The following is a 115,343-nucleotide window of genomic DNA, read 5'->3' as shown; positions in this document are numbered from 1 at the left end:
CATTGCCTATTTCTCCGCGGAATTCGGCATCCATGAAAGCCTGCCGATGTATTCGGGCGGCCTCGGCATCCTGGCCGGTGACCACCTGAAGTCGGCCAGCGAGCTGGGCCTGCCCCTCTTCGGCGTGGGCCTGTTTTACCGTCTTGGCTACTTTCACCAGTACCTGAATCTTGACGGGTGGCAGCAGGAGAGCTTTCCCGAGGTTGACTTCTACAACATGCCGGCGCGGCTGGTAATGGACGACGGCGGGAAACCGCTAATGATCTCGGTCGACCTGCAGGGCCGCGCCGTGTTCGCCCAGATCTGGGCCGTGACCGTTGGAAAGATAATGATCTATCTCCTGGACACCAATATCGACTGGAATGAAATTGAGGACCGCTCCATCACCGACGAGCTGTATGGCGGCGACAACGAGAAGAGGATCAAGCAGGAGATCCTCCTCGGCATAGGCGGCGTGCGCGCCCTCAAGGCAATGAAGAAGCGCGTTACCGTGTATCACATGAACGAAGGGCACGCGGCCTTTCTTGCGCTGGAGCGGATCAGGGCGGCCATGGAGGAGGACCGCCTCTCCTATAACGAGGCCCATGAGTTCGTGACGGCAAGCAACGTGTTCACGACCCATACGCCGGTCCCGGCCGGCAACGACCGGTTCCCGCCCGAGATGATAGAGGCGTATTTCGAGGATTTCTACAAATCGATGGGGCTCTCGCGTGAACAGTTTCTCGCCCTGGGCCGCGAGGTGCCGGAGGACAAGAAAGAGTCATTCTGTATGACCGTGCTGGCCCTGAAGACGGCATCGGGATGCAACGGCGTGTCCAGGCTTCATGGAAAGGTCTCCCGGAACATGTGGAAACGGATATGGCCGTCCCTGCCGGTGCACGAGGTTCCCATCGATCATATCACAAACGGCGTGCAGACACTTTCATGGACGTCCGATGAAATGATGCGGCTCCTGAACAGGTACCTGGGACCCCGGTGGATCGATAACCCCGCGGACAACACCATCTGGCAGAACGTCGATCACATTCCGGATTCGGAGCTCTGGCGCTGCAGGGAGAGGCTCCGCGAGCGCCTCGTCTCCTTCGCGCGGCGGAAGCTTCGCGACCAGCTCCTGGCCAGGGGGGTATCGCCGAAGGAGGCTGACATCGCCAACTCGGTCCTTGATCCGGACACCCTGACCATAGGGTTCGCCCGGCGGTTCGCCACATACAAGCGGGGCACCCTGATACTCAGGAGCATTGAAAAGCTGTCGCAGCTCCTCCATGACCGGGAGCGTCCGATGCAGATCATATTCGCCGGCAAGGCCCATCCCCGCGACCACATGGGCAAGGAGCTCATCAAGCAGATCATCCATTACTGCAGCGATGAGCGGTTCAGGCGGAAAATGGTGTTCATCGAGGATTACGACATGAATATCGCCAGGTACCTGGTGCAGGGGGTGGACGTGTGGCTCAATACCCCGATCAGGCCCAAGGAGGCGTCCGGAACCAGCGGCATGAAGGTCGTCCCAAACGGCGGCATAAATATCAGTGTTCTTGACGGATGGTGGGACGAGGCCTACAACACCTCCAACGGATGGGCCATCGGCAACGGCGAGGAATATGACGACCTTTCCTACCAGGACGATGTCGAAAGCCTGTTCCTGTACAATATCATCGACAAGGAAGTGAAGCCGGCCTTTTACAACCGGGGCCTTGACGGGCTCCCGCGAGAATGGGTCGTGCGCATGAAGGAATCGATGAAAAGCAATACCGCAATCTTCAATACAAACCGCATGGTGAAGGATTACACTGAAAAATTCTACAAAACGGCACACCAGCATTTTGTCAATTTCCATGGCGATAGCTATAAGCTTGCGCGCGAGTTTTCCTCGTGGAAGGCCGACATTATGAAGAAGTGGGACGCGGTCAGCGTTGCCCATGTTGATATTTCCGACGAAAAGGAGATCAAGGTGAACACGCAGATAACGGTGCGCGCCGAGATTAAGCTGGGTGACATCAAGCCGGAACACGTGACGGTGGAGTTGTATTTCGGCGCCCTTGACAGGAATGGCGAGATCGTTGAAGGTGTAGCGCTTCCCATGAGGGAAAACGGCAGGACGGAAAAGGGGTCATGCGTTTTCCAGGGACAGATGCTCTGCCTTCAGTCCGGCCAATTCGGCTTCACCGTGCGGGTGATGCCCCATCACCCTGAAAGCGCGAGGAAATTCTATCCTGAATTGAAGGTCACCTGGGCCTGATCGCGCAAAACATTATGCGAAAAAAATACCCCGCCCCGATGTATCGGGACGGGGTATTTTATATCGTTCCGGCTCGGTTCAGTTCAGATTCTTTACTTCGCTCTGGAGTCGTTCGAAAAAGGCTACCATGAATTGATGACGTTCTTCAGCCATTCGTTTACCCTCGGCCGTAAGCATACGCTCATGGATGAACCTGAGCTTCACCATGTATTCGCGAAAGGCGGTGTCCTCCTTGCCGTAGGCCTCGGTGAGATTAATGTCGATATCGGGGTTATGGAGCCGCGCCCCCACTTCGCCCGAAAAGAGAAAGGCCCGGCCGATGCCTACAGCGCCGATAGAATCGAGCTTGTCGGCGTCATAGAGTATTTTGGCCTCGATGCTGGAGGGGACATGGTCATTGCGGTAGCGATGGCACAGGATGCACTGTCGGATGAGATCGGCCCGGGCCGGATCAAGGCCGAGGGAAAGAAGAAATTCGTGGGCCATCCTGCTGCCATGCTCGGCGTGGCAGCTCTTTCCCGTGCTGTCCACCTCGTCCAGGCGCGCTATATCGTGGAGGATCGCGGCGGTCTTCACAATGAAGATGTCGGCGGCTTGCTCCGCTGCCGCAATCTTTTCAGCCAGGCGAACCACGCGCTCCACGTGGTCCCAGCCGTGGCTGGAGTGGAGTCGGCTCATCCGTTTCTGCGCGTATGCGGTGGCGGCTTCGATTATTTGCAGTTCCTGTTGGTTCATTGGCTATATTTGACCGATAGTTATCGGTAAACACGTGTACAGGGATTGGTTGACGGTCAATACAGGTGCCAGAGCAGCTGAATTTGAACAGATAGACCGATAGTTATCGGTCAATACCGGATACTTCATGACGAAGATCCGATAGTTATCGGTCCTAATCAATCTTGAGAATCGTCATGAAGGCCTCCTGGGGCACTTCAACCGATCCAATCTGCTTCATCCTCTTTTTGCCTTCTTTCTGCTTTTCAAGGAGCTTCCGTTTCCGGGTGATGTCCCCGCCATAGCATTTGGCTGTGACGTCCTTCCGCACGGCGGAGATGTTCTCCCGCGCGATGATGGAGGATCCGATGGCCGCCTGGAGCGGTATCTTGAACTGCTGCCGGGGAATGATGTCCTTCAGCTTGGTGATGATGTCCTTGCCGCGGATACGGGCCTTGACCTCGTGCACGATGAAGGAGAGGGCGTCCACCGGCTCGGCGTTGACCAGGATGTCGACCTTTACCATGTTCGATTCACGGAAATCCTTCAGCTCGTAATCGAAGGAAGCGTAGCCGCGGGATATGGATTTGAGCTTGTCGTAAAAATTGAAGACTATTTCCGACAGGGGCAAGTCGTAGTGGAGCTGGACCCGCTGCTTGTCGATGTACTGCATGTCCTTGTGGATGCCGCGGCAATCGGTAACCAGGGCCATGATGTTGCCGATGTAATCGGTCGGCGTGATGATGGTGGCGTTCACGAAGGGCTCCTCGATGCGTTCGATGAGCGACGGGTCCGGCATCTTGACCGGGTTATCGATGGTCAGCTGGTCGCCGCTGGCCATGTATATCTTGTACTCGACGCTCGGCGCGGTCGTGACCAGGGCCAGGTCGAATTCGCGTTCAAGTCGCTCCTGCACGATCTCCATGTGAAGCAGGCCCAGGTAGCCGCAGCGGAACCCGAAGCCCAGGGCGTAGGAGTTGTCCGGCTCGAATATCAGGGAAGCGTCATTGAGGCGCAGCTTGTACAGGGCGTCTTTCAGGTTCTCGTAATCGTCGCTGTACATCGGGTAAAGGCCGGAGAAGACCATCGGCTTGGCGTCCCGGAAACCCTTGAGCGGCGCCGCAGCCGGCCTGTCGGACCGGGTCACGGTGTCTCCGATTTTCGTGTCGATGACTGATTTGATGCCGGCTACGATGTATCCGACGTCACCCGGTTCGAGACTTTCCCTCTTCTCGAGGGTGAGCCGGAAAATCCCCACTTCGGTTACCTCGTATTTTTTACCCGTTGAAAAGAACATGATCGGATCGCCGCGGCGGACCGTTCCGTCGATGATGCGGACCTTCATGATGGCGCCCTGGTAGTTGTCGAAGAACGAATCGAAGATCAGGGCGCGCAGGGGAGCGTCTGGATCTCCCTTGGGCGGCGGGATGAACTCCACGATCTTTTCAAGGAGATCGTCTATGCCGGTGCCGTCCTTGGCCGAAACGGGCACCGCCGTTTCGGCGTCAAGGCCAAGGCTCTTTTCAATGCTCTCCTTGGTGCGGGAGATATCGGCGCTGGGCATGTCGATCTTGTTTATGACCGGCAGTATCTCGAGATCATTGTCGAGAGCGAGATAAAGATTCGCTATGGTCTGCGCTTCGACTCCCTGGGAGGCGTCCACGACAAGGAGCACGCCGTCGCAGGCGGCCAGGGCCCGCGACACTTCGTAGGTGAAATCCACGTGGCCCGGGGTGTCGATGAGATTGAAGATGTAGCTCTTTCCATCGCGGGCCGTGTAGTTCAGGGTGATGGCATTCGACTTGATAGTGATGCCGCGCTCCCGCTCCAGGTCCATGGTGTCGAGGATCTGGTCGCGATGGTTACGCGGATCGATGAGCCGGCACTTCTCGATGATGCGGTCGGCCAGCGTCGATTTGCCGTGGTCTATGTGGGCGATTATGGAAAAGTTTCTGATCTGGTTTAAGTCCATGGGTCGTTTGGTCGCATTAATGTTTATGTGCAGATAGTTTTAGATGTTCATTATTGGCAAGTATTTTTTTTAGGATTGTGTGTATGTCAAGCAAAATCAAATTGTATCAGGCCTCAGAAAAAAGCCTCCAGGCCTGCGGAACTCGGACATAGGTTTGGAAGACTCAGACAGTCCTCGGCCTTTCGGCTCTTTTTTCTGAGGCCTGATGGTACCGAAGTTGTAGTTAACCTTTAATGCAGAAATCGTGTCCAGTATATTCAACAGGGGTTAAGGGGCGAAGCCCCTTAAAAAAGCCCCGCAGGGATATCATTAATGCATTATCTGGAACAGTATGATGCCGGCGGCGACCGACGCGTTGAGGGAGGATATGCGTCCGGCCAGGGGGATGCGGACGATGTAGTCGCATTTTTCCTCGGTGAGGCGGCGCATGCCGGAGTCCTCGCTGCCGATTATCACCACAGCGGGCCGGACCGTGCCGAGCTCCGTCAGGTCGCGGTTTCCCGCGTCTGCCGTGCCGATAATCCAGAATCCGTGACTCTTGGCTTCTTCGAGAAAGGAGGCGACATTGCTGATCTGTACTATCTCGATATGCGCCGTGGCTCCGGCTGAAGACTTGACGACCGCGGGCGTGATCCCGGAGGAGTGCGACTTCGGCATGATGATGCCATCGCAGCCAAGAGCCTCGGCCGTGCGGATGATCGAGCCGGTATTGTGAGGATCGGTGATCTGGTCGAGGAGCACCAGGACCCCTTTCTTAACGGCCGTACGGGTAAAAAGGCCGTCAATGCCCGCCCTGTCAGCTTCAGCCACCGGGGTCGGAAGCTTGAGGGCCACGCCCTGGTGGCGGGACGAAGGCCCCAGGCTCCCGAAAAAATCCTTTTCCATCCTGCTGACCCTTATTTTTCTCGCCTGGGCGGTCGCCACGATCTCGTCTATGATCTTGCCGTGGGCTGTTTGGGCCACGTAGAGCTCGGCGCGGGTCTCCGGGCCCATGGCGCGGAGATATTCAAGGACGGGATTTCGGCCGAAAATCAGCCCTTTATCTTCCACCGTGTGCCTTCCTTGGTGTCTTCGAGGACGATCCCCTTGTCGGTGAGGATGGCGCGGATCTCGTCGGCGCGCTTGAAGTTCTTGTCCTTTTTGGCCTGGATGCGCTCGGTTATCATCGATTCGATCCATGGTTCGTTGATGTCAGCCTGGGCCTGGCCGCTGAAAAAGATGACGCCCAGGACTGAGTCGATTCTTTTCAGCGTTTCCATGATGATATCGACATCGGCTTTCGTAAGGCGCTCATCGTTGATCATGGTATTGACGGAGTGAATGAATTCGAAGAAAATTCCGAGGCCGCGGGAAATGTTCAGGTCGTCGTCCATGGCCTCGGTGAATTTCGCGATCATCCCACCGGCGAGTTTTTCCGTATCGGGATTTTTCTCTCCCTCCCCGCGTATGTCCTTCAGGCGGACGACCATGTTGTCGATCCGCTCCAGGGCCTGGTCCGCCTGGCCGATCCCCTCGATGGTAAAGTTGAACTGCTTGCGGTAATGGGCCGACACCAGGAGATAGCGGATCGACCGCGGAGAATAGCCCTTTCCCAAAAGGTCCCGCAGGGTGAAGTAGTTCCCCAGCGATTTCGACATCTTGGTGCCGTTCACGAGGAGGTGCTCCGCGTGGATCCAGTGCCGCACGAACTTCTCGTCGTAGGCGGCCTCGCTCTGGGCGATCTCGTTTTCATGGTGCGGGAACACGAGGTCGACGCCGCCGGTGTGGATATCTATGGTGGAGCCGAATATCTTCCGAATCATGGCCGAGCATTCGATGTGCCAGCCGGGCCGGCCCTTGCCGAAGGGCGTTTCCCAGGAAATCTCATTTTCCTTCGGGGCCTTCCAGAGGGCGAAGTCGCGCACATCGTCCTTGGTGTATTCGTCCGTATCGTAGCGGAGGCCCGTCCGTATCTCGCGGGTGTCGAGGCGGGAGAGCCTCCCGTACTTATGGAACTTCGCGATGCTGAAATAGAGGGAGCCGTCCTTTTCGTACACGAATCCCTTTTTCCTGAGGTTCTCGATGATGTCGATCATGGCATCGATCGATTCGGTGGCCCTCGGCATGTGCTCCACCGGTTCGATGTTGAGCGACTTAAGGTCCTCCAGGAATATGGCGGTGTAGCGGCCAGTATATTCCGCAAGGGTGATCCCCTCGCTGTTCGCCCCGGCGATGATCTTGTCTTCGACGTCGGTTATGTTCATGGCGTGGTTTATCCGGAAGCCGCTGAATTTCAGGTACCGCCGCAGCAGGTCGTTGAAGATGAAGGTGCGGAAGTTCCCGATGTGCGAATAGCTGTACACCGTGGGTCCGCAGGAGTATATGGTTATCGGGGGATAGTCGCCGATGTTTTCCTTCCGGATGCCGCCGGGAATCACTTCGTCGACGGTGCCGGTGAGGGTATTGTGGATTGAAAGGGCCATGCCAGGTTCCTCGGATAATAATGACCGGTGTCACGTAGAGGGTGCGAAATAGCGGCGCCGCCCTGAAAATACATGTTCCGTTACTGGTATGTCGTCATTTGCCGTCGGGTGTTGTCAAACATTTTTTGGAGACCCGGGGGAGGGGCGGCCCGCGGCTATTTCAGCTTTTTGATGTTTGCGTCCAGCGGAAGCTCCGTCTCTTCGACTTCCTCGAATTCAAGCTCGCGCTCGGTCTTTTCGGTTATGGTGGCGCTCATGGTCTGCATGAGCATCTCAGGGGACAGTTTCAATTTCTTGAGGTCCTCCTCATTGGCCGACAGGTGGGCGAGGAGGAGGTGAAGCTTCTTGATATAATCGATAAGCTCTTTGAGCTTTTTATTTTTGCGGTCGATTTTGGCCCGGGCGTCGGTGATGACTTTTTTCAGCAGCTCTCCCTGCTGGTGGAGCTTCTTCTGCAGCTGGATGGCGGTTTCGTAGTATTCCTTGTTGACCTTCTGGAAATCGATACGGGCAAGGATGATTTCGTCGGACTCGCTGCTTTTCTCGATCGATTCGAGGATATCGTTCAGCTCCTTTATGGAGAAGAGGTCCTCGGTGGATGTCTGGACCCACTTCTTGCCGTCCGCATCGGTGAATTCGGTGATATCCGGCAAAACGCTTTTTTTCGAGGATTTTTTCATAATAATGATGTCCCGGTTCTCTCTACCTCATACTATCGGCATTATCGAAGGCATTTATTACTGGTAATATCAGCCGCTTTGGATTAAAAATCCCTTCCGGTAATATTATTGACATTATAGAAGATTCATCAACCATTGAAACATAGCTTTTTTATATGACTTTTCATGGGGGTATGGCCCCTGTCCGGTCAATTAAAAAATGAAAAAATTATTTTTAGTGGAAAAGCAAATATCGCTACTATGAAAATATCACCCCCGGTTATCAAGGCTCTCTCCGAATGGGGAGCGGTAAAAGAACATGAACAGTTAAAACACTATACCACGTACAGGACCGGGGGACCGGCGGATCTCCTGGTGCTGCCGCGCGATATCGAGGCGGTGTCGCACATCATCGGTATGGTCCGGGATGAAAAGCTCCCCCTTACCGTGATCGGCGGAGGCTCCAATCTCCTTGTCGGCGACCGCGGCATCGAGGGGATCGTGCTGCGTCTGTGCGAGGATGATTCCCGCCGCGCCGCTATGTCCGTTCTCGGTGACGGAACCATCTATACGGACGCCGCGGCCTCAAAGGAGCGCTTCATCGATTTCGCCGTTGATTCGGGATTTTCCGGCATTGAATTCATGGCGGGCATCCCCGGCTGCATCGGCGGCGGCATCATCATGAATGCGGGCACCTTCATGGGCAACTTCGCCGATGTCGTGAAGGATGTCGATGTCGTCGATGGAAAGGGCAACAGGCGCGTCATCGCCATTGACAGGTCGATGGCCGCATACCGGCACATGAATATCGGCGAAGACGTCTACGTCACCGGCGCACGCTTCCGGCTTCCCGCCGCTGAAGACAGGGCCGCCGTGCGGAAGAAGGTCGATGATATCCTGGCGGACCGGAAGATGAAACACCCGCTGGATTATCCTTCCGCCGGCTCCGTGTTCAAGAACCCGAAAGGCCATTCATCCTGGAAGCTGATCAATGACGCCGGCCTGAAGGGAAAATCGGTCGGCGGGGCCTGTGTCTCCGATCTGCACACGAACTTCATCATAAACAAGAATAACGCGACGTCCCTGGACATACGCGACCTCATTAACCTTGTCCGGGAGACCGTCTATGATAAGTTCCGGATCGATCTCGAGCCGGAAGTCAAAATGATCGGTATGTTTTAATATACATGATCGATACCAGAAAAAAGCTTTCCGAAACCATATTCTGCGCCCTTGATCTTGAAACGACGGGGACCAACGCGGCCCTCCACATGATCGTCGAGGTCGGTATCATACGCTTCACCGCCGATAGTATAATCGAATCTTTCCAGACCCTGGTGAATCCCGGGGTGAATATACCCGATGATGTGACGGCCATTCACGGCATCACAAATGACATGGTGCGTGACGCTCCGCCCATCTATGAGATCCTCGGTGATATTACGCGCGTTACTGGAGATGCAGTGCTCGTGATTCACAATCCCGGCTTTGATCTTTCCTTCCTTGGCTGGGCCTTTCTCAAGGGGGGGCTGCCCGCGCCGGAGATGAATGCGGTCGATACGGTGCGCCTGGCGCGGCGCGCGTGGCCTGGCCTTGCCAATTACAGGCTTGAGACCATCTGCGGCCACCTGCGGCTGAATATCACTCCGCACCGCGCCATCCCCGACGCAACCGCCTGCATGGAGGTATTCAGGAATATCGTCAGGAAGGAGGACCCTTCCGGTCTGTGGACGATCAATGACCTGGTCAGATATCATGGGAGGCTCATCCGCTTCATCAAGGTGAAAGGAAAGAGGATAACCGGGAAGGGGAGGAGCTTGATGGGCCTGAAGCTGGGAGAGAAGGCAGATATCACCTACACGGATCATTCAGGAACCGTTACCAGCCGAACCATCCTGCCCATGGAATTCATCACCGCCGGCGGCGATGCCTATGTGCTGGCCCATTGCTACATGAGGAACGACAAGCGGTTTTTCAGGATGGACAGGATAAGTGGCATCCGCTGACGGGACCAGCCGGCTTCCGCGAGGATATGCGGATGCGCCGTCCCTTACCATTTGTTATAGACATTGAAGTATAAAAAGCCCTGGTTGCTTCCCGTCGATATCAGGTAGTCCCAGCCGTACTGAAGATAAAGCTCGAAGTGATCCAGTATCAGAAGCCGCACCGTGGGACCGCCGACGAAACCGAACTAGGGCCCCTTGAGATCCCTCCCGGACCCCTCGAAAAACGTCATATCAAAAAATACGCCGACATAGAAGAAATCCTGGTATATCGATAAGCGGTATTCATTGGATTGGGAGAGCGCGTTTTTCGAGAAATAGGCCATCCTCTGGAGTCCCATGAAACTGATGTTGCTTACCGAGGCCTCCTTGTAAAACGGCGTATCGCCATAGGCGAATTGATATACTATCCCACCTGAATAAATGCTGTGATTCTTGAACTCGTGATCGAAGTTGCCGATGAGCCGAATGGTGTGAAAGTTTTTTCTCAGGATATAAAAGTCATAGGCCAGGGCTATCTCCTTTTTAAGCCTGTTCTTTCTCAGTTCGTATATCCTGGTCCCTTTTTTGCTGAAATCGTAGATCATTCCGGCCTCGACATAGGCGTACGTATCAATATGATTGTTCACCTTGCGGTGAAACTCGGCAAGGTCCGTGGCGATCTTGATCTTCTGCAGGGTGTTATCGCCGAATACAAGCTGGAACGGGTCGTACTGGTATATCAGGTACTTGTTGAACTTGCTCTGAAAAATAAAGGCGGCCTCGACGCCCATGCCTATATACATGTTGAATTTTGTCAGGACCGTTATGCCCGGCGCGAACATGGCGTTGAGCAGCAGGAAGCTGTATTGCCAGAGGCCCAGGTCCGGACGGGCGGCCTTGCTCTGGTACATGTCAAACCTCAGGAGGGGCGTGAAAAAATCCTTGAATGTGGGGGTGAAAAAATAATTCAGGTTGAGATGGGCGTATGTTTCCCGGGGCGGCCGGGTGAACTTGCGGTCAAGGCCGTACATGAAGCCGGCCGATGTTTCGCCCATGAAAAAATCTCCGGGGGCAAACAGTCCCAGGTGATAGTATTTCAGGTATGGGATGAAGCCCTTGTAATAATTGATCCTCAGGCCGTAATCGAATTTATTCAGGGTTATTTTCTTCTTTTTTTTATCGGGGGCCTTTTTCTTCTCCTCGGCCGGGCTTGTTGAATCGCTTTTCTTGTCCCTCCCCAGGGAGCGCTCGTCGACTTCAGGGAGATTGGCCCTGTTGAAAATAATGATCAGGTCATAGCGGGGGCCGAACCTGTCGAAAAAAGCGAGCCTCATTTTCCTCATTATCTCCAGGTTCAGGACCCGGTCGATTTGAAGCAGCGACGAGTCGTAATCTCTCACCGGTTTCAGCTGCCAGGTTATATATTTCCAGCGCTTTCCTTTTTTCAGCTTCGCGATGTTCTCTTCGACGGCACGGTAGTTGAAGACCTTGTTCCTGAGCTTGAATACGAGCTTGAGGTAGAGGGTGGTGAAATCGTCCATGCTGAGAAAAATGATCTTGCCGAGGGCGCCCTCGTCGACATAGATTTTCAAGACAGATTCGGAATCTTCGATGACATAGACCTTGACCAGGGTATAGCCCCTGGAGCTGTAGAATGATATGACGGCGTTGATGACGTCTTTTCCGGACATCGTTCCCTGTTCAAAGCGTTCCAGGTCGAGGTGGGAGAAAAGCTTCTCCTCGGAATATACCTTGAGCCCGGAAATTTCAAGGGTGCGCTGTTTCGAGAATGTAGCGTTGGGAATACAAAGAATGATAAAGACTGTTATGACGGCACGTAGTGGCATTTAGCAGAAGTTGTTCTTCAACGTCTCCATCAATTTAAGTATGTTGTTGTCCTTAATCGAATAGAACATGAAATTGGCTTCTTTTCTACGGTCGATGATGTTCGCCTTCCTGAGCACGGTCAGGTGCTGGGATATATTAGAGATGGTGGATCCAAATTGCTGCTCGATTTCACCGACGTTTTTTTCTCCTTCCATCAGGAAGCACAGTATTTTCATCCTGATCGGATGGGCGATTGATTTCAGTAATTCGGTAACAAGGTCAACTTGTTGTTCGTTAAATTTCATAGGTTTGCCTGTCAGCAGAATTTTAGTATTTTACTATACTCTCATGTACCTGCTGATTGTCAATTTGTTTTTTATGGGACAATGCATAAATGGGGCGCCGGGCTTCTATAATGAAGCCGGGCGGGTTTAGCGGGTCGTTTTTTACGCTGTTTTTTTATTGATAACAGTCACAATTTCCGGAGAGAAATAATTGATTATATTGAGCATTATCAGTATTTTCTCCAGGGTCAAAGAAAGGACCATCACCAGTTTCCCTTCGCTTCTGCCAATGTTTTGCTTTGCGTGCAGCAAGAAACCGATGAATGAGGAGTGAATATTTATGGTTTTACTTAAATCAAAAGTCACTGTTTCTCCCGGATTGATATATCTCAATTGCTCAACATAGGAAGAAACCTGTTCAATGCTGATGTTTTTTGGGAAAATCCATGTTTTCTTATCTTCCATGATATACTCTCCATCCGTGTTTAATGGAATATTATCTCCATGTAGATAATTTCGACATAATTTCAAAATCCCATGAGCAAAAATGATTAGTAATAAAGATAAATATTAAGTATATTTGTTACAAAATAAGGGTTTGAAATATGACAAAAATATATTAATGTTCATGATTTAACGGTAATGAATGGTATGGTTTTATTCAAAATATGGATATTCTTTGATCTGATGTTTTTATAAAACTGGATGTAATGTTATTAAAATGCTTGAAAAAAGGTTATTCGCAATGAGAGTGGTATCGTTTTCTCTCCTTGCGCTTGTAGCGGATATAATCGTAACGTATATTTGCAATGTATAGTTTTCTAAAAAAGAAAGATACCCAGGGGCAGATGATCAAGCCTGATATGAGCCAGTTGAAGAAGCTCTTTATCATGCCGGATTCCCCTGATAAGTTCCTTGAGTTCGGTACCGAGCTTCTCGACCTGATCCATCATTTTTTCAAGGAAAGAGGGGGTATCCACAGCGAAATACCCCTGCAAGAACTGGAAAAATTGTTTTCCAACGTGAACATACCAAAACGTCCCCAGCTTCTTAAAGATGTCCTCCTCGAGATCAAAAATAAAATCATAGCCCACTCGGTGAAAGTTGGAAATCCCTATTATATCGGCCACATGACCAGCGCGATCCCTTATTTCATGATCCTCATCGAAATGATAATCGCCGCTCTCAACCAGAACCAGGTGAAGATTGAAACGGCCAAGGCTTCATCTTTCGTCGAGAAGGAACTCATCGGATGGATGCATCGGCTGGTTTACAACAAGAGCGCCGGCTTTTACAAGTCTCATATCCAGAACTGGGATGTGGCCCTGGGAAACGTCACCACTGACGGTACAATGGCAAACCTGACGGCTCTTCTTGTTGCCAGGAACAAGGCCTTCCGTCCGGACGGTGATTTCCCGGGAATCCGGGTGGCGGGCCTCCATGAGGCTTTTCTGCATTACGGGTACCGTAGGGCGGTGATCCTTGTTTCAAAGCGCGGCCATTATTCGATAGACAAGGTGGCCCGCATCATCGGCATCGGCAACGACAATGTCATCAAGATCCCGGTGAATTCAAAGAACAAGATAGATATCATCGAGCTGGGCAGGATCTGCAACCAAATACGCGAGCACAACGAAAAGGGCCAGGATCGCATCAAGATAATGGCCATTGTCGGAATTGCCGGCACCACTGAAACCGGGAACATTGACAACCTCCAGGCTATCAGGACGATCGCCGACGAATGCGGCGCTCACTTCCATGTCGATGCCGCCTGGGGCGGATCTGTGCTGATTATTGACCAGCTCAGGTATTTTTTCAACGGCATACAGGATGCCGACTCCGTCACGGTCGATGCCCACAAGCTGCTTTATTCGCCGGCATCCATGGGCATGGCCTTATTTAAGAACGAGACCGATCTCAACCACCTGAAGCATTTTTCAAATTATATTATCCGCCAGGATTCGGTCGACCTTGGAAGGTTTACCGTGGAAGGGTCCAGGCCCTTTGCCGCCCTGAAGCCCTGGGCCACGTTCAAGATCCTGGGCACCGACGGGTTCAGGCTTTTGTTCGAGCATGCCTTTGAGCTGACTTCGGTTTTGAGGGGCCTGGTGGAGATGCATTGCAATTTCGAGCCGATGAACCAACCGGAGCTGTTCATATTCAACTACCGGTTTGTTCCCAAAGAGGTCCAGAAAAAGATAGAAAAGCTTATGCTGAATATAAGCGGCGTCAGGTCTGGCCAGCCGCACCACCAGATACAGAATACATGGCTCCGCCGCCTCCACAACATAAACAGCCTCCTCAATGAGCTCAATATCGAGCTCCACAAGGAGCTGCGGGAAGATGACAATACCTTTGTATCAAGGACCATGTTCGATTCCCCCAATTATTTCTACCAGGACATCGTCGTGCTCAGGGCCATCACCATCAACCCACTTACCACGCCGGAGATACTGAAGGAGATCATCGAGCTCCAGAATACCCTGGGTAAAAAAATCTATAAAGCGCAGTTCGAAAGCCGCCTTGAAAAAATTTAGCATCGCATTGATACTGGCCCTGTCATCCATTGCGTCCCTGCCCGATTCCGCAATCCTGGCCGAGGACAGGCTGTCATGTATCTATTCCGTTGAGGACGGAAAAATTATCCTGTATTCAGGGGAATCGGCAAAAGCGGTTCCCGTCACCGGCGTTATTTCCCTGCATTATCATGGGGATGATGGGATTTATTATGTGGCTATAAAGCCTGATTCCGGCGCCGGTGAACCTTATATCGGCTGTCTGGATGTACGTTCCGGCACCGTAAGCTATGAAAAAAAGCTGCCTTTTGAGAATGATAAATTCGCGGTGGGTAAGCTCATGGTTTCCGGAGGGATTGCCTATATCCTTGCCGAGCCCCGGTCTTCATCCGGGGCTGGCCGGGTACTGAACAGGTTTAACCTGAATTCAATGGAATTATCCCAGCTGCCTGATGTCCTGGATTACCATGTCGATAAGCAGGATCTGATACTGCTGGTAAAAAGAGGGGCCGGCCTGTCATTGACCCATAATGGTATTGTTGTTCCGATATCTCTGGCGGGCCAGGATCTTCTCAGGATCGAGGAAGTGGTGAATGGCAGAATGGTTTTCATCTCCAATGGCGAAGAAACGGAAATTATTGATATGATTTCCGGAAGGGCGCTGTACCTGTATTCTAATAAAAGAGAGCTTCTGATGCCTGCGGAATATAACCTGGTGGTGGATGTTAAGGATATTCAGGGGGCAGAGCAAGATGATCGCGAAATGGTGTTTTATAAGGCTTTTATTGATGGCACTGAATCAGGGAGAACGGATTCAGGCCCAGCCGGTTTATCAAGGGAATTCCACGTAAAGGTTGAAGAGAACAAATATCATTTTTTAAAGCTGGAACGATGGACGCTCAATGCGGTAAAGGGAAGATATGAAAGGGAGAATAATATCCGTCAGCCTAAAAAAGAACAGATTTACATGCCAATGAACAGAATTGTTAAGATAAGTATTATATTTGATGGGAAGAATTATCATTACGAAATTTCACCAGTATATAAATGAATTATTAAATATAAAAATATTAATATATAATAAATTAATTATTTATTGCTCTGACCCCCTCCATAATTTTTGCACCAAATTTTTTTATTAAATTTATTTATCAGCCTCTTGACGTTTTATTAAATCTTTTGTATTTTATTGTTAGCACTCAATGATATTGAGTGCTAACAATAATCAAGTAAAGGAGGTGCGCCATGCAATTTGGAATTAAGAAAAGAGATAATTCCTATGGCTCTGAGATCGATGCATTTAGAAGAAGCATCTCGAATTTATTTGATGACTTCTTCTCAATCAAGCCGGCAAGCATGTTCGAAACTGATTGGATGCCTTCAATCGATGTTCATGAGGACCCGAAGGGGATCTATGTCAAGGCGGAGATACCTGGCATGGATGAAAAGAATATAGATGTGAACATCGAAAACAGCTACCTGACCATCAAGGGAGAGAAGACAGAAGAAAGACGGGAAGGTGATGACAAGAATTCACTGATTACAGAGAGAAGGTTTGGCTCCTTCCAGAGGACAATAAGGCTGCCGGAGGGGATTAAAGCCGAAAAAGTCAAGGCTGAGTTTAAAAATGGAGTATTGAGCATCGATATTCCCAAAGATAAAGTAGAAGAGCCAAAGAAAATTAAAATCAATGTCAAGTAAGGAGGCATGCTATGTACACCTATGATATTTTTGATGACATCTTCAATCTGAAAGACACGGTAAATTCATATTTCAATGATTATACCGGAAGGTGGAAAAGCCGTGAATTTCCAAACATGGAAATCTATGAAGGAAAAGACGAGCTTGAAGTGAGGGCCCTGGTTCCGGGGGTAAAAGCCGATAATCTGAATATCAACCTGGTTGATAACAATCTGGTTATCGAAGGTGAAAAGAAGAACGATTACGCTGACAATCCCTATATCCGCAGGGAGCGGCAGTTTGGCGCCTTTAAAAAGTCAGTCAAACTTCCGTACAGGGTTGATCCCGGTACCATCAGCGCGGAATTGACCAATGGTATTCTCCATGTCAAGCTCCATAAGAGCGAAGATGCCAAGCCGAAGAAAATTGAGATCAAATAGGAGGTGCAGCCATGATGAAGGAAATCACCAAAAATGACAATAATACCAGGGAAGAACGGGTTCTGGTTCCCCTTTCCGACATTTACGAAACGGCGGATCAGTACACCCTGAAGCTTGAAATGCCCGGTGTAACCAGGGAAAAGCTGGAGATAACCATGGAGAATGATGAACTCGAGATCAGGGGATCGGTTGCACCGTATAAGCCGGAGAACAAGGAGCTGATGTATTCTGAGTTCTCACAGTATGATTACTTCAGGAGATTCACCGTTGGCAATGATATCGACAGGGATAAGGTTTCCGCTGTATTTGAAGACGGGGTGCTGACGCTGGTCCTTCAGAAACATGAATCAGTAAAACCGCGTAAGATAGCCATCAATGTGCATTAAGCGGTGATGCTTAAACAAGGAATGATGATTAAAAAGGCGGGCTGTGTCTCGCCTTTCTTGTTTATCATGCTTCTAGATCGAGGTTTTCCCCGACACCGGCTTCAACATTGGCGACAACTTCGGCCTTCATCATTTTCTCATCCACGCCAAGCTTGGCGGCAGTGATCATCTTTAACAGGTCATTGCCTTTCTGGATTGTCTCGATAATTATCTGGTTTTCATTGGTGTTAACGTTCATATAATCCTCTTTAACATGCGTTGTTCATTATTGATAGATTAATCCACTTCAATTATCGACATCGACGGGAAAAAATTCATATATTTTTATCAATTTTGTGATTTTTTATAACTGGCACTGTAGCTCTGGCACCGGGTTTATATTAGCTGATAGTTATCGGTGGTCGGAGTAAACTATGATACTCCGGGTGAGTGTAAAACTCTAAAAATGGGTTTTTCATCATATTGCCGTTGAAAAAAATATTTATTAATATAAATTTGCCCGTAGAGGACAGTTTTATTTTTGTGTTTTCTCCGTATTCATAGCTATACTAATAGTGGATTTTTGAATATGAGCAGGCGTCAGAGTTAAGATATGGTCTAATGAGGGAAAAGTACCATGTGCGGCCGTTTTGCCCAGATTGAACCGATAAGTAATATCATTAAAATATTTTTCATTGATGAAGTTATCACGGATATCACTCCTCGCTACAATATCGCCCCGGGGAGCAGTATATTATCGGTTATCATGAATAATGGGCGGCGCCTTCTGGTGGATTATCAGTGGGGACTTGTTCCACACTGGGCCAAGGATCCTTCCATAGGGAATAATCTCATCAATGCCCGCGGTGAAACGGTACATCAGAAGCCCAGCTTCAGGAATGCCTTTAAACAGAGGCGGTGCCTTATCCCGGCCAGCGGTTTTTATGAATGGAAAAAAGAAGGGAAGGTCAAGAGCCCCTATTTTGTGAAGCTTAAGACCGGCGATTTGTTCACCTTTGCGGGGCTCCATGAAACATGGAAATCCTCATCAGGTGAGGAACTTCGCACCTGCACTATCATCACCACGGCGGCCAACTCCGTCATGGCGCCGATCCATGACAGAATGCCGGTGATCATCCCCGGCGAGTGTCATGAGCGCTGGCTTGATCCGGCTGCCCTGCCGGAGGACCTCCTTGCCCTGGTGGCTCCGTACAGGTCCGATGAAATGGAGGCATATCCGGTATCGCCCATGGTCAACTCGCCGAGAAATGAGTCGCCTGACTGTGTCACGCCCCTGTGATTGTTTCTATTTTTTATCCCGCTCTGTAATATACATATCGATTACGGCCTTCATTACTTCTGTATTGTTGGCATCGGTCACGCTGACGGTCACCGGAACAGACCCCTTTCCTTTTATGTCATCACCCGGTATCGAGCAGGTCCCTTTCAGGTTGCTTTTTGCAATTTTGATATACTTGACATCCATACCACGGGGAATCCACCGCAGGTGGGCGGGCAGGGAAACATCAATGGCCGTGCCGCCGGCAAGCTCGCAGAGATTGCACATGGCGATGGCATGGACGCTGTTGAGATGATTCCGAATGGCCCTCCGGTTTTTCATATTGATCTCACAATATCCCGGTTTCAGTTCGACAAAGCGGGGCTTGATGGTTTTAAAGTAGGGAGCCATCTGGCATACTACTTTTGAAAAAAGATAGTTGCCCAGAGGCAGCCCGTGCAATTTGTTGTACGCTGATAAAACTTTGCTCATAGGACCTCCCGTATCTCCGTAGTTATTTAAATTTAACAAAGAAACTATTTAACATTCTTTTATATACTTCCACCTCTTCTTCGCTGAATCCTTCTTTGAGCATTGAGTTGATTTTGCGGACTATCTCTTTTGATTTGTCAGCTTCGGAAATCCCCTTTTCCGTAATGGAGACCATATATTTTCTTCTATCTTCGGGGTCCTGTGTCCGTGTTATCAATCCGTTGCGCTCAAGGGTATCCACGTGGCGCGTCACGGCCGCGTTATCGATCGATACGATTTCGCTCAATATGTTCATCGAAAGACCGTTCTTCAGCTTAAGGGCAAAAAGTATCCCCATTTGTGCTGGAGTAAATTCAACGCCGCCATTGGTGAATTCTCTCCTAACATAATTTTTCATGGTATGCTGGGCTTTTGACATGAGGAAAAGAAGTCTGTCATCCATCTCAATATCCTATTTTATTTGATAAGTCAAATATTGACTAGTCAAATAAAATTGCAAGCTTTTTCTGGAAACAGTAATGATAAAAATAAAATACTAAACAAATGTTGACATATTATGGGCGGCTTCCTATATTGTTTCTGGAAGATGGGAGTTGCTCTGACCCCACGCTATCAAAAAAGGAGGGATGTATGCGCGAAATAACCGTGGATAAGGATCTCATAGCCCTGTGCGGTCTCTATTGCGCTGCCTGTTCACGGTACCTGGGGGAGAAATGTCCCGGATGCCGGGAGAATAAAAAGGCAGGCTGGTGCGGGGTGCGGACCTGTTGCTTGGAGCGGGGCTACAAATCCTGCGCAGATTGTGATGAGTTTCAGGATGTACGTGAGTGTGGCAGGTTCAATAATTTCATGGCGCGGATATTCGGATTTGTGTTCCGCTCTGACCGGGCCGCCTGCATTGCATTGATCAGGGAAAAAGGCTACGAGGCCTTTGCCCGTGAAATGGCCACCCGCCGTATCCAGACCATCCGGCGGTAACGGAGGCGTCCATGGAGGCCCTTAAAGAGATCCGGCTGGCCTGGGACGGCTCTATCGAATCCATCCGGCGTGCCGGGGGATGCGTCCCGGCCCGGTTTCCCCTGTTCGTTGCCAGGATCCCGGCAGGTTTTCCTTCCCCGGCAGATGACTACGTGGACAAGGGACTGGACCTGAATGAGTTCCTGGTACGGCATCCGGCCGCCACCTTTTTCGTGCGCGTTTCCGGCGATTCCATGACCGGTGCGGGGATCAATTCAGGCGATGTCCTGGTGGTGGACCGGGCTGAATCGGTCCGGGACCGGAATATCGTCATCGCGGCGCTGAACGGCGAACTGACGGTGAAACGGTTCGTCCGCGAGGACGGCCGCGTCTGGCTTCTTTCGGAGAATCAGAATTATCCATCCCTGGAGGTGACGGGCGAGATGGATTTCGAGGTATGGGGCGTCGTCGTGCATGTGATACGCAGCTTCCGATGACATGGGCTGGCCCAAAGCCTGTGCCGGTTGGAAAATTTTTCATTATAATGATCTCCGTTCGTATATCTTTTTATGATATCCGGTAAAGGGCGGGGGGTTATACATGGAAACTACACTCAATATTCATTCTGACATTCTGGAAAAAATCAACTGGGCCGCGCGGTCGCGCCGCATTTCACGCTCCGCCATGATCGTGGTGCTTATCAAAAGAATTATGGATGATGCTTCCAATTCGGTGCGGTTCGGCAGGATGGTCCGTTACCAGGAGAGGAGCAGTCCCGCTGCGTGGCGCACCGTTCACGTGCAACTGCGAATGGATGATTATGAGTATTTGCTGGATCTCAGGAGGCTTCTGAAGATGTCGGTTTCATTAATCCTCGCATATGCGGTAAGAAAATATTTGAAGGAGATAATGGAAAATAAAGATACCGATAACTATCAGTACAAAGATTACGTCCTCATCAAAGAAATACTCAATGACGCAGTATGCTGGAAATTAATATGGGGCTATCCCTACAACATCGGCAAACTCCTCCCCCGAAACGCCATCAGCAATAGGCGGAACCCATGAAGGACCTCTGCTGTCTGGTCGATTGCAACAACTTCTATGTTTCCTGCGAGCGCGTCTTCAGGCCCGGCCTCTGGAAGAGGCCCGTGGTGGTGCTTTCCAACAATGACGGCAACGTGGTCGCCCTGTCCAACGAGGTGAAGGAAATGGGCCTCCCTTTCGGCGCCCCCTTCTTCAAGGTGAGGGATCTGATCAGGGGAGGCCGGGTGGCCGTCTTTTCCTCGAACTATACGCTTTACGGCGACATGTCGCGGCGGGTCATGGAGTGCCTGGCGCGGTTTTCCCCTGATATGGAAGTCTATTCTATCGACGAGGCTTTTCTGTCCGTGCCTGGCGCGGGCGGCGATCCCGTGGAATACGGGAGGATGATGCGGGACACCGTGAAGCAGTGGACCGGAATTCCGGTAAGCATCGGCATTGCCCCCACGAAGACATTGGCGAAGCTCGCCAGCAGGATAGGCAAGAGGGACCCGGGCTGTCGGGGCGTCTGCGCCCTCATCGACCACGCGCGTCGTGACGCGGTGCTGGAGGCCACGGACGTGGGGGATGTATGGGGCGTGGGACACCAGTACCGCCAGCTCCTCTATCGCAACGGTATCCGCACCGCCCGCCAGCTTCGCGACGCGCCGGACAAATGGGTCCGCCGGAACATGACCGTCGTGGGCCTCCGCACCGCCTGGGAGCTGCGGGGCGTGCCCTGCATCCCCTTCGAAGAGCTCCCCGCTCCGAAGAAAGGGATCGTGAGCTCCCGTTCCTTCGGCAGGCCGGTGGAGTCCCTTGAGGAGCTCCGGGAGGCCGTTGCCGCCTACGTGAGCCGCGCCGCGGAAAAGCTCCGGGCCCAGAGGAGCGTCGCCGGTTCGGTGACGGTGTTTCTCTCCACCAACAGGTTCAAGGAGAACGATCCCCAGTATTCCAGCGGCATCTCCTGCCGGCTGCCGGTGCCGTCATCGTACACGCCGCGCCTGATCCAGGTGGCGGGACGCCTCCTGGAGGGGATATACCGGCGGGGGTATCGGTACAAGAAGGCGGGGGTCATGCTCTACGAGATCATGCAGGAGGGTGACGCACAGCTGGACCTGTTCAGCCGTTTCCACGACACGGACCGCACGAGAAGCCTCATGGGCGTTGTGGACGGCATCAACCGGGCCATGGGCCGCCACACCCTCCGTTTCGCGGCTGAGGGGATCATCAAGCCGTGGCAGATGCGGCGGGAGTTCCTGTCGCCGCGCTACACCACCCACTGGGACGAGCTACCGGTGGTGCGAGCGTAGGGGCGAGGCGATCACGCACGCACAATGTCGCGATAGCGCTGTTTCGTTGCCGGGTCCGCCAGTACCGGATCTAGTTCGACCAGGTGTCGCATGATGAATTGCCGGTTCTTGATCTCCGGATGGGGGATGGTGAGTTCTGCGGTTTTTAAAATGATATCGTCGTAGAGAAGAATGTCCAGATCGATCGTGCGGGGGCCCTTGGGGATCGTCTTCTGACGGCCCATTTCCAGCTCAATCGTTCCGGTTGTTTTCAAAAGTTCATGGGGAGTAAGGTCTGTTTCTACAACAATGATCATGTTAAGGAATAGAGGCTGGTCCAGGTAATCGACGGGCTCCGTTTGGAGGATAGAGCTCTGTTTCAGGAGTTTCATGGATGGACGTGAGACAAGGGCGTTGATTGCGTCTTTCAGGTTTTTTTCACGGTCGCCCAGGTTTGAGCCGAGGCCGATGTAGACGATCGCCATTTACAGCTTTTCCCTGTAATCCTCGCCGCTGATTTCCAGGATGCGGCACATCTCCTTAATGCGGGAGAGGATCCTCCCCTGGGACAGGTCCTTGAGGGCCTTGTGCGGATTGGTGTTTGACGTGAAGATGGTAAACTTTTCAGCCTCATACCTGGCGTCCACCAGGTCGTAGAGGGTCTCCTGCTTCCATTCAGTGTCTTTCTGGATACCGAAATCGTCGATCACCAGGATGTCCACGTCGGCAAGCTCCTTCTCGATCCTGCCCGATTCCCCGTACGTTTCCGATCCCTCGTGGAACGATTCCTGGAGGGTCTTGAAGAAGTTTCGGGATATGCTGATGAACCTTCCCTCCACTGCGTGGCGGATGATGATCTCGGTGAGGATGATCGAAGCCAGCATGGTCTTGCCGGTGCCGGCATTGCCCCACAGGTACAGGCCCTTATGCACGTTGGGGAACTGTCTTACGATGTCATAGGCGGCGTTTTTCGCCTCATCGGCCTGCTTGTTGACGGATTTGAAATGGTTGAGCTGTTTCCATTGATACTTCTTGTTAATACCCGAGCGGTTGTAAATCATGTTGATTTTCATGATTTTCATCCTGGTTTCACGGCAGAAACATTCCTCGATCTTCCCGTTGTTGAAGATATAGTAGGGGTCCTCCCCCAGGCACCGGCATTTTTTTATAACGCATTTGGGGCAGGGGACAAGGGCGTTTTCTCCGAGCGACTCAAAATGAGGATTGTGGATTATGCCCGTTTTATCGCAAAAATCGCAGTACTGTGAGGCTGATATGGTCTTGGTCTCGGTCTTCATGATGATAAGCTTGAAAATGTACGTTTTATCAGGGATTCCATTATGTCAACAATAATTATGCGACATATACCGGCCGATTTACGGCAAAGGAGGCATTTATTATTGAAAAAAGAATGAATTTTCCATATTATATAGCCGATAGTGTAGTGTGGTATTGCACCGGGCGATTCAGCGTGCATTCACGGTCTGATTTATCTTGCTGTAAGGGGTTAATATATGAAACCAGGAAATATGTCAAAGATTATTATTGCTGTACTGATAGGGGCCCTTGTATTCACCGTGGGGTTATCGTCCCGGATATCCGCTCAGCAGGCGGATGAAAAGAAAAAAGAAGAGAAAAAGGATTCATCCGCCCTCAATGAGTTCAGCGAAGTGGAAGTGACCGGGTGGAGGATCAGGGACTTTAAACCTTACATCAAGGCGATCCAGGAGCTTGAAAAGCTGAACAAGGAATATTCCGACAATCTTTTAAAGCTTGCAATCGACGAGTACTCGACGGGGCTCGATATTCTCGAAGACATGGAAAACGAGGTGATAAAAATCCGGACCACCAATAAGGAGAAGAAGAATCTCAATGAGCGGTGGTACTGGCAGGAGATCGACAGGAAGAACGCCGAGCAGCGCCTCATCTGGTCAAAGAAGACGGAGGCCAAGATGAAATCCGTTACGTATCTGACCAAGGCCATCAATTATCTCGACCAGGTGCAGCACCAGGAAATCAGGCAGGAGCCGCGGTTCCTCAATTTCCAGACCAGGTTGTTTCAGGTATATGTCTCAACACAGTATGACCTTCAGAATTTTCTTCCCTGCATAGCCCTTTTGGAGCGCTATATAACGTTGTCCGACAAGAACGCAAAGGACATATGGGCGTACAAGTACATGTCCAGCTGCTACGGATACATGGAGAAGGTCCTCCAGAAATACAGGCATGCCTCCGAGGATGAGATCAATACATACAAGAGCAAGAAGAACAGGAGCATGTTACAGGCAGTCGAGCTTAAATACGGCATTGAATCCCCCCACTACAAGCATATGCAGGAGCTTGTTGAACAGGACGAAAAGAAAAGCGAGCGAATTAACGATTATAAGTAATAAGCAGCGTTTGTCAGAGAAAAACCCGGCCGGCAGCCGGGTTTTTTATTTTCCCTCATTTTTTGTTGTTCAGCTTCTTCATCGCCTTTTTAAACTCCCCGTCCATGATCCAGTGTGCGAGGTTCGGGAAATGACGGGCGATCGACCAGAGCAGCCTGGATTGTCCCGGGTGGATGTAAAATTGGTTCTTCATTATTCCCCGCATGAGCTTTTGCGCCACCTGCGTGGCGGTGAGAAGACCGCCCGTTTCCGACATGATCATCACTTCCGCCGGCTTGAACTTGTTCTCGTTTTCGAATCCCGGCGTGTCGGTATCGGGTGGATACAGGATGGAGAACCGTATGCCACGGTGCGATAGCTCGCTGCGCAGGGATTCGGTGAGGCCGCAGATGGCGAATTTTGACGGCGAATAGGTTGCGTATCCGATCATGCCGAGGTATCCGAGGAGCGATGAACAGGTGACAATATAACCGGACCCTCTTTTCATAAAGTGAGGAAGGACGATAAGGATCGGAACGAGCTGGCCGTAGTAATTGGTTTCCATGTTCCCTTTAAAGTCTTCCAATGTGTAGTCCTGGACGTAACCGGGCTGCGCGTATCCCACGAAATTCATGAGGTAATCGGGAATGCCGTTTTTTTTGATGTATCCCTCGATGAGGGGCTTGAGCTTTTTCATGTCAGTGGTGTCGCAGGCGATCGTTGCGACCGTTTGGGTATCACTTGCGCGGGCTTTGCTTATTTCGTCAGCGGCGCTTTGCAGATCTTTTTTGTTCCGCGCGACAATGCATACGCTCCCGCCGCCGGAAACGAATTCCATGGCAGCCGCTTTCCCGATTCCCTTGGAGCCGCCGGTGATAATTGCCGTTTTGCCTGAAAAAAATCTTTTTGCATCAGCCATGTTGTCAATCTCCATGATTCATAAGGGCCTTCTTGCTCGGAGATTAGAGATGCTACGGCGTCTCTGTGCATGTCAATGAATATTCAATTTCTTTGTTAAGACTTGAAAAATCCATACAAGTGAAAGGGTAAAGGGGCAAATTGAATAAAAAGCCCTCTGGGGATGTTTGGTTGCATATATGATACGGAGTGTGGATTTATTTGGTCCTGATCATCGGAAATTAATCAAAAATATATTTAATGCCATTAAATCATGCATAATTTGCTGAAAAACGAGGTAAATAAAAAATTAATTTGGCACGTATCTTGCTTATTATTATATTCAATGCTTTAAGAATGATTTTTTTTGAAACGTGGTGGATAGTATCTTTCTTAAAAAACAAAAAGAAAATATGAACAATAACAAGAGTATTACCAAAACATATATCATGAAAAAATTTTATCACTACATTATTTAGATAAAAATTTCACAAGTGCCGTTCCAGCGGCAGCGCCACGTAACAATAATACTAATGATCGGGCTTATTAATGGCCTTTGTATAGGTCAGGCTGAAGATTTATGCGGTAAATAAAAAAATACTATTAAGGATATAAAAATGAACGCAATAGCGGGAGCAGCAAAAATCGCACACTTGAAAAACGATTCCACGTATTCACTGAAATATCAGACCCTTGTTGAGGCCCTTGAGAGGAGGGCGGGATTGAATCCTGAATTCCTCATCTTCATGGATTTGAAGAACAAGGAGACCAGGGTCTCAGCTTCGGAGGTCCTTGAAAAAGCGGGATCCGTCGCGCAGTATCTCATGGCCAGGGGGCTTAAGCAGAACGACAAAGTCGTCATCATGCTTCCCACGGGCCGCAATTTCGCCTACGTGTATTTCGGCATTATCATAGCCGGCGGCGTGCCGGTTCCGGTCAGCCAGCCGGCGGGCACCAGCAATATCGGCAAGTATCTCGACAACCTGACCCATATCATCCACGACTGCGAGGCGCGGTACTTCATCACCTATGACAAGATCAAGCTCATAGCCGGCAGTCTCATGAACATATCGAACCTGGTGAACGGGTTTCTCTTCGATGATGAGATTTTCGCCAACCCGGTCTCGAAGGAAGAGTACAAAAAATTCCCCGTTGTGAAACCGAACGACCTGGCCCTGATCCAGTATACATCGGGGACGACGGGAAAGCCCAAGGGGGTGATGCTGTCCCACCGGAACCTGCTCCATAACATCCACGGCATCGGCGTGGCCAGCGCCATGACCGACAACGACGTGGGCATCAGCTGGCTCCCCATGTACCATGACATGGGTCTCATCGGGGGCTTTTTATCGACCATGTACTGGAACATTCCCCTGGTGCTGATGGCGCCCGAAGCCTTCATCTTCAGGCCCATATGGTGGCTTGAGAATATCTCGAAGTATCGCGTCACCATGGGCGTGGCGCCCAATTTCGGATACCACTACTGCGTAACGCGAATAGAAGACAAGGACGTGCATAAGCTGGATCTCGGTTCGTGGCGCCTTGCCCTGAACGGCGCCGAGCCGGTGGACCGGGTCACCCTGAACAAGTTCCTGGAAAAATTCAAGCCCTGCGGCCTCCGGGAGGATATCTTTCTACCAGTGTATGGCATGGCGGAAGACAGCCTCGCGGCGACCTTTCCGTCTCTGGACAGAACCACCGTGGCGCGCCGCTTCATGAGAAGCAAGCTCGAGGAGGATGACCGCGCCGTTGATTCCAACAGCCAGAATTCCCAGGAGTATATCGACCTGGTGTCGGTCGGGTATCCCCTGGTGGGGCAGGAGATCAGGATCGTCGACGACCATGGCAAGATTCTGCACGAGCGCGAGGTGGGTGAGATCTGCGTGAAAAGCCCCAGCCTCATGAGCGGCTTTTACAAGAATCCGAAGGCCACGAAGGAGGCCGTCAGGGACGGATGGCTTCATTCCGGCGATATGGGATTTGTCCTCGACGGCATGCTCTTCATATCGGGCCGCAAAAAGGAAATGATCATCAAGCGCGGCAAGAATATCTATCCCTACGATATCGAGAGGATTGCCTCCACGGTCAAGGGGATTCGCAAGGGATGCTGCGCCGCCTTTGATGTCCATAACGAGGAGCAGGGCACCGAGGACCTGGTGCTGGTGTGCGAAACCACGGTAAAGGATAAAAAAGAGCTGGAGCGGCTCAGGCAGGAAGTTCATAGCGAGATCCTCGCCAAGCTGGGCATCGCGCCGGACGACATCAGGCTGGTTCCCAGGGAGAGCATCCCGAAGACCACCAGCGGCAAGACGCAGCGCTTTCTGTGCAAGAAGATATACCTGGAAGGAGAGCTGATCCCGAATAAAAGCAAGAATCTCCTGGTCCTGGCGAAGACCTTCCTGATGAGCCACTTCCACCTGTTCAGGCGGCGCCTCACGCAATAGGGTCATCGGCCTCGCGATGTAAAATAGTCATTGAAAATATTGCGACATATATCACACTGTGCCGTCGTGCATGGAGCCGTGGCGGGAGTGCGCGCGTATTTTCCTCATAATAAAGGAGAAAGGAATGGGAACGATTTCAGCCGAACAGATCCGGAAGGATTTTCTTGCAATTATCGCCAAGCTGTCGGGAAAGAAGCCCGACGAGATCAAGGACGGCGACCGCTTCAGGGAGGACCTGGGGTTCGACAGCCTGAAAAGCATGGAGGCCATTTCGAGGATCACGGAGATGTATGATTTCGATCCGGACCTGGACGAGGTAATGGAGCTCCAGACAGTCCTTGAAGTAATAAAATATCTCGAGAACAAGCTGGTTTAATAATTTATTTGAATGAGGATCAATCGATGAGTCAGTTAGTCAGTGATGCCATGAAGCAGCAGGCGGCGCTCCTGTCGATGCTGCGCAAGGAGAACATATACACCTACAGCCTCGAGGTGACATCGGCCTGCGCCAACCGCATCACGGTAAGCGGCAAGGAGCGGATCAACTTCATCTCCAACAACTACCTCGGGTTTTCCACGCATCCCGAGGTGCTGAAGGCGGTCATCAGGGCCGCGGAAAAGTACGGCCTCGGCATCGGCGGGTCTCCCCTGGCCTGCGGTACCACGGATATCCATTACCGGCTCCAGGAGAAGGTCGCGCGGCTCTACGAGCGTGAAGCCTGCGTGCTCCTGCCCAGCGGGTACCAGGCGCTGCTGGCGTCCATTCAGGCCACCATCGGCAAGGGAGACGTTGCCCTCCTGGACAGCCTGGTGCACCGGAGCATCGTCGACGGGGTGACGCTCTCCGGGAGCGATAAGCGGATGTGGCTCCACAACGACACGGAAGACCTTGCCTCGCTGCTTGAGCGTGTCAAAACCAAGTACCAGCGAATGCTCATCATCGTCGATTCGGTCTACAGCATGGACGGCGACTGGGCCGACCTGAAGGAGCTGGAGCGCCTGAAAAACGAGCACGGCGCGCTTCTTCTCATCGACGAGGCCCACAGCCTCGGGGTGCTGGGGAAGAGGGGCTACGGTCTCCCGGACCAGTTCGGCCTGCCCCAGGCGCCGGACGTGATCGCCGGGACCTTCTCCAAGTTCGCCGGCGCGGTAGGCGGCTTTGTCGCGGGACCGTCCGATTTCATTGATCACCTGCGCCATAATTCCTCGGCGTACATATTCTCCGCCTCCCTGCCGCCGATGACCGCGGCGGGGGTATACCGGGCCTTTGAGCTCCTGGATGAAGAGCCCCAGTGGCGCCAGCGCCTGTGTGACAATATCTCGTACTTTCTCAAGGGGCTGAAAGATCTCGGCTTCGACACCGGTCCCTCCCGGACGGCGGTGGTGCCGCTCCTCATCCGCAACGTGGAAAAGACCATGACCTTCAACAAGATGATCTTCGACGAGGGCGTGTACGCTTCGCCCATTGTGCACCCGGCGGTGCCGCCTGCTGAATCGCGCATACGCCTCGGCGTTATGGCCACTCATACCAGGGAGGACCTTGACCGGAGCTTCGAGGTATTCAAGAAGGTTGGGAAGAAGCTGGGGATTATTTAAATGAGCAATATCCAGGTTGTGCCTATCGAAAATAACAAGGCCTACATTAAAAATTTCGTCACCTGCGCCTGGAATTTTTACCGTGGCAATCCATACTGGGTGCCGCCCCTCATCGGGGAGCAGGTGAAGTTCATTCAAGCAGGCTCATACCATGAGGTCGGCGAGATTCAGCCGTTCCTGGCGTACCGCGATGGTGCGATTGTAGGCCGCGTCATTGCCCATATTGATCATCGCCATAACGAGTATTTTAAGGAGAAGCGGGGATGCATCGGCTTCTTTGAGTCGATCAACGATACCGGCGTTTCGCGGGGCCTTTTCGAAGCAGCCGGGATGTGGCTCAAAGAGAAAGGGATGACGGACATGCAGGGCCCTTACAACTTCACGCTCTATGACGCGCCGGGTATCTTGATGGACGATTATGAAAATATCCCGCCGGTGGAGCTGGCCTACAATCCTCCCTATTACCCTGACCTTTTTATGGATTACGGGTTCGAGAAAAAGGTCGACTGGTACGCCTACAGGCAGACCGTCGAAGAGCGGTTCCCGAAGCTCTTTTACAAGATGTGGGAGAAGGTGAAACGCGACAACGCGGAGGGAAAGGACGGCCTGGTCATACGGGATGTCAATCTGAAGAGGTTCGACGAGGAGAAGATGAAGATCCTCACCGTGTTCAACGAGGCCTGGAGCGAGAACTGGGGCCATTATCCCCTCACGGAGAAGCAGTGGGACAAGTTCGCCCAGGAGCTGAAGACGATCGTGAAGCAGGAGCTTGTCCTCATGGCGGAGTACCACGGCGAGATTGCCGGCTTCATCCTGTCGATACCGGACGCCAATCCCGCCCTGCAGAAGGCCAATGGAAGGCTCTTCCCCTTCGGGCTTATAAAGATCCTCCTCGCCATGAAGAAGATATACAGGCTGAAAACGATCGTCATGGGCGTGCGGCCGAAGTTCCGCATGAGAGGCCTCGATGCCTATTTCTACGTGGAGACCTTCGAGCGGGCGAAAAAGATGGGATACACCATGGCCGACATGTCCCTCATAGTGGAAAACAACCACGCCATGCGCAACGCCCTGGACCACATGGGCGCGAGGATTTACAAGACCTACCGGTTTTATAATAAGAAGATATGATCCGCTCTCACGGTAACCCGGGGTTTAAACCCCGGGTTAATCCAGGTCTATGCTCGCCCCCGACATGGCCCCCACGGGGCAGGCTATCTTGCAGAGCCCGCAGGCGACGCACTTGTCTGGATCGAAGACCACCTCCATGGTCGTCCGGTCTATCGAGAGGGCGTCGACTCTGCACACGGAGGTGCAGGCCCCGCAGTTGATGCAGCGGTCGTCGTCACGCACGATCCTTTTGACGAGGGTCTCCACCGCCACCCCCTCCCGGGAGAGGTACTCGATGCTGCCGTTGATCGATTCCTCGGTGCCGCGGAGCTCCAGGATAAGGCGGCCCTCAAGCTTGGGTAATATTTTCGCTTCCAGCACGTTGAAGACCACGTCGAAATCCTTCGCAAGCCTGTATATCAGCGGCTTGTACATGATTTTTTTATTGAATATGAGAAGCACGTTTTTTGAATTCATTGTTATTCTCCCTTTGGATCGGTCAATTCAACGTCGCCCCTGGCAGCAAGACGGTCGCGATAAATAATGACAACGCCGTCGGCGCCGCGGCTCATGGCATAATCCGCCGCGTCTTCCATCGTATCCTCGCTTTGCACCCTGTTGCACACCTCAGTGGCTATGGCGTCGGCCAGGGCGGTGTCGCCGGCGATCACCGTGGCAGCGTCGGCCTTGCCGAAGCTGAAGGAAAGGCCTATCCGCGCGGAGGAGGTGCAGATACCGCAGGGCGTCCGATGCGGGTGTATCTTCAGCGCAACCGCGTCAAAGTAGTGCCCTCCCGGATAGATGCTTACCGCGGCGGGCTCCGCGAGGCGCATCCAGATATCCCCGCCGTTCTCTATGATAATTTCTTCGGAATAGTCCATAAGTGCCCTGCCGACGATTTCCGCCACGGCACCTGCCACGGCCGCCATCGGTCCCACGTCGGCGCGCTCCGAGGCGTCGTACATCAGCGAAACGATGGGAGGACAGCCCTTGAGACGCTCTAGAGGCGTGAATGATGTGAGGAACTCGTTTTGGCGGTCGATATGGGCCATGATCTCGCACCTAGCGCGGCGGACCGCCTCTTCGGCGCGGGCAGAGAGGTCAATGGCCGCCCTGATATAGAGGTCCGATGTTTCTACCTTCACTCGGCAGCTTTTCCACCTGGCCGTGTCGGTGAAATTGCGGTATGTCCGTTCAGCGCGCTTCATCGTCCCTGTCCTTTTTGCACGGCACGGTGAGGAGGGGCGTCTGGGGCACGCCGATGGTGAATCCCTTCATGATCCAATCTTTCAGCTCCAGGGCTATCTTCCGCGCCATGGGGTAGCTTGACAGCGGCGAGGCGTCGATGGTCTTGCCCATGAAATCTATGCGGCCCGTTTTGAGCTCGGCGTAGGTGACCTCTCCCAGGGAGCGGCCGATGCCGGCTGAGTAGTCGTTGCCGTAGTCGACAACCTGGCAGCGGAGGTCCCTGTCGGACTGGCCGGTGAAGTAGGCCATGTCCCTGTTGATGATGGGGATGGGGATGCCGATGCCGATCATGATGGAGCATCCGTACCCGGTGAAGGAGGCGCCCCGGACGAAGCGCGGGTCCATCTCCTTCATGTTCCCCATTACGGCCAGGGTGCCGCTTCCCTCGCAGGGGATGCCGTTGTCGCCCCGCTTGCAATCCGGCGCGTGCTGTGTGCCATGCCACACCACGGAGCCGGCCGCGCCGCAGAGGAATATCCTCGTGCCGGTGCCGATGGTCCAGTAGTAGGGGTCGTTCAGCAGAGGGGAGAGCTGGCCGGCGCTGGAGTAGCTCGCGTTGGCCATGTCGGGCTTCAGTATGCCCATGTATGTATAGATGGTTTTCTGCGAAAGGTTCACCGCGCAGTTGTAGTTCTGATAGGCGTTGCGCGGGTTGAACATGATGGCGTCCCTGAGGTCGTCGATGGTTATCGTCGCTTCGTGCTCTCTCAGGGGATAGCAGTCGGTGCCGTACCCTGCCGCCTTGAGCTTGATGCGCTTATGGGCGATCAGGTCCTCGATGACATGGCCGCCGCCGTAGGTGAACCTGCCGGGGTGGACCATGTTGAGGGGATCGTTCTCCTGCACCTGGGTTGCGCCGATGAAGCAGTCCACGGCGGCGATTCCGCCATAGGCCTCGACGTTGTTGAGCCATACCTTCGACATTTTCATGCGCGGCTTCGTGTGGCCGAAATTCAGGAACGCGCCTGAGGAGCACATGGCGCCGAAGGTCCCGGTGGTGACCACGTCGACCTTTTTGAAGGCGCCGTCAACGCCCTCTTTAGCCACGATATCGGGCATTTCGTCGGCCGTGACGACAACGGCCTTGCCTTCTTTTATTTTCTTGTTTATCTCTTCATAGCTTTTTTTGATTTCTACGCCGCTCATGGTGCGCTCCGATTTATGGGTGTCTGTCTGGCTACATATATATTTGGCCATATTTGTTCAACTGTTTTTTTCCGGGATAAGAGTATGGGGTCAGAGTAATTCTTTTTAGGATTGTTTTGGCCGATAGTTATCGGTGGATGGGCGATAGTTATCGGTAGATGGGCGATAGTTATCGGTAGATGGCCCGATAGTTATCGGTGGATGGGCGATAGTTATCGGTGGATGGGCGATAGTTATCGGTAGATGGCCCGATTGTTATCGGTAGGTGAGCCGATAACTATCGGGAATTGAATGAAAAACCCCGCAAATACCACAATCCCCCCCTGCCTCTCAGGGAAAAGGGGGGATAGGTTCGATCAATTAGTACCACTTAATCGTGCCATGGAAAATATCGTCTCTGTCTGATATACAAATTTTGAACTACCGGATGCTTGACCAACCAGCAACTCAATATAGTCACTCTGGTTGAAGTTGTATAGTGTAGAAATTTCTATAAATGTAGCACCGGCACTGCTGAGCTCATTAACAGAATTAGACACTATAGCAGTACTTCCATTAAACCGCACAAAACATTCCACATAACCAGAGTTGTCTGTAAAGGCAACCGTTCCCTATATAATGTATAAACCGGCCGTATTTACTGTTAGCCTTGATGGATTGGTGTTGTCGTGCATATTGTCCGTGTCAAAGGTTTCTGTGTCAAAGGTAAGGGCGGTATAAACGCCAGATGTGATAGACTGAACTGCGCTTTTAGTTACTTTAACGGAAACATTGGTGTTTTGAATAGTATTTGTAATTGGGGGGAGTACGGTTTTTTCTTTAGGCTTATCGCATGAAACTATAAGAAAAGAAAAGATAGGGTGATGCCATGACGAACCATTTTCATAAAACGCTCCTTGTTTGTGCTGGGATTTTTATATAAATAGTAAGAAGCGAATGAACTGTCAATAATAATATGTAGATGTTTCCTCTTGACCAAAAACACTCGCGTCATGGATTACTCGGCCTGAGAATTTACTTATACTTGCAACAACCAGGCCCTCAAAATATCCGCCCGAAGGGCGGATACTGATAGGCGATTGAGCGACCCGGAGAGGGGAGCGCGAAGGGGGGAGGCCGGGGAGGCCTTCCCCCTCGCAAACATTCCTTTTTTACTTGCCACCGGCCCAATAATCGGCTATATAGTCACAGACACGAAAGGCCCGGCTTTGGCGCCCCGCCTTCGCCAATAGTCATATTGATCCGGAGATTGTTATGAAAAAGTTATTGCCGCTTATTCTCGTGCTCTTTCTTGCCGTTATATCCGACCTGTATCCCCAGGACCGCGTCGATGCCGTTGAATCGTTCACTCCTTCCAGGGTGATGCTCTTCGTTAAAACGTCCCGCGTCAAGAACGCCGTGGTTTCCCTGAAGTTCGTCGTGGACAACCTGCTCTCCCCGGAGCATGCCGAAAAATTCAACAAGAAAAAGAATGATATAAAGAACCGCCTGGGCTTCGACCCGATGGATATCGAGTCCCTGAAGAACGCCGGCATAGACGTCAACCGTACCGCGAGCCTGGCCATCTACCCGAAGGGCAGCCGCGGCGAGGAGCGCATCCTTCTCTTCATCCCCGTCATGGATGACAGGACCTTTCCCCTGAAGTTCGTCGAAGTCCTTAAAAGGATTTCGGCCAATAACAACGCCGACATATATCCGGCCATAACCGAGTATAACGGTCATACCATGTACCAGATCCGCCGCGACGTTTTCACCGCCGCCTTCGACGGCGTCTTCATCATCGCCTCCGCCGGGGATCTCCTCCGGAGCGTGATCGACACGAAGGTGAACAATGCCGGCTATCTCGCCCTGGACCCGATGTATGCCGATTACATTGCAAAGACGAAAAAGAACTATGACCTCCGGGCTTTTGCGACCAGGGATTTTCTCAAGGATATCATGAAGAAGGAAGAGAAGAAGAATACCGAACCTCCTCCCAGCAAGGATGAAAAGAAAGGTCCCGCTGACAGCGCCTTCAATGACGCTGTGATGACAAACGTCCGCTACGTGGCGGATGTGGCCCAGAACCAGCCGTCGGTCAGGTCGGAGCTGGAGAAGCTTTCCGTCGGGCCGTCGCCCTTCAACGCCGTCGATTACGCTTTTATCGGCGGATCGGTAAAGCCGACGGAGATCGATATCGATCTGGCCGCGCGCTTCAACAACGCCAGCGCCCCGGTGAACACGTTCCTGGATATAATGAAGACCGGCTCTTCGGGCAAGTCCCTTTACGTGAAGAATGCCACGACTTTCGCCTTCATATCCCTGGATTTCAACAAGATCGAGGAGCTGTGCAAGAACGCCACGGCCGGATGCGCCTATTACAGCAGCATCAAGGAGCAGATCAGGGAGGAGATGGGGATAGATTTTGACAGGGATATCGTTCCCTCCTACAGCGGCGTCCTCAATATCTTCGCCGGCCAGCCCAGGGGCGCCGGAGGCGGATACGTGTTCTACTTCCCCATCGACGATCCCGCCCAGGGTAAAAAGGCGTGGGAAAAGTCGTCGGCCTACCTCGCCGGTAAGTTTAAGAACACCGAGCGCTACGGCACTGCCCCGATAGGGGGCGTTAAGTCCTTCTGGTATGTTGACGCGAAGAACAACAGGAATTACGTTGCCTGCGACAGGCGGGGCCTTTACCTCGGCAACGACCGGGAGCTCATGGCCACGGTCCTGGCGGGCAAGGAGATTGGCGACAGGAGCGTGAAGGACGATGTTATCAGCAGGCTCGGAGCCAATGTCTTTTTTCTCGCCCATATAAAAAAGGAAAGTTATTTCGGCACACTGCTGACGCTCTTCACCTACCGGGCCAAAGGCCTCAGCGCCGTCATCAACAAAATGACAGACCTCTATGTCACGGGGGAAAAAGTTGATGGTTTCATATCCCTCAATGTGAAAACCAGGCTCATGAAGCGCCAGTGACGCCGGGGCCGAAGTCATGAAGTACCTCTTTGGCCCGGTCAATTCGCGGCGCCTCGGGATATCACTGGGCGTCGACCTGATGCCCTACAAGACCTGCTCCCTTGACTGCGTTTACTGCGAGTGCGGGGCCACGACTGCGGTCACGTCAACGCGGGCCGAGTATGTACCGACGGACGAAGTGATCGCCGAACTGGACGGATACCTCGCCGGCGCACCCCGCCTCGACGTGATCACCTTCTCCGGCTCCGGGGAGCCCACGCTCCATTCCGGCATCGGCAGGATCATCGGCCACATCAGGGAGCGCTATCCCCGCTATAAGATCGCCGTGCTCACCAACGGGACTCTCCTCTGGGACCCGGCCGTGCGGGAGTCCATCGCCCCGGCGGACATCGTGGTACCCTCCCTGGACGCGGCGAGCCCCGAAGCCTTCGCCCGGATCGGAAGGCCCGCCGGCGGTATCACGCCGGAGAGGGTCATCGGCGGCCTCGTGGAGTTCCGGGCGATGTTCCGCGGCCGGCTCTACCTGGAGATATTCATCATTCCCGGCGTCAACGACGGGCCGGAGGAGCTCGCCAAGCTCAGGGACGCGGCCCTGAAGATCAGGCCCGACGCTGTCCAGATCAACAGCCTGGACCGGCCCGGAACGGAGTCATGGGTGGCTCCCGCCGGGAGGGATGCCCTTGAGTCGCTGCGGAATTTCTTCGCTCCCCTGGCGGTGGATATTATCGGCAGGCCGGCCGAGCGTGTCTACGAGGACAAGCATGTCACCGACCTGATGAAATCGATCATATCAATTTTGCGAAGACGGCCCTCGACCCTTGACGATCTCATGGTCGCCCTGGGGTCGGACCGGGAGGTGCTCCTGAAGGTGCTGGCGTCCATGAAGGAGAAGGAGATGATTACTTCCGATATGCTTGAGCGGGGTGAGTTTTACAGGATTGTTTAGAGTTGTTCCCGGATAAATCAGTAAATAGTTGAGTCATAGGCGAGATATGACTGTTTATTGCTCTGTTTGATTGTGAGCAAATAGTATCTGTTGTTTTGCTGCGGAAGGTTCATCGTGAACCATCCTCGCTTCACGCAAAACATCCTGTTTTGCTCGATTTTGAGGTGATTGTTAGTTTGTTCGATAATACCACAACGCACTAAACTGTCATATCTCGCCAATAATGCTCTGCAATAGTTGGTAATTAGTAATCATACTAAAGAAGTGTCACGCTAAGGGGATGAGAATTGTCGCGTAGGTCTTGCTGGTGCCGTCAGTGGTGACGATGAAGTTCTTGTGAGATATGTTGATGTTCTTCAACAGGATAACGACCATCGAAAGGCCCAGGCCCATCCCCTCGGCTTCGGGGTCCGGGTTTTCCATGTAGAATTCCGCGATGTTGTCGTATTTCGACGAAACCTCTATCCGCTCACCTATCTTTTTCTGTTCCTTTTCCGAAAGAGGCACATTGTTGATGACCTCGACGATGAGGTTGTTGCCGTGGACCTTCAGGTAGGTCCGCGTCGAGAGCTTGTACTTCTTGGCCTTGAGCCCGTACTCCAGGAGGGCCTCGTCGTTAAGGATTCCCCGGATCTGCTTGACCACGTTGGCCGGGTCGTCGTCCCGCTTGATCTTTCCCTCGTTGCTGAGAATAGTTTTCGCGTTGGCCTTGGTGGCGTTCGCGATAAGCTCCTTCAGGCACGATATGATCGGCGTGAACAGCTCTTCCTTGCGGAAGCGCTCGAGGATCTTGGCCAGGGCGAACTTGATCTTGTCCTCGGTGTCCTCCAGCCCCGAATACGACACGAAGACCAGGTCGCTCCGGTTCTTGAGGGCCGTAATGATCTCGGTCTGGTAGGTGGTATCGATGTTAGTTCTCAGCATTCCCCGGGAACCCCGTTCAGTTAAGGCTACACTCTTATAAATCGGAGAAGAGCGGCATAAGCTTGAAGGTTTTACGGCGGCCGGGCTCTGCCGCGCCGGACGCTAATTCATGAGAAAATAAAGAATTGATTTTTTTCAAGCATAAATTACTCTTATCCAGATAGTTTCGGCCCGTTTCCAGAAAAAACAATGATTGATACCATAGTACCATCCCCCCAATCCATCGCCGTCGTTACGGCCCTCGCCGCGGCGTTCGGCCTCTTCCTGTCCATCGCCATGGTGAAGCTCCGGGTCTCCAGGGACCCTCGCATTGAGAAGGTCACGGATGCCCTGCCGGGCGCCAACTGCGCTGCCTGCGGCATGCCGGGGTGCTCGGCCTACGCCACCCGCATCGTGGAGGAGAAGTTCGCCATCGATCTCTGCCCGGTCGGGGGAGATGAAACGGCGGCCAGGATAGCCGAGATCATGGGCGTCCGGTACGGGGGCGCCAGGACCGCGGTGACGGCGCGTGTCCACTGCCGCGGCGGCATCGCGGAGACACGGCCGCGGTTCACCTACGGCGGTCCCAGGGACTGCACCGCCGCAAACGGCGTCATGGGCGGGTTCAAGATATGCTCCTACGGCTGCCTCGGCTTCGGCGACTGCGTGCGCTCCTGCCGCTTCGACGCCATGTACATGGACGATAACGGCCTTCCCGTGGTCAGGTCAGACCGGTGCACCGGCTGCGGCCTCTGCGTGAAGGCCTGTCCCCGCCATATCATCAGCCTTGCGCCGAAGGGGAACGACATCCGCGTGATGTGCATGAACGAGGAGCGGACCCCGGTCATGAAGAAGGGCTGCGACGTCGGCTGCATCGCCTGCAAGCTCTGCGAAAAGGCGTGCCGGGAGGCCATCGCGGAGAAGAACCCCGGCCTTGACCCCGCGGCCGTCGTGCCGGCCATCAGGGTGGACAATTTCCTGGCGCGCATCGACTATGACCTCTGCATCCAGTGCTACCGTTGCGTGTACGTATGCCCGGTGCCGGTCATTCATCCTCTCGAGAAGTCAAAGAAGCGCCTTGAATCATCGGGAAAAGGCGTAAAGAAATTTGGTGAAAAGAGCAAGGTTGAGGCGTCGTAATGAAAGAAGTGTTTGATATGAACGGCGTTGAGCGCGCCGCCGCCCTCATGGTCGCCCTGGGCCCCAGGGTGGCGGCGGAGATCATGAAGCATCTCGACGAGGCCAGCATCGAGAAGATCACCACGGAAGTGGCGAAGATCGACCGGCTGGGCCCCCAGGAGCGCGAAGAGCTGATCGGCCAGTTCCTTATAGACCTCCGCAGGGAAAAGCGGCGCCTCCGGGGCGGCGAGGGCACGGCGCGGGAGATCCTCACCAAGACCTTCGGCGACGCCAAGGCCGACCAGATCCTCACGAAGTTCACCAACATCGACGTTGACAAGGAGTTCGCGAACCTGAACGAGATAGACGACCAGGCGCTGATCACCTTCCTCAAGGACGAACACCCCCAGACGATCGCGGTGGCCATGTCGTTCCTGGCGCCGGAGAAGTCGGCCGCCATCATGACCGCCATCGACCGCTCCAAGGCCAAGGAGGTGGCCCTGCGCATGGCCCGCATGGACAAGGTCATGCCGGAGGCGGTGGCCGGCATCGTGAAGACCATCAAGAAGAAATACCAGGAATACCAGAAAAAGAACCAGGGCCTCTCGGCGGGGGGGCTGGATACCCTCATCGAGATACTCCAGCACATGCCGGGCGAGGAGGAGCGGAAGATCATGGAAGACCTTGAGATCGCGATGCCCAACGTCTCCCAGCAGATCACCGAGAAGATCTTCACCTTTGAGAACGTGGTGAACCTCACCAACCAGGAGATCCGCATTCTCATCGACGCCATCAACGACGACGCCCTCATAGCAAAGTCCCTCAAGGGGGCCGGCGACGAGATACGGTTCAAGTTTATACGCAACATGAGTCAGAACCGCGCCACCGACATACTCAACGACATGAACATCATGGGCGTTGTCAGGCTCGCCGAGGTGGAGGACTGCCGCAAGAAGATCGAATCGGTCATGCGGTCGCTGGACGACAACGGCATGATCAATCTCCGCGGTGGCAATACCTTCGTTAAGTGATTTCTCCCGGAGCAGTGCGGTTTGTCTTCCCGAAGAGCCAGAGCTTTGCTATTTCGGTGGAATCGAATAATTGCAGCTTCAGGCCCCTATGCTGGGTCACTATTTCGATGAATGCCAGGTTGACGTCGGTTTTATTGGCCAGCATGGCCCATTTGGTTTTGTGCTTGTTTTCACCGAGGGGACGCGCGATCTGCTCGATCAAGTTGGGTATGTTGTATATCGTCATCGTATCGATGTCGATCTTGGCTCTCGTGAAATCTATCAACGATAGAAAACAATCGTATTGCAGCGATAGATTTGTTTCGGACTTCATCAGATCTATCAGGTCTTCAATGTTGACCTTTCCGGTGAATACGCTTTCAATGATTTTATGTTCTTCGTTGTAGCTGATGTTATATGGCATATTGCACACTATATAACTGTTTTTAGTTCATCAACCCGATTGATACCTGCCTGTATGCCCAAACACAATGGTGCTTATATAATAGGCATAAATCAAAAGTATGTCAAATAAATGTAAACATAAAAATCAATGATTGCTGCCCCGCCCCTGTCGGCGCGGCCGCCCCGCGGCCTACTTGCTGTAGATGACGATGGTTCCGTCGCTTTCGACCCTCTTGTAGAGCCTCCGGACCGCGTGCTCCGAATAATTCTTATTCTCTCCGGTGTAGAGCGACATGATGGCGTTGACGTAATCGATGGTGGCCTGGATGGGGGGGAGGGCCATCCGCTTCCGCACCCTTCCGATGCCGGCGTGATAGGCCCCCAGGGCCAGGGGAATGTCGTTCCTGAAATAGCCCATCAGCGACTTGAAATGCCGTATGCCGGCGTCCACGTTCTTTTCCGGATCGAAGGGGTTCCTCAGGGCATAGTACTCGGCCGTCTCCTGCATGAGCTGCATGAGGCCCATGGCCCCGGCGGAGGACACTGCGTCCGGGTTGAAGTCCGATTCCACCCGTATGATGCACTTGATCAGCCGCGGGTCCACGCCGTGCCTTTCTGAAAGGTTCTCGATGAGACCGTCGAACTTGCTCGATATGCTGCGGTTCACCTTATGCGATGTACCGCCGTTCCGTTCATTCCTGTTATAGAAATCGATCGATCCGTCTTGATTGATCCGTTTGTAAATCCTTGCCCCGGCGCCGCAGGGAAACATGGCAGGCATCAGGGTAAGTATGAGAATATATGGAACAATCTTTCGAGGAGTTATGATCATAGTCTGTAAGGGTCTTCCGGCGAATGTCTGTTACGCGCATATTGATGAACAATTAGTCGAATAAGGGATATTTGTCTATCATTAAATACCTTAATCACCCCACCGGGTTCTCCTGTACATGCTCCCCTCGGCCCCTCGCCATGAAATGCAGAGTGAAGCTTGGATGCATGCTTTAATACAGACACCCTCTCCTTGGCAAGGAGAGAGTGTGCGGAGCACGGGTGAGGTCTGAAAGAGGGGGCCGGGGGGATGAGGGTGCCTGGATCGGTCCGGAAGCCTGGTGAACGCGATTCCTACAAAAATATAGGATTTTTTCCTACAGGATATTTGGGTGTTCGCCAATTGACAATACAGGGCCCCATGGGTACATTCATAAGGTAATAAACTATATCCGGAGATTTGACCAGTAAAATAACATCTGGAGCACGATAATGACCGAATCAGCAATCAAAGAAGTGTTCATCAGCGAGGCGAAGGAGATCATCGAAAAGCTCGAATCGGATCTCGTCCAGCTGGAGGAAAATGACGGCGACCAGGAGATCATAAACCGGATTTTCCGCTCCTTCCATACACTGAAGGGGAGCTCGGGAATAGTCGGCCTGACTTCGATCTATAACTTTTCCCACAAGCTGGAAAACCTCCTCGACAAGGTCCGTTCGGGCGAGGTGGCCGTCGATAACAACCTGATCGATCTCATCCTTGACAGCATCGACTGGATTCGGGACGAGCTGTTCACCGAAAAGGCGGAAACCGAAGAGTCGAAGGTCGCCATGGGCGAGCTTCAAAAGCGCATAGCCGAGTTCGCGGGAGAGGTGCAGGCCGAGGAAGGCGGCGACGAGGAGGCGGCCGAGGCTGCTAAGAAAAAGACCGGTGTCTATAACTATTTCAGGATCAAGGCGCAGTTCCAGGAAGACGTGTTCGAGACCGGTATCGATCCCCTCATGATCATCGAGGACCTGCTCACCGTGGGAACCCTTCTCACCAAGAACGTGAACCGTGAGGTGCTGCCGGACCTTGATGCCATGAATCCGGAGCGATGCTACCTGTCATGGGACCTTATCATCAAGACCCTCGAGCCGGTCGAGAAGATCAATGACGTGTTCATGTTCGTGAAGGACCGCAATGCCATTGTCGTCGAGGACGTGACATACAACTTCTCCAAGAGGGGAGGCGAGCTTCCCCAGGAGAAACGTATCGGCGAGATACTGCTGGAGAAGGGGATCATCAACGAGGCTGAGCTTGACGAGGTGCTCCGGTATCATGACTCGCACAAGACGAAAGTGGGCGATATCATAGTGAAGAAAGGCCTCGCCTCGGAAAAGGACGTGAAGGACGCCCTTGAAGAGCAGGAGAAGCTCAAGAAGAAGATCGAGCTGAACACTGTGCGGGTCGACACGAACAGGCTCGATAATATCCTCAACCTTCTCGGCGAGATCGTCATCGGACAGTCGGCCCTCAACAGGATCGCCGACGAGATAGACGACGATAAGGACACCGGGTTCCAGCTCAAAAACGCCCTCTACGGCCTCGACCGGATCACGCGGGAGTTCCAGGAGCAGATCATGTCGATCCGCATGATTCCCATAGGCCCCTCCTTTGAACAGTTCCGCCGCTTCGTGCGCGACAGCGCCCATGACCGCGGCAAGGACATCAAGCTGGTCATCGAGGGCGGCGACACCGAGCTGGACAAGACCGTCATAGAAAAGATGAGCGATCCACTGAAGCATATGATACGCAACGCCATCGATCACGGCATCGAGCTGCCGGATGAGCGCACCGCGACGGGCAAGGGGGCCGCCGGCATGGTGACCCTCAGGGCTTACCACCAGGAGGGAAACGTCTTCATCGAGATCGTCGATGACGGAAGGGGCGTGAACCTCGCCAGGGTCCGGAGCAAGGCGGTTGAAAAGGGATTATTGAAGGAAGATGAGGAGGCCGCCAAGGAAAAGCTCCTCTCCTACCTGTTCCATCCGGGATTTTCCACCGCGGAGCGCGTGGACGACCTGTCGGGACGGGGCGTCGGCATGGACGTCGTCAAGACCAACATAGAGGAGCTGCGCGGCACCGTCGAGATGAAATCCGAGGAGGGAAAGGGGACGACCATCCGCATCAAGCTGCCCCTCACCCTGGCGATCATAGACGGCATGCTGGTCAGCATCGGGCGGAACATCTACATCATCCCGCTGCTTTCCATCGTCGAATCGATGCAGCCGAAAAAGGAAGACGTCAAGACGGTCGAGGGGAAGGGCGAGATGATATCGTTCCGCGGCGAGTTCGTGTCGCTGGCGCGCCTCTATGACCTGTTCGGGATTGACGCGCACCACAAGAACCCGTGGGAAGGCCTGGTCATCGTCGTCGAGTCCGGGAATACCCGCATCGGTCTCCTGGTGGACGACCTCCTGGGGCAGCAGCAGATAGTCATCAAGAGCCTCGATAATTACATCACCCGGAGCCGTTCCATATCCGGCGCCGCGATCCTGGGAGACGGCAAGGTGGCCCTGATCGTCGATATCCACGGTCTCGTGGAGGACATAGAAGACATCAATACGGAGAAATAGGAGCGTCATATGATCAAGCTTGAGCCTGATGTGGGAATTAAGAAAATCAAGGAATTGCACGCGGCCGTTCTTGATGAGTTCAAGACAAGCGAAGAGGTCGTGATAGATTTCTCCCAAGTGGAGCGGGTCGACCTTTCGGTGGTCCAGCTCATCATGGCAGTGGGACGCGCCGCGAAAAACGCGGGAAAGACGATAAAGCTGAAATCGGTTCCGCGTTTTGTCAAACACCAGATGCAGATCTGCGGGATAAAAGTATAGATACTATTTACTGGAGGATTCGATGGGCAAGTATATTATGGTTATTGATGATTCACCCACCATCCGCGTGAGCGTCGAGTTCGCGCTGAAGGCGGTCGGTCTGCCCGTGGAGCAGGCGGAAAACGGCATGGACGCTCTCAAGAAAATCAAGGCAATGACGGACAAGGGAGAGACCATCGCCATGGGAATTGTCGACGTCAACATGCCGCAGATGGACGGCATAACCTTCATCAAGAATTTCAGGAAGGATGACAAGTTCACTCCCCTGATCGTCCTCACGACGGAGTCGGAGGAGCATAAAATACAGGAAGGTAAGGACGCGGGCGCTTCCGGGTGGATCGTAAAGCCGTTCCAGCCGGCCGAACTGCTGGGGGTTGTCCAGAGATTTATCAGGTAGGAGACGGAAATGAATACAACAGAACAAGTTGAAGTGCGAGATCTGGGACATGCCGGCGATGACGAGCAGTATGTGACCTTTTTCATAAAGAATGAAATATACGGTGTCCCTGTCATGAAGGTGCAGGAGATCATCGGCATGACGAGGATAACCTCCATGCCCAACACCCTGCCGTTCATGAAGGGTGTCATCGACCTTCGCGGGGCCGTCGTTCCGGTTATTGACCTTCGGCTGAAGTTCGACATGGAGCAGGCCGAGTATAACAATTTTACCGTCATCATCATCGTGGAGGTCAAGGACCGCCTGGTGGGCATGATCGTCGATTCCGTCTCCGACGTGCTGAGCATCCCGGTGAAAAGCATCCAGGAAACGCCGTCCTTCAGCGCGAAGATCAATACCGAATACATGCAGGGAATCGGCCAGAGGGACGACACCCTGGTGATAATTCTCGATGTCGACAAGATACTGACGTCGGCTGAATTCGAGATAATAAATGAAGATCACGACGAGGAATAGATTGTATTGATAAAACATGGAAATTATGATAAAAAGTGAAAGTAATAAATTCAAAAAAGACCTCTATATCCTGTACCCGGGAGACTATTTCGCCACAAAAGAAGATTGCATGATGGGGACCGTGGTGGGGAGCAGCGTCGCGGTTTGCATTTATGACCCGCCGAGGAGAATCGGGGGGATGGTGCTGTTCGTGGTTCCCGGGACCATGGGCACCGAGGGAATCATTACCGATGAGATCGCGCGGCGCGGCATACTCAGCATGGAATACCTGATGGGGGAGCTTGTCAAGATAGGCGGCGACCGGCATTTCATCCGCGCCAAGATATTCGGCGCCGGTTATTCCAATACCGGGATAACCAACAGCAGCGCCCTTGCCGAATCCAACATACGCTTCATCCACGAATATTTCACCCTTGAAAAGATTCACGTGGAGCGGAGCGATATGGGCGGCGATTTCAGGAGAAAAATCTATTTTGAGCCGCGGGAAGGCACGGTGTACCGGCAGATCCTGAAGAACAATGAAGATTCTTCGGAATTCATGAAGATGGAAAAGGAGTACATTGACAGTGAATTCAGGAACAAGAGACAGGCGGGCCGTGTCGTCCTTTTCGAATAAGAGCAGACAGGCAGTTATGAATTTTATCGAATTTGATGACGATGTATTTATTAAATTTAAAGAGCTGATCTACCAGGAAGCGGGGATCAAGCTCACCGACCTGAAGAAGGCCCTCATACAGGCGCGTCTCTCCAAGCGCCTGCGGTTTCTCGGCCTGTCGTCGTACCGCGATTACTACAACTATCTCATCGACAATTACAATGAAGAAAAGATCGAGTTCATAAACGCCATCACGACCAACAAAACCGAGTTTTTCCGGGAATTCAAGCACTTTGATTACATGCGGGACAATTGCTTTCCCGATTTCATCGAGCGGGGCAAGAAGACGATAAAGATCTGGAGCGCAGGGTGCTCAACGGGGGAAGAGCCGTATTCGATCGCTATCACCGTGAAGGAGTTTTTCGGCAGCGCGAAGACGCCGGAGATCAAGATACTCGCCACCGATATCGACACCAATGTTCTCGAAAAGGCGTACGCGGGAATGTATACCCTTGAGCAGGTGAAGGATATCGATGTTTCCGTGCTTAAGAAATATTTCATGCGGGGCACCGGCGGGAACGAGGGCCTCTTCAAGGTCAAGGATGAGATCCGCAAGATGGTGACCATCAGGCGACTGAATCTCCTCGAGGACGCCTACCCGATGAAGGGGAAAATGGATATAATATTCTGCAGAAACGTGATCATATATTTTGACAGGCCGACGCAGAAGGTACTGTTTGAAAGGTTCGGCAGGTACCTTGACGATGACGGGTATCTGTTCATAGGCCATTCGGAGAACCTGACCAGCATTACCAACAGGTTCACGCTGCTGGGCCATACGATTTACCGGAAATCCATCATGCAGTTGTGAGGCGTGATCTGATATAAACAGTCAAGGACCCGATGCGCAATGTATATCCGTAACAACACGAAATTCGGCAAGGACATCAAGATCATTCATCCGGGAGAATACTACGTTTCGGGTGAAAACGAAATCATCGGCACGCTCCTCGGCTCATGCGTGGCGGTGTGCCTTGTCGACCTCGAGAAGGGGGTGGCCGGCATGAATCACTTCATGCTGCCCGGGAGGATAACCACGCGGGATATATTTTCCGATAAGCAGGCCAAGTACGGCATTACGGCGATCAACAGGCTGTTGTCCGACATGCTCGCCATGGGCTGCAAGAGGGAAAATATCGTTGCGAAGGTGTTCGGCGGGGGCCATGTGCTGGAAAGCATCCAGAGCTCTTCTTCGATATCGGACGACAACGTGCGGCTGGCGAACCTGATGATGGAAATCGAGGATATCCCCATCACCGAAAGCGACACGGGGAGCAATTACACCAGAAAACTTCTTCTTGACGTGAAGACCGGAAAGGTTTATCTTAAGAAATCGACGCGGAAGGATGTCATCGATGAGATAGGCAAAGAGGAGAAAGAATACGCCCGGAGGAGCTTCCCGAATGAATAAAATCAAGGTCATGATTGTCGATGATTCAGCGGTTATGCGGAAGTTTCTCACCGAGGCCCTGTCCCAATCGTCGCGGATCGAGGTCGTGGGGACCGCCCTGGACCCGTATATCGCCGCCGACAAGATCAACAAGGCGCGTCCCGATGTCCTCACCCTGGATATAGAGATGCCGCGGATGGACGGCCTGACCTTCCTGAAAAAGCTGATGATAGCGTCGCCCATGCCGGTCATCATGGTCAGCTCCTTCACCGACAGCGGCGCGAAGGTCACCCTTCAGGCGCTGGAGAGCGGGGCCGTTGATTTCATACTGAAGCCCTCGATACAGGACGGCGCCAGCATGAAGGAGTTCGCCGAATCGCTGATAGAGAAGATAATAATGGCCAGCAATTCCAAGGTGAAGCGGAGCGCGTCAACGAGGATACTTCCCGAAGAAAAGCCGATGCCGATGATCGTCGACAAGAAGTATTCCGCCGACGTCATCCTTCAGAAAAAGGACCCGCGCGAGATCAGGGCGCGCAGCGAAAAGGTCATAGCAATCGGCGCCTCCACCGGCGGCACCGAGGTGATAGACGAGATCCTGGTGAACCTCCCCGACAACCTCCCGGGCATCGTCATCACTCAGCATATGCCCGAGAAGTTCACCGAGGCGTTCGCCAACCGGGTTAACGACAAGTGCGCCATCATGGTGCGCGAGGCGAAGGACAAGGACCGCCTTTACAAGGGAATGGCGCTGATCGCACCCGGCGGGAAGCACATGATCCTCAGGGCCGACGGGAACGGCTACTGGACCGAGATCAACGACGGCCCGCCGGTGAACCGCCACAAGCCGTCGGTGGACGTCCTCTTCCGGTCGGTGAGCCTGGTGGCGGGGAAGTCCGCCCTCGGCATCATCTGCACCGGCATGGGCGCCGACGGGGCCGCGGGGCTTCTCGAAATGAGGCAGGCCGGCGCCGTTACCATCGCCCAGGATGAGGCGTCCTGCGTGGTCTACGGCATGCCCAACGAGGCGCAAAAGCTGGGCGCCGCGGCCATGGAACGGAACATCAAGGGCATGATAGATTATATTAAATCCTTCAACGACTAGACGCGTCCTGCCGGTTTATCGAAATCTTCCTCGAAAGCTTCCCGCATTTCGGGAGCGGCATTTATAACGCCTGGGCCAGGATGAAATCTCCCGTGGCCGGAAGATTGAAGTGCTGCACATTCGACGAATCATACCAGGTGGGCGGATGGGTCGGATCAGGCAGAGTGCCTGTCTGCACTATCGTTATGGTTCCGGCCGAGGAAGTGAGGGTTATATCCTGGAGAAATCGCACATACATCAATTTGAGCCTCACGCCGGAGTTGGCATATATTGTGCCGTCCGGAGCAGTGTAGTCCGGGGTCGTCCAATCCACGCTTTCGCATGACATCAGCTCCAGGGCCGAACTCTGGGCCGTATAGACTATGCCGTTCAGGTTCAGGATGATGTCCCATGGCTGGCCCATGAATCGGACTATTTTTATCATCATGGTGGCGGAGGGCAGATGGGTGTTCTTGACGGCGATCCCCTCCGATCCCAGGCTGTTCTGGTACGATGTACCGGTGAGCCAGATGCCGTAGACGGCGCCGCACCGGCCCGTTGACGCGGTGTTTGTCGGATCGGTCGTATTGGGATCGGTGATGGTGGTGCCAGAGGAACAATAATTGGTGGCAGTTGGAGCGGATGAATTATCTAAAAATTGGAGCTTGTACGCCTTTTCCCGCGCGAGGCCCCTCGGGCGGAAATCGCCGGGGGACCAGTACCCGGGGATGATCGAGCTGTCGCTGTCTTTTTTGCATCCGACCGTTGCGGCGGCAGCGCCCATGATCAGGATAAGCGTTATTAGGTTGATCAATTTCATGGTTATTCCTGGTTGCACATAGTATTAGGAAAAGAAAAGAGATTTTGTTTCATTTTTTTACCGGGCCGCTCCCTCTGTGCCTGAAACATATTACAGGGGAGGCGATTATTTTGTCAACAATCAATAGGAGCGCGATCCAAAACCCGCATCCACCCCGGTTATCACCATATGACATCGCCCCGCTGGCGCGGGGCGATGCAGGAAATTCCGTTTACACTGCTCATCGATTGCCGAGCGGTTATTTCTTGTCGGCTTTCTTTTCCTTGGGCTCGTCCTTCGTTTCGTCTTTTTTCTCGTCGGTTTTTTGCGCCTTGGCCAGGTGTTTCTTGAAACCTTCCTTGTTGACCTTGGCCTCGCCGAGGAGCTCGAGGATGAACTGGTTGGATTTGATCTCAAGCTTTTCCATGAACACCTGCTGCTTGATCCAGTTGTCCATTTCCTCGTTCACCGGCATGCCTTTGAGCCGCTCCTTGTTCCTGTTGTAGAAATTGTTTTTTTCCTCGTCGCTGACCTTGATCTCGTCCTTGAGCTTCTGGCTCAGGTAGTATGATGAAACGAACTGGAGATCGGAAAGCTCTTTGATTGTTTTCAGGTCGTCTTTGTTCATCGAATCGTCGTTAAAAGCCTTGTTGTAGAGGAGCTTCCTGCTGACAAGGAAATCAAGAAACTTTGTTTTGTTAAGCAGGTTGAGTGTGGGATGGTTCTCTATCTCGGGGTTGGCGGCCATCTTGTCCACTTCCTTCTTGTCCATGTTCAGCATCATCTTGGCGAACATGTAGTAATAGTTGTTAAACTCGTCGAGGGTGATTTTTTCGTCGTCGATTTTGACCACTACCTCGTTGCCTTCCTTCTTGCAGCCGGATACCAGCGTTGCGGCGATAAAGAGGGTGATCGCCAGGGCCATTGTACACTTTTTCATTATCTTTTCCTTATGCGTGATATAATATTGGGTATGAGGCTCGCCATGGAACAGGGGAGCCATGATTTTTTGAAACACTACAGGTTGCAGAAGTTACCCATCACATCAATTGTTGCAACAATTTTTTCAGCTCCGGCACCTTTTTTTCGGCTTTCATCGATTCCGGCACGAAGATAAGGGTCTCCCGGTCGGCCTGGTCGATGGACAGGCGCCGGTCCGCGGCCATCAGCCCCACCACCTTCTTCACGTCGACCCGGGCGCTCCCCGAAATTGTGATCCTGATGGAGCGGGAATCCTCCATTATCTCGTCGATGGCCAGGAGCGAGGCCATGGCCCGGATCTGCTCGATCTGGATCAGCGTTCTCACCTCCTCCGGGTAGGGGCCGAAGCGGTCCACCATCTCCTTCTCGACCTGCTCGACCTCCTCGACGGAATCGCATGACTCGAAGCGCTTGTAGAACTCTATCTTCTGCTTCTCGTCGCCGATGTAGGCGTCGGGGATGAAGAAGTCCGTCTTCAGGAAAAGTGGGGTCCGGAACTGCGACGAGACCGGCTCGCCCTTGAGCTGCTGTACCGCGTCCTCGAGCATGTTCAGATACAGCTCGAAACCCACTTCGAAGATGTTGCCCGACTGCTCCACGCCCAGGATGTTGCCGGCCCCCCGTATCTCCATGTCCTTCATGGCGATCTTGAAGCCGCTGCCGAGCTCGGAGTACTCGGCGATGACGCGAAGGCGCTTCATCGCCTCCTCCGTGAGGGGGCGGTGCTTCGGGTAAAAGAGGTATGCGTAGGCCTTGCGGTTCGAGCGGCCCACGCGCCCCTTGAGCTGGTAGAGCTGCGACAGGCCGAAGGCGTCGGCGCGGTTGATGACGATGGTGTTGACGTTGGGCATGTCCAGGCCCGACTCGATGATGGAGGTGCTGACCAGGATGTCGAACTTGTGGTTGAGGAAGTCGATCATGACGTCCTCGAGCTCGTGCTCGTGCATCTGGCCGTGGGCGACGGCGCAGGTCGCCTCGGGCACAAGCTCCCGCATCATGACCGCGTGGGCCTCGATGGTCTGGACGCGGTTGTGCACGTAGAAGACCTGGCCGCCCCGCTCGATCTCGTTCATGACGGCCATGCGGAGGATGTCCGGGTTGTCCTCCATAACGTAGGTCTCGATGGACTGGCGGTTCTCCGGCGGCGTGAGGATGATCGTCAGGTCCCGGATGCCCGCCATGGCCATGTGGAGGGTGCGGGGGATCGGCGTGGCGGAGAGGGTCATGACGTCCACCAGGGTGCGGAATTTCTTCAGCTGCTCCTTGTGGCGCACGCCGAAGCGCTGCTCCTCGTCGATGACGAGGAGGCCCAGGTTCTTGATGATCATGTCCCTGGCCAGCATCGCGTGGGTGCCGATGATGATGTCGATCTTCCCCTCTTTCAGCCTGGCCTTGATGCGGCCTATCTCGGCGGAGGTGCGGAAGCGCGATATCATGTCGATCTCGATGGGGTAGCCGGAAAAGCGTTTCGTGAAGGTGGTGAAGTGCTGCATCGCCAGCACCGTGGTGGGGACGAGTATCGCCACCTGCCGCCCCGCCATGACGGCCTTGAAGGCGGCCCGGATGGCCACCTCTGTCTTCCCGAAGCCCACGTCGCCGCAGATGAGGCGGTCCATGGGGCGCGGGTTTTCCATGTCGTCCTTCACGTCCTCGATGGCCGTGATCTGGTCCGGCGTCTCCTCGTAATCGAACTGGGACTCGAACTCCTCCTGCCAGGTGGTGTCCGGCGGGAACTGGAAACCCTTCAGGGCGCGCCGGGCGGAGTATATCTTGATGAGCTCCGCCGCCGTTTCCTCGACGGATTTCTGGACCTTCTCCTTGATGCGGTTCCACGCCGATTTTTTTCCCAGGCTGTCGATGCGGGGCTTTCGTCCCTCGAGCCCGATATACTTCTGCACCATGGTGATCTGGTCCAGGGAGACGTAGAGCCGGTCCCCCTCGGCGTACTCGATCAGGAGGAAGTCACGCTCGACCCCGCCGGCGGACATCCGCTCGATTTTCCGGAACGTGCCGATGCCGTGGTTGATGTGGACGACGTAGTCGCCCGGCTTCAGGTCGAGGAACGAGTCGATGGGCCGGGAGGTCTTCTTCTTGAATTCCCGCTTTTTGCGGTAGCTCTTGCCGAAGATCTCGTGGTCCGTTATGACGAGGAGCCTGGCGGACGCGATCTCGATCCCCTCCTTGAGGGGGGATAGAAGGATGTTCAGGTCAGCGTCGGTGAATTCCTCGAACTTGCCGTCCGGCTTGAACTCGGCGAGGAGGTCGTAGAGGCGCCGCGCCTGGCCCTCGAAGCCGGTCGTGACGGCCACGCGCCACCCCTGCTCGAACCGCGCGGCGATCTCCTCGCGGACCTGCTTTATCCTGCCGTGAAAATTGGGGATGCTCCGGAGCTGCCATTTCATGGAGTGCGGGGAGGCGGTGAAAGCCTGGAGGCAGAGGGCCTTCGCGCGCCCCCGGTCATAGGCCTCCGGATCGATGAGGCTCTCCGGCGGAAGGCAGAGGGTCGCGGCGCGCTTCCGGTCATACAGCTCGTGGAACGTCTTTTCGATGTGATTGCGCTTAACCGAGAGCTCCGCCGGTTCCAGGTATATGATGATGGCATCCTCCCGGAGATATGAAAAGAGGGTGTCGCCCGGTATTATGTGCGGAAACAGGTCTTCGATGCCGCTCACATCATCCAGCGATCCTTCCTTCAGCCGGGAGAGGATGTTCTCCGGCAGGTCCAGGCCGCCGGACCGCGCTTCGGAAAGGAGGCCCTGCAGCTTCTCACGCTCGGTCCCGAACAGGACCAGCTCTTTCCGCGGGTATACGGTGACGGACCGGTGTTCGGCGCTCGAGATCTGGCTGGCCAGGTCGAATTCCCGTATCGATTCAAGGGTGTCGCCGAAAAAATCAAGTCGCAGGGGCGTATCGTGGGACGGGGGGAAGATGTCGATGATGCCTCCCTTGATGGCGAAATGCCCGAAGGACTCGACCCGCTTTTCCCGGGAGTAGCCGTACGCGGCCAGCATCGCCACGATGTCGTCGAAGGGATAGTCAGCGCCGGCCTCGAGGACGACCCCTTTTTTCTCGAAGAAACCGCGGTTCGGGATCTTCCTCATGACCGATTCCACGGCCGTCACCACCAGGGCCGGCCCGCCCTTGATGAGCCGGTAGAGGGCGGTGATCCGCTCCCGCTCCGTCGTTTCCGGCGGCGACACGAACTCGTAGGGGAGGGTCTCCCAGGGGGGGAAGAGGAAGAGCGAGGCCTCGTCGACCATCGCGCTCAGGTCCAGGTGCGTCTCGTGCATCTTCTGGTAATTCTCGGCAACCACGATCACCTGCCGCGGCGATTCATGGAAGACCGACGCGGCGATCAGCGGGAACGAAGCGGGAGATATCCCTTCGACCAGGAGGGGGCCGTCGCTTCCGCCGCGGTCCTTCTCCCCGAGGGCCCTCCGCAGCTCGCCGAACTCGTCGGACCGCCTGAATATGTCGCATAAGGGTTTGAGGGTCATGTCTTTCCATCCGGGATTTATATACCGGCCTCTGTCAGAGGTACATTTTTTCCAATGGTGTTATAATGCAAGGAATTTTTTTGCGTGATGATCCATGCGCGGGGGCGGCATTGCCTGCGTAGGCGAGGATGCGCATCCTCGCCTATGAATAATGTTCCAGGTTGAAGGTGTATTCCTCGAGCTTTGTGAGATCGTCAAGGAGGTCTTCTATCTCCTGGATGGTGGTGTTGATCGACACCATCCCGTCCTTGAAGGATTGTCTTTCATGGGCCGTGACCCACTTTACGTCGTCGGGGTTTTTTTCTTCGAGGAATTTTTTCAGGTTTTTTACCAGCTTGTCGATGTTACGATAGAGCATGCGGGTGTTCTCGAGCATCTCCGCGAGGTATATGAAGCGCATGACTTTCCTGTTGCTGGTCGCCAGGGTGTCGATTATTCCGCGGCTCTTGTCGTCCATTTTTGCCTGGTAGTAGGTAAGGGACCGGGGATAGTTTATCAGCTCCTTCTGGTAGTTGGCCAGGTTTTCAAGGGGCTGCATTCCGTCGATATCCATGTTCCTGAATAAATCCTCCAGATGGGTGTTGTCGGTCTTGTTTTCCTTGGGAATGATGTTGGAGTTGCGTATCATCATTATGATCGCCTTGAGCCGCTCCCGGTGGGTCTTGGTGAGCTCCATCGTTTTTTCGATAAAGCCTTCGGGATTGTAATATTCCTCCGATTCGTCTTCCGGCTCTTCATAATGGCCGCTCATCGCGTCAAAGCCGTTGGCGGCCATATCCCCGGCGCCCCTCTTTTTCTGGATGATCTTCTGCTGGTACGTGGCGGCGTTCTTTTCATGGGTCCTCACGATCTTAATGACCTCGATCTTTCTCTGTGCCTTGTTGTACCTGAGGCCGTACATCGTCCCGTGGGAGTCCACATAGCGGTTATTGAGGTCATAGACCGATATCTTGGATGTATCGATATCGGCTATGTCGTTGATGCGGATGATAACGTTTTTCATGTCGTATCACAGATCTTCAGATGAAAATGAGATGGGCTCCTTGAATTCTATCGCTATGTATGCGTCGCCGAAGGAGGAAAAACGGGCCATCTTCTGGGCCACCTCGGTCGGGTTGTTCTTTAACAATCCTGTCCTGACGATGCGGCCATGTATCGCCATCTTCTGCTTTTTTATCTTGAAATTGAGAAGGGCCGGCACGCCGGGAGAAACGCGGGCCGAGGTGACCAGGAGCGCGCCGCCCTGGCTGATGTCGCAGATGACGCCCTTTCCCTTGCTCGGGACCGTTATCTCGTTGTCAATATCATCGGGGTTCCCTTCATAATAATTGAATACCGTTTTAAGCTTGCACTGATGGCGGGGAAATCTGCGCTTTTCTACCATTTCGGTCCTCTGGTGAATATATTTTGCATGATACGACGTCACATTTGTCCGGGCCGGCCGGGCTTCATGGCCAACGGGATAATCCGACCGTGTCCGTATAAAATTAAACCGATCGCGAGTATTATGTCAAGCCATGTTTTATCGCTGCGCGCGAAAAGCCCGGAGCTCCGCTCCGTAGTTGAAACCGGTTAAAACAATATATGGCAGAATGCCCCCGTAACGTCATGTCCGGACCGTGGGGTATTTCATTGGCACAGTCATTAAATTTTTATATTAATTATTTGATATATGTTTAAAACCAAGGGGGGGGGCGGAGCTAGACAAATTGCATTAAAAAATTAACATCCATGTAATATAAAGCCCATTTTTTGGATTTACAATGTCCAATTATTATGTCATATTATTCAGTTGGAATGATATTCGATAATATCTGCCAAAGGGCCGATGCCTGTTAAGAGCGCATCCCAAAACATGGGGCGCGCTCTTATGTGCATTTCCCGGGTCTTTGCCGGATCCGGAAACATGGCATGAAAGCCCTAACGCTTTTTAATTCTGGTGGCATATGAACATTAATACAAAATTCATTTTCGTGACCGGGGGAGTATGCTCCTCACTGGGGAAGGGCATCTCCATAGCCTCGCTGGGCATGCTCCTGGAAGGCCACGGCTACAGGGTTTCGATCATCAAAATGGATCCCTACATAAACATAGACCCGGGCACCATGAGCCCCTTCCAGCACGGCGAGGTGTACGTGACGGAGGACGGCGCCGAGACAGACCTGGACCTGGGCTACTACGAGCGCTTCACCGGCGCAGAGTATACCAGGAAGAACTCGATTTCCACGGGCCAGATCTACAACACCGTCATCCAGCGTGAGCGGCGGGGCGATTACCTGGGCCGCACCGTCCAGGTCATTCCCCATATCACCGACGAGATAAAGAGCCGCATCTACAGCGTCGCGGCCAACTACGACCTGGACTTCGTCATGGTCGAGATCGGCGGCACTGTGGGTGACATAGAATCGATCCCCTTCCTGGAGGCCATCCGCCAGATCCGCCAGGAGCTCGGCTCGAACCGGGTCCTCAATGTCCATCTTACCCTGGTGCCCACCCTGTCCGCCGCGGGGGAGCAGAAGACGAAGCCGACGCAGCATTCGGTCAAGGAGCTGATGGAAATAGGGATCATTCCCGACATCCTCCTCTGCCGTTCGGCCAACCCGCTGACCACGGACCTGAAAAGCAAGATAGCCCTGTTCTGCAACGTATCGGAGCGCAATGTCATATCCGCCATCGACGTCCCCGGGTCCATCTACGAGATCCCCTACATGTTCCATGAGCAGGAATACGACAACATCGTGCTGGAAAACTTCAAGATGGACGCGAAGCCCCTCAAGATCCCCGCCTGGGACGGCTTCATCAAGTCCCTGAAGAACCCGGAAAAGAATGTCCGCATCGCCGTGGTGGGCAAGTATATTTCGCTCCAGGACGCCTATCGATCCATATACGAGGCGATCCTTCACGGGGCGGCTGCCAACAAGGCCCGCCTGGACATAGTCCGCATCGATTCCGAGGATATCGAGAAGTCCCCGGATAGCATCACGAGCCTTCTCGACGGCATTGACGGCGTCCTGGTGCCGGGCGGCTTTGGCGACAGGGGAATCGAGGGGAAGGTGCTGGCCATTAACCATGCGCGCACCAACAATATCCCTTTCTTCGGCATCTGCCTCGGCCTGCAGTGCGCAGTCATCGAATTCGGCCGCAGCGTCTGCGGCCTGGCAGGGGCCAATTCGAAGGAATTCGATCCCTCCACGCCTCACCCTGTCATATCCCTCCTTGAGGACCAGGAGATCGTCCTTGACATGGGCGGCACCATGCGCCTGGGCGCGTACCAGTGCCATCTTAATGAAGGAAGCAGGGTAAGGGAGATATACGGCAAAGAATCGGTCATGGAGAGGCACCGTCACCGGTATGAATTCACCAACCGTTACCGCGAAACTTACGAGAAATGCGGCATGGCCTTCGGCGGGATCCATGTGCCTATTAACCTGGTTGAGACCATCGAGCTTCCCGGTCATCCCTGGTTCATAGCAACCCAGTTTCATCCGGAGTTTAAATCAAAACCCACGAAACCGCACCCTCTTTTCAGGGATTTTATCAGGGCCTCGGTGGAAAGACGCTCCGGCAAATAAAAGACCTTCTTGCCGGACTCAGAGTGGGATTATCTAATCATCAATGCCGTGTATGATAATGTCATTTTCTGATGATACCTGAAATTGGCCAGACAATTATACAATTTTAGTATTTATTATTCTCATATCAGTATTTGATGATCACTGATTATATTATCATTGATAGGTTTTTGTAAGGAAAATTAATTTATTTATTATAAAAAGCCGACACGGGCTGATTATTTTTATCAATATTATAGCCTAAGCGGATTTTTTATTGTATATTGTTTTTATTGAACAGGTGGCATAATAATTCATAAAGATAGGATTATTTTTTTTAGCATTATTAATGATTATTTTAAAAGAAAGATTTATAAAAAAACCGGCTGGACGGTTATTTAATTAAGATTGTTATCGGATTTGATTAGTAAGTTATAGAAGGGAAGCTTAACTTGAGGAGGTCATGAGGTTATGAATAAATTCATATCTATAGTAATCAGCATCATGCTGGTATTGGTGATCGGTTCCGGCTGTTCCAAGAAACAGCTTGCTTCATTTCAACAAAATGACCAGGAGCCGCAATACAATCTCCTCAAGCTTTTTGACGGCTTTCCGGCCCTGCACAGCGCCATTGATTCATTGGACTCCCAGAGGCTCAACGACACTCTGGGGGATATGCTCCTCAATGGATTTGAGATTCCTCTGTTTCTAAGGGACGCTGTCGACCTGGTCCAGGCGCCCTTCCTGGTTCCCATGGTAGGGGAGCTCCACGGGCTGCTGAAGATCATGATGGATCCAGCCGATTATCACTACAAGGATTCAGGCCAGGCTGATAAGGGTTATTATGACAACACCAGTGTTGACCGGCTGGCGCAGTTTTACAGCGCCCTTGACCAGGTCGCTGACAATACCAATCTGAGCAGTGATATTCTGGCCATGGCCGGACAGGTGGTGGATTACATGGTCAACGAAAAGGACCCGGTCGAGATCGAGTCGGACATGGGGCGCATGATGAAGGTGAGGTTTTTCCAGCACTGCATGTATGACGCCTCCGGGTATGCCGTGGACCTGCCGGCGGGCGATTACACCCTTCCTTCAAACGGCATATCCTCAGGGGATATCTCATCACTGGAAATTCCGATCGGCATGAAGGTAACGCTCTACGATGGTTCCGGCAATTCCGTGGAATTGACTTCCAACGACCGCTGTCTCACCGATAATCTCGTCGGTGCGACCGTGAATAACTGGAACGACCGGGCGACGCGCGTCAGGATCGAATATGACGTCACCAAGCTGGCCAAGCTGCTGGGGAAGATGACCATGAGCTGCGATTACCCGATGTGGGTCAACGGCAGTTACACGCCCCCGGCGAGCAGGGATCTGGTCCTTACCGGCGACTATACCAGGAATACGGATCTGGGCAACGCCACGAAGGGACTAGTCAAGCTGCTCTATGGTCTCAATAATGTGATTGCCAATGATTCCGAAGCGCGGGACATCATTGACAGCATCCTTGCCGAAGACGTGGCGGCGCTTCTTAACGCACCGGACGGCACGGCCAAGATGAAGAGCGCCATTATCAACCTGTCCGAGTACTTCGGCACCCATGAGTTCGGGGACAATGCCTACGACACGGTGGCGGACTACCACAACACGAATCCCTATGTCAACGCCTCTCTTAAGGAAACTGTCCGCGACATGGTTCCAAACGTGGCCAAGCTTTTTATTCGGGACGACGACAGCTCGACACTGGACGATACAATGAAGATCTTCAGCAACAGCAGCGGCCGCTCGCCGGTGGAGGAACTCACCGTTTCGCTGGCCAAGCTGAAGAACGCCGGGATCGATTACAATACGGTGACCCTTGAGCCTTCCATCAAGAGAATGCTTGAGTACAATGGCCGCGGACGTTTGCGTTCCGCCGACGGAAGCTGGTCGAGTCTGTCGTACCTGGATCATCTTGTTTTTACGATAGCGGGAAGTTATAATTTCGGTTTCCTGACCCAGCTGAGTAGCGACGGCGAGGAACCGGCGAGCAACTGGAACCGCACGCACGGTGCATCAACGAACGGCATCATCACCATAAACGACTCGATGTATGCCCTGACCTCCGGACAGGTTACGGTTGCCGGCTGCTCCCTGGGGATGCACTCCTATTCGCTGGCCCTTGACGAGCGGCTGGACCAGGGCGACCATGTTGCCCGGAGCTCATTTCCGTACTCTGTTAACTCCTACGGCTCACACAAGTTTTATCTCGGCTATGATTTCCCGACCCTCGGACTGCTCCCGGCGGGATGCGCCGGCGATGCCGGCATACCCAACGGCGGTGAGACTGCAGTCTCGGTCACTAGCAAACAGACCCTTTCCACAACGGGCAGTGAAAATGATTACCGGACCTATTTCCCGAAGGTTGCTGACGGAAAGGGCATTTTGAATACCGCACAGTTCCTCATGAGCTGGCTGGCCCGCTCATGCTGGGACGGCGGCGGACCCTACTATTACAGCCCGGAGAAAGACAACAAGGACGCCGACACCATGACCTTCAACTGGCCGGGCAAGGGCAACCGCACCGTGTGCCGCTATTACAAGCCGAACGGTGAAGTATATGCCTACGTGTACAAGCCCAGCTCCACTGTGTCCACATGGGAGTATTGGTATCCCCACAAGGGTCACACGGCTGAAAATGCCAATGATGTTTCAGACAATCCGGACAATGATTCAGATGTGAATTCCCAGCGGGCGAACCGGTACCGGCCGGTGCTTGAATCGGATTATTTCGTCATAACCTATGATGATGGCGGTCGGAAATATCTTGCGCCGCCCATGAATGCTGGTGGTGACAGCTGGGTGGATGGAACCAGCGGAAATGACATGTTCCATCTCAACCAGAGTTCAAATGGCAGCAGGACAAGCGGTAATTTCAGGTTCTTCGAAAAGATTCCTGAGCAGAGCGCCATCCGCGAATGCCGCTCGCAGGAGGAAGCGATGTATCGGAACCTCCAGTGGTTCCTGCTTGAGAAAAAATTTGTATTCACCATTCCGATGTACATGAAGGCTGCCCTGGCAGGCATAACCCTCGGTCATAGCGGCGCCTTTGTAATAATTGAAGCCAACGGTGCGGTTGGCCTGGCCAATGCCCGCAAGGGTGATGAGAACGGCCATTGGGCATCCGATCATTATTATTCGTCAAAAATCCATCTTGGCGATGTGGCAACGGCCAATGTCCCGGATTACAGGGATTCCAGCAGGCCCGGGGACGGCCGTATACTCGTATTTGTAAGATACCTCAACCTGGCGCTGATAACCATTTCTAATGATTATCTCTTCGGGACCATCCTGGGGAACGGCTATGTTCTTCCCGATGCTGTGGGGAGGAATATAGATCCCGTTGTGCGTATGGGATTCTTGAATGCCGATGTTGACGGGACCGATCAGAACGAGGGCTACATTCAATCATCCAATGCAGACATCGGCGTTGACGGCACTACCCTCTGGGACAACCGGAATAAGTTCTTCCCGCTTCTCCTGGCCATAACCGGAACGCTGTGGGAAGGGACCAGCTATACCAAGACGACTTCCGGTCATAATTACAACTATACCGTGTCGCAGCACAAGTATCCCCTTGCGGACCTTCTCGAAGGAATCTTTATACCGCTTTCGAAGCCGCTGATGCGCTACTACACGGCCGATAACCGGTGGGTGCCCAGGGTGAAAACCGAATCAGGGTTTGATTACCAGTATTTCAACCCGAATACGGCCCATGACACGACCCCGTACCTCCCGCGAGAGGTCGCTACAAACGGCACAACGCCTCTCAGGACGGTACTCAGCGTAATGACCGGCAGCGGGATGACGGATACCAACGGGCTTCTGCCCATGGTCACCGACAATACGCGGCTGGTGACCCGCCTCATGGCGTTGCTGCAGAAACTGGGCGAAACACCCAACAGCGCCCAGCGCCAGAATGTTGCGCTTGGTCTTGAACAGCTGATGACGGCTATGAAGATCAACAAGAGCGAAGCCATAACCAACGGCTATCATAAGACCCTTAATTACACCAATTACCAGTGGGTATTCTCGCAGAGAAACGAGGACATTTCCCTCGAGGACTTCCTCGGGTATGAAGGGCCGTTCAGGACAGGCGCCGGGAATGAAGCCCATGATGCCCAGTGGACCACATTTACAGATTCCATGAGCAAACTGAAGCAGTTCGTCGGCGGCTCCCGCGACATCACGCCGAACCTGGTGAATATCGTCAATGCCGTCCTGGCCCAATCCCTGACCGAAGAGCAGGTCCACGGGCTCCTGTACACGGCGGGCAAGATCTTCGCGAAGCACGACAGCGCCGGCTGGCACTACCACGGGTACGACCATGGCACGGGGAATACGGACGCTTATGACCAGCTGATTGACATGGTGGCCTACCTTCCCCAGGTGCATGACGTGATGAAAACGTCCGGCGGCACCGGAGAGAAATACGAACGGATGCTGAAGAATGTCGATATTCTCCTCAAGAACAACGACAGCATCCTGAATTACGCGGTGACGACCATGACGACGCCTTACTCTATGCAGTATATCATTGAGGACCTGGACCGTTTCCTGGGCTGGAGCATTGTCAGCGATCCCAATTCGCCCCTCTGGGACGACCTGGTGCTGATGCTGGAGGCCATGGCGGACATGAACGATCCGAGGGTTGATATCAATGTGATTATCAAGAACCTTGGATTCCAGGCCGATTAATAAAGGCGTAAGTACGGTATTAAACGGCAGAACACCCGCCCGTTGCAGGACGGGTGTTCTTTTTGCGCGTTTTGCATACATGGCTTTCCCATGATTTGATCCGAGCGATGTTCAAAGACAATGGCAATCCGGCAGCTATCTGGCTCCTCTGGATTCGCAATCACACCTTCAATAAATTTCTTGACTCCCCTGTTGATAATGGGTAACTATTATTTATAGTTCAACCAAATACGGTTCATGGAGAAGAACAGATGAGACGGTATATCCAGAAGGTGCTGGCCCCGGTGGACGGATCGGAATCCTCGAAGAAGGCGCTGGAAATGGCCATCGTCATAGCCAAGGAGTCCCACGCGAAATTGACGGTCCTGGAGGTCGTGGAGGAATTCGGCCCGTTGCCCGGATTTTACGGCGCCGCGCCGGAGGGGGTCGACCGCGTGAAGTGGCTCTCGGAGCAGCGCTTCGAGGAAGTCCATCCCATGCTGGACCATGAGAACATCGAGTGGGACCGGATCGTGGTGGAGGGATACCCGGCGGACAAGATCTGCGAGATCGCGGAACAGGGCGGGTATGACATGATCGTCATGGGCAGCAAGGGCCGCTCCGCCGTAGCGCGGTTCCTGGTCGGCTCCATATCCGACCGGGTGGTGCACCACGCCCATTGCTCCGTGTGCGTCGTTAAATAGCGGGAATTTCCGGAGCTCCCTTTTTAAAAGGCTGCGGGATTGGCCGTGGGTTATTGATACGATTAATAGATATATTAAAAAATGCAATTGTTCTTGCTTTTTTTGTCATTGCGAGCAAAGCGAAGCGATCATGAGTATCATTACATATAGGATAATGATGAAAAGGTTTCCCATGTCTACATTCTGAATCAAAATCAAGATCAAGATTGATGCATCGCTCCGATGTAATCGGGACTCCTCGCAATGACAGATTTGATCGCAGCGCGCGCAAACCCCGGAGCTCTGCTCCGGGGATGAGAACGCGCAAAACATTATGCGACAAAATACCCCGTATCTTGCTGCGGGGTATTTTATCATTATCTGCCATTTTTAAGAGGGTTTCTAATTAATGCTTGCAAATATATTCATTGAAAATATTACGAATATCAGACATTGTGTACAACTTATTGATTAGCTGAATCCGCCCCCGCAGCCGAAGGTGGCGTGGGCGAAGCGTATAGATTTTAATAAGTTATACAGCAAGTATTATATTTCATAGATTTCCTTTAAAAGAACAATAATACATTTTTTGTAACATTTTATTATAGCATACTCAAAAGTAATTGGTTTCTAAAAAGTCCCGGAGGGGCTTTATAATGCGGATATGCCATCGGCCAGGAACGATAATTTCATGTAGACTCCTTCATTATTTTTATATCCTTATTGATTTTATCGTTGTTTATGTATACTATTATGATATGGATTATTGGCGCGAGTACGCTCAGCGGTGATTGATAACATGACCATTTCTCTCCAGACAGGATTGAAGCAATCACAAAAGCTGGTAATGACCCGGTCCCTGCAACAGGCTATTGAGCTGTTACAGCTTTCCACGGTAGAACTCTACGACAGAATATCAGATGAACTTGTTGAAAACCCGGTCCTGGAAGAGGACGGCGTCGTCATGTCCTCGCAGACGACGCCGGGAACGGACGTTGAAGCCGGCGTCGCCAGGAACCTGAGCGGCGACGAGTCGCTGATAACCAGGGGCGAGGAACAGCGGGCGATGTACGAGGACGCCAGCGATACCGGCTATTCCGACGAGGAAGATAGAAAGAGAAATTATTTCGAGAACATAACGGCCCAGGAGGAATCCCTCTCCGAGCACCTGCTCTGGCAGGCGCGGATGACGGCCCGTGATGAGCGCGAGCTGAACATCTACCAGGCGATCATAACGTCCATCAATGAGAACGGGTTCCTGGACGAGGACCCGGCCGAGCTCCTCAAGGACATCTGCACTCCCGCCGACGCTGAGCGGTTCGCCGGAGCCGTCAGCCTTTTTGACCCCGTCGGGTGCGCCGTCCGGGGCGTCCGGGAAAGCCTGCTGGTCCAGTGCGGCCATTTTTATCCCGCCGACGACGTGCTCAGGAGGATCGTGGCCGACTGCTTCGAGCATTTCGAGAAGCTGGATTACAAGAAAATCGCCGGCACCCTCGGCATGGCCATGGCGGACGTGCTGGAGAAGACGAAGATGATACAGAACCTTGATCCGTATCCGGGCCGCCAGTATTCGAACAGAACCATCCGCTATATTGTCCCCGACATCGACGTCCGCCTGGTGGACGGGGAGATCATCGTGGGCCTCAATGACGATTGGGTCCCGGGGCTGCGCATCAATTCATACTATATTTCGCTGCTGAAGAAAAAAAACATTGAAAAAAAATTAAGGGACTATATTCAGGATAAAATGCAGTCGGCCCGTTACCTCGTGAAAAATATAGCGAACAGGCGCGCCACGATACTCAGGGTTGTCGAATCCATCATGAAGCGCCAGCGCGAATTCCTGGAAAAGGGGCCGGGCCATCTGCATCCGCTGACGCACAGCGAGGTGGCGCGCGAGCTGGGCCTCCACGAGTCGACCGTGAGCCGCGCCACCAGCAACAAGTATGTGCAGACCGGGTGGGGGGTCTTTGATCTGAAATATTTTTTCGTGTCGCGGCTCAAGGCCGGCCAGAACAGCGCGGAGGTGTCGTCCGACGAGGCCATGAACCTTATTCGTGACGTCATCGAGCGCGAGAACGCGGAGCGGCCCTACAGCGACGAGGAGATCGTGAGGATACTCGGCAAGGCGGGCATGCATGTGGCCCGCCGAACCGTCGCGAAATACCGGGGGATTCTGAACATCCCGACGTCCGGTAGACGAAAGAAGATCAATAAAATTAAAACAGAGGAGCGTACATGAACATCACAGTAACCGGAAGGCATCTGAATGTCTCGGATAGCCTGCGTGACTATGCGGAAAAAAAGATAAAAAAGCTGGACCGGCATTTCAATCAGCTGATAGACGCGCACATCATACTGTCGGTTGAAAAGCTGGACCATATTTCCGAGGTCGTGCTGAACGGCGACGGTGTGCAGTTCCACGGCAAGGAAAAAGCGGCCGATCTCTTCTCCGCTATTGACCTCCTGTTCGAGAAAATGGAGAAACAGGTCCGCCGTTACAAAGAGAAGCACCAGATGCACAAGGGCCCCGAACGGGGCGAGGTCGCTTCCATAGATGTCACCAGCAACGGGGGAAAAGAGGTGGTCCTCCGGCAGGTAAGCAACAAGCCTGTCGACAACATCGAGGCGCTGCTGCAGATGAGGGTCGATAAGAAAGACTATATCCTGTTCAAGAAGGGCGACAGCAAGATAGAGACCGACGTGTCGTCGTCGAACAAGAATTACGCGGTCATTTTCCGGGGGACGAACGGCCTGAAGATGGTCGAGGTTCCGGCCGACAAGACGGAAAGCGGCTCCCATGCCGGTCATTTTGTCACCTATGCCCTTGATATTTTCGATGACACCCCGGCCAATCCGCGGGTGGAATTCAAAAAGCTCAGTTCATGCGATATGTTGAAGCTCACGCTCCACGAGGCGATACTCGAGATTGAAAAATCCAGGCAGCATTTCCTGCCGTTTTTCAACATCGAGTCCGAGTTCATCAACATCATAAGCAAGAACGGCAACAAGTATGAAGTGATGGTCCCGGCTTTCTAAAGCCGGCGCGGCCCGGCGGACCGCGCGTCGTTGCGCGGCGCGCCGGGGGCGTATGCCGTCTGTTTGCAGAAATTAACGTTTCGCGGCGCCATATAACACAATAAATGGAAAACAAGATACTGGTTAAAAATTTTCTTGAGAACACCGGGGTGATAGATCTGCAGATACGCCTGGTGGCGGGCGCGTCCGGTCTCGAAAAGGAGATCAGGATCGGCGACATCAACAGGCCCGGCCTGACCCTTGCCGGGTTCTACGAATTTTTCGCCCATGATCGCATACAGATATTCGGCCTGGGAGAGAGCGCGTACCTGCGCCAGCTCTCGGCCGATGACAAGCGGGACGTCATATCGAAGTTTTTTTCATACGACGTGCTCTGCTGCGTTTTTACCCACGACGAGGAGCCGGACGGACAGTTCCTCGAGGTCGCGGACCGGAAAGGCGTGCCGGTCTTCGTGACCCGCAAGGACACGACCAGGTTCACCAGTTCGCTTATCTATCTCCTGAACGAGGCCTTCGCCCCGGCCATATCGATGCACGGCACCTTCGTTGACGTGTACGGCATCGGGGTGCTCCTGATCGGCAAGAGCGGCGTGGGCAAGAGCGAATGCGCCCTGGAGCTCGTCGAGCGGGGCCACCGGTTCATCGCCGACGACGTGGTCATGGTCAAGCGGGTGGACGAATCCATCCTGATGGGGAGCGGATCGCCGATCCTCAAGCACCACATGGAGATCAGGGGGTTGGGCATCATCAACGTGAAGGACATATTCGGCATCCGCTCGGTGCGGGACCGCAAGCGCGTCGAGCTCGTCGTCATCCTCGAGGAATGGGTCCAGAACAAGGAGTATGACCGCCTCGGCCTCGAGGAGCAGACCTACCCGGTCCTCGACATCGACGTGTCGAGCATCATGGTGCCGGTCAGGCCGGGAAGGAACATCCCCATCATCGTGGAGACCGCGGCGCTGAACCAGCGCCTCAAGAAGCTGGGCATATTCACGGCCCGCGATCTGGACCGGAACATCCAGGAGAACCTGATGAGGGAGAAGAACAGGCGATGACCGAGCGCGAAGTGGTCGTGAAGAGCGACGCCGGCGTGCACGCGCGGCCGGCAATGATGATCGTCAAAGAGGCGATGAAATATCCTTGCGATGTGAAGCTCATCAAGGATGACGTGGAGGCCGATTGCAAATCTATCATGTCCGTTCTGGGACTGGCAATAATATCCGGGTCCAGGCTTATCGTGCGGGCCAGCGGCGAAGGGGAAGTGAAAGTCGTTGAAACGATTGTCGCGATGATAGAGAACAATTTCAGGTCCCATGAAGAACCTTCTCAAAAAAATTAATTTTTTTCCGGAGGATACCCGCGTGCAGGACGTCCTGTTCCTGGTGGGTATCTTTGTCTTTATCTCTATCCTTATCATCGGCCTGTTCCCGGGCAAGAACGTCAAGATCGGCAGGAGCCAGGAGTTCTTCATTTTCGCGGCCATGACGGTGCCCATGGTCGCCGCCCTCTACTTCATCATCATGTCGCTGCGCCGGAACCTGTATACCGGCATGCCGGGCACACGGTCGAGCATCCAGAGCAAGATGGCGATGGCCTTCGTGTTCGTGGCGGTGCTTCCCTCTCTGCCTCTGGTCTTCACATCCAATTACCTGCTGAACCAGATCCTATCGAGCATTGTCCTGGACAAGACCTCCACAGCGCTGAACGAGGCGGTCACCATGTCCAACGATCCGGTGGTGCAGATGATGGAGGACATGCGCGGCGAGCTCCAGGCCGTCAGGTACCAGATGGACAACGGCACCCTTTCGGTGGCCACGCAGGACGGGAGGTTTTACGTGCGGAACATGTACGCCATGAAGGGCATATCCGCCTACAGCTTCAACCTCTACCTGGGAGAAGGGACCAACAGCCTCTGGCTCCTGGACGACATGCCCGACGACGTCCAGAAGGCCGTGGGGGATTTTTATTCCGTGTCCGATCTGAAGGAGAATTCCCGTATCGACAAGCTGTCAATACAGAAGAGGGATTACCTGGCCGGGGCCCTCAGGTACAATAATTATCTCCTGGTCCTCTGCAAGAGCATCCCCGAGGACATGGCGAAAAGGACGGTTCTCTTTTCGCAATCCCTGAACGATCACCGGCGCCTGGCCAACATCATAAACGACCTGAAGAGCGACAGCGGCCTCTATCTCTTCGGCATCACGCTGTTCATCATCATCGTATCGGTGCTCATGAGCCTCTATCTCTCGAAGAATATCGTCAGGCCGGTACTTGAGCTGTCCGAGGCGGTGCGGGACGTTTCCGGGGGAAATTTCGACATATCGCTCTACCGGGACTCGGAAGACGAGCTCGGGGTCCTTTTCAAGTCGTTCAACCGCATGGTCTATGAGCTCAACCGGAACCGGAGGATCATATACCAGAAGCAGCGCCTGGAGGCGTGGCGTGAAATGGCCCGCCAGGTGGTCCATGAGATCAAGAACCCCCTGACGCCGATCCAGCTTTCCGCCGAGCGGATACGGAAGCGCTATATCGAAAATCATCCGGACATTAAAAATATCATCATGGCCGGGACCGAGACCATCGTCGAGGAAGTGGGCGTGCTGAAGAACATACTGAGCGAGTTCACCGAGTTCGCCAGGCTACCCGAGATGAAGCCGGTAAAAACCGACATCAACGCGCTGATAGAAAGCTGCGTCAACCTCCACGCGGGCCATGAGCAGGTCGCCTTTCACGCGGAAATAGACAGAAGAATTCCGGAAATCTATATTGACAAGAATCTGATAAAACAGACACTGAACAATCTGATACAGAACGCCATCGATGCCGTCGACAAATCCGGGAACATCTATATCAAGTCCCAGCTGGTCGCCGGCGAGGGCGTGGACATGGCGCGGATATCCATACGCGACGACGGCATCGGCATCATGGAGCGCGACAAGGAGAAGATATTCAATCCGGGATTCTCGACCAAGTCGTCCGGGACCGGCCTGGGCCTCGCCATCGTCGAGAAGATAATCATGGAGCACCGGGGCGAGATCTCATGCAATTCTGAATACGGCAAGGGCACTGAGTTCGTGATCGAGCTGCCCATCATAAATTGAGGAATATCAATCATGGCTAAGATACTGGTTGTCGACGACGAGATTAACATAATCAAGACCCTGAGCTCGATTTTACAGGACGAGGACCACGTGGTGTATTCCGCCAAGACCGGGGAAGAGGCGACGGAATTTCTGCGGATCAACGACGTCGACCTCGCCATCCTGGACGTGTGGCTCCCCGATGTCGACGGCATCGACCTGCTGGAGCGGATCAAGGCGGTCAACCAGGAAATGGCCGTGATCATGATATCCGGCCACGGCTCCATCGACATAGCGGTCAAGTCGACCAAGCTGGGCGCCTACGACTTCATCCAGAAGCCCCTGGCGATGGAGCGGGTCCTGACATCGGTGAACAACGCCCTGGAGCACATGCGCCTCAGGAAGGAGAATATCAAGCTCCGCAAGGAGTACCACATCGACGAAGAGATGATCGGCAGCTCCCCGAAGATCGAGGAGATACGGGAGATCGTCGAGACCGCGGCCAAGACCAACGCCCGCGTCTTCATCACCGGCGACAGCGGCACCGGCAAGGAGCTGGTGGCGCGCGCCATCTACCACCGCTCCAAGAGGTCCGACAAGCCCTTCGTGAAGGTGAACTGCGCGGCCATCCCCAACGAGCTGATCGAGAGCGAGCTCTTCGGCCACGAGAAGGGCGCCTTTACCGGCGCCATTAACCGGCGCATGGGCAAGTTCGAGGTCGCCAACAAGGGGACCATGTTCCTGGACGAGGTCTGCGACATGAGCGCCTCGGCGCAGGCCAAGGTGCTCCGGGTGCTGCAGGAGAACCAGTTCGAGCGGGTCGGCGGCAACGAGACCATCACCGTGGACGTGCGGGTCATCGCGGCGACGAACGTCGACGTGAAAAAGGCGGTGGAGGAGGGATCGTTCCGGGAGGACCTGTTTTACCGGCTGAACGTGATCCCCATCCATGTGCCCACCCTGGCTGAGCGGATGGAGGATTTTCCGCTCCTGGTGGAGTATTTCCTCCAGCGCTTTTCGGAGGAGCACGGCATCGGGCTGAAGCAGCTCGACGAAGCCGGCATGAAGGAGCTTACCAGGCACAGCTGGCCCGGCAACGTGAGGGAGCTGAAGAACGTGATCGAGCGCCTCAGCATCATGGTGCCGGAGGAGGTGATAGGCAAGGAGGACATACAGAAACACCTCGAGGCCTATGATTATGACGATTTCGTCACCAAGGACCTGTCTTCGCTCAAGAAGGCCCGGGAGGAATTTGAAAAGGACTTCATCGTCAAGGTGCTCAAGAAGAACGACAGGAACGTCACCGGCGCGGCCAAGGAGCTCGGCATCGAGCGGACCAACCTGCACCGGAAGATCAAGCAGTACAATATCAATATCGACAAGATTTGACGCAGCCGCACGGCAGGTTTGGATACATGGATTCCCGCGATATTTACAAGGATATGACATCGGTATTGAGAAAAGGCCGTTACCGCGACCGGATCCTCCTGTACCGCGGCGAGGAGGAACTGGACCGGCTTTCCGGATGGGTCTGCCGGAAGGAGCGGTCCCGCGGCGAAGAGAGGGACGAGGACCTGAAAAAGCTCGTCGAATCGTGCCTCAAGTGCTCCGGGGTCGAGGAAAAGAAGTTCGGCATCGGGACGGGGACCAACAGGGTCATGATAATCCTCAACTCCCCGCAGCTGGTCAACGTTGTCGAAAAAAAAGTATTAAAGAAGGATTCGGTGGATCTCCTGAAAAAGATCGTCCAGGCCGCGCAGCTGTCATTCAACGATTGCTACATCACGAACCTGGTGAAATGCGAGGTGGCCGATCCGCTGATGAAACCGAGCCAGATCGTGAAAAACTGCGAATATATCATCAGTCGTGAGATAGAGTTCATTAAGCCGCGCATAGCAATCGTGTTCGGCGACATTATTCCCCTTCAGAAGATTATAAAGGAAAGCGTTGACCTTGTCTGGTTCAATATCGAGCACCCCATCACCCTGCTGAAGAACCCCGACTTGAAGCGCAATGCCTGGAATACGCTCAAGCTTATCATGGAGAAGATGAAGGAATTGTATCTTCTGTGAGCCTAATGTCAGAATTCGAAGGAGTACCCGGCTCCAAGACTGATCGAAAGCTGTTCGCTTTTTAATTTGCATTTGATTCTGGCCGACCAGCCGGGTATATTATTGGCGCTGGAATCGAAAAATGGGTTATAATAGTATTGGTTCTGTTCGCCTTTGGCGGTCAGGTAGAGGTATTCCAGTTTCGCGGCCATGAAAATCCTGCTGGAAAACGTATAGCGTAATTTAAGGAAAGGCATTAAGGCGGTTCCGGAGCTGTCGTTTTTCGAGATCTTGCCGCGCAAGATGTGATCATCAATGTCCTTGGCCTTGAGGTATGGAGAAAAGCGTATGGCGGCGATGATTTCAAGGGTCCCCTTTCCTATCGGGACCATGAAAACAGGCGTAACCTGCAGTGTGAAAATGTAATAGTTTAACTTGTAGGTTATGACTTTGCCGAGAAGTTTTTTGTAATCCGGCCTTCCGATATATATTGGAGAAGAAGTATCATAAGCGCTGATCTGCTCGACATTGCTGCACCAGTAATTCATGTACTGGTGCATGAATCCGGCTCCTAATTTCAAAGAGAAGAAAGATACGGTAAATAACCTGACCGACATATCCGCTTCGGTAAAAACAGCGTTAAGCCTCGCATCGCTTTCAGAATAGATGGTTTTGATCTTATGGAAGGGGACCCAGTCGGAATCCTTCATCTTGCCGACCTGTTTGTCGATATTGACATGGACGCCGTAGTGAATCGTGAGCCTGTTCAATAGATTCAGGTTCAAATCCACGTAGAACATGAAAACATCGAGGGGGAATTTTAATTCGCTGATAGGAAAGTGATAATAATTAACGCCGCCGCGGGTAAGGGTTCTACCGCCGATCTGATACAGCGTGTAGAAAAAGAAGCGCTCAAAACCGTTTTCAATGTTAAATTGGCCGATTGTCGTTCCCGACTCGGCTTGAGGGCTGTCAATCGTACCTTTAAGTGTCCCCTCGTCCTTTTTTATTTCATCGCCATGGACGGCATGTACACCGAGAGCAAAGAAGATTAATGAGAGAAGAATGGCTTTATTGACTGATTTTTTTAGACAAGATCGCTTTGACGACACTGCCATCAACCTTTCCCTTGAGTTCCTTCATTATTTCTCCCATTATTTTGCCGATTTCTTTCTGCGTAATCGTACCGATGGCGGCTATTTTATCCGTTATATATTTTTCGATTTCATCTTCCGACATCTGTTTGGGAAGGTATTCCTCGACTACGGCAAGCTGTTTTGTCTCGTTATCGACCAGGTCCTGGCGGTTTCCTTTTTGAAATTCTTTTATCGATTCGCGCCGGCGTTTGGCCGATCGGCTTACTATTTCTATTAATTGATCATCGGTGAGGTCTTTGCCCGTTTTGCCTTTTTCATAGGCAAAGTCGGATTTGATCATTTTCAGCGTTTCAATTCGAACGGTATCGCCGCTTTTCATCGCGGTTTTCAGGTCGCTGTCAATTTTTTCAAGAAGGTTCATCAGTTTCTCCTTGTCTTGTGTCTTGTGATGTTTATTAGTTTGCATTATATTTTATTCTGTCAATTAGATTTTATCCTGAATGAACAAGCTGTGAAATCAATTACTCTGACACCATAATAATCTTTATATTGACTTTTAATATTATATAAAGTTATTGTCACATAATCAATTCCAGGATTATGAAAACCGCTTTATCAGAATAGTATGCTTCATACATTACAATATCATGTTAGCTGACGTTTATATATCATATCCGCTTGAAGAATTTTATACCTATCGTGTCCCTGTCGGCATGAATATTGCCCCTTATTCGAGGGTCAGGGTAAATTTTGCCGGTAAGAATCTGACTGCCTATGTCCTGAGAGTACATGATAATGAGCCTAAAGATTTCGAATTAAAAGATATCATCGATCTGATCGATCATGATCCGATTTATGACGAACGTCTCATGGATTTGGCCCGTTATACCGCTTTAAATTATCTATCTTCAATAGGCGAAGCTTTGGCAATGGCCCTTCCTTCGGGTTTAAAACCATCGAAGCGTTACAAGATACCCTTCGATAAGCTAGGTGTCGTCATTGAAACTCAGCTTAATCATGAACAGAAAATAATCTTTGATGATATAATAGATAATAAAGCTGCTCTGGCCCACTTGATCTTTGGCATCACGGGCAGTGGAAAAACGGAGATATACATCGAATTAGCGCGAAGACTCATCCCGCAGGGATTGTCGGTCATTTATCTTGTGCCGGAAATATCCCTGTCATCCATGATATTCGAGCGTATGTACGGCGTTTTCGGCGATGACCTGATTATATATCACAGCCACCTTACTCCCAATCAGAGGCTCCACAACTGGATCCGTTTTTACCGGGGCGAGGCCCGTATCGCCGTGGGGACCCGCTCGGCCGTATTTCTCCAGTGCCCGAAGCTTGGCATGATCGTTATAGATGAAGAGCACGATGGTTCGTACAAGGAGCACAGCACGCCGCGGTACAACGCGCGCCGCATCGCCCTGTATCGGAGCAAAACCGAAGGGGCCCTGGTGGTCATGGGGTCGGCGACGCCGGCCGTGGAGACTCTTTATGCGTGTGAAAAGGGCGTCATGAAGCTTCATACCCTGAAGAGCCGTTATGGCAACGCCTCTCTCCCGGAGATAGAGATCGTCAGGATCAATTCCACCAAGCCGAAACATATCATTTCAACCGCCCTGAAGCTCAATACGAAACGGACCATTGATGCGGGCCGCCAGGTGATATACCTGCTCAACAGGCGCGGATTCGCCCCCATTGTGATCTGCGGGAAATGCGGGTGGACCATGGAGTGCCCCCAGTGCAGCATAGGCATGAATTATCACAGGGACCGGCACATGCTCTGTCACTATTGCGGGCACCGGCAGGCCGTTCCGGCCGCATGCCCGAAATGCGGGTCAGAGCAGATTGAAAAAGTCGGTTCTGGGACCCAGCGCGTAGAGGAGATCATCGAAAAGGAATTCCCCGATTTCACCATCTTCCGCCTCGACCAGGACAGCTCCCGAAAAAAGGACACGGTGCCGGAGCTGATCGCCCGCATGAACCGCGGCGAGGTCAATATCCTGGTGGGGACACAGCTTGTGGCCAAGGGCTTCGATTTTCACAACATCACCCTCGTGGGCGTTCTCCTGGCCGATATCGGCATGAACATGCCCGATTTCCGTTCTTCCGAGCGCATATTTTCCCTCCTCATGCAGGTTGCCGGCCGCTCCGGCAGGGGCGACGCGCCGGGCAGGGTCATCATACAGACCCTGGACGATCAGAACCCCCTGTTCCGCTTCATTCGAAATCATGATTATTACGGATTTTACAGATCGGAGCTGGAAGCGCGGAGGATGCTCCAGTATCCGCCATTCACGCGGCTGGCGCGCCTCCTGGTCCGGGGCGCCAATGAGGCCAGGGTGATCGCCTCGATCAATTCCCTGAAGCAGGCCCTGGAAGAACAGGCCGCGGCGCTCAAGGCGGATATCAGGATCCTGGGGCCGTCTTCGGCGCCGTTCGGCAGGATCGGGGGGAATTACCGCCATCACATTATCGTTAAATCAAGCAGCGTGACGGCCCTTCAGGAAACCATTGGGGCTTCCCGGGGAGCCGTTACGGGCAGGGATGTCTATCTCGAGATCGATATCGATCCCTATGAGCTGATGTAGGGTATTATTTTTTATCCAGCTCGGTTTTGATTATCTGGTCCAGAATTTCAGCCGGGGGTACGCCCACCAGCCGTCTGCCGCCGATGAAAAGGGTGGGTGTGGCGTCCACGCGGAGCTGCTTGGCCAGCTTCATGTGCTCTTCAAGGCGCCGGGTCGTTCCTTCCGAATTCATTGCCGCCAAAAACCGCGTTTCATCCATCCCCTTCCGTTCGTTTTGACTGATCTGGTTAAAAGCCGTAATAGCCAGTGCCGGCGCATAGCGTGTATGGGTGTTCTGATAGTCCGCGAAGTGCTTAAGGATATATTGATCGAGGATCCCCGCGTCCGACGCCGCGATGAAGGCCCGTGAGGCCACGCAGGAATTGACGTACACGGTCCGTTTCATTTCACGGTTGCACCCCATGTCCAGGGGGTAGTTGTAGTACACGGTCTTGATGCGGTCCCTGTATTTAGCCAGAAGGAATGTTTCGATCCTGTAAAACTCATAGCAGGCGCTGCAGAGGAAATCGGTGAAGGCCACGATGGTCAGGTCGGCCTTCGGGTTTCCCAGTACGATGCCGGTATCCGGCAGGTCGAGCTTCTCAACGGGCGACTTGTAGAAGTTCGAGATGAATGCCGCGGCCCTGTCATCGGGGAGCTTCGCTTTTTCCGTCTTCATCTTGAGTATGTAGGATGTTGAGAAAACGGCGAAGCCAAGGAGAAATATGAAGAGCACGAAGGCCAAATAGAAGGCCTTGCGGTCCGGAGAAGGCTCTTTGGGCAGTATCAGGTCGCGGTAAACCCCGGGAAGGGAAAACTGGGTGTCCCTGGCCGCGGTCCTATACCAGACAACGACCAGGGCGAGCATCGCGATGTTTACCGCGTAGGTGGCGATGCAGAATTTACACAGGAGCTGCGTTATGATCAGTATGACACCCAGTGCAATGTCGGCCAGGACCGCAGCTACCGAGAGGGGCATGATCATGGCCAGGGCGTAGTCGTGATAGCGGCCTTCGGCGTAATCCGCTATAAGGAGGATGAAGAGGGCCAGAAGGTACCAGAGCAGCCCATAGGCGGCCACGGGAATCGTGAACAGGGTGGAGTACCCGGACTGCGACAGCGAAAGGCAGGGGTTGACTATTCCCTCGCCGCAGGATATGGCGCCGAGCCTCATGTCGGGATAGTAATGCTGGATAAGGAGCAGTCCCGACAGGACGGCGCCGAGAACCGCAAGGGCGAGTAAGGGGTATACGATTTTTTTCATGGTTCAATCCTGCTTGATATGGATTTTTTCTCCGCAGAGGTTAAGGTAGAATTGTCCCTCAACCTCGTCAAGCCGCTCCATCAGGTGGTAGAAGGGCGAATTCCTGAACTTGGCTGTCATCCTTCCGCCGGATACGCGGCAATACATCGTTTGATTCTTATAGTACAGAGAATAGATGTCAAGCAGTTCCTCTGTCCCATTGGTCAGGTTGATGGTGATTTTTTCAAATCTCCCGAAACCCTTGAATATGAGCCCGGTGACGAACAGGGGCGCGTCCTCCACTATGATCGGGTAGGTGTACTGTCCGTAATGGATGACGTATGTCCCCTCGCGGGTTATGTTTATCGATTGGTTGAAAAATTCGATAATCTTCTTGTTTATGAAGGGCTCGCCATTATGGAACCATTTTCCGTCTTTATCGAGGCGTATCTCGTCGTTCAGTTTACCCTTTTCGAAGAGCTCTTTAATCTCTTCGGGGATTTCAGGGAAGGCATTTTCCATGGGCACATCCTATTCTTTTTTATGACATGTTGCGATCACACCCGAATCATGGGGTCTGTCAGCTTCTGGTGCTCCTCGAGGGCGAAGCGGTCCGTCATGCCCGCGATGTAGTCCCGCGCGGTGATCACCACCCCGTCCCGGGAATACTTTTTCTGGTAATCTTCCGGCAGGGTGTCCGGATGGTTCGTGTATATCTGGAAGAGGTCGCGGATCACCATTTCCGCCTTGATGGTCATGCGCGCCACCCGGTAGTGCTGGTAGAGGTTGTCCATGAGGAAATTCTTCAGCTCCAGGTTGGCCGATTCGATCTTCTGCGAGAAGGCGACGGTCTTGGCTTCCGCTTTTACGACATCGTTGGAATTTTTTATCGAGAACTGCCCGATACGGTGCAACGTGTTCTCGATCAGGTCCGATACCAGCATGTCTATGATGGAGCGGATAATCCCCTGGCGCCGCACCTTTAGGTCGCCCTTGGGCTCCCGGTTGTAGCGCTCTTCGCCCAGGACCCAGAGGGCGAGCTTTTTAACGTCGTTGGCGTTGAGGATTCCCGACGACAGGCCGTCGTCCAGGTCGTGGTTGTTGTAGGCGATCTCATCGGCCAGGTCTATGATTTGCGCCTCAAGGGACGGCTGGGTGCCCGGGGAGAAGTCCTTGTAGTCCGGGTGGTCATGGGCCGACGAATGCTTGATGATGCCTTCCCGGGTCTCCCAGGTGAGGTTCAGGCCGTTGAAGTCGGGATAGCGCTTTTCCAGCTCGTCCACCACGCGCAGGCTCTGGCGGTTGTGCTCGAAGCCGCCATGGTCGGCCAGGAGGGCGTTCAGCTCCCGCTCCCCGGCATGGCCGAAGGGCGTGTGGCCCAGGTCGTGGGCAAGGGCGATCCCCTCGGCGAGGTCCTCGTTCAGCCGCAGGGCCCGGGCTATGCTCCGGGCTATCTGGGCCACCTCGATGGTGTGGGTGAGGCGGGTGCGGTAATGGTCCCCCTCGTGGTTGATGAAGACCTGGGTTTTGTACTCCAGGCGGCGAAAGGCCCGGGAATGGATGATGCGCTCCCGGTCACGCTGGAACTCGGTGCGGTAGGGATGGGGCTTTTCCTTGAAAATCCTTCCCTTGGAGGCGGACGACAGGGCCGCGTAGGGGGCCAGCGTCTTTTTCTCCAGGTCCTGCAGGAAATTGCGATCGACCCGCACCATCAGTCCCTGCCTATCTCCGCCTCGTAGGCCTGCGATGCCGCCTTGCGGTTCATTCTTATTTCTTCGTTTGAGGGGTCCTCGTCAATGCCCCGCGTGAAGGCCTGCAGGGCCTTCTTGTACTGGCGTTTCTTGAAGTGGCACTTGCCTATATTGTTGTACGCGTCGGCCGTCATCTTCGGCTCGTTCGAGCCCTTGACGACCTGGTAGAAAGTGTCCATGGCGTTATCGTACATCTCTTTTTTCATGTAGATGATGCCCAGGGCGAAAAGGGCGTCCTTGTCCTCCGGCTCCATGACAAGGGCCTTCTGCACGAGGTTCATCGATTTCTCAAGGCTTTCCGGGTTTTTGGCGTCCTTCGAAACGAGGATGGCCTTGTTGATGAGGGCCTTCCGTCCGAGGTCGGACCGGGGATCTATCTCGATGACCTTGTTGTAGGCGTTCATGGCGTAATCGTAATTGCCCCGCTTGTAGTACATGGTGCCCATCTTGAAGTGGGGCTCCTGTATCTGGGGCCACCGTCCCGCTATCTTCCGGTACTCCGTCTCCGCCAGGTCGTAGTGCCCGCGCTCGTAATAGTAGTCGGCGATGGCGACCAGGGGAGCCGGGTCGGCGGCGTCGAGCTCCGACGCCTTCCGCCACGCGGTGATGGCCAGCTCCGGCTTGCCGGCGTGCTTGTAGGCGATACCCAGGTTGTAAAAAGCCGCGTCGTCCTTGGGGCTTATGGCCAGCGCCTTCTGGTACGCCTCGATGGCGTCATCGAAGCGCTGCGCGTCGTCCATGATGTTTCCCATGTTCAGGTAGGCCACGCGGGCGTTCTCCGTGGCCGGCTCCAGCACCGTGATCTTCCGGTACAGCTCGTAGGCGTTGTCGAGATCGCCCTTTTCATAATGGATCTCGGCGATGCGCGACAGTATCTTCACGTTGCGCTCGTTCGTTTTCCTGACCCTGTTGTAGAGCTCGAGGCTCTTGTCGTAGTTTTTCATCGAGAAATAGGCTTCGCCGATGCCCTCCAGCATGGCCGCGTCGTTTTCCCCCAGCGACTCGGCCTTGGAAAGCTCTTCCATCGCCTCCGCGGTCTTTTTCTGCCGCAGGTAGGCGATGCCCAGGTTGTAATGGTTCAGCGCGTCGTTGGGCCTGATGGCCGCGGCTTCCTTGAGGTATTTCTCGGCCTCGGCGAAATCCTTGCGCTCCGTGTAAATCACCCCCAGCCGGGAATAGGCCTTGTGGGCCACTTCGCCGATGCGGTCCGCGGCGCCCGCCTTCTTGAAATATTCCATGGCGGCGAATTCGTCCCCCTTCTGCATCAGGGCGGAGCCCATGTTGTAGAGGACCCGGGCGTTGTCCGGGGACTTCTCCAGCACATCGCGGTAGGCCGCAACCGCCTCGTCGTACTTGCCGGTCTCGTAGTAGATGTTGCCCAGGAGTATCTTCGATTCCGTATCGTCCGCGTTGATCGATGCCGATTTCTCCGCGGTTTCCAGGGCCTTGTCGAAGTCCTTCTTGTGGCGGTACGTCATGGAGAGGTTCTTGTATATGTCCGGGTTCTTCTTGTCGTAGGAGAGGGCCCGGGTGTAGAAATCAACGGCCTTGTCGTAATCGCCCTTGTCGTCGCTGATCATGCCCAGGTAGGTGAGGGCGATGGCCTTGTCGCGGTCCGGGGCGTCCGATTCCACGACGGCGTTGAATTCGCTGATCGCGTCGGTCAGGTATCCGCGGGAGTAGCTCTCTTTGCCCCGCTTGATGCCGGGGTTGTCGGAAGTGAGGTTGTCCACGCTCCGGTCCCCGTCAAAGAGGGAGGCGGGGCCGCTCTTTGATGAAGTGAACGGGGAAGGCTTTTTATAGACGAATTGCGTGAGCACCAGGACGCCGATGACCAGGAACGCCGCCACGATGGAGACGATGATGATAGGAATCTTGTCGAATTTCTTTTTACCAGGGGCCGGTTCCGTTTCGATTCCCTCGACCATGTCGGGCGCCCCGGCATTCTCCGCCCGTATGCCGAAGATCCTGTTCTTATGCCGGTGCCCGTCTTCAGGGTCCACCGGTGTTCCCGTCAGGGGGGGGGTCCTTTTATCCTGCATCACTGGCGCTCCTGTTGCTCTTCCCGCAGCTCCTGTTTCCGCACCGCGTCAAGGATGCCGTTGATGAACTGGCCGGAGCTTTCGCCGCCGTAGATTTTCCCCAGCTCAATGCCTTCATTGATGGTGATGATAACGGGGATGTCCTTGAGGAAGAGCATGGCATAGATTGAGATCCTGAGTATGGACTTGTCCACCGCGCTCAGGCGTTCGAATTTCCAGTTTTTCGAGTACTTGATTATGAGCTCGTCGATTTCGCCGATGTTCGTGATGGATCCTTCAATGAGCGTGACCGCGAAGTCACGGATGCCATCGGGGATTGGGTTCTCGACCCACTCGAGCCTGGTAAGCGTTTCAACGGGGGCCGCTGAAATCTCGTACATGTACAGGCCCTGGAGGGCAAATTCCCTGGCTTTCCGTCTGTGGCCCATTATCCTATTTGTTTGTATAGATTCGCCATCTCGATGGCGGACATGGCTGCGTCGAAGCCCTTGTTTCCCGATTTGGTGCCGGCCCGCTCAATGGCCTGCTCTATGGTGTCCGTCGTAAGGACGCCGAATATCACCGGGATCGTGGCGCTGAGGCTTATGCTGGCGACGCCTTTCGAGACCTCGGCAGCGACGTAGTCGAAGTGCGGCGTGGAGCCCCGGATGACGGCGCCCAGGCAGATGATCGCGTCGTACTTCTTGGAGGCAGCCAGGACCCGGGTCACCGCCGGGATCTCGAAGGAGCCCGGCACCCAGGCCACGGTGATATCGTCCTCGCTGGCGTTGTTCCGCTTCAGGCAGTCCATGGCCCCGCCCAGGAGCTTGTTGGTGATGAATTCGTTGAAGCGGGAAACGACAATGGCCACCTTGAGCCCGGTCGCGTCGATTTTGCCTTCTATCAGTTTCATGATTGTTGCCTTGTTGTTTATGTTGGGGCACGGAATGACATGCCTTTACAGAAATCATCGGCATTTTGCCTTTCCGTCAAGCCATTTTTTACATTGACCCCGGCCCGGGGTAGGGGAGTGACCCGGATGCGGGTCGGGAATATTTTGCGGGGGGCCATAGCCCCGGGTTTAAACCCGGGGCTATGGCCCCCCGGGCCCCCATCACCCGCGCCGCCTCAATCGCCGGCGGAGGCTCACTTCTTAAAGTTATTTATAATTTCATGTTTATCTGTTTTTGAAAGCTTGAGTTGATTGTTCGTTTTAAGGCGATGGCCATAAAAGTATTACGCCTTTCGCTCCGGAAGCCACCTCCTGTGGCATCCTCGCGACGCCGGCCCTCGTGCCCGGCGACTCGTTGTTATAAGTATTTTATAAATACCCGCGTCATGGATGACGCGGGCGTCGATCGTCTGCAGGATGCTGCATACGATCGACGAACAGTGGTAATATTTTCTTAGTTAAAGATTAACCCGCCGCAGGCGCGGGGTGAGAGGGAGCGCGAGGGTGAGAGGGCGCGTAGCCCTCTTGCCCTCGCAAATAGCTATTTCTTAGGATGCTGCATCATCGCGCCCAGTTCGAGGAACTTGCGCGTCTGCGGGTCGAACATGATGTTGAAGCCCGACTGCCAGTCCTCGTCTTTCAGGCGCTGGCGCATGCGGTCTTCGTAGGGTTTGCGCATGGAATACTTGAGCATCATGAAGGCGCGGCCCGGATTGTCGATCCACTTGCAGACGATCTCCTTGGCCCGGGGGATAAGCCGGTCCTCTTCAATGACCTCGTCCACGATGCCGAACTCCTTCGCCCCGGTAACGTCATACATGTCGCCGTTGTACATCAGGTCGCGGTATTTCCTGTCGCTGTCCATGCCGAAGCGTATGACCTCGGTCTGCACGATGGAGAGGCCCAGGCCGATCTTGATCTCGTTCATGCCGAGCTTGATCTTCGGGTGGTTCTTGACGAGGCGGTAGTCGGCGGCCATGGAGAAGATGAATCCCCCGGCCACGGCCGCGCCGTTCCAGGCGGCCACCACCGGCTTTTTGCACATGAACAGGTTGATGAGGACCTCCTCCTCCTTTTCGAAGAAGGCGATCACCTCCTTCAGGTCCTTGAAGGCCAGGAACATGGGAAGGTCGAAGCCGGAGCAGAAGGCCTTGCCGGCGCCGGTCAGGACGAGCCCCTTGATGTCGTTGTTCCCGTTGACCTCTTTGATGATCGCGGCCAGGGTATCGATGACGTCTTCGGTTATTGTATTGGTGATCCCATCGTCAAAGGTGGCGATGATTATGTTGTCTTCGGTCCGTTGTTGTAGCATGATTGTTCTCCTTTGTTGTAGGATAATCCTCCGGCGGGGTGCCGCCCTTCATCTCCCCATGGCGGCGCCATTTTAGACAAGGAAAAAATAGTCGCCAGGGACAATTTTTATTGATATTCGCCGCATCAGATATACCGATAATTATCAAAAGGTCACAATGATGAAGAAAGTCGTCATATATAGCATCGTCTGCGCGGTCATCCTGGGGTGGGGAATCGCCTTTTCCCAGGAAAAAGAAGCGCCCCGGAAGCAGGCGGGGAATAAGGCCGGTGAAGAGTATACCAGGGACGAGCGGGTCCCCCAGCTCTACAAGCGCCTCGCCGACGTCATCCAGGCCCTCAAGCTCAAGCCCGATGACGAGGGAAAATACTCGATCACGATAAGCAAGGACAACAGGTACGACCTGGTGGACCGGGTGTTCCTGCTGTGCAATAAAAGGGCTGAAATCCACTCGGCCCAGGGCCGAGTCTCGAAGATCGCGTTCAAGTATTACCAGTTCAACATGACCACCCAGGTCCGTGAATTGAAGACCATTACCGCCACCGCACCGGACAGCGGCGACCTCGGGTCGCTGACCATAGAATATGAAAACAATACCGGCCAGAAGGAGAAATTCACCCTTTCCGATCTGGAAAGGCCGGATTCCCGCAGGGATGTTATAAAGCAGTACTATTCCTATTACCTGGCCCTGGTATATCGCCTCGAATTGTATAAAGACAGTTCCTCGCGGCTCGAATCCAGCAAGATCAAACGCGCCATACAACTCGGCGAATAATCAGCCATCCGCTCAAGCCGTCCTCCTTTTTTTTCCCCTGCCGGAAAAAGAGTTTGCTTTTTTCATGTTGTTGGCCCATGGTTATGGGCGTACAAGGAGCCGGCACGCTATGAAGGAGAGGCGCACATCACCGCGCACCAGGTTCTCCGCGAAGAAAACCGGGTTTTCCGTGACGCTCGTCATGAAGCGGTTCTTCCTCAGGGACAAGGCGATCACCTGTGTCCTCCGCGATATCTCCGAGGGCGGTGCGTCCCTCCTGGTCAACGACGAGTATAAGAAGTATGTCACCGAGCGCTCCGTCGGAAACGGTGTCCGGCTGCTTTCCGAAAACCCCGAGATATCATTCCGCCTTCACCGTAAGGGGAGGGTCCTGAGGGTTCTGAACAATGAGGAAGGCGTAACGGCGGTGGTGATATTCACCCATCAGCCGGAGCAGGAAGTATATAAAAAAATTGTTGACAATGGCCGTTACTAAAAAATAGTAACCATAATTTGTGAAGCAGATGGTTTCACACCATCGGGCGATTAGCTCAGCTTGGTTAGAGCGCCTGCTCGACACGCAGGAGGTCACTGGTTCGATCCCAGCATCGCCCACAGACAGACGGGATTATTGTTTCCGTACCCCCTCGATCCCCCCGACGTGAAAGCCGCAAGCATCAGGTGACACCGGGGACCTTGAGGGGGTTTTGTGTCTCCGGAAAACGCCTTTACACGGAGTGGATCGTTGGCCAGCCAGATCACCATTACATTGCCGGACGCGTCGACCCTCAGGGCCGACAGCGGCGAGTCTGCCCACAGCATTCTCGGGAAGATCAGCCCCGGCCTCCAACGCGCGGCCCTGGCCGCGGTCATTGACGGCGTTCCCGCTGACCTTTCCCGGGCCGTGGAACGCGACGCCGCCCTGAAGGCTATCACCTTCGATTCCCCCGAGGGAAAGGATGTGTTCTGGCACTCGGCGTCCCACCTGATGGCCCAGGCGGTGAAGCGCCTCTTCCCGGACGCTAAATTCGCCATCGGACCCGCCATCGAGACCGGGTTTTACTATGACATCGACATGGGAGCCGCCCTCGCGCCTGAAGACCTCTCCCGTATCGAGGAAGAAATGAAGAAGATAGCCGCCGAGGACCTGGAGATACGCCGCGAGGATATCAAGCGGACCGACGCCATGAAGCTCTTTTCCGACGCCGGCGAGACCTATAAAGTGGAAATGATCGGCGATCTGAAAGACGACACCGTGTCCATATACCGCCAGGGTGAATTTGTCGACTTCTGCCGCGGTCCCCACGTTCCCCGCACGTCGTACATCAAGGCGGTGAAGCTTCTCTCCATAGCCGGCGCCTACTGGCGCGGCAGCGAGAAGAACAAGATGCTCCAGCGCATCTACGGGATAGCCTTCCCCGATAAAAAGCAGCTGGCCGCGCACCTGGAGTTCCTGGAGGAGGCCAAGCGCCGCGACCACCGCCGCCTCGGAAAGGAGCTCAATCTCTACTCCATCCATGATGAGACCGGCGCGGGCCTCGTGCTCTGGCACCCCAAGGGCGCGTGCCTTAAGAACATCATAGAAGATTTCTGGCGCAAGGAGCACTTCAAGAACGGCTATGACCTGGTGGCGACACCCCATATCGGGAAATCGCAGCTCTGGGAGACCAGCGGCCACCTCGGGTTCTACACCGAGAACATGTATTCGTCCATGGACATCGACGGTCAGCCATATTACGTCAAGCCGATGAACTGCCCCTTCCATATAATGATCTACATGAACAAGGGCTGGTCCTACCGGGAGCTTCCCCTCCGGTGGGCCGAGCTGGGCACCGTGTACCGCTATGAGCGGAGCGGCGTGCTCCACGGCCTCCTCAGGGTGCGCGGCTTCACGCAGGACGACGCGCACCTTTTCGTACGCCCGGACCAGATGCCCGACGAGATAGACCGCGTTCTCGAGTTCTGCATCTACATGCTGCGCTCCTTCGGGTTCGAGGATTTCAAGGTCTACCTGGCGACCCGCCCGGCCGAAAAGTCAGTCGGCGAGGAGTCGATGTGGCAGGAGGCGATCAAGGCCCTGGAGGCGTCGGTGAAGCGCGCCGGCATCGAGTACGAGGTCGACGAGGGCGGCGGCGCCTTTTACGGCCCGAAGATCGACATCAAGATCAAGGACATCCTTGCCCGCGAATGGCAGTGTTCCACCATACAGTTCGATTTCAACCTTCCCGAGCGGTTCGACCTGACCTATGTCGATTCCGACGGCAAGAAGCACCGTCCCTACATGATACACCGGGCGCTCCTGGGCTCCCTTGAGCGCTTTATCGGCGTCCTGGTCGAGCACTACGGCGGGAAGTTCCCGGTATGGCTCGCCCCGGTGCAGGTGATGCTCATCAACGTCTCCGACGATGAGGCGGAGGCGGTCGACAAGCTGCGCCTACGCATGGTTGAGCTGGGACTCCGGCCCGAGATCGACCGCCGCGACGAGACCATGGGCTACCGGGTGCGGGACGCCATCTCCCAGAAGGTCCCCTATATCGGCGTCATCGGCAAGAAGGAGGTGGCGGAAAACACGATCTCCGTACGGAAGCTGGGTGAGAACAAATCCGTTACCATGAAGGTCGATGACTTGATCAATCTTATTAGCGAGGATGTGAATAGTAAAAGGCAGTAAACGTGGTATAATTATAAAACCTGACAGCACTTACTCAATCCCCTCTGTCATAAAAGGGATCAACCCTCACCCCGCCCCCGGCGTGCCCTCTCCCACAGCGAGAGGGCTTCGATTTAAGATGTTTTCGGGGGCCTCCACCTCTCCCCGTGGGAGAGGGGGACCGAGGGGGTGAGGTATAATCTCATATCAAACGCTCCCTCCGTGGGGCGGGATGATTAAAAATTGTAAAATTTTGAAAAACTAGTTGATTTTGACAAATAGTGTAGCAATTTTGTAAAATTCTTAAATATTATACACTGAAGAGGGCGCTCGACAGGGCGCCGCACATTATACTAATAACCAGGGGGGTGCGCAGCGCTTGATAGACAAAGGAAGGCGATCCAGCTTAGATAAGTTCGATAAGTATAACGTCAATGAGGATATAAAAACACAGGAGGTGCGGCTTGTCGGGGAGGAGGGAGAACCCAAGGTGATTCCCACCGCCGATGCGCTCCGGATGGCGCGGGAGAGGGAGCTTGATCTCGTGGAGATATCCCCGAACCAGAATCCGCCGGTCGTGAAGATCATTGACTACAGCAAGTTCAAGTTCGAACAGATGAAGAAGGCCAAAGAGGCCAAGAAAAAGCAGAAAGTCATCCATGTTAAAGAGATAAAAATGCGGCCGAATATAGATTCCCATGACTTTGAGCACAAGATCAAGCACGCGAGGGAATTCCTGGACGGCGGTGATAAAGTGAAATTCACCCTTATGTTCCGGGGCCGGGAGATGGTCCATCCCGAGCTCGGCTTCGAGGTCATGAATAAGGTAAAGGCCCAGATCGAGGATTTCGTCCAGATTGAAAAGGACATGTCCCAGGAAGGAAGAAATATAACGATGATCGTTTCCGCCAAAGTCAGCGGGGGCAAAGCGAAATAATAAACGCACAAGGGGTAGCAAGATGCCAAAGGTGAAATCAAACAGCGGAGCCAAGAAAAGGTTCCGCGTTACAAAAAACGGAAAGGTCGTTCGCGCGAAGGGCTTTAAAAGCCACCTGCTGGAGAGCAAGTCGTCGAAGCGTAAGCGTCAGCTCCGCGGGACAACGGTGACGAGTGAGGCCGAGACCAAGCGGGTCAAGAGGATGATTCCGTACAAATAGGTCCGCTGTTATGAAGGCGGGCCCCGGGGAAGCGCCGCGTCCCAATCCGCGGCGCCTGTCATGCCCCGCTTCGGGCCCCGAAACGACGACATATATTTAACACGATACGAGGGAGAGTACCACCATGCCGAGAGCAACAACTGGTAGAGTGCATCGCAAGCGAGCAAAAAAAATATTAAAAGCCACCAAGGGATTCATAGGCGCCCGGAGCACCATTTTTCGGACCGCCAAGGACGCGCGGAGACGGGCCCTGCAGAATTCCTACATCGACCGCAAGAAGAAGAAGCGTGACTTCAGGGCGCTCTGGATCGTGCGGATAGCCGCGGCCGCCAAGATGTGCGGCATTTCGTACAGCAAGTTCATCGCCGGCCTGAAATCGTCCAACATCGAGATCAACCGCAAGATGCTGGCGGACCTGGCGGCGAAGGACATGAACGCCTTCCAGAAAATAGTGGACAAGGTAAAAGAAACGGCCGCTTAGCCAGAGCGGCTCATCCTGCAATGATAGGTGTGAAACAGAAGATTAGCGCTATCGGTATAGCGCTATTTCTGTTTCTGGCCGCGGCGGCGGAAAGGACCGCGGCCCTTCCCCTCACAGAGACGATCTACATGGTGCCCGAATACGCGGTGGAACTGTCGCTGAAGGACGAGGTGTGCCAGACCGACCGTTACTCCAGAAGGGACTCGGTGAGCCTGGGCTTCGGCGCGACCGACGATTTCTCGCTCTGGATCAGGTTCGACTACCTGAGCCAGCGCGCCTTCAAGGCTACGAAGTCGGACCTGGGCGACCTGTTCTTCAAGGGCAAGCTCTTCATCGGCGATTACGCCCGGAACCAGGTCCACATCGGTTTCCTGATAAGCCTACGGTTTCCCCTCGCCAAGAACGCCTACAACAACACCGGGTGGCGCAACCTTGCCCTGGGCAAGTACGAGCTGAAGATGGGACCATTCTTCCGCTTCGATGTGCTGGATGTCTTTTTCATACACCTGAACATGTTCTACACCTTCAGGGAATCCAACGGGGAGGACTTCTGGGGGGGCTTCTACCTGGATATTACAAAGAAGGAAACGTGGCAGAAGGTCTTCGGTCTCAATCCCAGGGCAAAGAAAACATTCCTGAGCGTTGACAGGATAAAGAACGATTATTTATCCTTTTCCATGGCTTGGAATACAAATTATTTTTATCCCTTTGTTCCTTATGTCGAGTTTTACGGATCGTTTCGGGTCAGCAAGGACCGCTTCGAAGCGGCCGATGTGCCCATAGAGGCGGCTAAGTATAACACTTTTTTGATGAGCGCCGGTCTTCGCTATTTTATCCTCGAGGCCCTCTACCTGGGCGCCTATACAGTGCAGAACCCGCTCCGGTCATCGCAGAAGAACTATATACAGGCTATTTACGGCCTGGAACTGAGTTTGCAGATATAATAGTGCATGCCTTATTATACCCTCACCCCCCAGGCCCCCTCTCCCATTAAGAATGAAGAAAGGAGAGGGGGGGGGGCTCTGGATCAATTTTGCATTACGGGAACCCTCTCTTTTTTCAAAAAATAAATGGGAGAGGCTCCCGACAGGACGTCGCAGTGCCGAGTGCGGCCAGGACGGCCGAAAAGCGCTCGACGTGCGCGGAGCGCGGGTGAGGGGTTGAAACGAATTGTTTTGATTTGCAACCAAACAATTCCTACAGAATGTCTTCATTTCTTCCTACAACCTTATTAGAATACCGCCTACGGCCCTGTAGTGGGCGCCCTCAAAATAAGTCTTGACTTAATGAATAATTATTATTATTAATTAAGTGCTATTATATAATTTTAGGCTAATAAACAGCGGATAGTATTAATGCCGGAAGTCGGATAAGCCGAAAATAAAATTACAGTGATTCACTTCCTTGCGACCGTCACGCGCAGGGTAACGGAGGTAACCCATGATTTCCATGCAGCAACTCGAAGAGCTTGAAAGCCGTGTTGTTAAGGCCCTGCAGCTGATAGGCGATTTAAGGACTGAGAATTCGAAACTCGAGAACGAGAATGAAGAGATCAAGAGCGAACTGGAAGAAGCCAAGCTGACTCTTGAGGAAAAGGAACAGGAAGTCGAAAAGATCCGGAAGGAGCTCGACGAAGCGACCCGTGAGCTCGCCGAACTGAACGCCAAGGAAGAAGTGCTGGAGAAAAAGGTCATCGGCCTTCTGGGGAAACTGGACACCCTTGCGCCGGGCGGCTCCATACCTGCCGGCGAAAAGATCGAAAAGAAAACCTTTGCAGCGCCCAGGCCGTCTCCGGTCAGCGCGCCTCCCAGGAAAGAAGCAAAGACCGCGGTCGCCGACGAGGATACCATAATCCTTGACGAATCGATAGACGATTACAAGGAAGAGGAAGTTAAGGTCGAGACCGTGAAAAAGTCCGAGACCGTCACTATAGACGACGATGAAGACATCATCATAATCGATGAAGAGGGCGACCTGGGCAAGAAGGGGAGCGACGGCGTCGCCCTGGAAACCGTCCATGAGAAGGACGACGATATCATCCTCCTGGACGAGAAGGACGAGGAGATCATCATCGAGGACGTCGATCACGACTCCATCATCATCGACGAAGATGACCGCTCCGCCAAGAACAAGGACAAGAATAAGGCCAAGAACAAGGACGACGAGTTCCTGATCATTGAAGAGGACGACAAGTAAGCCCTGACGAGGTGTGCCGTGGAAGGAAACAGCGTAAAAGTAACCATATTCGGCCAGACCTATACCATAAACGGGGAGGCCCCGCGCGAATATATCAACCAGATCGCCGAATACCTGGACGGCAAGATGGATGAGGTTCGCGTCAATTGCGCCATCACCAATCCGACCCATGTGGCGATCCTGGCTGCCCTGAACGTCGCCGACGAGTACTTCCAGCTGAAAAACACGAAAACGGGGATCGACAGCGAGGTGGAGCGGCGCGCCCTGGCCCTCATATCGATGCTTGACGAGGGCCTTATCGGCGATGTCTTTTCACGCGCCGCCCCGGCCGCGAAAAATTAATATAAACCCTTCCAGCCCGCGCCTCGGGAAATCTTCGGCCCGGTTCCAATCCGTGTTTCATACAACATATCGAGATATTGGCCTGTTGCAAAACTGTGATTTCGACGAATCCCGGCGCGCCGCGGATTAATTTACACTTTTACCCTATCCCGAGGTATACTAAATAAGCCGATGCAGGATGTTAAGGGGTTTACCGACGAGGAACTGGTGCGAATGTATAAAAGCGGAAACGATGCGGCTTTCAGCGAGCTTTACGGGCGGTACGAGCAGAAGCTGAAGCGCCTTATTTACCACTATGTTCCCAATGTCGAAGAGGCGAACGACGTACTCCAGGACGCCGTCATCCGGGTGTTCCGGCACATCGAATCATTTGACGTGAACAAATCCTTCTCCTCCTGGATCTACCAGATCACGATCAACTGCAGCAAGAATTACATCGGCAAAAGCGTGCGGGAGACCCATCTGCTGGAACAGGAGCGGTACAGGATTGCCGACGACCAGGGGAGGCGGGGTTCGCCCGAAGACATCTGCATCAGGGAAAACGACCTGGCGGAATTCAACCGTGCCGTTGAAAGCCTCAAGGAGAAGTTCAGGGCCGTTTTCATTTTGAGGCACGACCATAAGATGAAATACTCCGATATCGCCGGGATCATGAATTGTTCCGAGCGGACGGCGAAATGGAGGATGGAAAAGGCCCTGGAGAAGATAGCGCAGTACCTGTCCGAGAAGGGAATTATTTAAACGGAGTGCATAGTGACGAAACCGGAACATGACATGGAGCGGGCGATGGAATCCCTTCGGACGAAGAGGCGCTACAGGAATATCGATCATGCGAAGCTGGCCCGCCTGGCGGAACGCGCCGAGTTGAACGCGCCGGAGGCGTGGCTGAATTCTCCCTCCGACCCGGTCGCGCTTCTGACACGGATCAGGGACCTGCCGCGGCGCGGGCGATCAGCCCCGTTCGGGATCCCGAAAAAAGCCTGGTGGGCCCTGGTGCCTGCCGTGGCTGCAGCCGCCATTATAATTCTTTTTATCACGGGCGCCATCGATTTCATGCGCGGCGGCCGCGCCGGCGCCGCCGGGATCGTCTCGGGCGACGTCATGGTGCGGCGCGGCGGCATCGACCGGACGCTGAGGGCCGGGAATCAGATCCTTCGCGGCGACGTTATCATCACCGGCGCGGCCTCGTCGGCCGACATACGGTTCGGGGGCCTGGTGCGGATGAGGGTCCTCGGCGGGAGCCGCATCGCCCTTCGCGCGATGGACCTCGACGGCGGCGCCAGGGCCTTCGACGCCATGGTGTCGAAGGGTGGCTGCGTCCTTGACGTAGCCAGGCTTGCTTCCGGTGAGACGGTTTCATTGCATACGCCGGGGAGCGTTGCCACCGTGCGGGGTACCAGGTTCGGCGTGAGGATCGGGAAAGCGGGGGATGTCCGGTATGAAGTCTTCGAAGGAACGGTGCGCGTGCGGAGGCGCCTGCCTGACGACGGCCCGGCGGACGCGAAGACGGCGAACATCCTCGACCGGTATTTCGAAAAGGGCGCCCTTGACGTGACCGGCGGCCAGGCCTGCGACATAGGAAATGACGCCGTTTCCCTCAGTGGCATCTCCGGAGTCCCTGAGAAGGACCTCATGGCGTCACTGGCGATGCCGCGGCTCGTCCGGGACGCGCCGGTAATGCGGGAAGACATGGATCGGATGGTAACATCCGTCACCGGCGCCGCGCCGTTACAGGGCGGCGGGAAGGAGGTCCCGCGGCGGAAGCAGGGGGCGCGCGAGGCCGTTCCGGAGGAGTCCGGCGTATTCCTCATGTATGTGCCGGGACCCGACTGCGTTCTCAGGATTGGCGGCGGCCGCCTGGTTTCGATCCGTTCCGACGAGGTTCTCTGGTCGGTGCCGCTGGAAGGGGCCATAAGCTCGCTCCCCGCTTATGAGGCGACGTCGCTCTATGTCCCCACCGCAGGGGGATCGGTGACGAAATTCGATCTTTTAAACGGCGCCAGAGTGTGGAAGGCGCGGGCGCCGGCCGTCAGGGGCGAATTCATCCGCCTGACCATGGACGGCAGCGGGCTCTACTGCGCTTCCTCCGGCGGGACATTGAGCAAAATCGACCGGGGCGGCGACGTGCAGTGGACCTCGCAGACCGGAGAATACATTTCGGCGAGACCCGTCATTACGGAGCAGCTGGCGTTCGTGTCTACACGGGCCGGCAGCCTGTACGGATTCGACCTGTTGAACGGGGCGAAGTCGGTGAGGGTCAGCGTCGGCGGCGGGATCGTGTCGATCACGGCCAGGAAGAGGAACATATTCATCGCGGCGGACACCGGCCGCCTCTCCTGCTATAACTTCGGCGAAGACAGGATCCTCTGGGAATACCAGCTCGATGATATTCCGCTGGGCGAGATGGTCCTTGAAGGCGATTCGTTGTATTGCTTCGGCAGAGGCGGGAGGATATACAGGATCGGCACCGGGGGCGAACTCATGTGGAGACGCGATATCGGGGTGCCCATTGCAAAGCGGCCCTCCGAGGACGGCTCCAGCTTCTATATCCCTGCCCCTGAAACGCTCTTTGTCGTTGATAAAAACAGCGGGTCTGTCACCTGGTCCCTCATGGTGCCGCAAATAACTTCGAATAACGTGACGGTATCCAGGGGGCATATCTACTTCGAGACCTGGGAAAAACGACTGTCCAGCCTTAAAAAGTAGCTCATTCCTGCAGGATGGCTTTACGGCATCCTATATCGGCGTATCTGCCCGGGTATCACCGTGTGTTTGAAAACCGGAGCCAAGCCCCGGGGTTGACAGAGTGTGCCAAACATTATGCGAAAAATGTCTCATTATGACGGGATGGGTATTTTATTTAAAAAAAATGCTTGAAAAGTAAGGCTTTTATTTTAAAGTAAATCGTTTAGCACTTTGTTGTTATGCTGTCCCGCTGGAAAGGGAATCAAGATGACATGAAGATGTATCGCCGTTTCCCGCGGCCTGTACCGGGATGAGCCTGGGGTTTTGCGGATGTATCCCGTAATGCCCTTCCCGATAGGATCCGACTGTGGAGCCTTTCGGGAAAGTGAAAAGACATATAAATAATTTCAGGACAACCTCTATGGATCTGAATGAACTGATAGACAAGCAGGAACGGCTGAAAGTCAAGATTTCCGGCGACGAGGAAGAAGAGCTTATCGCCGAGGGCTCCATTATCCAGCTCGTCAGCTTCGTCCTTGAAGACGTGGAATACGGGGTGGACATCCTCGCCGTTCATGAAATACTTCGCTTCCCGGAAATAACCCGCCTGCCGAACACGTCTGATTTTATCAAGGGAGTCATCAACCTCCGGGGCAACGTGATTCCCGTTGTCGACGTGCGCAAGAGGTTCGGATTTTCCCGGGCAAAGGTGACCGACCTGACCCGCATCATCGTCATTGAGACCAGCGACAAGCTCACGGGGCTGATGGTGGATAACGTGCACCAGGTCGTCCGTATTTCGCGGAACAATGTCGATCCTCCTTCCGAGCTGATAGAGGGAGTATCGGAAGAATACATATGGGGCATCGGCAGGCTGAAGGACCGGCTGATTGTCATATTGAACCTGTCGAACATCCTGTTCCTCGAGGAAGACAAGGTTCAGGAGTGACGGGGCGCCCTTCAGGCGGCACGGGCCGTGGCCATGATTTTCATGGTGCGTGAATATCCGGGGATGCCGCGGCGGTATCTCCGATCCCAGGCGGTAATCAGTACCGCCTGGTAATTGAAATCGTGGAGATCGATTATGGCTTTTTCTCTTGGCGAATACCAGGATATTTTTCTCGAAGAGGCTGATGAACAGCTCCAGGAATTGAATCAGAATCTCCTGGAACTGGAGAAAAATCCGGATAATCTTGAAATTATAAATAATATTTTCCGCGCCGCCCATTCACTGAAAAGCTCCGCCGCCTTCGTCGGCCTCAACGAGCTCAGCGACCTGGCCCACATGATGGAGAACCTTCTCCAGGGCATCAGGGACGGCAGCATGGGCATCACCTCCGAGATCATAGACATCATATTCAAATGCTTCGACGAAATCCGCAATGTCATCGACACCGTAGCGTCGGGCGAGAAGCCGGAGCAGGATCTGAAATGGCTCATCGACGACATCAAGGCCATCTGTGATAAATCCGTTAAGCCGAAGAAACCCGAGAAGAAGGCGGTCCCGGAGATCGTCACCGACGGCAAGACCAGTTACGAGGTGCCCAAGACAATCCTCGACGGGGAGATGCGGTCACGGATAAAGAGCGGCCTGGAATCCGGCCGGTCATGCTGCGAGGTGACCGTGTTCATCGACGACAAGGCCCAGATGAAATGGGTCAAGGCCCAGCTGGTCGTCAACAACCTGGGCAAGATGGGCGAGATCGTGACAACCTTCCCCTCCATGGAGGACATGGGCGACGACAGCGTCAACAATGTCGTCAAGATCGTTATCATCACGGAGCAGTCCAATGACGAAATACGCCGCGCCGCCAACCTGGACCTGATACACCGGATCGACATTCGCACCATCCGCCTCACCAGGAAGGACGACAAGATGGTGCTGAGTTTCAGCGAGAGCGAATCCTTTTACGGCGACCAGGGCGCAGAGGCGGAGGAGGGGAAAGCCGCGTCCGCCTCGGTTCCGGACTTGAAGGAATCCGCCGATGAAGAGGTGGAGGAAGCCGTTGATGAGGACGAGGACGAAGAGGAAGGCGCCGAGGCGGAGCATGCCGGCGTCAGGGGCGCCGATAAAGAGGGAAAGAAAAAGGTCGCGATGCTCAAGACCGTGAAGGTCTCCATCGACAAGCTGGACCTGCTGCTGAACAATGTCGGTGAGCTGGTCATAGCCAACTCGGGATTCTTCAAGCTTTACGAGGAGATGCGGAAGATCAGCGAGGAAAAATCGATCATCAACGAGTTCAAGAGCCGCATGGAACAGATGTCGCGCATCGCCAAGGACCTGCAGAGCGGCATCATGAAGACGAGGATGGTCCCCATCGGCCAGGTCTTTACCCGTTTTCGCCGCCTGGTGCGGGACCTTGCCAAGGAGTTCAACAAGGAGGTTGAGCTCACCATCAAGGGCGAGGACACCGAGCTCGACAAGAAAGTCATCGATTCCATCGGCGAGCCTCTCCTGCATCTCCTGCGCAACGCCGCCGACCACGGCATCGAGACGGTCGACGAGAGAAAGAGGCTGGGCAAATCTGAAATGGCCCACATCACCCTGAACGCCTACCAGAGCGGCAACCAGATCTTCGTCGACGTGAGCGACGACGGCCGCGGCCTCAATCTGGACCATATCAAGCGGAAAGCCGTCGCCATGGGCCTTGCAACGCCGGAGATGATCGCGGCCATGGACGATACTGACATATACAACTACATTTTCACGCCGGGCTTCTCGACGGCCGAGAAGATAACCGACATTTCCGGACGCGGCGTGGGCATGAATGTCGTGAAGGAGATCGTGAGCGAGTTGAACGGCTCGGTGTCCATCGAGACGGAGATGGGCATGGGGACGCGCTTCGTGCTTTCTTTTCCGATAACCCTGGCGATCATTCCCGCCATCATGGTGAAGGTCCGCAACGAGATGTACGCTATTCCGCTGACCGACGTCATCGAGACCATCAAGATATCGCAATCGGACATCACGACCATAGAGGGGCACGAGGTCATCAACCTCAGGGGCGAGATCCTCTCCCTGCTGCGCCTGTCGCGGTTCATCAACCTGGAAAGCGCCCTCGGCCCTGACGACAAGATGCCGGTCGTGGTCGTCGGTTTCGGCACCCGCAAGATCGGCCTCATCGTCGATTACCTCGAGGGCAAGCTGGAGATCGTCATCAAGTCCCTCGAGCAGAATTACAAGACCGTTGAAGGCCTGGCCGGGGCGTCGATCCTCGGCGATGGAAGCATATGCCTTATCCTTGATATCTCGTCGATGATAAACAAGGTTATCACCGAGCAGGACAAGATGACGCGATACGACCGCAAGCGCGTTATCGAGGCGGACGAGGCGGATATAGAAGAAGTGGAGGAGGAGGACCTGGTCAAGGCGAAGGAACCCGCCGGGAGGGCCGCCGTCCGGGAAGCCGCGCCGGCCGTTGAGCGCAAATCGGGCGCTATGCTCTTCACCGAGCCGAAGGCACCGGAAGCGCAGAAACCGGAGGCGCCGGTCGTCGAAGAGAAAAAGCCGGTGACGGCGGACAAGCCTTCATCCATCACCTCGGGGCCCGGGACCGATCGCCGCATTCACATGTTCGCCGAACAGCCCGCGCCCCCCGCCCGGGAGGAGTCCCCGGAGACCGACGCAAAGATCGGGCAGAGGGTCACCAGGGCCCTTGACGAGTTCAGGGATGAGCTGCGCGAAAGCATAAAGACGACGACCGGGACCGGGGCGCCCTCGGAACACATGGCCGAATCCATTTCGCTCACGCAGGACGAGCTGCGTGAATTCCAGCTCGTCGCGAACATCGGGGCGGCCAATGCGGCCGAGTCCCTTTCGAAGATACTGAACAAGCAGATCGACCTGTCGATCCCGGAAGTGTCGGTCATGCCCATCGAGCAGATCCCCAAGCATATCGGCGATGTCGACAGCGTTTACATGGGCATCATGATGCCCATACTGGGCGATACGCGCGGCACCGTGCTCTTCATATTCAAGGAAACCATCGGCTTCGAGGTGGTGGATCTCCTGTACGGCCTCGCCTCGAAAACGACCCATGAATTCAACGAGGACGGACAATCGGCGCTCCAGGAGCTGACCAACATCGTCGGGGCGGCGGTCATCAACGTAATTGCCGAGAAATCGAACCTGGTCATACGGGCGGGCCTGCCCACCATAGTGCACGACTATCTTCAGTCGGTCATTGATTCGATACTCGTTCTTCATAACATGCTGAGCGACTATGCGGTAATCATGGATACGGCGTTCTTTTTCGAGAATGACAAGATCATCGGGAACCTCCTTCTTCTTCCCGAGGCCGATTCACTTAAGATCATTGTTGAGCGCATGAGGACCAATGTCGGGTCAAATTAAGGTACTGGTAGTCGACGATTCAACTCTTGTACGGAAGATCGTAACCGACAGCCTTGAAAGCGATCCCATGATCAAGGTCATCGGGGCGGCGGACAACGGCGAAATGGCCGTCAAGCTGGCGAAGGAGTTGAACCCGGACGTCATCACCATGGACATCGAGATGCCCGTCATGGACGGGCTCACTGCCTTGAGGACCATAATAGCGACGAACCCGAAACCGGTCATCATGCTGAGCGTGTTCACCAAGCACGGGGCGGAGGAGACATTCAAGGCCCTGGAATACGGCGCCGTCGATTTCATTCCAAAGCCGTCATCGATGGTCTCCCTGTCGCTGAATGATATCAGCGAGCTGCTTCGCACGAAGGTCAAGTCGGTAAGCAAATCGAAGGTCGACAGCAAGGAGACGCCGGTCGATAAAAGACCGGCCGGAGCGCCGGCCGTCAGGGCGGACATAAAAGCGGCGGCTCCGATCCTGAAAAAAACAGCCAGTACCCGGATCGTCGGGATCGGCACATCGACGGGAGGGCCGGCGGCCCTCATACAGGTGTTTACGAACATCCCGCCCGATTTTCCCTCGTCGATCCTGGTGGTGCAGCACATGCCTGAAGGGTTCACCAAGGCCTTCGCCGAGCGGCTTGACCTGATGTCCCAGCTGAAGGTGAAAGAGGCCCAGGACATGGACCAGGTGCTGCCCGGGTGCGCCTTCGTGGCCCCAGGGAACAAGCATATAGCCCTGGAGGAGAAGAATAACAACCGCTATGTCAGGGTTTTCGACGGGGAAAAGGTGAGCGGACACCGGCCCTCCATTGACGTGCTATTCAATTCCCTGGCCGATACTGCCGGGAAGAACACGGTTGCCGTGATCATGACCGGGATGGGACGGGACGGAGCGGACGGGATCACCAGGATAAAGAAAACCGGCGGTAAAACAATAGCCCAGAACGAGGAAACATCCGTTGTGTATGGCATGAACCGGGTGGCGGTGGAAAAGGGCGGAATCGATGATGTTGTCCCTTTATCGGAAATTCCAAAAAAAATTGTTGAATATATTTAACACGGTACTGTATTATGATTGTGTATTGTTTTTTTGTTGCTTTTTTAAGTTTATGGTAATATTTTATCTATTATCGGAACGACAAAAGTACGAAAATTTGAATATCTAGCTATAATTTTTCTCGTCCGTATGACGACACAGTAAATGGGGTAGGTGCATGGCGACCATTTTGATAGTAGACGACGCAAAATTCATGAGGACCCTCGTTAAAGACGCCCTGGTTCCCGCCGGTCATGAGATCATCGGCGAAGCCGAGAACGGTAATGAGGCTATCGAGTTATACAAGCGGCTGAAGCCGAACCTGGTCACCATGGATATCACGATGCGTGAAAAGGACGGGATCGAGGCCGCGGAGGAGATTCTCCGCCAGGACCCGAACGCCAGGATAATCATGGTAACGGCGCTGGGCCAGGAAAACCTTCTTACCAAGGCCATCAAGCTCGGTGTCAGGGACTTCGTGGTCAAGCCCTTTCCGCCCGAGCGGCTCCAGAAAGCGGCGGAGAAGGCACTTGCCTGAAATAAACTGATTGACATAATACCTATCGGTTATATAAAAAACCCCTCCATAAAGAGGGGTTTTTTGCGTGAAGGCCTGTGGATCCGGGGGTCTTTGCAACACCCCCCGGAAACATCCTGTGCACTGCGTTGACACTATGAGCGATACTGAAGATAAAATTGAAGCGGAACCGGGCGAAAGCCCCGAGAATAATCCCATCATCCATATCGATAACTTTGAGGGGCCCCTGGATCTGCTCTGGGACCTGATTAAAAAGGCAAAGATCGATGTAACGGAAATCACCATATCCCACATCACCGAGCAGTACCTAGGCTACCTCAAGGTCATGGAGAAGCTGAACGTCCGCATCGCCACGGATTTCATCCGGATGGCGTCGGAGCTCCTGTATTATAAAAGCTGCGCCCTGCTTCCGGCGGGCCAGATCGAGGATGAATATTTCGTGCCGCCCCTTCCCCCCGAGCTGGTCCAGAAGCTGCTGGAGTTCAAGAAGTTCCAGAACGCCTCGCGGAGGCTCATGGAGGAGTTCGAGACCAGCGCGAACCGGTACACAAGGGAGAACAGGATCGAGGAGATCATCGAAATCGACGATTACGGCGATGTGTCGCTCTTTGACCTGCTGAAGGCCTTCGCGGAGGTCATCCAGTCGCAGAAGGAAGTCGACGAGAAGGAAATTGTATTTGACGAGATACTGGTGAGCGACAGGATTGAGCATATCAAGAACATGCTGGACAAGGCGGATGTCATACAGTTTCCCGATATCTTTACGGCGAAGCCGTCGCGGATCGAGATCGTGGTGACCTTCATGGCCATACTGGAGCTGGCGAGAACGAGGATCATCAAGCTGCTCCAGCATAAGGTTTTCGGTACCATCCGCATCGTGAAGCATGCGGCTCCGGCTCCGGCTCCGGCGTAAGCGGCATATGACTATACGATGCAGGTGTAATCACCCCTCCCTTGATGGGAGGGGCAGGGGGGAGGGTGATAATCAATTCACCCCCACCTCGCCTCCCCCATCGAGGGGGAGGGATGAATTATTCGCAGGGAACAAATAGCAACATGTCACAGGATATAAAAGACGACGTCATCGGGCAGAACGGCGGGGAAGCCGGTCCCGATGACAGCCATAAGGATGACGATGTCATCAAGGGATTGCTGGAAGCGGTGCTCTTTCTGAGCAACGAGCCGGTGCCCCTCGCGTTTTTCGTGAACAGCTTTTCCATCGATCAGACCCACGCCAAGATACTCCTCGACACGCTGGTCGACGAATACGAGGACCGTGACGGCGGCATCAAGCTCCAGGAGATCGCCAAGGGATACCAGTTCGTCACGAGTGAGCGGTATGGCGAGCAGCTGCGGCGCGTCATCGGGGTCAGGAAACGTGAAGGGCTCTCCAAGGGAATGCTGGAGACCCTTTCGATTATCGCCTACAAGCAGCCCATCGTGCTGGCGGAGATCGACGAGCTCCGGGGCGTTTCGTCCCGGATGATGGTGGTGAAGCTGATGGAGCGGACCCTGGTCAAGCCGGTGGGGCGCAAGGAGCTGCCGGGCCGTCCCCTGGCCTACGGAACGACCAACGAGTTTTTGCGTTATTTCGGACTGAACAAGCTATCGGACCTGCCGAAGCTTTCGGAGATTAAGGAATTCTCTTTGAACTGGGACGAATGACATGGCCGACCATGACGACATCGCGAGGATCGACAGGGAGATCATCGGCCTGATCTCGCGGCGGAGCGAGCTGTACATGGAGCGGCTCCGGGCGCGGACCGGAGAAGACTCCTTCGCGCCGGAGGAAAGGAGCAGGCTCTACGATCTCATCGATTCATGCAACGCCGGGCCCCTTTCCGGCGAGACCATCAAGCGGGTGTACACCGACATCCTGACGGCCTCCATGGCCGCCATCGCCCCGGTCAGGGTGGCCTTCCTGGGGCCGGAGGGGACCTTTACGGCCATCGCCGTCAGGGGCCTCTTCGGCGAAGCCATCGCCAAGCTGCCCCAGCGCACCATACAGGACGTGTTCCTCCAGGTCGAGGCCGGATCGGCGGGCTACGGCGTGGTGCCCGTCGAGAACAGCACCGAGGGCGCCGTCACCTTCACCCTGGACGAGCTCATGGAAACGACCCTATCGATCATGGCGGAGCAGTACGTGCGCGTGACCTACAGCCTGCTGTCGCGGGCGAGCGGGATTTCCGCCGTGAAAAAAGTATACTCCCATCCGCAGACCCTGGGTCAGTGCAAGGCCTGGATAAGGGCGAACCTGCCCTCCGCGGAGATCGTCAGCGTGGATTCGACGTCGCGGGCGGCAGAGATCGCCGCCGGGGAGGACGGGGCCGCGGCCATTGCCTCGGGCCTGGCCGGTGAGATCTACACGCTGAACACACTGGCCACGATGATCGAGGATTCGCGGCAGAACTTCACCAGGTTTTTCCTCGTCGGCAGGAAGCCCGCCGCGCCGACCGGCAACGACAAGACCTCCCTGGTGTGCGCCGTCAAGGACAGGCCGGGAGCGCTCCTCGATCTCCTGAAGCCGTTCAGCGAGGCCGGCATCAACATGACGAAGATCGAGTCGCGTCCCGATAAGAAGAAGATGTGGGAGTATAATTTCTTCATCGACATATTGGGGCACGCGGAGGACGACACGGTCCGGAAGGCCCTCGGGAAGGTGAAGAACGAGACGATCTTTCTCAAGATACTCGGGTCGTATCCGATAGGCAGGCAGTGACGTCATTGTTCAACAAAGTAGCCATATTCGGCCTGGGACTGCTGGGAGGATCGATCTGCCGGGCCCTGAAAAAAATCGATCCGGGGATTTTCATTGCCGCCTACGGCCGCAATGCGGCCAGGCTGGAACCGGCCCTCGCCGAAAAATTCGTGGACTCGATCGGCGCCTTTGACCGGATATCCCTATCCGGAGTGGATCTGGCGGTGGTGTCGACGCCGGTGGACTCGTCGGTGGAAATCATCGGGAAAATACTCACCGCCGGAGACCTGGACCCCCGGACCATCGTGATCGATGTGGGCAGTGTCAAGGATGTCATCATGCGGGAGATCGGGAGGCTCGACCGGGCAGGGCAGTTCATCGGGTGCCACCCCATGGCGGGCTCCGAGAAGACCGGGTATGATTCGGGCCGTCCCGACCTCTACAATGGCTCCTCCGTCATCATCACCCCCCACGGCGGCAACCGGCCGGAGGATGTCGGCCAGGTGGCGCGGTTCTGGGAGTCCCTCGGGGCGCGGACCGTCACGGTTTCGCCGGAGGAGCACGATCTCCTCGTTACCTACACCAGCCATCTGCCGCACCTGGTCGCCAGCGCCCTGGTGGCGGTCTTCGACGATTTTCGCGCGGCCCACGACCCGGCCTGCGGCATCGGCGCCTTCATCGGGAACGGCTTCCGTGACGCGACGCGCATCTCGGCCGGCTCCCCGGACATGTGGCGCGACATCGTGCTTCAGAATCGCGGCAACATATCCGCGTCGATCGAGGTCATGATCGGAGAGCTGAAGCGGCTAAAGGCGGTAATCGATGAAGCCGGGACCGGCGGCCCGGTCCATGATTATTTTGCCGCGGCTAAAAAAATCAGGGATGGTTTGAGCCAATGAAAAAGATCGTGGTTGCCGTCGACGGCCCCGCCGGATCGGGCAAGAGCAGCGTATCGCGCCAGGCGGCCGTCGCCCTGGGGATCAAATACATAGACTCCGGCGCCATATACCGGTCCATCACGTGGTACGTGCTGAAGCGCGACGGGAGCGTGGCGAAGGATTTCGCCTTCACCCCCGATATAGCGGGTATGGATATCAGGCAGGAGTTCCTTCCGGACGGCTCATCGCTGACCTGCGTGAACGGCACGGACGTGACGCGGCTGATACGGGACGAGGAGATAGCGCGCAACATCGGCATCATTTCTGACGACCGTGATGTCCGGGGCCATGTCAACGCCATGCTGCGGACCTGGGCGCGGGAAGATTCCATAATCATGGACGGGAGGGACATAGGGTCCGTGGTGTTCCCGGACGCCGACCTGAAGATTTACCTTGACGCCTCGGTGGAAGTGCGGGCTGGGCGCCGCATTAAAGAGTACCGGGAATTGGGAAAAAATGTTGACGAAAATCTAATCAAAAAACAGATTATACAGCGTGATGAACAGGACACTCGGCGGCCTTTCGGGGCGCTGGTCCGGGCGCGCGATGCAGTATATATTGATACTTCAGACATGCCGATGGATCAGGTGATCAACCGCATCAAGGAACTCGTTCTTCAAATTCGGTGAAACCGGAATGGGCCGCGGCACACGAGGGTAGCCGCCGGAAAATCGACGGCGGCCGTTGCCCGGTCTCACTATCTACATGTCAGGATGGAACACTATGGAGAATCTCACCCCTGAAATAAATGAAAACATAGACATGGAACATGTGGCGGATTCTACCATGGATGAGATCCAGCCCGGAATGATCGTTCAGGGCGAGATCGTGACCATCGACAGCGAATACGCCTACGTGAACGTCGGGACCAAGTCCGACGGCAGGATCCCTCTCCACGAGTTCGAGGAAAAGCCGGGCATCGGCGACATGGTGCCGGTGATGCTCCAGAACAAGCGGATGATCGACGGGATGCTGCAGTTTTCCAAGAACTCGGCCAGCGCGGAGCTTTACTGGAAGAAGTTCATGGACTGGTACAACGAGGGCCACAAGACGATCATGGGGAAAATAAAAAGCTCCATCAACAAGGGCAAGCTCGTGGACTGCAGCGGCGTCATCGCCTTCCTTCCCTTTTCCCTCACCGCGGACCTGAAGAACAAGAACGAATCCGACACGGAATATGAATTCAAGATAAAGAGCATCGACAAGAAGAAGAAATCGATCGTGCTGTCGCGCAAGGAATTCCTCGACGAGGAGCTGGAGGCGCGGTGGGAAAGCTTCACGTCCAAGTACAAGGCCGGCGACGTTGTCAAGGGCGAGGGCGTCAAGTACGTCGAATTCGGCATCTTCGTCCGCGTGGAAGGCCTTGACGCGCTTCTGCACCGCAATGACATGTCGTGGAAGAAGGTCTTCAAGCAGCGGAAAGTGCTGAAGCTGGGCAAGGAGCAGGAATTCGTCATACTCGACATCAACCGCGCGGACCGCCGCATTTCCCTCGGACTGAAGCAGCTGGCGGAAGATCCGTGGATAACGATAAACGAGCGATACAAGCAGGGCGACCGGGTTTCCGGAAGGGTCGTCACCCTGACGAACCACGGCTCCTTCGTGGAGATCACCGACGGGATCGAGGGATTCGTCAACAACGCGGACCTCACCTGGAACAAGAACAGCTTCAACGCGAAGGACATGCTGGTCAAGGGCGAGACCTACGACTTCATGGTCCTCGACATCAACCAGGCGGACCGGAAGCTGACCCTGGGCTACAAGCAGCTCAGGACCAACCCCTGGGACACCATCGACGAGCGGTTCCCGGTCGGATCGGTTCACCGCAAGAAGATAAAAAAGATCGTGAAGTTCGGCATGTTCGTCGAGCTCGAAGACGGAATAGACGGCCTTGTCCACACCTCCGATATCTCGTGGGACGACAGCGTCAAGAGCGTTCCCGGCACCTACGCGGTGGGCGACGAGGTGGAGATCAAGATACTGGATATCAACAAAAGCGACATGAAGATAGCCTGCGGCATCAAGCACCTGACCAGGTCGCCCTGGGAGGAGATCAGGCAGAAGTATCCTCCGCGGACCCGGGTGGAAGGGACCGTTTCCGGGATCACCCTCTTCGGACTTTTCGTGAAGCTTGAAGGAGAAATCGAGGGCCTCGTTCACATATCCGAGGTTTCGAGAAAGCGGATCGAAAAACTTGAAGAGCATTTCAAGATCGGCGACGCCGTCAGCGCCGTCGTTCTCGACGTCGACGTGGAAAAGAAACGGCTTTCCCTCAGCATCAAGAGCTTCGAGTCGGCCTCGGAGAAGGAAGAGCTTGAAAAGATAATGAAGGGGACGAGGCCGAGCACCGTCACGCTGGGAGATTTTGTCAACATAAACCTGGAGAACAAATAATCAATGGCCCGGAAACCGCGCACCAGACCCGAACGCGAAACGAAAACAATCGAGATCGAACGCAACGTCATCGAGCGGTTCCTCATGGACGCGAAGGAGCTCGTGCGGAAGAATAAGAATATCGTCCTCTATTCCGTCATCGGCCTGGTAGCCGCCTGCGTCGTCGCCATTGGGATCATCGTTGCCGTCGACACCGTGAACACCCGGAACGAGAAGCGTTTTGAAAAAATCATGGATGATTACGGCGCGTTTTCATCCGCCGGGGACACCGAAAAGGTCAACGGCGTCGTCAAGGAGCTGAAGAGCTTCGTCGATTCCACCTATTTCGGTTTTACCCGCACCATGGCATATTACGCGCTGGGGAACATCCTCTACGGCCGGAAAGAATACAAGGAGGCTCACGCGAATCTGGTGCGGTACGCGGACAAGGCGCCCAAGACGACCCTGGCCCCCCTGGCGCTCCTGAAGGCGGCCATAGCCCTTGAAGAGACCGGCGACCTCAAGGGAGCCCTCGAGATATACAGGCGCCTGGAAGACCGTTATGGCGACAGCATCATCGCCGACCAGATATTTTTTAATGCAGCCCGCGTGTACGCAAAGAAGAAGGACCTGGTCAACTCGCGCAGTTATTACAACAAGGTGATAGCGTCCTTCCCGGAATCGGCCTACGCGCAGCAGGCGCGGAAGCGCCTTTTCATGCTGGGAGCTCTCTGAGGGCGGGACAGGCCGGCGGACGGGGCCGTTGAAGCTGCCCGCGCACCGGAGCCCGGAGGGGATCTTTCCGCGATACTGTTAAAAAATATCTTGACAGAATTCCGGCAAAATATTGAAAATCCCTGATAACGTGCTATTATACCGATAAGAAATCGTTATTTCGCATGTAAAAAGCGCCTTCCCCCGGCGAAGGCGGTGGAAGGCTGCAATACAAGTGGAAGACCGATTTATATACAGTATAGATAATAAGTAACTATGGAGTTTTACCGTGGCATTACCAAAGAGAAGAAAATCCAAGTCGAAGTCGAGAATGAGAAGATCCCACGACGCGATCGGCGCTCCCAATCTGCGTCCCTGCCCGAAGTGCGGCGCTTACGTGCTTCCCCACAGGGTATGTCCCGAGTGCGGTTCGTATAAGGGAGAGATCATCGTTGAAAAAAAGGTCAAGATCAAGGAATAATATCCAGCGTATCGATATCATCAGGAAAGGGATGCCCCGCGGCATCCCTTTTTTCGTGCGTGGGGTTTAAACCCCACGTTAACAGAAACGCATATCATTGCACAATTGCTTGACAATTTTGTGTTCACCCATAAGAATAGCATGGTGGCGGATACCTTTTCCATGCCGGTTTTTATCAGTCTGGGAGGAATATCATGGCGACTGTGTTTGAACGTGTACAGAAGATCATAATGAAACAGCTCAACGTGGATGAAGAGCAGATTACGCACGACGCCATGTTCGTCGACGACCTCGGCGCGGATTCGATCGATTCAGTCGAGCTGGTGATGGCCTTTGAGGCGGAGTTTAAGCTGGACATCTCCGAAAAGGACGCCGAGGGATTCCAGAAGGTCGACGATGTCGTCAAGTTTCTGGAGTCGCGCATCGAAAATCAGAAATAGGGCCCGCGCCGCGGGACCGATGGAATCGCATGGGACGGGAACAGAGCCATACATCAGAAGACCACCGGAAACAAAAGAAGATCGAAAACAGGAACATTGACCGGCTTCAAAAGACCCTGCGAGTAAAATTCAAGAATAAAAGCCTCCTCATGCGGGCCGTGACCCACCGGTCCTACGTTAACGAATCGGGAAGAACGGTCAGGGACAACGAGCGCCTCGAATACCTGGGTGATTCAGTCCTCGGCCTGGTGGTGAACGAATATCTTTTCAAGGTGTTCGAGGAGTACCGTGAAGGGAAGCTCGCCAAGATAAAGTCCGCCGTGGTTTCCGAGGCCACCCTCGCGAAGATAGCCGGGGGGATGGCCCTCGGCGATTATATCCTCATGGGAAAGGGAGAGGAGCACAGCGGGGGCAGGGGGCGTCCCTCCATCCTGGCGAACACCCTCGAGGCGATCATCGGCGCAGTGTACCTCGATTCGGGGCTCAAGACGAGCCGCACCTTCGTCCTCTCCCTGCTCCGGGACGAGATAGACAGCGTGAACAACCTCACCTACCTGCGCGATCCGAAGACAGCGCTCCAGGAATACGTACAGAAGAAATACAAGGAGCGGCCCGTGTACCAGGTCATCAATGAGCGGGGGCCGGATCACATGAAGGAATTCACCGTAAGGCTCGTCATCAACGGCCGGGAGATCGTTACCGGCGAAGGCCCCAGCAAGCGGAAGGCCGAGATGAACGCGGCCCGGGCATCGCTGAAGAAAATCGAGGACGGTGACATTGATATTTGACCCTTTCAAGAGAAGCGTTACGGTCCGGGTAGCCGGCATCATCGTCCGGGACGGCTCCCTCCTGCTGATAGCCCACAGGAAAAAAAACGACATTTACTGGCTCCTGCCCGGAGGCGGCGTCCGGCGAGGCGAATCCCTCACCGAGGCTCTCTGCCGGGAATTCAGGGAAGAGCTCGGGGTAGGGATCGACGTCGGCAAGCCGGCGTTCATGTGCGATTCCATCGATCCCCTGGGGAGGCGGCACATACTGAACATATCCTTCAACTGCAGCCACCGGGACGGCGAATACCGGATCGGAAAGGAGCGACGCCTCCATGATTACGGTTTTTTCAGGAAAGAAGAGCTTTCCTCGATGCGGATTTATCCCCCTGTCAACGCACTGCTGGAGAAGGTGCTGGACGGGAGAGAACACGATTATTACCTGGGCAGCATATGGGTGAAATGACGCGTGCCATTACCGCCAGGGCGGGGGCCCATTCCTACGATGTCCTCATCGGGAGCTCGATCCTGCCCGCGTCGCTGGCCCGGCCTGAGATGGCGGGCTTCGAGCGCGTGGCTGTGGTGGCGAGCTTCCGCGTCTATGGCCTGCACCGCGATTACATCGACGAGTCCCTGTCCGTCCTGGGCGACCGGTGCGATCTCATGCTCTATGAGGACAGCGAGGAGAACAAGAGCTACGGCCGCGCCGAGGAATTTCTGGAGAAGTTCATCGGCGGGAAGATGAACCGCCGGTCGGCCGTTATCGGCATAGGCGGCGGCGTGACGGGTGACTTCGCCGGGTTCTGCGCCGGCCTGTACATGCGCGGCGTGCCGGTGGTGCACGTACCGACGACCCTCCTGGCCATGGTCGATTCGAGCCTCGGCGGCAAGGTGGCGGTGAACCTGTCCGTGGGCAAGAACATCGCGGGCCTCTTCCACCAGCCGAGGCTGGTCGTGAGCGACGTGAGGTTCCTCGGGACGCTTCCCGACGAGGAGTTCAGGAACGGTCTTTCCGAGGCGCTGAAGCACGGCCTGATAGGCGAGGATACCACCCTGGGGCTCCTGGAGCGCAACGACCCCGCCTCGATCAGGGACGAATCGGCGGTCGCGGACTTGGTGGCCCGGTCCGTATCCTTTAAAACAGGGGTCGTAGAGCGGGACGAGAGGGAAAGCGGCCTCCGGGCCATCCTGAATTTCGGCCATACCGTCGGCCATGCCATCGAGTCGCACCTGGGGTACCGGGGCGTCTCCCACGGAGAGGCGGTGGCCGCGGGGATGCGCGTCACGACGGAGATTTCCCGGCGCCTTGGTTTTCTTTCCGACGAGGAGGCCGGGCGGGTGCGGGCCCTCATCGAGCGGTACGGATTGATCCGGCGGCGGTGGGGTCTCGACCCGGACGGCGTCATCGGCCACATGGAGTACGACAAGAAAAATTTCGCCGGGGCCATTAATTTTGTCTTGCTCAAAGGCCTTGGCAGGCCCCTTATTAATCAGCGGATACCCCCGGATCTGCTCAAGGGCGTCATGAAAGAGATCCTTGGCCAGTAGCCGGGCGGGGGTCCCGGTCATGGCAGTGATAAAAGGTCGGCAATGCTGAATTATTCCATCAACGAAATAGAAGGCGTCAAGGTACTTGTCGTGAGCGGCAGCCTCACGGCCGACACGATCGAGACCTTCAAGTCCATCGTACGACAGGTTGCGGAGCGCGAGAGCCTGATCATCAATTTCGAGAACGTGACCCTCATCACGTCCGCGGGCATGAACGCCCTGGTGGATGTTTCCTTCTTCGCCAAGGACCATGACAAGCGGGTCATCATCCTCTGGCCGGAAAAGGAGCTCCTCAAGATGGCGGAGACCCTGGGGGTGTATAATTACCTGATTTTCGCCCAGAGCATCGATGAGGCGAAGATGAAAATAAAATTTTTCACGTGAAAAAACTAAGTTATATACCCGCTTGAAAAGATATTCGATTTGAGAAGATTTTTATGATGAATTATTCGCGGGGGTTCATCGCTCGTCCGCCTCGTATAAGCAGAGCCAAATGCGACGTCCTGTCGCGGCTCTGCACTCGGACATCCTGTCCAGCGCACCATGTTGACTCGGCGGAATCGGCGACGTCCCTGTCGCCTACTCGCTGATGAACCCACCGCGAATAATAATTCTTTTACTGGACTGCATTTTTACACCACCCAGCGTATGCAATTATTATGAAAAATTTTATCGTTCATTAAAAAAAATAGGTGGAGGGCCTTGACTTTTTTAAATAATTATGATACTTTGATAGTTGTCGAAATGAAAAAATATTGATAAATCCTATGGATACCAAGCAAATGGCCAGGGTCATGAAGGCCCTATCAAATCCGAATCGTCTCGAGCTTTACCTCGAGATATTGAAGAAGTGCGAAGCGAGCTTTGAGACAGAGCACAGGGAATGCCTTGTGAGCGATGTCATGTGCTCGTTCAATATCGGCGCACCGACCATATCACATCATCTAAAAGAGCTGGCCGATGCCGGCCTCATATCAACCGAGCGGAAGGGAAAATTCCTGGTGGCCCATATTATTGAAGACACCATCGATGAAGTCAATGCCATGCTTTCAATAAAGCATTAAAAGTAAAATTTTTTTATGATACAATTCGATACTTATGAAAGTGTAAAATGGAGGATAGCATGAACGAGCAGACAAGAAGAATCGTTGAAATACTGAAACAGCCGGGGAATTATCCCATTGAAAGAGTGAGCCTGGCCCTGATGGAAATACTGGAGATCACCAGGGAAGTGTATCAAACTTCCGTGCGTCCCGCCGATGTTTACGCCATGGGAGGGATTCAGAATGGATAGTAAAAGAAGCATGACAGAGATAATCGGCGAGCGGTACGCCAACAGGACCTACCGGAAGGAACCGATCAGCGGCGAGCACCGGGACATGATGGACAAATACCTGGCGCGGAACCTGGCGGGTCCCTTCGGCGGAACGGCGCGGTTCAAGCTCGTCGCTGCCTCCGGTGAAGATACGGCGTCCCTGAAGGAGCTCGGCACATATGGAATCATCAGGAACCCTGCCGGGTTCATCGTCGGGGCGATCGGGAAGAGTGACCGCTACCTGGAGGATTACGGGTATCTCCTCGAGGGGATAGTCCTCCATGCCACCGGCCTCGGCCTCGGAACCTGCTGGCTGGGCGGCACCTTCCGCAAAAGCGGGTTCGGGCGGGCCATTTCCCTCGGAGAGGGTGAGGCGCTTCCCGCCGTCATAGCCACGGGTTATTCCGCGGATAAGCCTGGTCTCCTCGATTCGATCATGCGCTTCGGCGCGGGGTCAAAGCACCGGAAGCCGTGGGAAGAGCTTTTTTTCAGCGGCGATTTCAATACAGCCCTTTCCGGGGAATCGGCCGGCGCCTACCGCGTTCCCCTCGAAATGCTGCGCCGGGCGCCGTCGGCCTCCAACAAGCAGCCGTGGCGCATCGTCAGGGAAAGCGGCCGCAATGCATTCCATTTTATCCTTGAGCGCACGAAGAATTACAACCGCAACTGGAAGTTCGTCGGCATGGAGGACCTCCAGCGAGTGGACATGGGCATAGCCATGTATCATTTCGAGGCTGCCGCAGCCGAATTGAAGCTGAAAGGGACCTGGGCCGTTGAGGCGCCGAAGCTGGAGCTTCCCTCCGGCGAATGCGAATATATCGCCACCTGGAGAGGAGTTTAATTTCCCGGTGATGATATCCGCCGACGAGATCGGCCATGATGAAATAATGGAGAAAATCAATGAATAAAGTATACCTGGCCTCCTGTCCCGAATACGATCATGGCGCCATGAAGAAGCTGATGCAGGAGGGATTGGTCAAAATAGGATTTAATCCCGGGGATTTCAGGGGCCGGCGCGTTGCCCTGAAGCCGAACCTGCTGATGCCGGCCAGGCCGGAAAAGGCCATCACCACGCACCCGGCCTTTACGGGGGCCATGGCCGAAATCGTCAGGGACAACGGCGGGACGCCGGTCATCATCGAATCGCCGGCCATGACCGGCCTCGAGGGGACCCTGAAAAAATCGGACTACTCCGATATTATAGCGAAGCAGGGGATCGAGGTAGCCGACGTATCGGAGGCGAAAACCCTCGCCTATGAGACAAAGGGCAAATACAAGCGCTTTGACATCTCCAGGGCCCTCTTTGACGCGGACATCATCATCAACCTGCCGAAATTCAAGACCCACGGCGTCACCTATATCACCGGCGCGACCAAGAACCTCTTCGGCATGATCCCCGGCCTTGACAAGTCCAGGTGGCATATCAAGGCCTCGACGCCGGCCGCTTTTTCCGATTTCCTCCTGGACCTGAACGAGGCGCTGCTCCACGGCTTCGAGGAAAAAAAGCGGATACTCCACGTCATGGACGCCATCGTCACACAGGAAAAGGACGGCCCCGGGCCGTCAGGTACCCCGAGGAAGATCGGGGCCATCGTTATAGGCGAGAGTCCCGTCGCGGTCGATTGGGTCGCCGTGGCCGTGGCTGGCCTTGAAGTGGAAAAGGTGCCCACTATCACCGGCGGTTTTGCCAGGGACCTCGGTGTCAGGTCCGCCTCCGACATAGAGGTTGTGGGCGCGGCCATCAATGACCTGAAGGTCGATGATTTTGTCCCCACCGGCCACGCCTTCCTGACGAGTTTCGGCGCGCGGTGGCCGGTGAACACCGCCGCTTTCAAAAACATCTTCACGGAAAGACCGGTCCCGGTGGAAGGGGACTGCACCCTCTGCTACCAGTGCAGGAAGATATGCCCCGCCGGGGCCATCGGCGAATCCGCCGGAAAGAAAAAAGTGCCGGCCTACGATTATCAAAAGTGCATCCGCTGCTACTGCTGCAGGGAGATCTGCCCCCAGGCGGCCATCACCCTCAAGCGCGGCTCCTTGCAGTGGATCATGGGGTGACCGGCGCGTCCTACGCGTCGGGAAAGAGGTGTATCTCGGGCTTCCCGTTGTAGACGTTCCGCGATATGAGCACGTCGATGCCGAAATGGCGCCTGATGACGTCCTGGCTCATGATCTCCGCGCCGCCGATCTCGGCAACGCGGCCGCCGTCCATGACGACGATGCGGTCCGCCGTCTGGGCGATGAAATTGAGGTCGTTGGAGCTGATGACCGCCACGCGGTTGCCGTCCATGACGTACCGGGCCAGGGCGTTACGGAGCAGCCTGATCGAGACGATGTCCAGGTCGTTGGTCGGGTTGTCGAAGATGACCGCGTGGGATTCCCTGGTGAAGGTGTGGGCGAGCATCGCCATCCTGAATATGCCGTCCGGGAGGGCGCTGATGCGCGCGTCCCTGTAGGGGGCCAGTCCCAGGACCGACAGGTACTCGTCTGTGATCTGGCGGTCATATTCGGAAAAGGGCCTGAAGGGCTTCTTGAAGGGGACCCGGGCCAGGAGCAGGAAGTTGTACAGGCTCTCCTCCGGGTTCTGCGGCACCGCGGCGCCGTAATAGGAAACCATGGCCACCGTGCCCTTTGCGCCGGCGCGGTCTTCGCCGGTTATGGCCACCGTCCCGGTGTAGGAGCCGATCCGGCCGGCCACGCTCTTCAGGAAGACCGTTTTGCCCGCGCCGGACCTCCCGATCAATCCCACGATCTCGCCGTCGTTCATCGTGAGGCTGATGTCCTTCAGGATCGCCGAGCCGTTAATCGATAGATTAAGATTGCTGATATCGATCATAGAGATGGACCCTCCTGCTGTTGTACAGGAAAAATACCGCGTATGATATTGCCCAGGAAACCGCCGCCGCCGGCAGCGGGCCGGCCAGAATTTCCATGAGGAGAGCGGCCTGGACGAGAGCGACCAGCGAAAGGACCATGACCGGGTCCGGCAGGGCGCCGCGATGGAGACGGCGCACGCCCACGCCGATGGCGCAGGTCCATCCGGCAAAAAGGAGCGAGATGGCGGCAAGGACGCCCCGGGCGGCGAGGAGCCCCCCTGCCGCGGCCGCGCGCCTCAGGGGCCGGCCGCCGGTAAAGGGTATGCCGTGGGAGAGGAGCCGCATCTCCGGGTTCAGCGCCAGTAACAGGGCGGGTATGATCACCGACAGGGCTAGGCAGACCGCGGCCAGGGCCGCCGGCACGGGAACGGCGGAGAAATAGCCTGTAAAGACGGATCCCGCCGATGGGATGCGGAGGCCCGGGCCGCCGATGATAACGAAAAGGACGATGACTGCAAGGACTGCCTGGACCGCGGTCCCGCTCAGGGCTATTTCCTTTTTAACCGGCGCCAGGGCCGCCTTCATGAAGGCCTGGTACAGGACGAGGGCGGGAATCGTTATGACCAGGAGAAGGGATGGGTCCGCCGTGATGAAGAGGGCCGCCGCATACAGCGCCATGGTGCCGACGGCCGATTCGCCGCTCTGGACGGTGTCGCAGAGAAGGTGCCGGTCCACCTCGCCGATCCGCACCAGCGCCGCGTAGGCGATGATGCCGATGAAGGGCAACCCGATCCGTGAAGGCGGCGCGTGGAGCAGGAAATTGGCCGCGCCAGCGGAAGCCGCCGCGGCGGCCAGTATGGCGATAGCGACCGCGTCGGACCTATCTATCGTCATCTTCGTCTTCGTCCTCGTCATCGGAAGCGCTTTTCCGGACCGGCTGTTTTTCCTTCGGCGCCGGCTCCTTTTTTATTTCAGGCTCTTTTTTTTCCGGCTCCTGACGTTTCGGCGCGCTCTCGCTTTCCAGCTCCCGCGCGAGCCCCGACAGCACCGGGTCCCGCTTCGCCCGGGACAGGTAGTCGCCGGACACGGAGAGCTCCGCCAGCAGGGACTTCGCCTTCTGCCTCCTGTCGGTATGAACATAGGCCCTGCAGAGCATCAGCTTGTCGTCGCCATTCAGGGAGAGCTTCTCGAACCGGTCGATGGCGTTGTCGTATTCCTTCAGGCCGTAATATGCCTTCGCGGCGAGGAGGTGCGTTTCAAAGGTCTGGGATCTGTCGTCAAGGGTCTTGAGTATCGCCAGGGTGCGGCCGTAGCTGCCGCTCTCCTGGTAGTGCTTTGCCAGCAGTATGAAGACTTTCTTGTACCGCGAGGGATATTTTTTCTTTCCCCCCGCCAGGGAGAAGAGCCTGTCATAGGCGGCGATGTAGCGGGAATCGTTTTCCCTGTAGTAGATGCTGCCGATCTGGTACTGTACCTCCGGGTTGTCAGGGCTGGCCGCGTTCGCCTTCTGCAGAAGCTTCATGGCGTCGCCGTATTTTTCCATCTTGATCCTGATCACCGAGAGGAGGATCATGGCGTCGGTCGATTTGGGGTTGCCGCGTATGGCCCGCTCGAGGTCTTTCTCGGCGTTGGGATAGTCGCCGATCTTGTAATAGCAGGTGCCGCGCCGGATACGCAGGCGGTTATCGGAGGCGCCGTCCAGGAAGCCGTACTCCAGTACCTTGTCGTAGTGTTCGATGGCGTTCCGGTAGTTGCGCCTGCCGAACTGTATATCGGCCAGGACGTTCTGGACTTCGGCGTAAAAGGGGATCTTCGCGGCGATGTCCCCCAGGTATCCCGCGGCGCCGTCGAGGTCGCCGCTCTTATAGGCGGCCATGCCAAGCTCGAACTTGGGGGCCAGGAAGGCGCCGTCGATGCCGAGGGCTTCCTTGAACCGGCCCAGGGCCTCTTCGGTCTTGCCTCCCTTCTTGAGGGCCGCTCCTTCGTTGTATTTATCGACCGCCTCGGTGTTGTCGGTCCAGAGGAACTTGTTGATGAGGGACTCTATTTTCTGCCGGGCGGCCGCGTCGCCGGTCCTGATCCACATGGAGCGGCATGTGGATACCACGCTCTCGTAATCGTTCCGCTGTTCCGCCATGAGAAGGGCGTTCCAGTAGGAATTGATAAGGTACTGTCGCGAAATGCCCGGCTTGGTTATCGCTATCTTGTAATATTTTTCCGCTTCAAGGTAGTTACCCTGCGTTTTCTCTATCTCACCGAGAAAATAATAGGCGTTGCCCGATTCGCCCGCCTCGGCCGCTTTCTGGAACATCTCCTTGGACTTTTCGTATTGCTTGCGGATGTATAATTTCCGGCCCTGCTCGTAGTAACCGGCGGCCAGCGGCTGCTGTAACAGTGCCAGCGCCGTGACCAGGGTGATTAAAGATATGATTTTTTTCATTGGCTTCGTGGGATTGCTCACTGGAGTGGTATAGTTCTAAGGAACAAATATGATCGCATTGTTGCAGACAAACAAGGTAATTGTCAAGATATTTGTACCTCACCGGGGGGTGAGGATGATTGTAGAGAGGAAGACAGGCGGGGTGAGGTTGCAGCATATTGTTGAAGATCCCGGCTGAAGATCATAACAGCAAGATCGGCCAAAGTGTAAAATGCTTGTATAAACAGAGCATCCTCTTTTAGGTTAGTCCGATGAGCGCACTTTTCAGATCAACCGGAGTTGTGGCCGCCTCGACCATGGCGAGCAGGATCCTCGGCCTTGTCCGCGACATGCTCATGGCCGCCCTGTTCAGCGCCACCGGCGCCACAGACGCCTTCTACGTGGCCTTCCGCATTCCCAATCTGGTCCGCAGGCTGGTAGGCGAAGGGGTCTTCACGGTTTCCTTCATTCCGGTGTACACGGAGTATCTCGCGGTCAGGGGAGACGGCGAGGCGTTGGACCTGGCCCGGAAGACCCTTTCTGCGGTCATGGTCTCTCTCGCGGTCCTGACGGCCCTGGCCATTGTCTTTGCCCCCGAAGCGGTGAGCCTCCTGGCCATGGGCTTCAACGACCAGGCGCAGGTGGGAAAGACCGTGGTCATGTTCCGCATCATGGCGCCCTTCCTCCTCATGGCGGGATTTCTCGCCTTTTCCATGGGGGTCCTCAACTCCCACAAGTATTTCTTCGCGCCCGCCTTCGCGCAGGTGCTTCTCAACGTGGGCATTATCTCCGGGATCCTGCTCTTCAGCGGCTTTTTCACGGAGCCCCTCTTCGGCGTGTGTATCGGCGTCCTGGCGGGGGGCCTGCTCCAGGTTGCTCTCCAGGTCCCTTACCTCGCCAGGGCCGGATTCAGGATGAAGCTTTCATTGAGAATGGGTCATCCGGGCCTGAAAAGGATCTTTCGTCTCGGCCTCCAGGGAATCCCCGGCATGGGAAGCCAGCAGATCAACATACTCGTCGCGACACTGATGGCGTCGTTCCTCGCGCCGGGCTGCATCACCTATATTTATTTTTCAGATCGCCTCCACGAGCTTGTTCTGGGCATAACCGTTGTTTCCATCGGGAGCGTTGTCTTTCCGGAGATGTCGGAGCTTTCGGCACGGAAGGATCATGCGAAACTGGCCGAGCTCTATTCCATGGCGGTCAGGTCGGCCCTTTTCCTGGCGATACCGGCCACGGCGGCGCTGGTGGCGGTC

At 54.5% G+C, this 115,343-nt stretch carries 111 protein-coding genes and 1 tRNA gene (2 of these 112 cut by a window edge); 75 read left to right on the top strand and 37 right to left on the bottom strand.

Annotation, left to right across the window (positions count from 1 at the left end):
• Positions 1-2,239: the 3' portion of an alpha-glucan family phosphorylase gene (glgP, locus tag KA369_04865; protein ID MBP7735286.1), read on the top strand. The gene continues 320 nt to the left of window position 1, outside the view; the window shows 2,239 of its 2,559 coding nt (coding positions 321-2,559); its start codon lies off the left edge, out of view; it ends in the stop codon at positions 2,237-2,239.
• Between the two features lie 78 nt (positions 2,240-2,317).
• On the opposite strand, the gene KA369_04860 is transcribed toward glgP, so the two are convergent.
• The 5 genes from KA369_04860 to KA369_04840 all read right to left on the bottom strand — a co-directional run bounded on the left by KA369_04860 (position 2,318) and on the right by KA369_04840 (position 8,067).
• Positions 2,318-2,917 (bottom strand): HD domain-containing protein, encoded by a 600-nt coding sequence (locus KA369_04860; protein ID MBP7735285.1) that lies wholly within the window; start codon positions 2,915-2,917, stop codon positions 2,318-2,320.
• Positions 2,918-3,128: 211 nt separating this feature from the next.
• A complete protein-coding gene (lepA, locus tag KA369_04855) occupies positions 3,129-4,925 on the bottom strand; it encodes a translation elongation factor 4 (GenBank protein MBP7735284.1) in 1,797 nt (598 codons plus the stop codon).
• Between the two features lie 309 nt (positions 4,926-5,234).
• Positions 5,235-5,975 carry a 23S rRNA (guanosine(2251)-2'-O)-methyltransferase RlmB gene (gene rlmB / locus KA369_04850; GenBank protein MBP7735283.1) on the bottom strand — a complete coding sequence of 247 codons (741 nt, stop codon included), beginning with the start codon at positions 5,973-5,975 and terminating at the stop codon, positions 5,235-5,237.
• Complete coding sequence (gene cysS, locus KA369_04845; GenBank protein MBP7735282.1) at positions 5,957-7,387, bottom strand: cysteine--tRNA ligase; 1,431 nt, start codon at positions 7,385-7,387, stop codon at positions 5,957-5,959. Before cysS ends, rlmB begins: the two co-directional genes overlap by 19 nt.
• Positions 7,388-7,542: 155 nt before the next feature.
• Entirely contained in the window at positions 7,543-8,067 is a 525-nt protein-coding gene (locus tag KA369_04840) for a hypothetical protein (GenBank protein MBP7735281.1), read from the bottom strand.
• A gap of 240 nt (positions 8,068-8,307) precedes the next feature.
• Here KA369_04840 and murB point away from each other — a divergent pair, with 240 nt between their 5' ends.
• Entirely contained in the window at positions 8,308-9,228 is a 921-nt protein-coding gene (gene murB, locus KA369_04835; protein ID MBP7735280.1) for a UDP-N-acetylmuramate dehydrogenase, read from the top strand.
• Positions 9,229-9,233: 5 nt separating this feature from the next.
• Positions 9,234-10,052 carry a WYL domain-containing protein gene (locus tag KA369_04830; protein MBP7735279.1) on the top strand — a complete coding sequence of 273 codons (819 nt, stop codon included), beginning with the start codon at positions 9,234-9,236 and terminating at the stop codon, positions 10,050-10,052.
• A gap of 185 nt (positions 10,053-10,237) precedes the next feature.
• On the opposite strand, the gene KA369_04825 is transcribed toward KA369_04830, so the two are convergent.
• The 3 genes from KA369_04825 to KA369_04815 form a co-directional block, all read right to left on the bottom strand.
• A complete protein-coding gene (locus KA369_04825; protein ID MBP7735278.1) occupies positions 10,238-11,878 on the bottom strand; it encodes a hypothetical protein in 1,641 nt (546 codons plus the stop codon).
• The gene (locus tag KA369_04820) at positions 11,879-12,163 is read right to left on the bottom strand and encodes a winged helix-turn-helix transcriptional regulator (protein MBP7735277.1); all 285 of its coding nucleotides are present in this window, start codon (positions 12,161-12,163) and stop codon (positions 11,879-11,881) included.
• 141 nt (positions 12,164-12,304) lie between these two features.
• Positions 12,305-12,607, bottom strand: coding sequence for a hypothetical protein (locus KA369_04815; GenBank protein MBP7735276.1), 303 nt, complete (start codon positions 12,605-12,607; stop codon positions 12,305-12,307).
• A 383-nt stretch (positions 12,608-12,990) separates the two neighbouring features.
• Here KA369_04815 and KA369_04810 point away from each other — a divergent pair, with 383 nt between their 5' ends.
• The 5 genes from KA369_04810 to KA369_04790 all read left to right on the top strand — a co-directional run bounded on the left by KA369_04810 (position 12,991) and on the right by KA369_04790 (position 17,164).
• Positions 12,991-14,679 carry a glutamate decarboxylase gene (locus KA369_04810; protein MBP7735275.1) on the top strand — a complete coding sequence of 563 codons (1,689 nt, stop codon included), beginning with the start codon at positions 12,991-12,993 and terminating at the stop codon, positions 14,677-14,679.
• Positions 14,666-15,709, top strand: coding sequence for a hypothetical protein (locus KA369_04805; GenBank protein ID MBP7735274.1), 1,044 nt, complete (start codon positions 14,666-14,668; stop codon positions 15,707-15,709). Before KA369_04810 ends, KA369_04805 begins: the two co-directional genes overlap by 14 nt.
• Positions 15,710-15,903: 194 nt before the next feature.
• Positions 15,904-16,359, top strand: coding sequence for an Hsp20/alpha crystallin family protein (locus tag KA369_04800; protein MBP7735273.1), 456 nt, complete (start codon positions 15,904-15,906; stop codon positions 16,357-16,359).
• A gap of 11 nt (positions 16,360-16,370) precedes the next feature.
• Positions 16,371-16,778 carry an Hsp20/alpha crystallin family protein gene (locus tag KA369_04795; GenBank protein MBP7735272.1) on the top strand — a complete coding sequence of 136 codons (408 nt, stop codon included), beginning with the start codon at positions 16,371-16,373 and terminating at the stop codon, positions 16,776-16,778.
• Between the two features lie 11 nt (positions 16,779-16,789).
• The gene (locus KA369_04790; protein ID MBP7735271.1) at positions 16,790-17,164 is read left to right on the top strand and encodes an Hsp20/alpha crystallin family protein; all 375 of its coding nucleotides are present in this window, start codon (positions 16,790-16,792) and stop codon (positions 17,162-17,164) included.
• 64 nt (positions 17,165-17,228) lie between these two features.
• Here the strand turns inward: KA369_04790 and KA369_04785 are convergent, their stop codons facing one another.
• On the bottom strand, positions 17,229-17,402 hold the full coding sequence (locus KA369_04785; GenBank protein ID MBP7735270.1) for a hypothetical protein: 174 nt from the start codon (positions 17,400-17,402) through the stop codon (positions 17,229-17,231).
• Between the two features lie 378 nt (positions 17,403-17,780).
• On the opposite strand from KA369_04785, the gene KA369_04780 reads away from it, so the two are divergent.
• Complete coding sequence (locus KA369_04780) at positions 17,781-18,443, top strand: SOS response-associated peptidase (GenBank protein MBP7735269.1); 663 nt, start codon at positions 17,781-17,783, stop codon at positions 18,441-18,443.
• A gap of 6 nt (positions 18,444-18,449) precedes the next feature.
• Here KA369_04780 and KA369_04775 read toward each other — a convergent pair whose 3' ends face one another.
• The gene (locus KA369_04775) at positions 18,450-18,914 is read right to left on the bottom strand and encodes a DUF4442 domain-containing protein (GenBank protein MBP7735268.1); all 465 of its coding nucleotides are present in this window, start codon (positions 18,912-18,914) and stop codon (positions 18,450-18,452) included.
• A gap of 22 nt (positions 18,915-18,936) precedes the next feature.
• Complete coding sequence (locus tag KA369_04770; protein ID MBP7735267.1) at positions 18,937-19,356, bottom strand: MarR family transcriptional regulator; 420 nt, start codon at positions 19,354-19,356, stop codon at positions 18,937-18,939.
• A gap of 188 nt (positions 19,357-19,544) precedes the next feature.
• On the opposite strand from KA369_04770, the gene KA369_04765 reads away from it, so the two are divergent.
• The 4 genes from KA369_04765 (at position 19,545) to KA369_04750 (ending at position 22,207) form a co-directional block, all read left to right on the top strand.
• On the top strand, positions 19,545-19,892 hold the full coding sequence (locus tag KA369_04765) for a DUF3795 domain-containing protein (protein ID MBP7735266.1): 348 nt from the start codon (positions 19,545-19,547) through the stop codon (positions 19,890-19,892).
• An 11-nt stretch (positions 19,893-19,903) separates the two neighbouring features.
• The gene (umuD, locus tag KA369_04760; protein MBP7735265.1) at positions 19,904-20,368 is read left to right on the top strand and encodes a translesion error-prone DNA polymerase V autoproteolytic subunit; all 465 of its coding nucleotides are present in this window, start codon (positions 19,904-19,906) and stop codon (positions 20,366-20,368) included.
• A gap of 103 nt (positions 20,369-20,471) precedes the next feature.
• Complete coding sequence (locus tag KA369_04755) at positions 20,472-20,939, top strand: hypothetical protein (protein ID MBP7735264.1); 468 nt, start codon at positions 20,472-20,474, stop codon at positions 20,937-20,939.
• On the top strand, positions 20,936-22,207 hold the full coding sequence (locus tag KA369_04750; protein ID MBP7735263.1) for a Y-family DNA polymerase: 1,272 nt from the start codon (positions 20,936-20,938) through the stop codon (positions 22,205-22,207). Before KA369_04755 ends, KA369_04750 begins: the two co-directional genes overlap by 4 nt.
• Positions 22,208-22,218: 11 nt before the next feature.
• Here KA369_04750 and folK read toward each other — a convergent pair whose 3' ends face one another.
• Positions 22,219-22,671, bottom strand: a complete 453-nt coding sequence (gene folK / locus KA369_04745; protein MBP7735262.1) for a 2-amino-4-hydroxy-6-hydroxymethyldihydropteridine diphosphokinase — start codon at positions 22,669-22,671, stop codon at positions 22,219-22,221.
• The gene (locus KA369_04740) at positions 22,672-23,484 is read right to left on the bottom strand and encodes an ATP-binding protein (protein MBP7735261.1); all 813 of its coding nucleotides are present in this window, start codon (positions 23,482-23,484) and stop codon (positions 22,672-22,674) included.
• Positions 23,485-23,700: 216 nt separating this feature from the next.
• Between KA369_04740 and KA369_04735 the strand changes: the two genes are divergently transcribed.
• Positions 23,701-24,576, top strand: coding sequence for a hypothetical protein (locus KA369_04735; protein ID MBP7735260.1), 876 nt, complete (start codon positions 23,701-23,703; stop codon positions 24,574-24,576).
• A gap of 55 nt (positions 24,577-24,631) precedes the next feature.
• Here the strand turns inward: KA369_04735 and KA369_04730 are convergent, their stop codons facing one another.
• On the bottom strand, positions 24,632-25,474 hold the full coding sequence (locus KA369_04730; protein MBP7735259.1) for an SDR family oxidoreductase: 843 nt from the start codon (positions 25,472-25,474) through the stop codon (positions 24,632-24,634).
• A 595-nt stretch (positions 25,475-26,069) separates the two neighbouring features.
• Here KA369_04730 and KA369_04725 point away from each other — a divergent pair.
• The 4 genes from KA369_04725 (at position 26,070) to KA369_04710 (ending at position 30,623) form a co-directional block, all read left to right on the top strand.
• Positions 26,070-27,896 carry a fatty acyl-AMP ligase gene (locus tag KA369_04725; protein ID MBP7735258.1) on the top strand — a complete coding sequence of 609 codons (1,827 nt, stop codon included), beginning with the start codon at positions 26,070-26,072 and terminating at the stop codon, positions 27,894-27,896.
• Positions 27,897-28,020: 124 nt separating this feature from the next.
• On the top strand, positions 28,021-28,272 hold the full coding sequence (locus KA369_04720; protein MBP7735257.1) for an acyl carrier protein: 252 nt from the start codon (positions 28,021-28,023) through the stop codon (positions 28,270-28,272).
• Between the two features lie 26 nt (positions 28,273-28,298).
• Positions 28,299-29,492: an aminotransferase class I/II-fold pyridoxal phosphate-dependent enzyme gene (locus KA369_04715; protein ID MBP7735256.1), complete on the top strand. Its 1,194-nt coding sequence runs from the start codon at positions 28,299-28,301 to the stop codon at positions 29,490-29,492.
• Positions 29,493-30,623, top strand: coding sequence for a hypothetical protein (locus KA369_04710; GenBank protein MBP7735255.1), 1,131 nt, complete (start codon positions 29,493-29,495; stop codon positions 30,621-30,623). It begins immediately after the preceding gene.
• 36 nt (positions 30,624-30,659) lie between these two features.
• On the opposite strand, the gene KA369_04705 is transcribed toward KA369_04710, so the two are convergent.
• Genes KA369_04705 through KA369_04695 form a run of 3 tightly spaced genes read right to left on the bottom strand, consistent with a single transcriptional unit; the run spans position 30,660 to position 32,996 of the window.
• Positions 30,660-31,079: a 4Fe-4S binding protein gene (locus KA369_04705; protein ID MBP7735254.1), complete on the bottom strand. Its 420-nt coding sequence runs from the start codon at positions 31,077-31,079 to the stop codon at positions 30,660-30,662.
• 2 nt (positions 31,080-31,081) lie between these two features.
• A complete protein-coding gene (locus KA369_04700; protein ID MBP7735253.1) occupies positions 31,082-31,810 on the bottom strand; it encodes a UPF0280 family protein in 729 nt (242 codons plus the stop codon).
• Positions 31,797-32,996, bottom strand: a complete 1,200-nt coding sequence (locus tag KA369_04695; GenBank protein MBP7735252.1) for a homocysteine biosynthesis protein — start codon at positions 32,994-32,996, stop codon at positions 31,797-31,799. Before KA369_04695 ends, KA369_04700 begins: the two co-directional genes overlap by 14 nt.
• A 1,254-nt stretch (positions 32,997-34,250) precedes the next feature.
• On the opposite strand from KA369_04695, the gene KA369_04690 reads away from it, so the two are divergent.
• A complete protein-coding gene (locus KA369_04690) occupies positions 34,251-35,954 on the top strand; it encodes a hypothetical protein (protein ID MBP7735251.1) in 1,704 nt (567 codons plus the stop codon).
• A 16-nt stretch (positions 35,955-35,970) separates the two neighbouring features.
• A complete protein-coding gene (locus KA369_04685) occupies positions 35,971-36,900 on the top strand; it encodes a radical SAM protein (protein ID MBP7735250.1) in 930 nt (309 codons plus the stop codon).
• Between the two features lie 267 nt (positions 36,901-37,167).
• On the opposite strand, the gene KA369_04680 is transcribed toward KA369_04685, so the two are convergent.
• Positions 37,168-37,824: a hypothetical protein gene (locus tag KA369_04680; protein ID MBP7735249.1), complete on the bottom strand. Its 657-nt coding sequence runs from the start codon at positions 37,822-37,824 to the stop codon at positions 37,168-37,170.
• Positions 37,825-38,013: 189 nt separating this feature from the next.
• On the opposite strand from KA369_04680, the gene KA369_04675 reads away from it, so the two are divergent.
• Entirely contained in the window at positions 38,014-38,943 is a 930-nt protein-coding gene (locus tag KA369_04675) for an RnfABCDGE type electron transport complex subunit B (protein ID MBP7735248.1), read from the top strand.
• Complete coding sequence (gene fliG / locus KA369_04670) at positions 38,943-39,953, top strand: flagellar motor switch protein FliG (GenBank protein ID MBP7735247.1); 1,011 nt, start codon at positions 38,943-38,945, stop codon at positions 39,951-39,953. The genes KA369_04675 and fliG overlap by 1 nt, the downstream gene beginning before the upstream one ends.
• Here the strand turns inward: fliG and KA369_04665 are convergent.
• Both KA369_04665 and KA369_04660 read right to left on the bottom strand, forming a co-directional pair.
• The gene (locus KA369_04665) at positions 39,946-40,356 is read right to left on the bottom strand and encodes a hypothetical protein (GenBank protein MBP7735246.1); all 411 of its coding nucleotides are present in this window, start codon (positions 40,354-40,356) and stop codon (positions 39,946-39,948) included. The two genes, fliG and KA369_04665, sit on opposite strands and share 8 nt — an antisense overlap.
• Before the next feature lie 171 nt (positions 40,357-40,527).
• Positions 40,528-41,169 (bottom strand): lytic transglycosylase domain-containing protein, encoded by a 642-nt coding sequence (locus KA369_04660; GenBank protein MBP7735245.1) that lies wholly within the window; start codon positions 41,167-41,169, stop codon positions 40,528-40,530.
• Between the two features lie 431 nt (positions 41,170-41,600).
• Between KA369_04660 and KA369_04655 the strand changes: the two genes are divergently transcribed.
• Genes KA369_04655 through KA369_04620 form a run of 8 tightly spaced genes read left to right on the top strand, consistent with a single transcriptional unit; the run spans position 41,601 to position 48,048 of the window.
• A complete protein-coding gene (locus tag KA369_04655) occupies positions 41,601-43,727 on the top strand; it encodes a chemotaxis protein CheA (GenBank protein MBP7735244.1) in 2,127 nt (708 codons plus the stop codon).
• Between the two features lie 9 nt (positions 43,728-43,736).
• On the top strand, positions 43,737-43,985 hold the full coding sequence (locus KA369_04650; GenBank protein MBP7735243.1) for an STAS domain-containing protein: 249 nt from the start codon (positions 43,737-43,739) through the stop codon (positions 43,983-43,985).
• A 22-nt stretch (positions 43,986-44,007) separates the two neighbouring features.
• The gene (locus KA369_04645) at positions 44,008-44,382 is read left to right on the top strand and encodes a response regulator (GenBank protein MBP7735242.1); all 375 of its coding nucleotides are present in this window, start codon (positions 44,008-44,010) and stop codon (positions 44,380-44,382) included.
• Positions 44,383-44,391: 9 nt separating this feature from the next.
• Entirely contained in the window at positions 44,392-44,898 is a 507-nt protein-coding gene (locus tag KA369_04640) for a chemotaxis protein CheW (GenBank protein ID MBP7735241.1), read from the top strand.
• Positions 44,899-44,923: 25 nt separating this feature from the next.
• Positions 44,924-45,514 carry a chemoreceptor glutamine deamidase CheD gene (locus KA369_04635; protein MBP7735240.1) on the top strand — a complete coding sequence of 197 codons (591 nt, stop codon included), beginning with the start codon at positions 44,924-44,926 and terminating at the stop codon, positions 45,512-45,514.
• A 16-nt stretch (positions 45,515-45,530) separates the two neighbouring features.
• Positions 45,531-46,364 (top strand): protein-glutamate O-methyltransferase, encoded by an 834-nt coding sequence (locus KA369_04630; protein MBP7735239.1) that lies wholly within the window; start codon positions 45,531-45,533, stop codon positions 46,362-46,364.
• A 39-nt stretch (positions 46,365-46,403) separates the two neighbouring features.
• On the top strand, positions 46,404-46,964 hold the full coding sequence (locus KA369_04625) for a chemotaxis protein CheD (protein ID MBP7735238.1): 561 nt from the start codon (positions 46,404-46,406) through the stop codon (positions 46,962-46,964).
• On the top strand, positions 46,957-48,048 hold the full coding sequence (locus tag KA369_04620) for a chemotaxis response regulator protein-glutamate methylesterase (protein MBP7735237.1): 1,092 nt from the start codon (positions 46,957-46,959) through the stop codon (positions 48,046-48,048). Before KA369_04625 ends, KA369_04620 begins: the two co-directional genes overlap by 8 nt.
• Positions 48,049-48,109: 61 nt before the next feature.
• Here KA369_04620 and KA369_04615 read toward each other — a convergent pair whose 3' ends face one another.
• The 5 genes from KA369_04615 to KA369_04595 all read right to left on the bottom strand — a co-directional run bounded on the left by KA369_04615 (position 48,110) and on the right by KA369_04595 (position 54,688).
• On the bottom strand, positions 48,110-48,847 hold the full coding sequence (locus KA369_04615; protein MBP7735236.1) for a hypothetical protein: 738 nt from the start codon (positions 48,845-48,847) through the stop codon (positions 48,110-48,112).
• Between the two features lie 238 nt (positions 48,848-49,085).
• Entirely contained in the window at positions 49,086-49,766 is a 681-nt protein-coding gene (locus KA369_04610; GenBank protein MBP7735235.1) for a hypothetical protein, read from the bottom strand.
• A 100-nt stretch (positions 49,767-49,866) separates the two neighbouring features.
• Positions 49,867-53,304 (bottom strand): transcription-repair coupling factor, encoded by a 3,438-nt coding sequence (mfd, locus tag KA369_04605; GenBank protein ID MBP7735234.1) that lies wholly within the window; start codon positions 53,302-53,304, stop codon positions 49,867-49,869.
• A gap of 142 nt (positions 53,305-53,446) precedes the next feature.
• Positions 53,447-54,307: a hypothetical protein gene (locus KA369_04600; GenBank protein ID MBP7735233.1), complete on the bottom strand. Its 861-nt coding sequence runs from the start codon at positions 54,305-54,307 to the stop codon at positions 53,447-53,449.
• A 6-nt stretch (positions 54,308-54,313) separates the two neighbouring features.
• Positions 54,314-54,688: a PilZ domain-containing protein gene (locus KA369_04595; GenBank protein ID MBP7735232.1), complete on the bottom strand. Its 375-nt coding sequence runs from the start codon at positions 54,686-54,688 to the stop codon at positions 54,314-54,316.
• Between the two features lie 562 nt (positions 54,689-55,250).
• Between KA369_04595 and KA369_04590 the strand changes: the two genes are divergently transcribed.
• The 10 genes from KA369_04590 (at position 55,251) to KA369_04545 (ending at position 70,451) form a co-directional block, all read left to right on the top strand.
• Positions 55,251-56,876: a CTP synthase gene (locus tag KA369_04590; protein MBP7735231.1), complete on the top strand. Its 1,626-nt coding sequence runs from the start codon at positions 55,251-55,253 to the stop codon at positions 56,874-56,876.
• A 450-nt stretch (positions 56,877-57,326) separates the two neighbouring features.
• Positions 57,327-61,598, top strand: a complete 4,272-nt coding sequence (locus KA369_04585; protein MBP7735230.1) for a hypothetical protein — start codon at positions 57,327-57,329, stop codon at positions 61,596-61,598.
• A gap of 251 nt (positions 61,599-61,849) precedes the next feature.
• Positions 61,850-62,281 carry a universal stress protein gene (locus KA369_04580; protein MBP7735229.1) on the top strand — a complete coding sequence of 144 codons (432 nt, stop codon included), beginning with the start codon at positions 61,850-61,852 and terminating at the stop codon, positions 62,279-62,281.
• Positions 62,282-63,059: 778 nt separating this feature from the next.
• The gene (gene rpoN / locus KA369_04575) at positions 63,060-64,502 is read left to right on the top strand and encodes an RNA polymerase factor sigma-54 (GenBank protein MBP7735228.1); all 1,443 of its coding nucleotides are present in this window, start codon (positions 63,060-63,062) and stop codon (positions 64,500-64,502) included.
• Positions 64,499-65,299: a ribosome-associated translation inhibitor RaiA gene (gene raiA, locus KA369_04570; GenBank protein MBP7735227.1), complete on the top strand. Its 801-nt coding sequence runs from the start codon at positions 64,499-64,501 to the stop codon at positions 65,297-65,299. The genes rpoN and raiA overlap by 4 nt, the downstream gene beginning before the upstream one ends.
• A 104-nt stretch (positions 65,300-65,403) precedes the next feature.
• Complete coding sequence (locus KA369_04565; protein ID MBP7735226.1) at positions 65,404-66,354, top strand: HPr kinase/phosphorylase; 951 nt, start codon at positions 65,404-65,406, stop codon at positions 66,352-66,354.
• Positions 66,351-66,638, top strand: coding sequence for an HPr family phosphocarrier protein (locus KA369_04560; protein ID MBP7735225.1), 288 nt, complete (start codon positions 66,351-66,353; stop codon positions 66,636-66,638). Before KA369_04565 ends, KA369_04560 begins: the two co-directional genes overlap by 4 nt.
• Entirely contained in the window at positions 66,613-68,400 is a 1,788-nt protein-coding gene (locus tag KA369_04555; protein ID MBP7735224.1) for a HAMP domain-containing protein, read from the top strand. Before KA369_04560 ends, KA369_04555 begins: the two co-directional genes overlap by 26 nt.
• A 9-nt stretch (positions 68,401-68,409) precedes the next feature.
• Positions 68,410-69,768 carry a sigma-54-dependent Fis family transcriptional regulator gene (locus KA369_04550; protein ID MBP7735223.1) on the top strand — a complete coding sequence of 453 codons (1,359 nt, stop codon included), beginning with the start codon at positions 68,410-68,412 and terminating at the stop codon, positions 69,766-69,768.
• 26 nt (positions 69,769-69,794) lie between these two features.
• Positions 69,795-70,451 (top strand): hypothetical protein, encoded by a 657-nt coding sequence (locus KA369_04545; protein ID MBP7735222.1) that lies wholly within the window; start codon positions 69,795-69,797, stop codon positions 70,449-70,451.
• Positions 70,452-70,459: 8 nt separating this feature from the next.
• Here the strand turns inward: KA369_04545 and KA369_04540 are convergent, their stop codons facing one another.
• Complete coding sequence (locus KA369_04540; protein MBP7735221.1) at positions 70,460-71,548, bottom strand: omptin family outer membrane protease; 1,089 nt, start codon at positions 71,546-71,548, stop codon at positions 70,460-70,462.
• Positions 71,502-71,948, bottom strand: a complete 447-nt coding sequence (locus tag KA369_04535) for a GatB/YqeY domain-containing protein (protein ID MBP7735220.1) — start codon at positions 71,946-71,948, stop codon at positions 71,502-71,504. The genes KA369_04540 and KA369_04535 overlap by 47 nt, the downstream gene beginning before the upstream one ends.
• A gap of 226 nt (positions 71,949-72,174) precedes the next feature.
• On the opposite strand from KA369_04535, the gene priA reads away from it, so the two are divergent.
• On the top strand, positions 72,175-74,130 hold the full coding sequence (gene priA / locus KA369_04530; GenBank protein ID MBP7735219.1) for a primosomal protein N': 1,956 nt from the start codon (positions 72,175-72,177) through the stop codon (positions 74,128-74,130).
• A 4-nt stretch (positions 74,131-74,134) separates the two neighbouring features.
• On the opposite strand, the gene KA369_04525 is transcribed toward priA, so the two are convergent.
• From KA369_04525 to KA369_04495, 7 genes are all read right to left on the bottom strand, one after another.
• The gene (locus KA369_04525; GenBank protein MBP7735218.1) at positions 74,135-75,373 is read right to left on the bottom strand and encodes a thioredoxin domain-containing protein; all 1,239 of its coding nucleotides are present in this window, start codon (positions 75,371-75,373) and stop codon (positions 74,135-74,137) included.
• Between the two features lie 3 nt (positions 75,374-75,376).
• Positions 75,377-75,874: a DUF1285 domain-containing protein gene (locus tag KA369_04520; GenBank protein ID MBP7735217.1), complete on the bottom strand. Its 498-nt coding sequence runs from the start codon at positions 75,872-75,874 to the stop codon at positions 75,377-75,379.
• Between the two features lie 35 nt (positions 75,875-75,909).
• Entirely contained in the window at positions 75,910-77,064 is a 1,155-nt protein-coding gene (locus KA369_04515) for a deoxyguanosinetriphosphate triphosphohydrolase (GenBank protein MBP7735216.1), read from the bottom strand.
• On the bottom strand, positions 77,064-79,145 hold the full coding sequence (locus KA369_04510) for a tetratricopeptide repeat protein (protein ID MBP7735215.1): 2,082 nt from the start codon (positions 79,143-79,145) through the stop codon (positions 77,064-77,066). Before KA369_04510 ends, KA369_04515 begins: the two co-directional genes overlap by 1 nt.
• Positions 79,145-79,573, bottom strand: coding sequence for a transcription antitermination factor NusB (gene nusB, locus KA369_04505; GenBank protein MBP7735214.1), 429 nt, complete (start codon positions 79,571-79,573; stop codon positions 79,145-79,147). The genes KA369_04510 and nusB overlap by 1 nt, the downstream gene beginning before the upstream one ends.
• Complete coding sequence (locus KA369_04500; GenBank protein MBP7735213.1) at positions 79,573-80,037, bottom strand: 6,7-dimethyl-8-ribityllumazine synthase; 465 nt, start codon at positions 80,035-80,037, stop codon at positions 79,573-79,575. Before KA369_04500 ends, nusB begins: the two co-directional genes overlap by 1 nt.
• Before the next feature lie 580 nt (positions 80,038-80,617).
• Positions 80,618-81,388, bottom strand: coding sequence for an enoyl-CoA hydratase/isomerase family protein (locus KA369_04495; protein ID MBP7735212.1), 771 nt, complete (start codon positions 81,386-81,388; stop codon positions 80,618-80,620).
• A gap of 157 nt (positions 81,389-81,545) precedes the next feature.
• Between KA369_04495 and KA369_04490 the strand changes: the two genes are divergently transcribed.
• From KA369_04490 to KA369_04330, 33 genes are all read left to right on the top strand, one after another.
• On the top strand, positions 81,546-82,163 hold the full coding sequence (locus KA369_04490) for a hypothetical protein (GenBank protein ID MBP7735211.1): 618 nt from the start codon (positions 81,546-81,548) through the stop codon (positions 82,161-82,163).
• Between the two features lie 109 nt (positions 82,164-82,272).
• Complete coding sequence (locus tag KA369_04485) at positions 82,273-82,638, top strand: PilZ domain-containing protein (protein ID MBP7735210.1); 366 nt, start codon at positions 82,273-82,275, stop codon at positions 82,636-82,638.
• Between the two features lie 44 nt (positions 82,639-82,682).
• Positions 82,683-82,757 (top strand) — tRNA-Val (locus KA369_04480).
• A gap of 142 nt (positions 82,758-82,899) precedes the next feature.
• Positions 82,900-84,813, top strand: coding sequence for a threonine--tRNA ligase (gene thrS, locus KA369_04475; GenBank protein ID MBP7735209.1), 1,914 nt, complete (start codon positions 82,900-82,902; stop codon positions 84,811-84,813).
• A gap of 361 nt (positions 84,814-85,174) precedes the next feature.
• Positions 85,175-85,729 carry a translation initiation factor IF-3 gene (gene infC / locus KA369_04470; protein ID MBP7735208.1) on the top strand — a complete coding sequence of 185 codons (555 nt, stop codon included), beginning with the start codon at positions 85,175-85,177 and terminating at the stop codon, positions 85,727-85,729.
• A 22-nt stretch (positions 85,730-85,751) separates the two neighbouring features.
• Positions 85,752-85,949 carry a 50S ribosomal protein L35 gene (rpmI, locus tag KA369_04465; GenBank protein ID MBP7735207.1) on the top strand — a complete coding sequence of 66 codons (198 nt, stop codon included), beginning with the start codon at positions 85,752-85,754 and terminating at the stop codon, positions 85,947-85,949.
• Positions 85,950-86,073: 124 nt separating this feature from the next.
• Positions 86,074-86,430, top strand: a complete 357-nt coding sequence (gene rplT, locus KA369_04460; protein ID MBP7735206.1) for a 50S ribosomal protein L20 — start codon at positions 86,074-86,076, stop codon at positions 86,428-86,430.
• A 29-nt stretch (positions 86,431-86,459) separates the two neighbouring features.
• The gene (locus KA369_04455; protein ID MBP7735205.1) at positions 86,460-87,374 is read left to right on the top strand and encodes a hypothetical protein; all 915 of its coding nucleotides are present in this window, start codon (positions 86,460-86,462) and stop codon (positions 87,372-87,374) included.
• A 496-nt stretch (positions 87,375-87,870) separates the two neighbouring features.
• The gene (locus KA369_04450; protein ID MBP7735204.1) at positions 87,871-88,626 is read left to right on the top strand and encodes a hypothetical protein; all 756 of its coding nucleotides are present in this window, start codon (positions 87,871-87,873) and stop codon (positions 88,624-88,626) included.
• An 18-nt stretch (positions 88,627-88,644) separates the two neighbouring features.
• Positions 88,645-88,968: a cell division protein ZapA gene (locus KA369_04445; GenBank protein MBP7735203.1), complete on the top strand. Its 324-nt coding sequence runs from the start codon at positions 88,645-88,647 to the stop codon at positions 88,966-88,968.
• A gap of 171 nt (positions 88,969-89,139) precedes the next feature.
• Positions 89,140-89,709: an RNA polymerase sigma factor gene (locus KA369_04440; protein MBP7735202.1), complete on the top strand. Its 570-nt coding sequence runs from the start codon at positions 89,140-89,142 to the stop codon at positions 89,707-89,709.
• Between the two features lie 12 nt (positions 89,710-89,721).
• Complete coding sequence (locus tag KA369_04435; protein ID MBP7735201.1) at positions 89,722-91,674, top strand: PQQ-binding-like beta-propeller repeat protein; 1,953 nt, start codon at positions 89,722-89,724, stop codon at positions 91,672-91,674.
• A 400-nt stretch (positions 91,675-92,074) separates the two neighbouring features.
• Positions 92,075-92,602, top strand: a complete 528-nt coding sequence (locus KA369_04430; GenBank protein MBP7735200.1) for a chemotaxis protein CheW — start codon at positions 92,075-92,077, stop codon at positions 92,600-92,602.
• 135 nt (positions 92,603-92,737) lie between these two features.
• Entirely contained in the window at positions 92,738-96,007 is a 3,270-nt protein-coding gene (locus KA369_04425) for a chemotaxis protein CheW (protein ID MBP7735199.1), read from the top strand.
• A complete protein-coding gene (locus KA369_04420; protein MBP7735198.1) occupies positions 95,991-97,061 on the top strand; it encodes a chemotaxis response regulator protein-glutamate methylesterase in 1,071 nt (356 codons plus the stop codon). Before KA369_04425 ends, KA369_04420 begins: the two co-directional genes overlap by 17 nt.
• 157 nt (positions 97,062-97,218) lie before the next feature.
• The gene (locus tag KA369_04415; protein ID MBP7735197.1) at positions 97,219-97,578 is read left to right on the top strand and encodes a response regulator; all 360 of its coding nucleotides are present in this window, start codon (positions 97,219-97,221) and stop codon (positions 97,576-97,578) included.
• 136 nt (positions 97,579-97,714) lie between these two features.
• Entirely contained in the window at positions 97,715-98,491 is a 777-nt protein-coding gene (locus KA369_04410) for a segregation/condensation protein A (GenBank protein ID MBP7735196.1), read from the top strand.
• Between the two features lie 143 nt (positions 98,492-98,634).
• Entirely contained in the window at positions 98,635-99,243 is a 609-nt protein-coding gene (gene scpB / locus KA369_04405; protein MBP7735195.1) for an SMC-Scp complex subunit ScpB, read from the top strand.
• Between the two features lies 1 nt (position 99,244).
• The gene (gene pheA, locus KA369_04400; protein MBP7735194.1) at positions 99,245-100,297 is read left to right on the top strand and encodes a prephenate dehydratase; all 1,053 of its coding nucleotides are present in this window, start codon (positions 99,245-99,247) and stop codon (positions 100,295-100,297) included.
• A gap of 5 nt (positions 100,298-100,302) precedes the next feature.
• Complete coding sequence (locus KA369_04395) at positions 100,303-101,175, top strand: prephenate dehydrogenase (GenBank protein ID MBP7735193.1); 873 nt, start codon at positions 100,303-100,305, stop codon at positions 101,173-101,175.
• The gene (locus KA369_04390) at positions 101,172-101,843 is read left to right on the top strand and encodes a (d)CMP kinase (protein MBP7735192.1); all 672 of its coding nucleotides are present in this window, start codon (positions 101,172-101,174) and stop codon (positions 101,841-101,843) included. The genes KA369_04395 and KA369_04390 overlap by 4 nt, the downstream gene beginning before the upstream one ends.
• Before the next feature lie 94 nt (positions 101,844-101,937).
• Entirely contained in the window at positions 101,938-103,608 is a 1,671-nt protein-coding gene (locus KA369_04385; protein ID MBP7735191.1) for a S1 RNA-binding domain-containing protein, read from the top strand.
• A 3-nt stretch (positions 103,609-103,611) separates the two neighbouring features.
• On the top strand, positions 103,612-104,322 hold the full coding sequence (locus tag KA369_04380) for a tetratricopeptide repeat protein (GenBank protein ID MBP7735190.1): 711 nt from the start codon (positions 103,612-103,614) through the stop codon (positions 104,320-104,322).
• 268 nt (positions 104,323-104,590) lie between these two features.
• On the top strand, positions 104,591-104,782 hold the full coding sequence (gene rpmF, locus KA369_04375) for a 50S ribosomal protein L32 (protein ID MBP7735189.1): 192 nt from the start codon (positions 104,591-104,593) through the stop codon (positions 104,780-104,782).
• A 194-nt stretch (positions 104,783-104,976) separates the two neighbouring features.
• Complete coding sequence (gene acpP / locus KA369_04370) at positions 104,977-105,222, top strand: acyl carrier protein (GenBank protein MBP7735188.1); 246 nt, start codon at positions 104,977-104,979, stop codon at positions 105,220-105,222.
• 29 nt (positions 105,223-105,251) lie between these two features.
• Entirely contained in the window at positions 105,252-106,010 is a 759-nt protein-coding gene (gene rnc / locus KA369_04365) for a ribonuclease III (GenBank protein MBP7735187.1), read from the top strand.
• The gene (locus KA369_04360) at positions 106,000-106,455 is read left to right on the top strand and encodes an NUDIX domain-containing protein (protein MBP7735186.1); all 456 of its coding nucleotides are present in this window, start codon (positions 106,000-106,002) and stop codon (positions 106,453-106,455) included. Before rnc ends, KA369_04360 begins: the two co-directional genes overlap by 11 nt.
• The gene (gene aroB / locus KA369_04355) at positions 106,443-107,537 is read left to right on the top strand and encodes a 3-dehydroquinate synthase (protein MBP7735185.1); all 1,095 of its coding nucleotides are present in this window, start codon (positions 106,443-106,445) and stop codon (positions 107,535-107,537) included. The genes KA369_04360 and aroB overlap by 13 nt, the downstream gene beginning before the upstream one ends.
• 42 nt (positions 107,538-107,579) lie before the next feature.
• A complete protein-coding gene (locus tag KA369_04350; GenBank protein ID MBP7735184.1) occupies positions 107,580-107,921 on the top strand; it encodes an STAS domain-containing protein in 342 nt (113 codons plus the stop codon).
• A 383-nt stretch (positions 107,922-108,304) separates the two neighbouring features.
• Entirely contained in the window at positions 108,305-108,601 is a 297-nt protein-coding gene (locus KA369_04345) for a winged helix-turn-helix transcriptional regulator (protein ID MBP7735183.1), read from the top strand.
• A 59-nt stretch (positions 108,602-108,660) separates the two neighbouring features.
• Positions 108,661-108,831, top strand: coding sequence for a hypothetical protein (locus KA369_04340; GenBank protein ID MBP7735182.1), 171 nt, complete (start codon positions 108,661-108,663; stop codon positions 108,829-108,831).
• Positions 108,824-109,693, top strand: coding sequence for a nitroreductase (locus tag KA369_04335; protein MBP7735181.1), 870 nt, complete (start codon positions 108,824-108,826; stop codon positions 109,691-109,693). Before KA369_04340 ends, KA369_04335 begins: the two co-directional genes overlap by 8 nt.
• Positions 109,694-109,752: 59 nt before the next feature.
• Complete coding sequence (locus KA369_04330; GenBank protein ID MBP7735180.1) at positions 109,753-110,910, top strand: DUF362 domain-containing protein; 1,158 nt, start codon at positions 109,753-109,755, stop codon at positions 110,908-110,910.
• 10 nt (positions 110,911-110,920) lie between these two features.
• On the opposite strand, the gene KA369_04325 is transcribed toward KA369_04330, so the two are convergent.
• From KA369_04325 to KA369_04315, 3 genes are read right to left on the bottom strand one after another with little or no spacing between them, the layout of a single operon-like run.
• Complete coding sequence (locus KA369_04325) at positions 110,921-111,688, bottom strand: ABC transporter ATP-binding protein (protein ID MBP7735179.1); 768 nt, start codon at positions 111,686-111,688, stop codon at positions 110,921-110,923.
• A complete protein-coding gene (locus KA369_04320) occupies positions 111,666-112,583 on the bottom strand; it encodes a hypothetical protein (GenBank protein MBP7735178.1) in 918 nt (305 codons plus the stop codon). Before KA369_04320 ends, KA369_04325 begins: the two co-directional genes overlap by 23 nt.
• Positions 112,549-114,108: a tetratricopeptide repeat protein gene (locus KA369_04315; GenBank protein MBP7735177.1), complete on the bottom strand. Its 1,560-nt coding sequence runs from the start codon at positions 114,106-114,108 to the stop codon at positions 112,549-112,551. The genes KA369_04320 and KA369_04315 overlap by 35 nt, the downstream gene beginning before the upstream one ends.
• A 251-nt stretch (positions 114,109-114,359) precedes the next feature.
• On the opposite strand from KA369_04315, the gene murJ reads away from it, so the two are divergent.
• Positions 114,360-115,343 carry the 5' portion of a murein biosynthesis integral membrane protein MurJ gene (murJ, locus tag KA369_04310; GenBank protein ID MBP7735176.1) on the top strand. Its footprint extends 573 nt past the window's final position, so the window shows 984 of its 1,557 coding nt (coding positions 1-984); its start codon is at positions 114,360-114,362; its stop codon lies off the right edge, out of view.

It is taken from the genome of Spirochaetota bacterium, from assembly GCA_017999915.1.
GTDB lineage: Bacteria > Spirochaetota > UBA4802 > UBA4802 > UBA5550 > RBG-16-49-21.
The sequence above is the reverse complement of the archived record's forward strand: the minus strand, read 5'-3'. Positions and strand labels throughout refer to the sequence as shown.

Bases quoted from the DNA above. Each gene is read 5' to 3' on its own strand.
- KA369_04860 (MBP7735285.1), bottom strand. From the start codon at position 2,917: ATGAGCCGACTCCACTCCAGCCACGGCTGGGACCACGTGGAGCGCGTG.
- lepA (MBP7735284.1), bottom strand. From the start codon at position 4,925: ATGGACTTAAACCAGATCAGAAACTTTTCCATAATCGCCCACATAGAC.
- cysS (MBP7735282.1), bottom strand. From the start codon at position 7,387: ATGGCCCTTTCAATCCACAATACCCTCACCGGCACCGTCGACGAAGTG.
- KA369_04840 (MBP7735281.1), bottom strand. From the start codon at position 8,067: ATGAAAAAATCCTCGAAAAAAAGCGTTTTGCCGGATATCACCGAATTC.
- murB (MBP7735280.1), top strand. From the start codon at position 8,308: ATGAAAATATCACCCCCGGTTATCAAGGCTCTCTCCGAATGGGGAGCG.
- KA369_04830 (MBP7735279.1), top strand. From the start codon at position 9,234: ATGATCGATACCAGAAAAAAGCTTTCCGAAACCATATTCTGCGCCCTT.
- KA369_04825 (MBP7735278.1), bottom strand. From the start codon at position 11,878: ATGCCACTACGTGCCGTCATAACAGTCTTTATCATTCTTTGTATTCCC.
- KA369_04820 (MBP7735277.1), bottom strand. From the start codon at position 12,163: ATGAAATTTAACGAACAACAAGTTGACCTTGTTACCGAATTACTGAAA.
- KA369_04815 (MBP7735276.1), bottom strand. From the start codon at position 12,607: ATGGAAGATAAGAAAACATGGATTTTCCCAAAAAACATCAGCATTGAA.
- KA369_04810 (MBP7735275.1), top strand. From the start codon at position 12,991: ATGATCAAGCCTGATATGAGCCAGTTGAAGAAGCTCTTTATCATGCCG.
- KA369_04800 (MBP7735273.1), top strand. From the start codon at position 15,904: ATGCAATTTGGAATTAAGAAAAGAGATAATTCCTATGGCTCTGAGATC.
- KA369_04795 (MBP7735272.1), top strand. From the start codon at position 16,371: ATGTACACCTATGATATTTTTGATGACATCTTCAATCTGAAAGACACG.
- KA369_04790 (MBP7735271.1), top strand. From the start codon at position 16,790: ATGATGAAGGAAATCACCAAAAATGACAATAATACCAGGGAAGAACGG.
- KA369_04785 (MBP7735270.1), bottom strand. From the start codon at position 17,402: ATGAACGTTAACACCAATGAAAACCAGATAATTATCGAGACAATCCAG.
- KA369_04780 (MBP7735269.1), top strand. From the start codon at position 17,781: ATGTGCGGCCGTTTTGCCCAGATTGAACCGATAAGTAATATCATTAAA.
- KA369_04775 (MBP7735268.1), bottom strand. From the start codon at position 18,914: ATGAGCAAAGTTTTATCAGCGTACAACAAATTGCACGGGCTGCCTCTG.
- KA369_04770 (MBP7735267.1), bottom strand. From the start codon at position 19,356: ATGGATGACAGACTTCTTTTCCTCATGTCAAAAGCCCAGCATACCATG.
- KA369_04765 (MBP7735266.1), top strand. From the start codon at position 19,545: ATGCGCGAAATAACCGTGGATAAGGATCTCATAGCCCTGTGCGGTCTC.
- umuD (MBP7735265.1), top strand. From the start codon at position 19,904: ATGGAGGCCCTTAAAGAGATCCGGCTGGCCTGGGACGGCTCTATCGAA.
- KA369_04755 (MBP7735264.1), top strand. From the start codon at position 20,472: ATGGAAACTACACTCAATATTCATTCTGACATTCTGGAAAAAATCAAC.
- KA369_04750 (MBP7735263.1), top strand. From the start codon at position 20,936: ATGAAGGACCTCTGCTGTCTGGTCGATTGCAACAACTTCTATGTTTCC.
- folK (MBP7735262.1), bottom strand. From the start codon at position 22,671: ATGGCGATCGTCTACATCGGCCTCGGCTCAAACCTGGGCGACCGTGAA.
- KA369_04740 (MBP7735261.1), bottom strand. From the start codon at position 23,484: ATGAAGACCGAGACCAAGACCATATCAGCCTCACAGTACTGCGATTTT.
- KA369_04735 (MBP7735260.1), top strand. From the start codon at position 23,701: ATGAAACCAGGAAATATGTCAAAGATTATTATTGCTGTACTGATAGGG.
- KA369_04730 (MBP7735259.1), bottom strand. From the start codon at position 25,474: ATGGCTGATGCAAAAAGATTTTTTTCAGGCAAAACGGCAATTATCACC.
- KA369_04725 (MBP7735258.1), top strand. From the start codon at position 26,070: ATGAACGCAATAGCGGGAGCAGCAAAAATCGCACACTTGAAAAACGAT.
- KA369_04720 (MBP7735257.1), top strand. From the start codon at position 28,021: ATGGGAACGATTTCAGCCGAACAGATCCGGAAGGATTTTCTTGCAATT.
- KA369_04715 (MBP7735256.1), top strand. From the start codon at position 28,299: ATGAGTCAGTTAGTCAGTGATGCCATGAAGCAGCAGGCGGCGCTCCTG.
- KA369_04710 (MBP7735255.1), top strand. From the start codon at position 29,493: ATGAGCAATATCCAGGTTGTGCCTATCGAAAATAACAAGGCCTACATT.
- KA369_04705 (MBP7735254.1), bottom strand. From the start codon at position 31,079: ATGAATTCAAAAAACGTGCTTCTCATATTCAATAAAAAAATCATGTAC.
- KA369_04700 (MBP7735253.1), bottom strand. From the start codon at position 31,810: ATGAAGCGCGCTGAACGGACATACCGCAATTTCACCGACACGGCCAGG.
- KA369_04695 (MBP7735252.1), bottom strand. From the start codon at position 32,996: ATGAGCGGCGTAGAAATCAAAAAAAGCTATGAAGAGATAAACAAGAAA.
- KA369_04690 (MBP7735251.1), top strand. From the start codon at position 34,251: ATGAAAAAGTTATTGCCGCTTATTCTCGTGCTCTTTCTTGCCGTTATA.
- KA369_04685 (MBP7735250.1), top strand. From the start codon at position 35,971: ATGAAGTACCTCTTTGGCCCGGTCAATTCGCGGCGCCTCGGGATATCA.
- KA369_04680 (MBP7735249.1), bottom strand. From the start codon at position 37,824: ATGCTGAGAACTAACATCGATACCACCTACCAGACCGAGATCATTACG.
- KA369_04675 (MBP7735248.1), top strand. From the start codon at position 38,014: ATGATTGATACCATAGTACCATCCCCCCAATCCATCGCCGTCGTTACG.
- fliG (MBP7735247.1), top strand. From the start codon at position 38,943: ATGAAAGAAGTGTTTGATATGAACGGCGTTGAGCGCGCCGCCGCCCTC.
- KA369_04665 (MBP7735246.1), bottom strand. From the start codon at position 40,356: ATGCCATATAACATCAGCTACAACGAAGAACATAAAATCATTGAAAGC.
- KA369_04660 (MBP7735245.1), bottom strand. From the start codon at position 41,169: ATGATCATAACTCCTCGAAAGATTGTTCCATATATTCTCATACTTACC.
- KA369_04655 (MBP7735244.1), top strand. From the start codon at position 41,601: ATGACCGAATCAGCAATCAAAGAAGTGTTCATCAGCGAGGCGAAGGAG.
- KA369_04650 (MBP7735243.1), top strand. From the start codon at position 43,737: ATGATCAAGCTTGAGCCTGATGTGGGAATTAAGAAAATCAAGGAATTG.
- KA369_04645 (MBP7735242.1), top strand. From the start codon at position 44,008: ATGGGCAAGTATATTATGGTTATTGATGATTCACCCACCATCCGCGTG.
- KA369_04640 (MBP7735241.1), top strand. From the start codon at position 44,392: ATGAATACAACAGAACAAGTTGAAGTGCGAGATCTGGGACATGCCGGC.
- KA369_04635 (MBP7735240.1), top strand. From the start codon at position 44,924: ATGATAAAAAGTGAAAGTAATAAATTCAAAAAAGACCTCTATATCCTG.
- KA369_04630 (MBP7735239.1), top strand. From the start codon at position 45,531: ATGAATTTTATCGAATTTGATGACGATGTATTTATTAAATTTAAAGAG.
- KA369_04625 (MBP7735238.1), top strand. From the start codon at position 46,404: ATGTATATCCGTAACAACACGAAATTCGGCAAGGACATCAAGATCATT.
- KA369_04620 (MBP7735237.1), top strand. From the start codon at position 46,957: ATGAATAAAATCAAGGTCATGATTGTCGATGATTCAGCGGTTATGCGG.
- KA369_04615 (MBP7735236.1), bottom strand. From the start codon at position 48,847: ATGAAATTGATCAACCTAATAACGCTTATCCTGATCATGGGCGCTGCC.
- KA369_04610 (MBP7735235.1), bottom strand. From the start codon at position 49,766: ATGAAAAAGTGTACAATGGCCCTGGCGATCACCCTCTTTATCGCCGCA.
- mfd (MBP7735234.1), bottom strand. From the start codon at position 53,304: ATGACCCTCAAACCCTTATGCGACATATTCAGGCGGTCCGACGAGTTC.
- KA369_04600 (MBP7735233.1), bottom strand. From the start codon at position 54,307: ATGAAAAACGTTATCATCCGCATCAACGACATAGCCGATATCGATACA.
- KA369_04595 (MBP7735232.1), bottom strand. From the start codon at position 54,688: ATGGTAGAAAAGCGCAGATTTCCCCGCCATCAGTGCAAGCTTAAAACG.
- KA369_04590 (MBP7735231.1), top strand. From the start codon at position 55,251: ATGAACATTAATACAAAATTCATTTTCGTGACCGGGGGAGTATGCTCC.
- KA369_04585 (MBP7735230.1), top strand. From the start codon at position 57,327: ATGAATAAATTCATATCTATAGTAATCAGCATCATGCTGGTATTGGTG.
- KA369_04580 (MBP7735229.1), top strand. From the start codon at position 61,850: ATGAGACGGTATATCCAGAAGGTGCTGGCCCCGGTGGACGGATCGGAA.
- rpoN (MBP7735228.1), top strand. From the start codon at position 63,060: ATGACCATTTCTCTCCAGACAGGATTGAAGCAATCACAAAAGCTGGTA.
- raiA (MBP7735227.1), top strand. From the start codon at position 64,499: ATGAACATCACAGTAACCGGAAGGCATCTGAATGTCTCGGATAGCCTG.
- KA369_04565 (MBP7735226.1), top strand. From the start codon at position 65,404: ATGGAAAACAAGATACTGGTTAAAAATTTTCTTGAGAACACCGGGGTG.
- KA369_04560 (MBP7735225.1), top strand. From the start codon at position 66,351: ATGACCGAGCGCGAAGTGGTCGTGAAGAGCGACGCCGGCGTGCACGCG.
- KA369_04555 (MBP7735224.1), top strand. From the start codon at position 66,613: ATGAAGAACCTTCTCAAAAAAATTAATTTTTTTCCGGAGGATACCCGC.
- KA369_04545 (MBP7735222.1), top strand. From the start codon at position 69,795: ATGGATTCCCGCGATATTTACAAGGATATGACATCGGTATTGAGAAAA.
- KA369_04540 (MBP7735221.1), bottom strand. From the start codon at position 71,548: ATGGCAGTGTCGTCAAAGCGATCTTGTCTAAAAAAATCAGTCAATAAA.
- KA369_04535 (MBP7735220.1), bottom strand. From the start codon at position 71,948: ATGAACCTTCTTGAAAAAATTGACAGCGACCTGAAAACCGCGATGAAA.
- priA (MBP7735219.1), top strand. From the start codon at position 72,175: ATGTTAGCTGACGTTTATATATCATATCCGCTTGAAGAATTTTATACC.
- KA369_04525 (MBP7735218.1), bottom strand. From the start codon at position 75,373: ATGAAAAAAATCGTATACCCCTTACTCGCCCTTGCGGTTCTCGGCGCC.
- KA369_04520 (MBP7735217.1), bottom strand. From the start codon at position 75,874: ATGGAAAATGCCTTCCCTGAAATCCCCGAAGAGATTAAAGAGCTCTTC.
- KA369_04515 (MBP7735216.1), bottom strand. From the start codon at position 77,064: ATGGTGCGGGTCGATCGCAATTTCCTGCAGGACCTGGAGAAAAAGACG.
- KA369_04510 (MBP7735215.1), bottom strand. From the start codon at position 79,145: ATGCAGGATAAAAGGACCCCCCCCCTGACGGGAACACCGGTGGACCCT.
- nusB (MBP7735214.1), bottom strand. From the start codon at position 79,573: ATGGGCCACAGACGGAAAGCCAGGGAATTTGCCCTCCAGGGCCTGTAC.
- KA369_04500 (MBP7735213.1), bottom strand. From the start codon at position 80,037: ATGAAACTGATAGAAGGCAAAATCGACGCGACCGGGCTCAAGGTGGCC.
- KA369_04495 (MBP7735212.1), bottom strand. From the start codon at position 81,388: ATGCTACAACAACGGACCGAAGACAACATAATCATCGCCACCTTTGAC.
- KA369_04490 (MBP7735211.1), top strand. From the start codon at position 81,546: ATGATGAAGAAAGTCGTCATATATAGCATCGTCTGCGCGGTCATCCTG.
- KA369_04485 (MBP7735210.1), top strand. From the start codon at position 82,273: ATGAAGGAGAGGCGCACATCACCGCGCACCAGGTTCTCCGCGAAGAAA.
- rpmI (MBP7735207.1), top strand. From the start codon at position 85,752: ATGCCAAAGGTGAAATCAAACAGCGGAGCCAAGAAAAGGTTCCGCGTT.
- rplT (MBP7735206.1), top strand. From the start codon at position 86,074: ATGCCGAGAGCAACAACTGGTAGAGTGCATCGCAAGCGAGCAAAAAAA.
- KA369_04450 (MBP7735204.1), top strand. From the start codon at position 87,871: ATGATTTCCATGCAGCAACTCGAAGAGCTTGAAAGCCGTGTTGTTAAG.
- KA369_04440 (MBP7735202.1), top strand. From the start codon at position 89,140: ATGCAGGATGTTAAGGGGTTTACCGACGAGGAACTGGTGCGAATGTAT.
- KA369_04430 (MBP7735200.1), top strand. From the start codon at position 92,075: ATGGATCTGAATGAACTGATAGACAAGCAGGAACGGCTGAAAGTCAAG.
- KA369_04425 (MBP7735199.1), top strand. From the start codon at position 92,738: ATGGCTTTTTCTCTTGGCGAATACCAGGATATTTTTCTCGAAGAGGCT.
- KA369_04420 (MBP7735198.1), top strand. From the start codon at position 95,991: ATGTCGGGTCAAATTAAGGTACTGGTAGTCGACGATTCAACTCTTGTA.
- KA369_04415 (MBP7735197.1), top strand. From the start codon at position 97,219: ATGGCGACCATTTTGATAGTAGACGACGCAAAATTCATGAGGACCCTC.
- KA369_04410 (MBP7735196.1), top strand. From the start codon at position 97,715: ATGAGCGATACTGAAGATAAAATTGAAGCGGAACCGGGCGAAAGCCCC.
- scpB (MBP7735195.1), top strand. From the start codon at position 98,635: ATGTCACAGGATATAAAAGACGACGTCATCGGGCAGAACGGCGGGGAA.
- pheA (MBP7735194.1), top strand. From the start codon at position 99,245: ATGGCCGACCATGACGACATCGCGAGGATCGACAGGGAGATCATCGGC.
- KA369_04390 (MBP7735192.1), top strand. From the start codon at position 101,172: ATGAAAAAGATCGTGGTTGCCGTCGACGGCCCCGCCGGATCGGGCAAG.
- KA369_04385 (MBP7735191.1), top strand. From the start codon at position 101,938: ATGGAGAATCTCACCCCTGAAATAAATGAAAACATAGACATGGAACAT.
- KA369_04380 (MBP7735190.1), top strand. From the start codon at position 103,612: ATGGCCCGGAAACCGCGCACCAGACCCGAACGCGAAACGAAAACAATC.
- acpP (MBP7735188.1), top strand. From the start codon at position 104,977: ATGGCGACTGTGTTTGAACGTGTACAGAAGATCATAATGAAACAGCTC.
- rnc (MBP7735187.1), top strand. From the start codon at position 105,252: ATGGGACGGGAACAGAGCCATACATCAGAAGACCACCGGAAACAAAAG.
- aroB (MBP7735185.1), top strand. From the start codon at position 106,443: ATGGGTGAAATGACGCGTGCCATTACCGCCAGGGCGGGGGCCCATTCC.
- KA369_04350 (MBP7735184.1), top strand. From the start codon at position 107,580: ATGCTGAATTATTCCATCAACGAAATAGAAGGCGTCAAGGTACTTGTC.
- KA369_04345 (MBP7735183.1), top strand. From the start codon at position 108,305: ATGGATACCAAGCAAATGGCCAGGGTCATGAAGGCCCTATCAAATCCG.
- KA369_04340 (MBP7735182.1), top strand. From the start codon at position 108,661: ATGAACGAGCAGACAAGAAGAATCGTTGAAATACTGAAACAGCCGGGG.
- KA369_04335 (MBP7735181.1), top strand. From the start codon at position 108,824: ATGGATAGTAAAAGAAGCATGACAGAGATAATCGGCGAGCGGTACGCC.
- KA369_04330 (MBP7735180.1), top strand. From the start codon at position 109,753: ATGAATAAAGTATACCTGGCCTCCTGTCCCGAATACGATCATGGCGCC.
- KA369_04325 (MBP7735179.1), bottom strand. From the start codon at position 111,688: ATGATCGATATCAGCAATCTTAATCTATCGATTAACGGCTCGGCGATC.
- KA369_04320 (MBP7735178.1), bottom strand. From the start codon at position 112,583: ATGACGAGGACGAAGACGAAGATGACGATAGATAGGTCCGACGCGGTC.
- KA369_04315 (MBP7735177.1), bottom strand. From the start codon at position 114,108: ATGAAAAAAATCATATCTTTAATCACCCTGGTCACGGCGCTGGCACTG.